Source organism: Olleya marilimosa CAM030, assembly GCF_000518485.1.
Classification (GTDB): Bacteria; Bacteroidota; Bacteroidia; order Flavobacteriales; family Flavobacteriaceae; genus Olleya; species Olleya marilimosa.
Genome location: NZ_KI912443.1, coordinates 1 through 115,343 on the forward strand (window position 1 = coordinate 1; position 115,343 = coordinate 115,343).

98 protein-coding genes, 1 tRNA gene and 1 pseudogene (1 of these 100 running past the window's edge) are annotated in these 115,343 nt (G+C 32.2%); 52 read left to right on the forward strand and 48 right to left on the reverse strand.

Features of this window, described 5'->3' with window-relative positions; all coding sequences use genetic code 11:
• Positions 1–490 (forward strand): hypothetical protein (locus M890_RS16885; RefSeq protein WP_036597698.1); only part of this gene is annotated, 490 nt, incomplete at its 5' end.
• Here the strand turns inward: M890_RS16885 and glmS are convergent.
• From glmS to M890_RS0113980, 3 genes are read right to left on the reverse strand one after another with little or no spacing between them, the layout of a single operon-like run.
• A complete protein-coding gene (gene glmS, locus M890_RS0113970) occupies positions 451–2,298 on the reverse strand; it encodes a glutamine--fructose-6-phosphate transaminase (isomerizing) (RefSeq protein ID WP_028284108.1) in 1,848 nt (615 codons plus the stop codon). The genes M890_RS16885 and glmS overlap by 40 nt on opposite strands.
• Positions 2,299–2,304: 6 nt before the next feature.
• Positions 2,305–3,939, reverse strand: a complete 1,635-nt coding sequence (locus M890_RS0113975; protein ID WP_084553698.1) for a beta-barrel-assembly machine lipoprotein BamH — start codon at positions 3,937–3,939, stop codon at positions 2,305–2,307.
• Positions 3,940–3,968: 29 nt separating this feature from the next.
• Entirely contained in the window at positions 3,969–4,778 is an 810-nt protein-coding gene (locus M890_RS0113980; RefSeq protein ID WP_028284110.1) for a glycogen/starch synthase, read from the reverse strand.
• A gap of 109 nt (positions 4,779–4,887) precedes the next feature.
• Here M890_RS0113980 and panC point away from each other — a divergent pair, with 109 nt between their 5' ends.
• The 9 genes from panC to M890_RS0114025 all read left to right on the forward strand — a co-directional run bounded on the left by panC (position 4,888) and on the right by M890_RS0114025 (position 14,879).
• Entirely contained in the window at positions 4,888–5,736 is an 849-nt protein-coding gene (gene panC, locus M890_RS0113985) for a pantoate--beta-alanine ligase (protein ID WP_028284111.1), read from the forward strand.
• A 13-nt stretch (positions 5,737–5,749) separates the two neighbouring features.
• Positions 5,750–6,100 (forward strand): aspartate 1-decarboxylase, encoded by a 351-nt coding sequence (gene panD, locus M890_RS0113990; RefSeq protein WP_028284112.1) that lies wholly within the window; start codon positions 5,750–5,752, stop codon positions 6,098–6,100.
• A complete protein-coding gene (locus M890_RS0113995) occupies positions 6,101–7,057 on the forward strand; it encodes a lysylphosphatidylglycerol synthase transmembrane domain-containing protein (protein WP_028284113.1) in 957 nt (318 codons plus the stop codon).
• Between the two features lie 36 nt (positions 7,058–7,093).
• A complete protein-coding gene (locus M890_RS0114000) occupies positions 7,094–8,239 on the forward strand; it encodes an alpha/beta hydrolase (protein WP_028284114.1) in 1,146 nt (381 codons plus the stop codon).
• Positions 8,240–8,242: 3 nt separating this feature from the next.
• Complete coding sequence (gene radA, locus M890_RS0114005; RefSeq protein WP_028284115.1) at positions 8,243–9,604, forward strand: DNA repair protein RadA; 1,362 nt, start codon at positions 8,243–8,245, stop codon at positions 9,602–9,604.
• 135 nt (positions 9,605–9,739) lie between these two features.
• Entirely contained in the window at positions 9,740–13,144 is a 3,405-nt protein-coding gene (gene ileS / locus M890_RS0114010; protein WP_028284116.1) for an isoleucine--tRNA ligase, read from the forward strand.
• A 3-nt stretch (positions 13,145–13,147) separates the two neighbouring features.
• On the forward strand, positions 13,148–13,531 hold the full coding sequence (locus M890_RS0114015) for a TraR/DksA family transcriptional regulator (protein ID WP_028284117.1): 384 nt from the start codon (positions 13,148–13,150) through the stop codon (positions 13,529–13,531).
• A 74-nt stretch (positions 13,532–13,605) separates the two neighbouring features.
• A complete protein-coding gene (locus tag M890_RS0114020) occupies positions 13,606–14,229 on the forward strand; it encodes a DUF4097 family beta strand repeat-containing protein (RefSeq protein WP_051437550.1) in 624 nt (207 codons plus the stop codon).
• Between the two features lie 23 nt (positions 14,230–14,252).
• Entirely contained in the window at positions 14,253–14,879 is a 627-nt protein-coding gene (locus M890_RS0114025; RefSeq protein WP_028284119.1) for a lipoprotein signal peptidase, read from the forward strand.
• Here the strand turns inward: M890_RS0114025 and M890_RS0114030 are convergent.
• From M890_RS0114030 to M890_RS0114045, 4 genes are read right to left on the reverse strand one after another with little or no spacing between them, the layout of a single operon-like run.
• Positions 14,876–15,439 carry a 5-formyltetrahydrofolate cyclo-ligase gene (locus M890_RS0114030; RefSeq protein WP_028284120.1) on the reverse strand — a complete coding sequence of 188 codons (564 nt, stop codon included), beginning with the start codon at positions 15,437–15,439 and terminating at the stop codon, positions 14,876–14,878. The two genes, M890_RS0114025 and M890_RS0114030, sit on opposite strands and share 4 nt — an antisense overlap.
• Positions 15,440–15,445: 6 nt before the next feature.
• A complete protein-coding gene (locus tag M890_RS0114035) occupies positions 15,446–16,414 on the reverse strand; it encodes a succinylglutamate desuccinylase/aspartoacylase family protein (RefSeq protein WP_036597702.1) in 969 nt (322 codons plus the stop codon).
• Positions 16,415–16,417: 3 nt separating this feature from the next.
• Entirely contained in the window at positions 16,418–17,296 is an 879-nt protein-coding gene (gene rimK, locus M890_RS0114040) for a 30S ribosomal protein S6--L-glutamate ligase (RefSeq protein WP_028284122.1), read from the reverse strand.
• Positions 17,297–17,719: an ATP-dependent zinc protease family protein gene (locus tag M890_RS0114045; protein ID WP_028284123.1), complete on the reverse strand. Its 423-nt coding sequence runs from the start codon at positions 17,717–17,719 to the stop codon at positions 17,297–17,299.
• A 149-nt stretch (positions 17,720–17,868) separates the two neighbouring features.
• Between M890_RS0114045 and uvrC the strand changes: the two genes are divergently transcribed.
• The 11 genes from uvrC to M890_RS0114100 all read left to right on the forward strand — a co-directional run bounded on the left by uvrC (position 17,869) and on the right by M890_RS0114100 (position 34,364).
• Entirely contained in the window at positions 17,869–19,662 is a 1,794-nt protein-coding gene (gene uvrC / locus M890_RS0114050) for an excinuclease ABC subunit UvrC (protein ID WP_028284124.1), read from the forward strand.
• Entirely contained in the window at positions 19,659–21,893 is a 2,235-nt protein-coding gene (locus M890_RS0114055) for a patatin-like phospholipase family protein (RefSeq protein ID WP_028284125.1), read from the forward strand. Before uvrC ends, M890_RS0114055 begins: the two co-directional genes overlap by 4 nt.
• 335 nt (positions 21,894–22,228) lie before the next feature.
• Positions 22,229–23,389 (forward strand): homogentisate 1,2-dioxygenase, encoded by a 1,161-nt coding sequence (locus M890_RS0114060; RefSeq protein ID WP_028284126.1) that lies wholly within the window; start codon positions 22,229–22,231, stop codon positions 23,387–23,389.
• A 137-nt stretch (positions 23,390–23,526) separates the two neighbouring features.
• A complete protein-coding gene (gene hppD / locus M890_RS0114065) occupies positions 23,527–24,690 on the forward strand; it encodes a 4-hydroxyphenylpyruvate dioxygenase (protein WP_028284127.1) in 1,164 nt (387 codons plus the stop codon).
• 144 nt (positions 24,691–24,834) lie between these two features.
• Positions 24,835–25,617, forward strand: coding sequence for a DUF3108 domain-containing protein (locus tag M890_RS0114070; protein ID WP_028284128.1), 783 nt, complete (start codon positions 24,835–24,837; stop codon positions 25,615–25,617).
• A 7-nt stretch (positions 25,618–25,624) separates the two neighbouring features.
• Positions 25,625–26,548, forward strand: coding sequence for a tryptophan 2,3-dioxygenase family protein (locus M890_RS0114075; protein ID WP_028284129.1), 924 nt, complete (start codon positions 25,625–25,627; stop codon positions 26,546–26,548).
• A complete protein-coding gene (locus tag M890_RS0114080) occupies positions 26,506–27,825 on the forward strand; it encodes a M23 family metallopeptidase (RefSeq protein ID WP_028284130.1) in 1,320 nt (439 codons plus the stop codon). Before M890_RS0114075 ends, M890_RS0114080 begins: the two co-directional genes overlap by 43 nt.
• On the forward strand, positions 27,825–29,468 hold the full coding sequence (gene pgi / locus M890_RS0114085; protein WP_028284131.1) for a glucose-6-phosphate isomerase: 1,644 nt from the start codon (positions 27,825–27,827) through the stop codon (positions 29,466–29,468). The genes M890_RS0114080 and pgi overlap by 1 nt, the downstream gene beginning before the upstream one ends.
• A gap of 169 nt (positions 29,469–29,637) precedes the next feature.
• Positions 29,638–32,169 carry a TonB-dependent receptor gene (locus M890_RS0114090; protein WP_028284132.1) on the forward strand — a complete coding sequence of 844 codons (2,532 nt, stop codon included), beginning with the start codon at positions 29,638–29,640 and terminating at the stop codon, positions 32,167–32,169.
• 12 nt (positions 32,170–32,181) lie between these two features.
• Positions 32,182–33,822: a choice-of-anchor J domain-containing protein gene (locus tag M890_RS0114095; protein ID WP_028284133.1), complete on the forward strand. Its 1,641-nt coding sequence runs from the start codon at positions 32,182–32,184 to the stop codon at positions 33,820–33,822.
• A gap of 107 nt (positions 33,823–33,929) precedes the next feature.
• A complete protein-coding gene (locus M890_RS0114100) occupies positions 33,930–34,364 on the forward strand; it encodes a hypothetical protein (RefSeq protein ID WP_028284134.1) in 435 nt (144 codons plus the stop codon).
• A gap of 64 nt (positions 34,365–34,428) precedes the next feature.
• Here the strand turns inward: M890_RS0114100 and M890_RS16265 are convergent, their stop codons facing one another.
• Complete coding sequence (locus M890_RS16265) at positions 34,429–35,517, reverse strand: endonuclease/exonuclease/phosphatase family protein (RefSeq protein ID WP_051437551.1); 1,089 nt, start codon at positions 35,515–35,517, stop codon at positions 34,429–34,431.
• Between the two features lie 140 nt (positions 35,518–35,657).
• Here M890_RS16265 and M890_RS0114110 point away from each other — a divergent pair, with 140 nt between their 5' ends.
• The 10 genes from M890_RS0114110 (at position 35,658) to M890_RS0114155 (ending at position 46,731) form a co-directional block, all read left to right on the forward strand.
• Complete coding sequence (locus M890_RS0114110; RefSeq protein ID WP_028284135.1) at positions 35,658–38,465, forward strand: TonB-dependent receptor; 2,808 nt, start codon at positions 35,658–35,660, stop codon at positions 38,463–38,465.
• A 39-nt stretch (positions 38,466–38,504) separates the two neighbouring features.
• Positions 38,505–39,866 carry a DUF5689 domain-containing protein gene (locus tag M890_RS0114115; protein ID WP_028284136.1) on the forward strand — a complete coding sequence of 454 codons (1,362 nt, stop codon included), beginning with the start codon at positions 38,505–38,507 and terminating at the stop codon, positions 39,864–39,866.
• Between the two features lie 63 nt (positions 39,867–39,929).
• Positions 39,930–40,307: a hypothetical protein gene (locus M890_RS0114120; protein ID WP_028284137.1), complete on the forward strand. Its 378-nt coding sequence runs from the start codon at positions 39,930–39,932 to the stop codon at positions 40,305–40,307.
• A 257-nt stretch (positions 40,308–40,564) separates the two neighbouring features.
• Positions 40,565–42,328 carry an OmpA family protein gene (locus M890_RS17015; protein WP_028284138.1) on the forward strand — a complete coding sequence of 588 codons (1,764 nt, stop codon included), beginning with the start codon at positions 40,565–40,567 and terminating at the stop codon, positions 42,326–42,328.
• A gap of 79 nt (positions 42,329–42,407) precedes the next feature.
• The gene (locus M890_RS0114130; RefSeq protein ID WP_028284139.1) at positions 42,408–43,280 is read left to right on the forward strand and encodes a hypothetical protein; all 873 of its coding nucleotides are present in this window, start codon (positions 42,408–42,410) and stop codon (positions 43,278–43,280) included.
• Positions 43,281–43,361: 81 nt separating this feature from the next.
• A complete protein-coding gene (locus tag M890_RS0114135) occupies positions 43,362–43,952 on the forward strand; it encodes a hypothetical protein (RefSeq protein ID WP_157243304.1) in 591 nt (196 codons plus the stop codon).
• Positions 43,953–44,019: 67 nt separating this feature from the next.
• Positions 44,020–44,568: a hypothetical protein gene (locus M890_RS16540; protein WP_051437552.1), complete on the forward strand. Its 549-nt coding sequence runs from the start codon at positions 44,020–44,022 to the stop codon at positions 44,566–44,568.
• 9 nt (positions 44,569–44,577) lie between these two features.
• Positions 44,578–45,204 (forward strand): cyclin family protein, encoded by a 627-nt coding sequence (locus M890_RS0114145; protein WP_157243305.1) that lies wholly within the window; start codon positions 44,578–44,580, stop codon positions 45,202–45,204.
• Complete coding sequence (locus M890_RS16275; protein WP_051437553.1) at positions 45,186–45,998, forward strand: sensor histidine kinase; 813 nt, start codon at positions 45,186–45,188, stop codon at positions 45,996–45,998. Before M890_RS0114145 ends, M890_RS16275 begins: the two co-directional genes overlap by 19 nt.
• Positions 45,976–46,731 (forward strand): LytR/AlgR family response regulator transcription factor, encoded by a 756-nt coding sequence (locus tag M890_RS0114155; RefSeq protein WP_232219159.1) that lies wholly within the window; start codon positions 45,976–45,978, stop codon positions 46,729–46,731. The genes M890_RS16275 and M890_RS0114155 overlap by 23 nt, the downstream gene beginning before the upstream one ends.
• On the opposite strand, the gene M890_RS0114160 is transcribed toward M890_RS0114155, so the two are convergent.
• A complete protein-coding gene (locus M890_RS0114160) occupies positions 46,728–47,633 on the reverse strand; it encodes a histone deacetylase family protein (RefSeq protein ID WP_028284143.1) in 906 nt (301 codons plus the stop codon). The two genes, M890_RS0114155 and M890_RS0114160, sit on opposite strands and share 4 nt — an antisense overlap.
• 129 nt (positions 47,634–47,762) lie before the next feature.
• Here M890_RS0114160 and M890_RS0114165 point away from each other — a divergent pair, with 129 nt between their 5' ends.
• Positions 47,763–48,107 carry a hypothetical protein gene (locus M890_RS0114165; RefSeq protein WP_028284144.1) on the forward strand — a complete coding sequence of 115 codons (345 nt, stop codon included), beginning with the start codon at positions 47,763–47,765 and terminating at the stop codon, positions 48,105–48,107.
• A gap of 93 nt (positions 48,108–48,200) precedes the next feature.
• Positions 48,201–48,701 carry a hypothetical protein gene (locus M890_RS0114170; protein WP_028284145.1) on the forward strand — a complete coding sequence of 167 codons (501 nt, stop codon included), beginning with the start codon at positions 48,201–48,203 and terminating at the stop codon, positions 48,699–48,701.
• 55 nt (positions 48,702–48,756) lie between these two features.
• Here the strand turns inward: M890_RS0114170 and M890_RS0114175 are convergent, their stop codons facing one another.
• The 5 genes and pseudogenes from M890_RS0114175 to metG form a co-directional block, all read right to left on the reverse strand.
• Positions 48,757–50,877, reverse strand: coding sequence for a Tex family protein (locus M890_RS0114175; RefSeq protein ID WP_036597706.1), 2,121 nt, complete (start codon positions 50,875–50,877; stop codon positions 48,757–48,759).
• Positions 50,878–50,962: 85 nt separating this feature from the next.
• Positions 50,963–51,670 (reverse strand): YiaD family glycine zipper/OmpA-like lipoprotein, encoded by a 708-nt coding sequence (locus M890_RS0114180; protein ID WP_028284147.1) that lies wholly within the window; start codon positions 51,668–51,670, stop codon positions 50,963–50,965.
• A gap of 6 nt (positions 51,671–51,676) precedes the next feature.
• Positions 51,677–52,147 (reverse strand): lipocalin family protein, encoded by a 471-nt coding sequence (locus M890_RS0114185; RefSeq protein WP_028284148.1) that lies wholly within the window; start codon positions 52,145–52,147, stop codon positions 51,677–51,679.
• Between the two features lie 141 nt (positions 52,148–52,288).
• Complete coding sequence (locus tag M890_RS0114190; protein ID WP_028284149.1) at positions 52,289–53,716, reverse strand: hypothetical protein; 1,428 nt, start codon at positions 53,714–53,716, stop codon at positions 52,289–52,291.
• 70 nt (positions 53,717–53,786) lie between these two features.
• Positions 53,787–55,880, reverse strand: a pseudogene (gene metG / locus M890_RS0114195) (methionine--tRNA ligase); the annotation flags it as partial.
• Positions 55,881–55,907: 27 nt separating this feature from the next.
• Between metG and M890_RS0114200 the strand changes: the two are divergent.
• On the forward strand, positions 55,908–56,915 hold the full coding sequence (locus tag M890_RS0114200) for a S66 peptidase family protein (RefSeq protein ID WP_028284151.1): 1,008 nt from the start codon (positions 55,908–55,910) through the stop codon (positions 56,913–56,915).
• Complete coding sequence (locus M890_RS0114205; RefSeq protein WP_028284152.1) at positions 56,915–57,274, forward strand: YraN family protein; 360 nt, start codon at positions 56,915–56,917, stop codon at positions 57,272–57,274. Before M890_RS0114200 ends, M890_RS0114205 begins: the two co-directional genes overlap by 1 nt.
• A gap of 70 nt (positions 57,275–57,344) precedes the next feature.
• Here M890_RS0114205 and M890_RS0114210 read toward each other — a convergent pair whose 3' ends face one another.
• Positions 57,345–58,691: a TlpA family protein disulfide reductase gene (locus tag M890_RS0114210; RefSeq protein WP_028284153.1), complete on the reverse strand. Its 1,347-nt coding sequence runs from the start codon at positions 58,689–58,691 to the stop codon at positions 57,345–57,347.
• 32 nt (positions 58,692–58,723) lie between these two features.
• On the reverse strand, positions 58,724–62,062 hold the full coding sequence (gene mfd / locus M890_RS0114215) for a transcription-repair coupling factor (protein WP_028284154.1): 3,339 nt from the start codon (positions 62,060–62,062) through the stop codon (positions 58,724–58,726).
• A 265-nt stretch (positions 62,063–62,327) separates the two neighbouring features.
• Between mfd and M890_RS0114220 the strand changes: the two genes are divergently transcribed.
• Positions 62,328–62,759: a tellurite resistance TerB family protein gene (locus M890_RS0114220; protein WP_028284155.1), complete on the forward strand. Its 432-nt coding sequence runs from the start codon at positions 62,328–62,330 to the stop codon at positions 62,757–62,759.
• A gap of 53 nt (positions 62,760–62,812) precedes the next feature.
• Here M890_RS0114220 and M890_RS0114225 read toward each other — a convergent pair whose 3' ends face one another.
• The 5 genes from M890_RS0114225 to fbp are packed head-to-tail and all read right to left on the reverse strand — an operon-like array spanning position 62,813 to position 67,073.
• Positions 62,813–64,333 (reverse strand): ATP-binding protein, encoded by a 1,521-nt coding sequence (locus tag M890_RS0114225; RefSeq protein ID WP_028284156.1) that lies wholly within the window; start codon positions 64,331–64,333, stop codon positions 62,813–62,815.
• Positions 64,333–64,839: a Rab family GTPase gene (locus M890_RS0114230; RefSeq protein WP_028284157.1), complete on the reverse strand. Its 507-nt coding sequence runs from the start codon at positions 64,837–64,839 to the stop codon at positions 64,333–64,335. Before M890_RS0114230 ends, M890_RS0114225 begins: the two co-directional genes overlap by 1 nt.
• Positions 64,826–65,644 (reverse strand): hypothetical protein, encoded by an 819-nt coding sequence (locus M890_RS0114235; RefSeq protein WP_028284158.1) that lies wholly within the window; start codon positions 65,642–65,644, stop codon positions 64,826–64,828. Before M890_RS0114235 ends, M890_RS0114230 begins: the two co-directional genes overlap by 14 nt.
• Before the next feature lie 15 nt (positions 65,645–65,659).
• On the reverse strand, positions 65,660–66,016 hold the full coding sequence (locus M890_RS0114240) for a hypothetical protein (protein ID WP_028284159.1): 357 nt from the start codon (positions 66,014–66,016) through the stop codon (positions 65,660–65,662).
• Between the two features lie 49 nt (positions 66,017–66,065).
• The gene (fbp, locus tag M890_RS0114245; RefSeq protein ID WP_028284160.1) at positions 66,066–67,073 is read right to left on the reverse strand and encodes a class 1 fructose-bisphosphatase; all 1,008 of its coding nucleotides are present in this window, start codon (positions 67,071–67,073) and stop codon (positions 66,066–66,068) included.
• A 119-nt stretch (positions 67,074–67,192) separates the two neighbouring features.
• On the opposite strand from fbp, the gene M890_RS0114250 reads away from it, so the two are divergent.
• The 4 genes from M890_RS0114250 to M890_RS0114265 are packed head-to-tail and all read left to right on the forward strand — an operon-like array spanning position 67,193 to position 71,811.
• Positions 67,193–67,672: a GNAT family N-acetyltransferase gene (locus tag M890_RS0114250; protein ID WP_028284161.1), complete on the forward strand. Its 480-nt coding sequence runs from the start codon at positions 67,193–67,195 to the stop codon at positions 67,670–67,672.
• Positions 67,673–68,923 carry an aspartate kinase gene (locus M890_RS0114255; protein ID WP_028284162.1) on the forward strand — a complete coding sequence of 417 codons (1,251 nt, stop codon included), beginning with the start codon at positions 67,673–67,675 and terminating at the stop codon, positions 68,921–68,923.
• A 43-nt stretch (positions 68,924–68,966) separates the two neighbouring features.
• Positions 68,967–70,784 carry a lysophospholipid acyltransferase family protein gene (locus M890_RS0114260; protein WP_028284163.1) on the forward strand — a complete coding sequence of 606 codons (1,818 nt, stop codon included), beginning with the start codon at positions 68,967–68,969 and terminating at the stop codon, positions 70,782–70,784.
• Positions 70,777–71,811: a carboxypeptidase-like regulatory domain-containing protein gene (locus M890_RS0114265; protein WP_028284164.1), complete on the forward strand. Its 1,035-nt coding sequence runs from the start codon at positions 70,777–70,779 to the stop codon at positions 71,809–71,811. The genes M890_RS0114260 and M890_RS0114265 overlap by 8 nt, the downstream gene beginning before the upstream one ends.
• A gap of 3 nt (positions 71,812–71,814) precedes the next feature.
• Here the strand turns inward: M890_RS0114265 and M890_RS0114270 are convergent, their stop codons facing one another.
• From M890_RS0114270 to M890_RS0114340, 14 genes are all read right to left on the reverse strand, one after another.
• Entirely contained in the window at positions 71,815–72,141 is a 327-nt protein-coding gene (locus tag M890_RS0114270; RefSeq protein ID WP_028284165.1) for an ArsR/SmtB family transcription factor, read from the reverse strand.
• A gap of 114 nt (positions 72,142–72,255) precedes the next feature.
• Entirely contained in the window at positions 72,256–72,798 is a 543-nt protein-coding gene (locus M890_RS16545) for a hypothetical protein (RefSeq protein WP_051437554.1), read from the reverse strand.
• A 51-nt stretch (positions 72,799–72,849) separates the two neighbouring features.
• On the reverse strand, positions 72,850–73,239 hold the full coding sequence (locus M890_RS0114280; protein WP_028284167.1) for a VOC family protein: 390 nt from the start codon (positions 73,237–73,239) through the stop codon (positions 72,850–72,852).
• Positions 73,236–73,697, reverse strand: a complete 462-nt coding sequence (locus tag M890_RS0114285; protein WP_028284168.1) for a DUF1801 domain-containing protein — start codon at positions 73,695–73,697, stop codon at positions 73,236–73,238. The genes M890_RS0114280 and M890_RS0114285 overlap by 4 nt, the downstream gene beginning before the upstream one ends.
• Positions 73,698–73,722: 25 nt before the next feature.
• Positions 73,723–74,661, reverse strand: a complete 939-nt coding sequence (locus M890_RS0114290; protein ID WP_028284169.1) for a 2-hydroxyacid dehydrogenase — start codon at positions 74,659–74,661, stop codon at positions 73,723–73,725.
• A gap of 152 nt (positions 74,662–74,813) precedes the next feature.
• On the reverse strand, positions 74,814–76,187 hold the full coding sequence (gene mgtE / locus M890_RS0114295; RefSeq protein WP_028284170.1) for a magnesium transporter: 1,374 nt from the start codon (positions 76,185–76,187) through the stop codon (positions 74,814–74,816).
• 4 nt (positions 76,188–76,191) lie between these two features.
• Positions 76,192–76,989, reverse strand: a complete 798-nt coding sequence (gene rsmA / locus M890_RS0114300; RefSeq protein WP_028284171.1) for a 16S rRNA (adenine(1518)-N(6)/adenine(1519)-N(6))-dimethyltransferase RsmA — start codon at positions 76,987–76,989, stop codon at positions 76,192–76,194.
• 30 nt (positions 76,990–77,019) lie between these two features.
• Entirely contained in the window at positions 77,020–77,343 is a 324-nt protein-coding gene (locus M890_RS0114305) for a DUF4286 family protein (protein WP_028284172.1), read from the reverse strand.
• Positions 77,344–77,346: 3 nt separating this feature from the next.
• Entirely contained in the window at positions 77,347–77,859 is a 513-nt protein-coding gene (locus tag M890_RS0114310; RefSeq protein ID WP_028284173.1) for a GNAT family N-acetyltransferase, read from the reverse strand.
• Between the two features lie 4 nt (positions 77,860–77,863).
• Positions 77,864–79,648, reverse strand: a complete 1,785-nt coding sequence (locus M890_RS0114315; protein ID WP_036597711.1) for a tetratricopeptide repeat protein — start codon at positions 79,646–79,648, stop codon at positions 77,864–77,866.
• Positions 79,649–80,082: 434 nt separating this feature from the next.
• Positions 80,083–81,360 (reverse strand): serine--tRNA ligase, encoded by a 1,278-nt coding sequence (gene serS / locus M890_RS0114325; protein ID WP_028284175.1) that lies wholly within the window; start codon positions 81,358–81,360, stop codon positions 80,083–80,085.
• Positions 81,361–81,481: 121 nt separating this feature from the next.
• Positions 81,482–82,801: an HTTM domain-containing protein gene (locus M890_RS0114330; RefSeq protein WP_028284176.1), complete on the reverse strand. Its 1,320-nt coding sequence runs from the start codon at positions 82,799–82,801 to the stop codon at positions 81,482–81,484.
• Positions 82,791–83,705 (reverse strand): bifunctional riboflavin kinase/FAD synthetase, encoded by a 915-nt coding sequence (locus tag M890_RS0114335; protein ID WP_028284177.1) that lies wholly within the window; start codon positions 83,703–83,705, stop codon positions 82,791–82,793. The genes M890_RS0114330 and M890_RS0114335 overlap by 11 nt, the downstream gene beginning before the upstream one ends.
• Before the next feature lie 81 nt (positions 83,706–83,786).
• Complete coding sequence (locus tag M890_RS0114340) at positions 83,787–86,525, reverse strand: T9SS type A sorting domain-containing protein (RefSeq protein WP_028284178.1); 2,739 nt, start codon at positions 86,523–86,525, stop codon at positions 83,787–83,789.
• Positions 86,526–86,669: 144 nt separating this feature from the next.
• On the opposite strand from M890_RS0114340, the gene M890_RS0114345 reads away from it, so the two are divergent.
• Positions 86,670–89,696, forward strand: a complete 3,027-nt coding sequence (locus M890_RS0114345; RefSeq protein ID WP_028284179.1) for a zinc-dependent metalloprotease — start codon at positions 86,670–86,672, stop codon at positions 89,694–89,696.
• Between the two features lie 50 nt (positions 89,697–89,746).
• On the opposite strand, the gene pth is transcribed toward M890_RS0114345, so the two are convergent.
• The 3 genes from pth to M890_RS0114360 all read right to left on the reverse strand — a co-directional run bounded on the left by pth (position 89,747) and on the right by M890_RS0114360 (position 92,089).
• Positions 89,747–90,313, reverse strand: coding sequence for an aminoacyl-tRNA hydrolase (gene pth, locus M890_RS0114350; protein WP_394331871.1), 567 nt, complete (start codon positions 90,311–90,313; stop codon positions 89,747–89,749).
• A 146-nt stretch (positions 90,314–90,459) separates the two neighbouring features.
• Positions 90,460–91,095, reverse strand: coding sequence for a 50S ribosomal protein L25/general stress protein Ctc (locus M890_RS0114355; protein WP_028284181.1), 636 nt, complete (start codon positions 91,093–91,095; stop codon positions 90,460–90,462).
• Between the two features lie 52 nt (positions 91,096–91,147).
• Positions 91,148–92,089: a ribose-phosphate pyrophosphokinase gene (locus M890_RS0114360; protein WP_028284182.1), complete on the reverse strand. Its 942-nt coding sequence runs from the start codon at positions 92,087–92,089 to the stop codon at positions 91,148–91,150.
• Positions 92,090–92,233: 144 nt separating this feature from the next.
• On the opposite strand from M890_RS0114360, the gene M890_RS0114365 reads away from it, so the two are divergent.
• A tRNA-Leu gene (locus M890_RS0114365) sits at positions 92,234–92,313 on the forward strand.
• Between the two features lie 93 nt (positions 92,314–92,406).
• On the opposite strand, the gene M890_RS0114370 is transcribed toward M890_RS0114365, so the two are convergent.
• Together M890_RS0114370 and M890_RS0114375 are read right to left on the reverse strand one after the other, a co-directional pair.
• Entirely contained in the window at positions 92,407–93,417 is a 1,011-nt protein-coding gene (locus M890_RS0114370; RefSeq protein WP_028284183.1) for a LacI family DNA-binding transcriptional regulator, read from the reverse strand.
• 7 nt (positions 93,418–93,424) lie between these two features.
• Complete coding sequence (locus tag M890_RS0114375) at positions 93,425–94,396, reverse strand: type I phosphomannose isomerase catalytic subunit (protein ID WP_028284184.1); 972 nt, start codon at positions 94,394–94,396, stop codon at positions 93,425–93,427.
• A 157-nt stretch (positions 94,397–94,553) separates the two neighbouring features.
• On the opposite strand from M890_RS0114375, the gene M890_RS0114380 reads away from it, so the two are divergent.
• The 3 genes from M890_RS0114380 to M890_RS0114390 all read left to right on the forward strand — a co-directional run bounded on the left by M890_RS0114380 (position 94,554) and on the right by M890_RS0114390 (position 97,285).
• Positions 94,554–95,144 carry a HupE/UreJ family protein gene (locus M890_RS0114380; protein WP_028284185.1) on the forward strand — a complete coding sequence of 197 codons (591 nt, stop codon included), beginning with the start codon at positions 94,554–94,556 and terminating at the stop codon, positions 95,142–95,144.
• 117 nt (positions 95,145–95,261) lie between these two features.
• On the forward strand, positions 95,262–95,693 hold the full coding sequence (locus M890_RS0114385) for a deoxycytidylate deaminase (RefSeq protein WP_028284186.1): 432 nt from the start codon (positions 95,262–95,264) through the stop codon (positions 95,691–95,693).
• Positions 95,693–97,285 carry a S41 family peptidase gene (locus tag M890_RS0114390; RefSeq protein ID WP_028284187.1) on the forward strand — a complete coding sequence of 531 codons (1,593 nt, stop codon included), beginning with the start codon at positions 95,693–95,695 and terminating at the stop codon, positions 97,283–97,285. The genes M890_RS0114385 and M890_RS0114390 overlap by 1 nt, the downstream gene beginning before the upstream one ends.
• On the opposite strand, the gene M890_RS0114395 is transcribed toward M890_RS0114390, so the two are convergent.
• From M890_RS0114395 to M890_RS0114405, 3 genes are read right to left on the reverse strand one after another with little or no spacing between them, the layout of a single operon-like run.
• Entirely contained in the window at positions 97,282–97,887 is a 606-nt protein-coding gene (locus M890_RS0114395; RefSeq protein WP_028284188.1) for an FAD-dependent oxidoreductase, read from the reverse strand. The two genes, M890_RS0114390 and M890_RS0114395, sit on opposite strands and share 4 nt — an antisense overlap.
• Positions 97,887–98,084 (reverse strand): hypothetical protein, encoded by a 198-nt coding sequence (locus tag M890_RS0114400; protein WP_028284189.1) that lies wholly within the window; start codon positions 98,082–98,084, stop codon positions 97,887–97,889. Before M890_RS0114400 ends, M890_RS0114395 begins: the two co-directional genes overlap by 1 nt.
• Before the next feature lie 28 nt (positions 98,085–98,112).
• Positions 98,113–98,694 carry a MarC family protein gene (locus M890_RS0114405; RefSeq protein WP_028284190.1) on the reverse strand — a complete coding sequence of 194 codons (582 nt, stop codon included), beginning with the start codon at positions 98,692–98,694 and terminating at the stop codon, positions 98,113–98,115.
• Positions 98,695–98,848: 154 nt separating this feature from the next.
• Between M890_RS0114405 and M890_RS0114410 the strand changes: the two genes are divergently transcribed.
• From M890_RS0114410 to M890_RS0114430, 5 genes are all read left to right on the forward strand, one after another.
• The gene (locus M890_RS0114410; protein ID WP_028284191.1) at positions 98,849–99,418 is read left to right on the forward strand and encodes a DUF3109 family protein; all 570 of its coding nucleotides are present in this window, start codon (positions 98,849–98,851) and stop codon (positions 99,416–99,418) included.
• A 761-nt stretch (positions 99,419–100,179) separates the two neighbouring features.
• The gene (locus M890_RS0114415) at positions 100,180–101,160 is read left to right on the forward strand and encodes a ribonucleotide-diphosphate reductase subunit beta (RefSeq protein ID WP_028284192.1); all 981 of its coding nucleotides are present in this window, start codon (positions 100,180–100,182) and stop codon (positions 101,158–101,160) included.
• Between the two features lie 246 nt (positions 101,161–101,406).
• Positions 101,407–103,881 carry a ribonucleoside-diphosphate reductase subunit alpha gene (locus M890_RS0114420; protein WP_028284193.1) on the forward strand — a complete coding sequence of 825 codons (2,475 nt, stop codon included), beginning with the start codon at positions 101,407–101,409 and terminating at the stop codon, positions 103,879–103,881.
• Positions 103,882–104,011: 130 nt separating this feature from the next.
• The gene (locus tag M890_RS0114425) at positions 104,012–104,518 is read left to right on the forward strand and encodes a zinc ribbon domain-containing protein (RefSeq protein ID WP_028284194.1); all 507 of its coding nucleotides are present in this window, start codon (positions 104,012–104,014) and stop codon (positions 104,516–104,518) included.
• On the forward strand, positions 104,518–105,264 hold the full coding sequence (locus M890_RS0114430; RefSeq protein ID WP_028284195.1) for a CPBP family intramembrane glutamic endopeptidase: 747 nt from the start codon (positions 104,518–104,520) through the stop codon (positions 105,262–105,264). The genes M890_RS0114425 and M890_RS0114430 overlap by 1 nt, the downstream gene beginning before the upstream one ends.
• Before the next feature lie 56 nt (positions 105,265–105,320).
• On the opposite strand, the gene M890_RS0114435 is transcribed toward M890_RS0114430, so the two are convergent.
• Positions 105,321–106,172: an OmpA/MotB family protein gene (locus M890_RS0114435; RefSeq protein ID WP_028284196.1), complete on the reverse strand. Its 852-nt coding sequence runs from the start codon at positions 106,170–106,172 to the stop codon at positions 105,321–105,323.
• A 277-nt stretch (positions 106,173–106,449) separates the two neighbouring features.
• Here M890_RS0114435 and chrA point away from each other — a divergent pair, with 277 nt between their 5' ends.
• Entirely contained in the window at positions 106,450–107,574 is a 1,125-nt protein-coding gene (chrA, locus tag M890_RS0114440) for a chromate efflux transporter (RefSeq protein ID WP_028284197.1), read from the forward strand.
• A 54-nt stretch (positions 107,575–107,628) separates the two neighbouring features.
• Here the strand turns inward: chrA and M890_RS0114445 are convergent, their stop codons facing one another.
• The gene (locus M890_RS0114445) at positions 107,629–109,914 is read right to left on the reverse strand and encodes an inorganic phosphate transporter (protein WP_028284198.1); all 2,286 of its coding nucleotides are present in this window, start codon (positions 109,912–109,914) and stop codon (positions 107,629–107,631) included.
• Between the two features lie 78 nt (positions 109,915–109,992).
• The gene (locus M890_RS0114450; RefSeq protein WP_028284199.1) at positions 109,993–111,195 is read right to left on the reverse strand and encodes a porin; all 1,203 of its coding nucleotides are present in this window, start codon (positions 111,193–111,195) and stop codon (positions 109,993–109,995) included.
• 391 nt (positions 111,196–111,586) lie between these two features.
• On the opposite strand from M890_RS0114450, the gene M890_RS0114455 reads away from it, so the two are divergent.
• Entirely contained in the window at positions 111,587–111,946 is a 360-nt protein-coding gene (locus tag M890_RS0114455; RefSeq protein WP_028284200.1) for a toxin-antitoxin system YwqK family antitoxin, read from the forward strand.
• A 63-nt stretch (positions 111,947–112,009) separates the two neighbouring features.
• On the opposite strand, the gene M890_RS0114460 is transcribed toward M890_RS0114455, so the two are convergent.
• Together M890_RS0114460 and M890_RS0114465 are read right to left on the reverse strand one after the other, a co-directional pair.
• On the reverse strand, positions 112,010–113,179 hold the full coding sequence (locus tag M890_RS0114460) for a beta-helix domain-containing protein (RefSeq protein WP_028284201.1): 1,170 nt from the start codon (positions 113,177–113,179) through the stop codon (positions 112,010–112,012).
• Between the two features lie 44 nt (positions 113,180–113,223).
• Positions 113,224–115,343, reverse strand: partial view of a TonB-dependent receptor gene (locus M890_RS0114465; protein WP_028284202.1) — the 3' portion only. 685 nt of this gene lie beyond the right edge of the window; the window shows 2,120 of its 2,805 coding nt (coding positions 686–2,805); its start codon lies off the right edge, out of view; its stop codon occupies positions 113,224–113,226.

The window sequence follows — 115,343 nt, forward strand, 5'->3', positions numbered from 1 at the left end:
AAAAACTAAGACAACTATTGAAAGAGGTTTAGTAGAAATCGAATCACGGAATATATTACAAGAGTTTTCTTCTGAACAGGTTTATAAACTTTTAAAAAAAGACCTCGCCATAAAGCTTAAACAAGTCAAATTGAAGATTGAAGGTTTGAGAAGTAAACTGAGGCAATTAGGAACTGAACAGAAATGGTTTGACTGGGTTGACAATTTCTCAGAACATATCAAAACTCAAACCAATATTTCAGACGAGATGAAAAAGGAGTTTCTCAAGGTTATAATAGATAAAATAACAGTGAACTATGATAATGAGAATAAACTGCACCTTTTAAATATTAATTTTAAAATACCTGTCGTATTAGAAAAAGAAAAGGGTTCCGAAAACGGAACCCAAATATCTATTATGCCAGTTAAACGAGGTCGTAAAAAGTTAAATCAACTCACCCCCGTTCGTGACTACTCCACCGTAACAGATTTTGCTAAATTTCGTGGTTGATCAACATTTTTTTCAAGCATTACAGCAATATGATATGATAAAAGTTGAAGTGGAATTGTTGTAAGTAATGGAGTTAACGACTCAATAGTCTCTGGTACTTCAATGACATGATCTGCAACATTTTTAACATCGACATCTCCAGTGGTAACTATTCCTATTATTTTACCAGATCTAGATTTAATTTCTTGAATATTGCTTACTACTTTTTCGTAATGTCCTTTTTTAGTTGCTATAACAAATACAGGCATTTGCTCATCTATTAAAGCAATTGGTCCATGCTTCATTTCTGCAGCAGGATAACCTTCAGCGTGTATGTATGATATTTCCTTAAGTTTTAATGCTCCTTCTAGTGCTACCGGGAAGTTGTAACCTCTTCCTAAATACAAACAGTTTTTAGCATCTTTATATATCTCTGCAACTTTTTTAATGTGTTCGTCAGCTTTTAAAGCTTCTTTTACTTTTTCAGGAATTAGCTCTAATTCTTGTAAGTGATGATGGAAAACTGAATTTGACATGCTTCCGTTAGCTTTAGCTAGCTTTAAAGCTATTAAAGTCAATACAGTAATTTGTGTTGTAAAGGCTTTAGTTGAGGCAACACCTATTTCTGGTCCTGCGTGTGTATATGCTCCAGCATTTGTTTCTCTTGCAATAGTCGATCCAACTACATTACATACTCCAAAGACAAAAGCGCCTTTAGATTTTGCTAATTTAATTGCAGCAAGTGTATCTGCAGTCTCTCCAGATTGTGATATTGCTATTACAACATCTTTTTCTGTGATTACAGGATTACGGTATCTAAATTCTGATGCGTATTCTACTTCAACAGGTATTCTTGCTAAGTCTTCAAAAATATACTCGGCTACTAAACCTGCGTGCCATGATGTACCACAAGCTACAATAATAATACGATTAGCGTTTAAAAACTTTTCAATATTATCATCTATACCAGCCATGCGAATTATTCCTTCTTTGGCTAATAAACGACCTCTGTAAGTATCTCTTATTGCATTTGGTTGTTCATGGATTTCTTTTAACATAAAATGCTCGTAACCACCTTTTTCAATTTGCTCAAGATTAAACTTAAGCTCTTGCATTGATGGGTTAACTTCAGAATCGTCCTTTATTTTTCTGATTTTTATTTTTTTATCTCGACGGACGATTGCCATTTCTTCATCTTCAAGATAAATAGCGTTTTTTGTAAACTCTATAAAAGGAGAGGCATCACTAGCTATAAAAAACTCATCATCTCCAATACCTATGGCTAATGGACTTCCTAGTTTAGCTACTACAATTTCGTTTGGTTTGTTTTTATCAAAAACAGCAATTGCATAAGCTCCGACAACCTCATTAAGTGCTAATTGTACCGCTTTACCTAATTTGACGTTTTGTTTTTTCTTAACTTCCTCTATTAGGTTAATTAAAACCTCAGTATCTGTATCTGATTTAAAAACATAACCTCTTTTAATTAGTTCCGTTTTTATTGAATCGTAATTTTCAATAATTCCGTTATGAATTATAACTAAGTCACCTGAATTTGAATAGTGTGGATGAGAGTTAACATCATTTGGTACACCATGGGTTGCCCATCTTGTATGTCCAATACCAATTGTTCCTTCTGTTGTAATTTCTTCTTTTACACGTTCTTCTAGATCAGCGACTTTACCTTTAGTTTTAGATAGTTTAATATCAGACCCATCATATAATGCTATTCCAGCACTATCATATCCTCTGTATTCTAAACGTTTTAAGCCTTCCATTACAATAGGGTAAGCTTCTCTATGACCTATGTATCCAACAATACCACACATAATAATTTAATTTTCAGGTTCTGTATAAAAAATTTCAAAAGTAGCTCTTACGTTTTCCGGAACAGCTGGTGTATTCCCGTAAAGTATTGTTCCTTCTGGAGCAATAACTGAACTTCTAGGAATAATATTTACGATATCACTATCAGTAGTATTAAATACTTTTGATGTCCCAAATAAGTTAATATTATTAGTGACGTAAATACCTAATTTTGTATTAGTAGAGTCTTTTAACAATATGTTGTTGATATGCTCTGTAAGTCTAATTTTATATTTTACTCCATTTCCACTATCATCTCTTTCAAGTTTTGGAGAGTAAATTATTTTTGAGTTATAAGGGTCTGTTGAGTTGCTTGTTGCATCAACAAAGTAATCTATAATAGGAAGATTGTTTTTTAAATCGTAAACCATTATTCTGTCTGGTTCTGAAGTTCCTCCTGCAGATACACTATGATCTACATATAGGTTTAAGTTAGCTTCATTGATTAGCCATTTTCCATTTTTATCTTTAAAATATTCCCACGAATCTTGAGTTGCGTTATTCTCGTCAATAATATTTCCATTAAATAGGTCTAAAACAGTCATTGATCCTTCAAAACCTTTTAATAACAATTGATCATCACCTAAGGTAGTATTTCCATCTGTTAATGGTGTAAAGTTTGGTAAGTTTTTAAACGTGTTAAACTTGTTGCCATTAAAGTTAAAGGTGTAGGTTCCTGTTTCTCTATCTCCAGCGTCCTCTCCATCATATTCATACTTAATTTCAACTTTAGCATTGGTAGTAAGGTCTAAAAATAGTAGGCTTCCATCTACTGAGGTTCCGATTTGTTCTACTTTTAAAATTAATCCTCTAAAAAAGTTTTTAAAATCTGCAGCATTAGTTATTGCAGGATTTGCACTTCCATCAGCAGTAAAAAGTATGTCTTCCCAATAGTTAGTTGGCACAATACTAGGGTCGTTTAAATCTACATAAATTCCTGGTGCTAATCGCTCTTCCACTTCAGGGTCTTCTCCTGGTTCAACTTCTGCTTGAATCACATGCTCTAAAGCACTTGGGGTAAATGTTTGATTTGGATCTGCAGGGTAAAGTAATTGCTCCTCAAAAGCTTCTAAATTTAAATTAGTGTAAGCATTTGAATAATAGGCTTGATCTTCTTCAAAATTTGTTTCAGGATCTAAGTTTCTTAAGAAATAGCTTGATTGGTAAACCGATAACTTAAATGGACTAGTTGTGTTACCGTAGATAGAATCTAATGTGTAGGTTGAGTTACCATCTTCATCGGTTTCAGTTATTGTAGAAAAATATGGAAGATATAATTTAACAGATACTATTGATGGGTTATCACCAAAATCTGGCGCTAAATTGTCTGGTGTAATTTGTGATATAAAACTTGCTGCAGTCGATCCGTAATTTGGGTCGTTATAGATACCAAGGACATTGCTGGATAAGCCACTTGTTTGTACGCCTTCTAGTTTTTTGTTGTAGGCAACAAAAGGGAATAGTTTACTATTTGTAGTAAAATTTTGAGCTCCTCTAATATCACTTTCTACATTTACAAAATCTTTGTCGCAAGCAATAGCGGTAAAGGCAATTATCATCAAAACGACTAAAGGTTTGATGCTGTTTATTATGAATCTTTTCATAGATATTTCTTAAATATGGCAATATTGCGTTAGTCTAAAACGCTAGTTGTATAAAAATTAGTGTATGCTTCGCTAAATTCATCTTTTGGATGGAAATCTAAAACAGGCTTATTAGAATTTGCTAGGTATGAGGTTAGCTCTTCAGGTAAATCTTCTGAGCCAATAATTAATGCGTCAGAATTGTCTATTGCCACTTTCATTAAGTTATTGTAAGTAGGCTTAACCAAGTCTTTTATTTGTTCTTCATCAATGTTATCAAATTTAATTTTGTCAACTAATTTTGAATTTAATTCATTTTCAAAGCCACTTTTATATATTGAAGTAACAATCTTACTTTCATTAAATAATGGTTCGTCTTTATAAAATTGTTTTAAGTATAAAGGCAGTAATGATGCTAACCAACCATGAACATGAATGATGTCTGGAGACCAATTTAATTTTTTAACAGTTTCAATAACTCCTTTTGCAAAAAAGATAGCTCTTTCATCATTATCAGTAAACAAAGTACCATCCTCGTCTGTTAATGTTGCTTTTCTTTTAAAGTACTCGTCATTGTCTATAAAGTAAACTTGTATGCGTTCTTTTGGAATAGAGGCTACCTTGATAATTAAAGGCATGTCTAAATCGTTAACAACTAAATTAATACCAGAAAGACGGATAACCTCATGTAATTGATGTCTTCTTTCGTTGATATTTCCATATCTAGGCATAAAAATTCTTATTTGTCCACCTTGCTGATTTATCATCCTTGGTGTTTCAAATGACATTGAAGAAATTTCTGTTTCTGGTAAATAAGGCACCACTTCAGATGATACATATAATATCCTCTTATCTTTCATATATTGTTTAACTTTTCAGAATTATCATTAAAAAACACGCAAAAGTACAAAATTTTATGCAGATTGCTACTAAAATATTAAGTTTGCATCCGTTAATTAAATATTAAAAATGCTTGTATTTACTAATAAATCCAAAATAGGTGCGCATATTTCATCTTTAAAACAAGATGGAGAAAGCATTGGTTTTGTGCCTACTATGGGAGCTTTACACCAAGGTCACTTATCATTGGTTAAGGAAGGATTGGCTAATAACTCAAGGGTAGTTGTTAGTATTTTTGTTAACCCTACTCAATTTGATAATGCTGACGATTTAGCTAAATATCCACGAACCTTAGAGGAAGATGTTGCGCTATTAAAGACGGTTTCTGACCAAATAATAGTGTACGCTCCAACTGTAGATGATATTTATGATGGTAATACAAAAGCACAACATTTTAGTTTTGATGGTCTTGAGTTTGAAATGGAAGGTAAATTTAGAGCAGGACATTTTGACGGAGTAGGTACCATTGTTAAACGATTGTTTGAAATAGTAAAGCCTGAAAATGCTTATTTTGGAGAGAAAGATTTTCAGCAATTAGCTATCATTAAAAAACTAGTAACTAAATATAATTTGCCTGTAACTATTATAGGTTGTGATATTTTTAGAGAAAGCTCTGGATTAGCTATGAGCTCTAGAAACGTACGTTTAAAGCCTGACTATAAAAAAGCAGCGCCTTTTATATATCAAACACTTAAAGAGGCTAAAATTAAGTTTGGCACAAAAAGTGCAGATAAGACTACAAAGTGGGTTGAACAACAGTTTAAAAATCATGATTTATTACAACTGGAATATTTTATTATAGCTGATGTGGACACTTTAAAGACTGTAAAAAGAAAAAATAAAACTAACACTTACAGAGCGTTTATTGCAGTTTATGCAGACGACATAAGATTAATAGATAATATCGCTCTAAATTAATTATCTTTGCCCTATGCAAATACAAGTAGTAAAATCTAAGATTCACAGAGTAAAAGTAACAGGAGCTGACCTAAATTATATAGGTAGTATCACCATTGACGAGGATTTGATGGATGCAGCTAATATTATTCAAGGAGAAAAAGTGCAAATTGTTAATAATAATAATGGTGCAAGACTTGAAACGTATGCTATTCCTGGGCCTAGAAACAGTGGTGAAATCACTTTAAATGGAGCAGCATCAAGATTAGTCGCTAAAGATGACATTTTGATATTAATAACGTATGCGTTTATGGATATTGAAGAAGCTAAAGTTTTTAAGCCTTCATTAGTATTTCCAGATGAAGCGACAAACTTATTAAAATAAATGTCTAAAGGACTTGCAGTAAAAATATTAAAAATAACGCTCCCAATTGTATTGGGAGTTTTTTTAATATGGTATTCTCTATCCCAATTATCTTTTGCAGATATTATTCAATATGCTAAAAATGCAGATTACAAATACATCTTATTAGGTGTTTTTTTTGGTTTATTAAGTCACTTATCTAGAGCATACCGTTGGTTGTTTATGTTGGAGCCATTAGGTTACAAGATTAAATTAGGCAATAGTATAATGGCTGTTTTTGCAACTTACTTAATTAACTACACAATCCCAAGAGCAGGAGAAGTTGCTAGAGCTACAATTTTAACAAATTATGAAAATGTGCCCTTTGAAAAAGGATTTGGTACAATAGTAGCAGAGCGTATAGCAGACATGATAGTCATGCTAGGTATAATAGCGATTACTTTGTTTTTACAATTTGACTTTATATATAGTTTTTTAATAGATAAATTTGATTTTACCAAAATCATACTAGCAGGATTAATCTTGTTGGTTTTTGGGTTGTTTTTTATTCTTTTTATAAAAAGAAGTCAGTCAAAAATTGCTTTAAAAATAAAAGGATTTGTAAGTGGGTTGATTGAAGGAGCACTAAGTATTTTTAAAATGAAAAAAAAGTGGGCTTTTATATGTCATACATTATTTATTTGGACCATGTATGTTTTAATGTTTTATGTTACAACATTAGCCTTTCCTGATTTAAACACTATGCCTTTTGGAGCTGTTTTAATAGGTTTTATTTTAGCAAGTTTTAGTATTGCTGCTACTAATGGAGGTATAGGATCGTATCCGGAAGCAATTGTTATTGCATTTTCTTTATTTAATTTACCCGTTGATCCTAGTCGGGCTTTTGGTTGGATTATGTGGAGTTCTCAAACAATTTTGGTTTTTGTTTTTGGAGGTATCTCTTTATTATATCTTCCTTTTTTTAACCGAAACAAATAATTTGTAACTTACACCCAAACTTAATTGTCACACATCATGAAACATGTATTTTTTCTATTTGTAGGTTTGTTTTTATCGTCTAACCTTATTGCGCAAACCATATATAAAGAGCTTAACTCTGAAAGGTTAGGAGAAACTAGACAAATAAAAATCCAATTACCAAGAAATTATGACACATCAAGTAAAAAATATCCTGTAATATATGTTTTTGATGCAGATTACTTGTTTGAGCCTGTCGCAGGAAATGTGGACTATTATGCCTATTGGGAAGATATACCAGAAGCTATTGTTATTGGAATCAATCAATATGGATTAAGAGAAAATGATTGTTATTACAGCGAGCAAAACTCGTTACCAATCGAAAGTGGAGCAGCCTTTTTTGAGTTTATTAGCATGGAGTTGGTTCCGTTTATAGATAAAACCTTCCGTACAGAAAACTTTAAAGTCGCTGTGGGACATGGTAAAACAGCTAATTTTATTAATTATTATCTGTTAAAAGGAGTGCCTTTATTTCAATCTTACATTGTTTTAAGTCCAGAGTTAGCTCCAGACATGGCTAATTATTTAACAGAGGTTTTTCCTAAGTTAGAGCAAAAAACATTTTATTATTTAGCAAGTGCTACAAATGATGCTTCAAATATTCATGAACAAACTGAAGCATTATCAAAAGCGTTAAAACCAATAGAAAATAATAATGTATTAAAAACATTTGAGACATTTGATGGACCTTCGCATTATACACTTCCAACGCACGCAATCCCTAAAGCATTAGAAAGTATCTTTTTAGTTTTTCAGCCAATTAGCAAAAAAGAATATAAAGAAACAATACTTAAGCTAGAAGGTAATCCAGTAGATTACTTGACAGAAAAATATCAAATGATTGATGAGTTGTTTGGTATAAAAAAACCAATTTTAATTAACGATTTTAAGGCAATTGAAGCAGCTATTAAAAAGAAAGAGAATTGGGAATATTTTGAAGATTTAGGAAAACTAGCAAGAAAAGAATATCCAGATACATTATTAGGAAATTATTATTTAGGACGTTTTTATGAAGAAACAGGTGAGCCTAAAAAAGCAATGAAAACCTATCAATCAGCATATGTCCTATCAGAAATTGCAGGTATTACTAAAGATCACGTTTTAGAATTATCAGAACAGATTAAAGCAGATTTTGGATATTAACTTATGGCTAAAGTAAAAACCACCTTTTTTTGTCAAAATTGCGGGACACAATATGCTAAATGGCAAGGACAATGTAATGCTTGTAAAGAATGGAATACAATTGTTGAAGAGGTTGTCCAAAAACCAGAAAAAAGCGATTGGAAAACTCCAACCAGTAGTATAAAAAGAGCGTCTAAGCCTTTAAGGATTAATGAAATTGATTCCTCAAAAGAAGCTAGATTAGATACCTTAGATGCAGAGTTTAATCGCGTATTAGGAGGCGGAATTGTACCAGGATCTTTAACGCTTTTAGGTGGAGAGCCAGGAATTGGTAAAAGTACATTACTACTTCAAATTTCATTAAAATTACCTTATAAAACACTATACGTTTCTGGAGAAGAAAGTCAAAAGCAAATAAAAATGCGGGCTGAGCGTATTAATCCAGAAAACCAAAGTTGTTACATTCTTACCGAAACAAAAACACAAAACATTTTTAAGCAAATCGAAGCTTTAGAGCCAGATATTGTAATAATAGATTCCATACAAACATTACATTCTGATTATATAGAGTCATCAAGCGGAAGTATTAGTCAAATTAAAGAATGCACCACAGAGCTTATTAAATTTGCTAAAGAAACCAATACACCTGTAATTTTAATTGGTCATATAACAAAAGATGGTAACATCGCTGGTCCAAAAATATTAGAACACATGGTGGATACTGTGCTTCAGTTTGAAGGCGATCGTAACCATGTTTTTAGAATTTTACGTGCACAAAAAAACCGATTCGGATCCACGCATGAACTTGGAATATATGAAATGCAAGGTTCGGGATTAAGAGAAGTATCTAATCCAAGCGAAATATTAATTTCTAAAAAGGATGACGAGTTATCTGGTAATGCTATAGCTGCAACGTTAGAAGGCATGCGTCCTTTAATGATTGAGGTTCAGGCTTTAGTTAGCACAGCGGTTTACGGTACGCCTCAACGTAGTGCAACAGGTTTTAATGCTAAACGATTAAACATGTTATTGGCTGTCTTAGAAAAACGTGCAGGTTTTAGACTTGGCGCTAAGGATGTTTTTTTAAATATAACTGGAGGTATATCTGTGGATGATCCAGCAATAGATTTAGCAGTGGTAGCTGCAATTTTGTCCTCAAATGAAGACGAAGCCTTACAAGCTAATTTTTGTTTTGCTGCCGAAGTTGGTTTATCTGGAGAAATCCGACCAGTACAACGTGTAGAACAACGTATACTTGAGGCAGAAAAACTAGGTTTCTCCACTATTTTTGTGTCTAAATACAATAAAATTTCATTAAAAAATACTGCAATCAAAATTCAATTAATCTCAAAAATTGAAGACTTGGTGGATTTGATAATTACGTAGTGGATTTTATTAGATTCATACTTTCTCGATAATTTTGCTATATCGTGTTGTTGTTTTAAGCTTTTTTTATGCTCAAAAAACAGAGTTTTAAACAGAATTCATTAATTTCGCGACTCTATAACGAAATTAGAAAAAATGAGCGCAGGATTCACTGAATATAAAGGACTTAACTTACCAAACGTAGCAGAAGAAATTCTTAAATATTGGAAAGACAATAACATCTTTGAAAAAAGTGTAACAACTCGTGAAAACGCAGAGCCTTACGTGTTTTTTGAAGGACCACCTTCAGCAAACGGATTGCCTGGTGTACATCACGTTTTAGCACGAGCTATAAAAGATATTTTTCCACGTTACAAAACCATGAAAGGTTATCAAGTTAAGCGTAAAGCTGGTTGGGATACGCATGGTTTACCAATAGAGCTTGGTGTAGAGAAAGAACTTGGTATTACCAAAGAAGATATTGGTAAAACAATTTCGGTAGAGGACTATAATGCTGCCTGTCGTAAAGCAGTAATGCGATATACAGATGTTTGGAATGATCTAACTCAAAAAATGGGATACTGGGTAGATATGGACGATCCATATGTTACTTATGAGCCTAAATATATGGAAACCGTTTGGTGGCTTTTAAAAGAGATTTATTCTAAAAAGCTAATGTACAAAGGGTATACCATCCAACCTTATTCTCCAAAAGCAGGAACTGGTTTAAGTTCGCATGAGGTTAATCAACCAGGAGCCTATCAAGATGTCACAGATACTACCATTGTTGCGCAGTTTAAAGCTATTGAAAGTACATTACCGGACTTTTTACAAAACGAAGGTGACATACATTTTACAGCATGGACAACAACACCTTGGACATTACCAAGTAATACAGCATTAACTGTAGGTCCAAAGATAGATTATGTTTTAGTCGAAACTTATAACCAATACACATTCAAGCCAATCAATGTGATTATGGCAAAAGCATTGGTAAATAAGCAGTTTGATGGTAAATTTAAAAAGGTAGATTCAAAACCAGAATTATTAGAGTATAAAGATGGTGACAAAAAAATTCCTTTTTATATCGTAAAAGAATTTAAAGGAAAAGACCTTGTTGGTATTAAATACGAACAATTACTACAATACGCATTACCAAATGATAATCCTCAAGATGCATTTAGGGTAATTGCTGGTGATTTTGTTACTACTGAGGATGGTACAGGTATCGTACATACAGCACCAACATTTGGAGCAGATGATGCCTTAGTAGCAAAACAAGCTACGCCAGAAATTCCACCATTATTGGTAAAAGACGATAATGGAAACTTAGTACCTCTTGTAGATTTACAAGGTAAGTTTAGACCAGAAATGGGTGAGTTTGGTGGTAAATATGTTAAGAATGAATATTATAAAGATGGCGAAGCACCAGAACGTTCAATAGATGTTGAGTTAGCTATTAAGTTAAAAGAAGAAAATAAAGCCTTTAAGGTTGAAAAATATAAGCACAGTTACCCACACTGTTGGCGTACAGATAAACCAATCTTATATTACCCATTAGATTCTTGGTTTATTAAAGTCACTGATGTTAAAGAAAAAATGGTAGCTAATAATGATACCATAAACTGGAAACCTAAATCAACTGGTACAGGACGTTTTGGTAATTGGTTAGCAAACGCAAACGATTGGAATTTATCTAGATCACGTTATTGGGGAATCCCATTACCAATCTGGAGAACAGAAGATGGTAAGGAAGAGATCTGTATAGGATCTGTTGAAGAGCTTAAAGCCGAAATGAAAAAAGCAGTTTCAGCTGGTGTTTTAGCTAAGGATATATTCGAAGATTTTGAAGTTGGAAACAATTCCGAAGAAAACTATGCTAAGTTAGATTTACATAAAAATATTGTGGATGCTATCGTGTTAGTGTCTCCAAGTGGGCAGCCAATGCAACGTGAAAGTGACTTAATTGATGTGTGGTTTGATTCCGGATCCATGCCTTATGCACAATGGCACTATCCATTTGAAAACAAAGATAAAATTGACGATAATAAAGCCTTTCCTGCAGATTTTATTGCAGAAGGTGTAGACCAAACTAGAGGTTGGTTTTATACGTTACACGCTATAGCAACCATGGTATTTGACTCGGTTGCCTATAAAAACGTCGTGTCTAACGGATTGGTTTTAGATAAAAATGGTCAAAAAATGTCTAAGCGTTTAGGAAACGCCACAGATCCATTTGAGACTTTAGAAACTTATGGTGCAGATGCGACACGTTGGTACATGATATCTAACGCAAATCCTTGGGATAACTTAAAGTTTGATTTAGATGGTATTGAAGAGGTGAAGCGTAAATTTTTTGGAACACTATATAACACCTATTCATTTTTTAGTTTATACACTAATTTGGATAAATTTAGTTACGCTGAAGCGGAAATTCCATTAGCAGAACGACCAGAATTAGACCGATGGATATTGTCAGAATTGCATACTTTAATTCAAAAAGTAGATCAATACTATGCAGAATATGAACCAACAAAAGCAGCACGTGCTATTTCTGATTTTACACAAGATTATGTTAGTAATTGGTTTGTACGTTTAAGTAGAAGACGTTTCTGGAAAGGAGATTATCAAACAGATAAGATTTCGGCTTATCAAACGCTATATACTTGCATGGTTACTATAGCTAAGTTAGGTGCTCCAATTGCACCATTCTTTATGGATAAACTGTATTTAGATTTAAACTCAGTTACCAAAAAGGAAGCTTTTGAGAGTGTACATTTAGCAGAGTTCCCTAAGTTTGATGCTAGTTTTGTTGATAAATCATTAGAACGTAAAATGGAGAGTGCGCAAACAATTTCTTCTTTAGTATTATCATTAAGAGCTAAAGAAAAAATTAAAGTGCGTCAACCATTACAAAAAATTATGATTCCGATAGATTCGGAACAGCAAAAAGAAGAAATTTTAGCGGTTGCAGATTTAATAAAGCATGAGGTAAACATTAAGGAAATCGAGCTTTTAGAAGATGCATCAGATATATTAGTAAAACAAATTAAACCTAACTTTAAAACCTTAGGACCTCGATTTGGTAAGGACATGAAAACTATCGCTGGAGCTATAAATAAAATGACTGCAGCAGATATTAAAATTGTTGAACAAAAAGGAGAGATAGATGTTGATTGTAATGGAAAAATAGTTAAATTACAACGTGATGATGTCGAAATCACCTCTCAAGATATTGAGGGTTGGTTAGTTGCAAATGAGGGTAATATTACAGTAGCTTTAGACGTTACAATATCAGAAGCGTTAAAAGAAGAAGGGATAGCTAGAGAGCTAGTAAACCGTATTCAAAATTTACGTAAAGATTCTGGTTTTGAAGTAACAGATAAAATTAGTGTACAATTACAAGAAGATGCTAACATTGTACAAGCGGTAAAAACAAACATAGATTATATTAAAGCTGAAACTTTAACAGATGATCTAAAAATTATTAATCAATTAAATAGTGGTATAGAAATTGCTTTTGATGACGTAAATACCAAACTATTTATACAAAAAATTTAAAATATGGATTCAGATATTAACGTTAGATATTCGGACAAAGAGTTAGCAGGATTTAAAGTGTTAATTCAAGAAAAAATAAAGCAAGCTCAGCATGATTTAGAGCTTATTCAAAGTGCTTACATGAATGACCATAATAATGGTACAGATGATACGTCACCTACATTTAAAGCGTTTGATGAAGGAAGTGAAACCATGAGTAAAGAGTCCAATTCTGCTTTAGCTATTAGACAAGAAAAGTTTATACGTGACCTTAAAAATGCTTTAATTAGAATAGAAAACAAAACCTATGGTGTTTGTCGTGTAACTGGTAAGCTAATTAATCCTAAAAGGTTGGAGTTAGTACCTCATGCGACATTAAGTATTGAGGCCAAAAATATGCAGCAATAAAAAAGACATAGTCTTTAATTTTATAAACGCTTCAATACTACTTGAAGCGTTTTATATTTTAATTAGTTTGACATTTGAAACTTAAACTTACCATTCTATTATTTTTACTAGCTAACACTTTAAGTGCTCAAAAAAGCACTGAAAAAATGTGGCATGCAGAAGCTATTAATACAGTATTAATAAATGGAGATAACGTGTTTAATATTAACGTAACAAATAGTCCAACTAATACTATTGTATTAAAAGTTAAAATTGAAGGAGAACACGCTAATCAACTGGTTATAGTGGATAGTATTGTAAATCAGACACTATATATATCATCATCTTTTCAGCCTTTATTTGTTAAAGATAACGACAAATTAAGTGCACATAAAGTAATGTCTGTTGAGTATCAATTATTAGTGCCTAAAAACATCAAATTAGAGATTAAAAGCAATATTGGTGCTGTGCATTTAGTTGGAGCATATTCGTCAATTTTTGTCGAATTAAATCAAGGAAATTGCAATCTTAAGCAATTTTTAGGTCACGCGTCCATTAATACAGTTAATGGAGATATTAACATAGAAACTAATAATGCAAAAGTAGAAGCGTATACTAAAACGGGAAATATAGTATTAACCCAATTTAAGTATGCTAAATATAATATAAGTTGTCGCACGATTAATGGTAATATAAAGGTCACTAAAGTTGAAAAATAAACCTATTTTTGTTTAATCAGACTATGAATTTAAAAAAAGCTACAGCACTAATTTTTGTTATTTTACTTATTGATCAAATAAGTAAAATTTATGTCAAAACTCACTTTGTTTTAGGCGAAGACGTAACTGTTTTTAATTGGTTTAAAATATATTTTATTGAAAATAGTGGTATGGCTTGGGGAACAAAACTAAGCGATATTTTACCGTTTATGACTGATAGGACAGCAAAATTGAGTTTAACGGTTTTTAGGATTTTTGCAATTATTGGTATAGGATACTGGTTAGTTAAAACAATTAAAAAACAAGATTCTAAAACTTTAATACTAGCGTTAATATTTATTTTTGCAGGTGCTTTAGGTAATATTTTAGATTCTGTGTTTTATGGTGTTATGTTTGAGGATAGCGTTAGCCAAGTCGCTTCGTTTTTACCTGCTCAAGGTTATGATAGCTTATTGCATGGTAAGGTTGTAGACATGTTATACTTTCCGTTATGGAAAGGGTATTTACCAGAATGGATTCCGTTAATTGGTGGAGATTATTTTACCTTTTTTGAACCTGTATTTAATATAGCAGATGTGGCAATTAGTATTGGTTTTGGAATATTAATTTTCTTTAACAGAAAAGCGTTTCCTAAAAACGAACAAGATTAAAATTTATAGACTTGTTTTGGCGTAACACAATAATCTAAAGGAATATCTCCACTAAAAACATCTTCAATTTCAGTTTCAGCATCAAAAAAGGATAAACCAACTTTAATGGTTTCTGGCTTGCAAGACGCTAATAAATTATCGTAAAATCCTTTGCCATAACCAACACGATGTCCTTTTAAATCAAACGCTAAAAGCGGAACAAATACCACGTCTATATTATGGTTTAAAATCTCAATGCCATCTATTGGTTCTGGGATATTATAATCGCTTAGTTTAAATGTTGTAGCGTCTGTTAGTAAATAGTTGGTTAACGTATTATTGGTAAAATTGCTTTTAGAAACGACTATGTTTTTATCCTTCCCTGATAAGATATTTAAAATATAATCGGTATTAACTTCATGCTGATCTGTAATGGTCAGAAACAAATGGTAAAAACTATGACTCCAAATAGCTAATGTTAGTAGCTGATTTGCAATAGTAATACTATAATCTTCAATTTGATCTTGTGTTAGTATGTGTCTTAAAGACTTATATTTTTTACGTAAATCGACCTTTTTCATCTTAAACTATTTTAAGACTTCTGTAGAGATATGAAACAAAGCATCACCTTGGTATACTATTGGAGATTGATTAATATTTATGATATAGCCAGAGTATTTTGCTTTGACAAAGTGATTAAATTTACCATAAGGATCTGTTATGTTTCCTATGTCATCACCTATTTTAACCTCTATACCAACTTTTATAGTAGCTTTAAACATACCAGAGTGTTTAGCACGCATCCAAGAACTTTCGGTAATTTTTACACATTCTTTTTTGGGTTCTGTAACTTTAAATTGTCTACGTAACATCCCAAAATGATTCATGATGCGTTTTGCGCCATTAACACCTGTATTAGTGACCGTATTATCAAGATCAAAAGATTTTCCACCTTCATATAATAGGATAGGTTTTCCTAATTTATTACAGGCATTTCTAAATGATTTATTAAGGTTTTTAGAATATAATATAAAAGGAGCTCCAAATATTTCAGCCATAACATCATCATCTTCGCTACCTTTTTCAATACGAATTTGAGGTGCATTAAAACGATAGGCGCCTCCTGTATGAAAGTCTACTATAAAATCTACATGTGGTACGACCTCATGTATTAACTCATAAGCCACACGACTAGCTAATGAGCCATTTTTCATTCCTGGAAATACACGGTTTAAATCACGACCATCAGGGAAAGCACGAGCCATGTTTATAAAACCAAAAATGTTTAGTACTGGAATACAAATTGTGGTTCCGATTTTAGGTTTATTTATGCCTTTAGATATTAGTTGTCGTACAATCTCAATTCCATTTATCTCATCACCATGTATACCTGCTGTAAATAAAATAGTAGGACCTGGTTTTTTAGAACGTTCTATAATAATAGGAACATCCACTGGAGTTCTAGTATGTAGCTTAGCTACATTAAAACTGACTTCTGCGCTTTGCCCAGGTTTTATTTTTTCTCCTAAAATTTCTAAAACTTCGTTTGCGTACATCAATTATTTTTTGGTATTTCTTTCTATGTAATTAATAATGCTTTTCGCAATATTTTTACCTGTAGCATTTTCAATACCTTCTAAGCCAGGACTAGAGTTAACTTCTAGTAATAAAGGACCTCTATCAGATTGTAACATGTCAACACCACACACTGGTAGCTTTAATGCTTGAGATGCCTTCATAGCAACGCTTAATTCAGCTGCACTTAGTTTTATAATTTGTGCATTTCCACCACGATGTAAATTAGATCTAAATTCACCTTCTTTACCTTGGCGTTTCATAGCTCCAACAACTTGACCATCAACCACAAGTGCGCGTAAATCTGCACCTTTAGCTTCTTTTATAAATTCTTGAACAATGACTCTAGCTTCTAAGCCATTAAAGGCTTCTAAAACAGATTCGGCAGCATTTTTACTTTCTGCTAAAACAACCCCTAAACCTTGCGTACCTTCTAGTAATTTAATAATTACAGGTACACCACCAACATGTTCTATAACTTCTTCAACGTCTCTAGAATAGTTTGTAAAAACGGTTTTTGGCATTCCAATTCCGGCTTTACTTAATCTTTGTAAACTTTTAAGCTTGTCTCTAGATCTTAAAATAGCTTCAGAAGATGCAGTTGTAAAGACATTCATCATTTCAAACTGCCTTACTACAGCACAACCATAAAACGTTATTGAAGCTCCAATACGAGGGATAATAGCATCTACATAATCTAAATAGCGATCTTTGTAGTAAATAGTTGGTTTTTCTTTTTCAATAATAATATCACACTTTAAAGGATCTATTATTTCTATTTTATGGCCTCTATTTTCGCCTTCTTCGACTAAACGGTCTGTAGAGTATAAGTTGGCGTTTCTAGATAAAATTACAATGTTCATTTATTTGTTATAGTTAAAGGATTGGTTTTGTATATCGACATCTACTAAAAATTTTCGTTTTAAAAACTGTCTACCAATTAAAACCGGAAATCTCATATCGTCTCGTGTGCTTAAAGTTAAGTTAATCTTGTATGTTTTACCAAAAAAAACAACATCTGTTTTTATTTTATAACGGTTTTCTACAAAACCATTGCTGCTTTTTACATCAGTAAAAGTATAATCTTTAAAAACTTTAGTTTTACTGTTAAAATTAGGATGACCTTTACTGTAAAAGGTACAATGTAAACCATCGTCTTTAACTTCTACTAGAGAGCAGTGTATAGCAGACGTATAAGCGCCTGTGTCTATTTTACAGTCTATTTCAAAAAGATCTAACACTGGAAAGTCAATTTTGTCTGTTCTTCCTAAAGTTTTTTTTGTCATTTGTAAAGTTTAAAAATGAGGTGCAAGGTACTAAATAACTAAGCGTGATTAATTTATTTTTAGGTTAAAATTTAGGCTACAAAGGTTAAGTTGTTTTTAAATAATTACCTTTGAATAACTATCAATTTTCTTCGATTTTAAAGTGTAAGATGAGTCAAGCTTCTTTAGATGTACAACTTAAAACCCTACCAGAATCACCTGGAGTGTATCAGTATTTTGATACAGAAGGGACTATAATATACATAGGTAAAGCTAAAAATTTAAAAAAAAGAGTTAGCTCATATTTTACTAAAACTCATGAAAACGGTAAAACAAGAGTTCTAGTAAAACGTATTGCAAACATCAAACATATTGTAGTACAAACAGAAACTGATGCATTGTTATTAGAAAACAATTTAATAAAAAAGCATAGACCACGTTACAATGTTTTATTAAAAGATGACAAAAGTTACCCTTGGATCTGTATTAAAAAAGAACGTTTTCCAAGAGTGTTTAGTACAAGACGCTATATAAAAGACGGAAGCGAGTATTTTGGACCATATACTAATATTAAAACCGTTTACACTTTATTAGATTTAATAAAAGGCTTGTACCAAATTAGAACGTGTAATTATGATTTAGCAGAAAGTAAAATAGAATCTGGTAAATACAAAGTTTGTTTAGAGTATCACTTAGGTAACTGTAAAGGACCTTGTGAGGGATATGAGGACGAGGAAAGTTACAATCAAAACATTAAAGCGATTAGAGAAATTTTAAAAGGAAATTTTAAAGAGTCTTTAGGCGAATTTAAAACCCAAATGAGCCAATATGCTCAGGATATGCAGTTTGAAGAAGCCCAAAAAATTAAAGAAAAAATTGAAATTCTAGAAAACTATCAAGCCAAATCTACCATTGTTAATCCTAAAATTAGTAATGTGGATGTGTTCTCTATAGTTAGTGATGCTGGTCATGGATATATTAACTTTTTACAATTATCCTATGGTAGTATAATTAGGTCACATACTTTAGAAATTAAAAAGAAGCTAGACGAAACCGATAAAACCTTACTTGAATTAGCAATTGTCGAAATTAGAGCACGTTTTAACTCTAAATCCAAAGAGGTTTACGTACCTTTTAAAGTGGATTTAGGTCAAGATATTAAGGTAACTATTCCTCAATTAGGTGATAAAAAACACATCTTGGATTTATCTATTAGAAATGCTAAGTATTATAGGTTAGAGCGTTTCAAGCAAGTAAAAATTACAGATCCAGATCGTCATGCTAATCGTATTATGGCACAAATGAAAGTAGATTTACGGTTAGGTGAAGAGCCAAGGCATATCGAGTGTTTTGATAACTCAAACATACAAGGTACAAATCCAGTAGCTGCTTGTGTTGTTTTTAAAAACGGTAAGCCAAGCAAAAAAGACTATCGCCATTTTAATATTAAAACAGTAGAAGGACCTGATGATTTTGCCTCAATGGAAGAGGTTGTGTTTAGACGTTACAAACGCTTGTTAGAAGAAAAACAGCCATTACCACAATTAATAGTTATTGATGGAGGTAAAGGGCAATTATCGTCTGCATTAAAAAGTTTAGATGCATTAGGTTTAAGAGGAAAAATAGCCATTATAGGAATTGCAAAACGTTTAGAAGAATTATTCTATCCAAACGATTCAATTCCCTTATATTTAGATAAAAAATCAGAAACATTAAAAATAATACAACAATTACGTAATGAAGCCCATCGTTTTGGGATAGAGCATCATCGTAACAAACGAAGTAAGCAAGCATTAAATACAGAAATGGAAACCATTCCTGGTATTGGGGAAAAAACAATTGTAGAACTATTAAAAGTATTTAAGTCCGCAAAGCGAATCTCAAATGCTAAAATTGATGAGTTAGAGGAGGTTGTAGGTAATTCTAGAGCAACAAAAATTTATAATTATTATCATAAAGAATGAGACAGATATATATCGTAATTGTAGCAATATTGGCTTTAACTACTAATCTAATAGCACAACAAACAGAAGCTTATCAGCCTAAAGTAGGTCTAGTTTTAAGTGGTGGTGGTGCAAAAGGGTTTGCGCATATTGGAGTCTTAAAAGTTGTAGATAGTTTAGGTATAAAAGTTGACTATGTTGCTGGTACAAGTATGGGAGCAATTATTGGGTCACTATATGCTTCTGGATATTCAGGTAAACAATTAGACTCTATTTTTAAAGGTGTAAATTTTGATGATATTTTAAATGATAACATTCCAAGATCGGCAAAATCAACATACGAAAGAGAAATTTCCGAAAGATACGCAGTAACGCTACCTTTTGACCATTTAAAAGTAAAACTACCAACAGCATTGTCTAAAGGACAAAATACATTTAATCTGTTAACAAAATTATTGCTTCATGTAAGTAGTGTGGACGATTTTTCTAAATTACCTATTCCGTTTTTTTGTATTGCTACAGACGTGGAGACTGGTCAACAAGTAGTTTTAGATAAAGGTAATTTACCACAAGCAGTTAAGGCTTCAGGAGCTTTTCCATCCTTGTTTCAGCCTGTAGAGATTGACGGTAAATTATTAATCGATGGAGGCGTCGTAAACAATTACCCATTAAAAGAGCTAAAAGCAAAAGAGATGGACATTATAATTGGTGTCGATGTGCAAGATGGATTAGCTAACAGGACGGATTTATCCTCTGCTCCACAAATTTTATTTCAAATAAATAATTTTAGAACCATCAATGATATGATAAAAAAGTCTAAGCAGACTGATATTTACATAAAGCCAGATATTTCTAAATTCAACGTCGTTTCTTTTGATGATGGCAACCAAATTATACATAATGGAGAGGTTGCAGCAAAAAAAGTAATAGACGTACTAAAACAGTTAAAAGCCAAACAAAAGGATGGTCCAATCAAGCAAAAAACAAAAACGTCACCAGATAGTTTACAAATTAATTATATAGAAACTAACGGTATAGATAAATACACAAGATCGTACATCTTAGGAAAACTTAAAATTAGACCCTACAGTAAAATTTCTTATAGCGATTTATCAGAAGGAGCAAACAACGTTGTGGCAACCAATAACTTTGATAGCTTTTTTTACGAGCTTAAACCAGAAGAAGATAATTCATATAAAATTATTACAAACGTAACAGAGACAAAAAAAACAACGTTTTTAAAACTAGGATTACACTACGATGACCTATATAAAAGTGCCATTTTAGCAAACATAACTAAAAAGCAATTTTTATTAAAAAACGATGTGATATCAATGGATTTAATAATAGGAGATCACGTTAGGTATAATTTGGATTATTTTATTGATAAAGGAATTTATTGGAGTGTTGGTTTAAAATCTAGGTATAACGAGTTTAGTCAAGGCATCGTAGCCAACGCATTTTTAACACCAACACAAATTAACACAACAGGAGTAAACAAAATTAATGCTGAGCTTTCAGACTTTAACAACCAATTTTACTTGCAAACCCTTTTCAGAAACGATTTGGCATTATCCCTAGGGTTAGAGCATAAAAAGTTAAAAGTTAAAACCGAAACCATTTTATCCTCAGAAAATCAAAAAGAAACACTTTTTGAAAACAGTAATTATGTAAGTGTATTTGGAGAGTTAAAATACGATACCTACGACAGTAAATATTTCCCTACAGAGGGTGTGCTCTTCTCTGCAGAAGGAAATTACTATCTATATTCCTCAGATTTTTCAAGCACATTTTCGCCATTTACAATTCTAAAAGCCGAGTTAGGGTATGCCTTCAAAGTATCCGATAAATTATCATTTAATCTAGGTTCAGACGGAGGATTTAAAATTAATCCCAAAGCAAATCGCTTTTTAGACTTTGTCTTAGGTGGTTATGGTAATAATTTCATTAATAATTTTAAACCCTTTTATGGATACGATTTTCTGTCCATAGCAGCAGATTCTTACATCAAAGGGACCATAAGTTTAGACTACCAATTTTTACCTAAAAACCACCTAATGGTAGCAGCAAACTATGCTAATGTAGAGGACAGACTATTTGATGGTACAGATTGGTTTTCGTGGCCAGAATATTCAGGCTACGCATTAGGTTATTCGTTTCAGTCATTCTTAGGACCAATAGAAGCTAAGTATACATTCTCTCCAGAGACAAAACAAAGCTACTGGTTTTTTAATTTAGGCTATTGGTTTTAATTGGGCGTTTTGTATTTAATCCTTTAGGGCTTAAATACAACCAGGTCATCCATTATATCTTTTTTTGCCATATATGGCAGCAAAAAAAGGATGTCATTACTACCCTTAACGCAAGGTTAGACGCAACAGTCATTTTTTCAAATTAAAAACACTTCCAAAACTCATAAAATTTTACGATATTTGTTACACTATGAAGACAATTTGGAGCGATTTATTATCACATTTAAAATTCTTGATTAAGCGTAATCCAGAATGATCTTCCTTCCTTGTTAAGCATTTAGTAAAGCGTCACAAGTTTCTTAGACGTTATTTTTTCAATTTAAAACTAAAACAAAATGCCATTTTATCATAAACTAGGAAAAATACCACCAAAAAGACACACACAGTTTAGAAAAGCGGACGGAACACTGTACGCAGAGCAGTTATTTGGTACCATAGGATTTGACGGTATGTCAACAAACTCCTATCATGAGCATAGACCAACACAAGTAAAAGAAATTAAAAAACAATACAGTGTTGCACCAAAAATTGCTAAAAAAAATCACATACAATCCTACCGTTTAAAAGGGTTTCAAGTCAAACCAGAAAACGATTATTTAGAGTCGCGTAAAACGGTACTTATAAACAGCGATTGTAGTATCATTTTAGCAGCACCAAAACAATCAACAACAGATTATTTTTATAAAAATACAGACGCAGACGAGCTTATTTTTGTCCACAAAGGTACCGGAAAACTCCGCACACACTTAGGTAACTTAGACTTTAAGTATGGAGATTACCTATTAGTGCCAAGAGGTGTAATTTATAAAATGGATTTTGACACTGAGGACAATCGTTTATTTATTGTCGAGTCTAAAAGACCAATTTACACACCCAAACGTTACCGTAACTGGTTTGGACAATTATTAGAGCATTCGCCATTTTGCGAACGTGATTTAAGACAGCCACAAGAATTAGAAACACATAACGAAAAAGGAGACTTTTTAATGAAAGTTAAAAAGCAAGACGATATTTTTGAAATGGTTTACGCTACACATCCTTTTGATGTAGTGGGTTACGACGGTTACAACTATCCGTATGCGTTTTCAATCCATGATTTTGAGCCCATAACAGGACGTATTCACCAACCACCACCAGTACACCAAACTTTTGAAACAGATGCATTTGTAGTTTGTAGTTTTGTGCCAAGACTGTACGATTATCATCCAGACAGTATTCCAGCACCTTACAATCATAGTAATATAGATAGTGATGAGGTATTGTATTACGTTGACGGAGATTTTATGTCTAGAAACGATATTGATGCAGGACACATATCCTTGCATCCAGCAGGAATACCACATGGACCACACCCAGGAGCAACAGAGCGTAGCATTGGGAAAGTAAAAACAGACGAGCTAGCAGTAATGGTAGACACGTTTAAACCATTAATGGTCACAGAGGAAGCACTTAAAATAGCAGACGAGGACTATTACAAATCTTGGCTAGAGCATTAAAATTAAAAAGGATTTCAAAACAATAATTAATTAAGATTGAAATAAAAATTCAAGAATTTTAAATGAAGACTAAGGGTTAGTTGGTAGCCTAAAGCTTTTATTCTTGTTGCTTTATTCTTTCTTCTATATAAAGTATTATGAGTAAAAAAGAAGTAAAATCAGTAGACTACGGTTTAGAAAAAATATTTGAAGGTGCACAAGATTTCTTGCCACTTTTAGGAACAGATTATGTGGAGTTTTATGTTGGTAATGCAAAACAAGCAGCGCATTTTTATAAAACAGCATTTGGCTTTCAATCTCATGCATACAGAGGGTTGGAAACAGGGTCAAAAGATGCTGTAAGTTATGTGTTAAAGCAAGACAAAATCCGTCTAGTATTAACAACACCATTAAACAGTAAGTCACCAATTAATGATCACATTGTAAAACATGGTGATGGTGTAAAAATTGTAGCTTTATGGGTTGAAGATGCTAGAAAATCTTACGAAGAAACTACAAAACGTGGTGCAAAATCATACATGGAACCAGTCGTAGAAAAAGACGAATTTGGTGAAGTAGTAAGAGCTGGAATTTATACGTACGGAGAAACAGTACACATGTTTGTAGAGCGTAAAAACTACAATGGACAATTTTTACCAGGATTTGTAGAGTGGAAAAGCGACTATAATCCAGAGCCAGTTGGATTAAAATACATTGACCACATGGTTGGTAATGTAGGTTGGGGAGAAATGAATACTTGGGTAAAATGGTATGAAGATGTTATGGGATTTGTTAATTTCTTATCGTTTGATGACAAGCAAATCCATACAGAATATTCTGCTTTAATGTCTAAAGTAATGAGTAATGGTAATGGACGTATCAAATTCCCAATTAATGAGCCTGCAAAAGCAGCAAAAAGATCTCAAATAGAGGAGTATTTAGACTTCTACGAAGGATCAGGAGTACAACACATTGCAGTAGCAACAGACGATATTATAAAAACAGTATCTCAGCTTAAAGCAAGAGGTATCGAGTTTTTACCACCACCACCACAGGCGTATTATGATGATATACCAAACCGTTTAGGTGTGCATATGGAAATGATGAAAGAAGATATCAGTGAGCTTCAAAAGCTATCAATTATGATTGATGCAGATGAGGAAGGCTATTTACTTCAAATTTTCACTAAGCCAGTAGAAGATAGACCAACACTGTTTTTCGAAATCATACAGCGTATGGGAGCACAAGGTTTTGGAGCAGGAAATTTTAAAGCGTTGTTTGAATCTATTGAAAGAGAGCAAGCTAAACGAGGAACACTTTAACAAAACTTTATAGTTTAGTAACAAAAAAATGCCATCAAATACTCAGATGGCATTTTTTTGTTTTATACTTTTGGAATAGTAATTGTATTATAAGTTATAATATAATCTATGACTTAATAATTAAGTTATAAAATTACAATAGATATGAAAAAACAAATACTTATAATATTAGCAATATTTACCGCTAGCATGTCTTTTGCTTTCCAACAAGAACCTGCTTTTAAAGATGGCGAATGGTTTAAATTTAAAATGAGCTATAGTGGCTGGATGAAAGCTGGTAACGCTACCCTTCAAGTAAAGGAAACTACACTTAACGGAAAACCAGTATTTCATGTCGTTGGAAAAGGTTGGACAACCGGAATGATTAAGTGGTTTTTTAAAGTAGAGGATCGTTATGAAAGTTATTTTGACAAAAACACAATTTTACCATACAAATTTATCAGAGATATTGATGAAGGTGGACACAAAAAAAACATCGAAATTGAATTTGATCAAGCCAATAAAAAAGCGCTAGTTTATAACAAAAAGCACGATACAAAAAAGACACTTACAACTAAGCCTAACGTGCAAGATATGGTATCTACATTTTATTATTTAAGAAATAAGTTAGATACAAATACACTAAAAGAAGGAGATGAGATTAAATTAGATATGTTTTTTGACGAAGAAAACTATGGATTTAAGCTAAAATATTTAGGAAAAGAAAACCTAAGTACAAACTTTGGAACCGTTGAAACCCTTATGTTTAGACCATATGTTATGGCTGGACGTGTATTTAAAGAAGAAGAAAGTTTAACACTTTGGGTGTCTAATGATAAAAATAAAATACCTTTACGTATTAAAGCAGATTTAGCTGTGGGATCGTTAAGAGCAGATTTAGAAGCCTATAAAGGATTAAAGCACAGCTTCAAAATTATTGTAGACTAATTAAAGCATGAGTGTAGACCAAAAAATAACCAATCAGTTAGAAGATAAATATAAAGCATTAGACCAAAATGTAAACACACATTTAGACGGTTTGTTGCATAGTAAGCCTATCGATTATTGGGACTACATTCAAACAGATGCGCTTTTAAACTTACAAGTACAGCGTACAACATTACCTGACGAAATGGTTTTTTTAATGTACCATCAGGTTAATGAGCTGTTGTTTAAAATGATATTGTGGGAAATTGATCAAGTTGCAAAACAAGAGCATATAACAGCCTCTTTTTTCGAAACAAAAATCATGCGTATCAGTCGTTATTTTGATGTATTAACATCTTCGTTTACAGTAATGAAAGACGGAATGGATGTAGAGCAATACAATAAATTTCGTAATACATTAACTCCAGCTAGTGGTTTTCAATCAGCTCAATATCGTAAAATTGAATTTGCTTCAACCGAGTTAATTAATCTTATTGACAATAGGTTTAGAGAAACCATAGATCGTAATACTTCTTTTGAACATGCGTTTGAACATTTATATTGGCAAGCAGCAGGAAAGGACTATAAAACCGGTAAAAAAAGCTATACATTAACAGTTTTTGAAGCTAAATACAAAGACGAATTTATTAGATTTGCAGAATTCTATAACACACATAACTTGTGGACAATCTTCAAAAGTTTACCACAAGATGTTAAAGAAGATAAAGATTTAATCAAAGCAATGCGTCATTACGATTACACAGTAAATATTACTTGGGTAATGGCTCATTATAACACTGCAAATCACTATTTAAATATAGGTGGAAAAACTGCAGAAGCAACAGGAGGAAGTGAATGGGTAAAATATATGCATCCAAAGTATCAAAGACGAATATTTTTTCCGGATTTATGGAGCAAACAAGAATTAGAAGATTGGGGCAAAAATGTTTAATATTACTAGCTTTTGCTTTAGTAATAATTAGTTGTAAAAAAGAAGATAAAACACCAATAGACACTGTTTCGGTTATTGAGCCTGAAGAGGTTTATGAGTTTGGTTTTAAACTTAACGATTATGTAGTTAAGCGCGATACCATTAGAAAAGGAGACAGTTTTGGCGAAATCTTACAACGTAATCAAATAGACTATTCTAAAATATTTCAAATTGCCCAACAAACAAAGGATAGTTTTGATATTACGCGATTACAAATTGGTAAACCTTATACACTGTTGTGTTCAAACGATTCCCTTCAGCAACCAAAATGTTTTATATATCAACCCACTAAAACGGACTATGTTGTAATCAATTTTCAAGATTCAATTCATGCCTATTCAAGCACTAAGCCTATAAAATTTGTAGAGAAAGAAGTCTCAGGTGTTATCGAGTCCAATATTTCTGAAGCTTTTGCAAAGCAAGGTAAAAGTGTATTATTAGCTTATAAAATGTCTGATATCTACGCTTGGACGATTGACTTTTTTAGACTTCAAAAAAACGATAAATTCAGATTAATTTATACCGAAAAATATATCGATGATAGTATTTATGCTGGAATCGATAATATTAAAGCAGCTTACTTTCAGCACAACGGAGAAGATTTTTATGCTTTTGAATTTGAAACAGATACTGTTAGAGGATTAAAAGATTATTTTACCGAAGATGCAAAAAATTTAAGACGCGCATTTTTAAAAGCACCTGTCGAGTATAAACGTATTTCTTCTAGATATAATTTAAACCGTAGAATTGCTTTATATGGTAATCGCGTACGACCACATAAAGGGACTGACTTTGCAGCTAATATTGGCACACCAATTAGAGCGACTGCAAACGGAACTGTTATTGAGTCTGCTAAACGTGGCGGAAATGGTAATTATGTAAAAATTAAACACAACTCGACCTACAGCACGCAATACTTACATATGAGTAAGCGTAAAGCTAAAGTAGGTGATTTTGTTAAACAAGGAGACGTTATTGGTTATGTTGGTATGACAGGTAATACATCTGGACCACATGTCTGTTACCGTTTTTGGAAAAACGGAAAACAAGTAGATCCATTTAAACAAAAATTACCAGAAGCAGAGGCTATTTCGGATAGCTTAAAAGCTAAATATTTAAAATTTGTAAAACCACTTAAAACACAATTAGATGGAATTGAATTTATCCTTCCAATTGACGAAAATCAAATTTTAGATATCCAAGAAACTTCCAAAAACACAATAACTTATACAAAGTAATGGCATTACCTTCAATCAACCCGACGACCACTAAAGCTTGGAAAAAATTAGAAGCACATTTTGAAAACGTAAAAGGTTTAGAAATGAAAGATTTATTTGCTCAAAACAAGGAGAGAGCAAATCAAATGGCTATTAATTGGGAAGATTTTTATGTAGACTATTCTAAAAACAGAATTACTTCTGAAACTATTAACTTACTACTAGAATTAGCAGAAGAAACAAAGTTAAAAGACGCTATTCAAGCCCAGTTTTCTGGAGAAGTCATAAATAAAACAGAAGGCAGAGAGGTGTTGCACACTGCATTGCGTGCTAAAGCTACAGATACGATTTTAGTTGAAGGCAAAAACGTTATGCCTGAGATTTTTGAAGTAAAACAAAAAATTGAAACATTCTCTAATCAGGTAATTTCTGGAGCACTAAAAGGATATACAAATAAAGTTTTTACAGATATTGTAAACATTGGTATTGGTGGTAGTGATTTAGGACCAGCTATGGTTGTGGAGTCGCTGCAATATTATAAAAATCATTTAACAACCCATTTTGTAAGTAACGTAGATGGAGATCATGTTAACCAAGTTTTAAAAACTTTAAATCCAGAAACAACTTTATTTGTAATTGTATCTAAAACATTTACAACGCAAGAAACGTTATCTAATGCTAATACTATCAGAACTTGGTTTTTAGAGCATGCTAAACAGGAGGATGTTGCTAAACATTTTGTAGCAGTGTCTACTAATATTGAAAAGGTAAAGGCGTTTGGGATTGATCAAAATAATATCTTTCCAATGTGGAATTGGGTTGGTGGTCGTTTCTCGTTATGGAGTGCAGTTGGATTAACAATCAGTTTGTCGGTTGGCTACAAAAATTTTGATTCGCTTTTAGCTGGAGCAAATAAAATGGATACGCATTTTAAAAGTGCTGAGTTTGATCAAAATATTCCAGTTGTTTTAGCCTTATTAAGTATTTGGTATAATAATTTTTTTAATGCTGAAAGCGAAGCAGTAATACCGTACACACAATACTTAACTCAGTTTGCAACGTACTTGCAACAAGGGATCATGGAAAGTAATGGTAAAAGTGTAGACCGTAATGGTGATCTTGTTAACTACCAAACAGGAACATTAATTTGGGGAGAACCAGGAACAAATTCGCAACATGCCTTCTTTCAATTAATTCATCAAGGGACCAAATTAATTCCAGCAGATTTTATTGGTTTTGCACAGTCATTGCATGGTAATCAAGATCATCAGGATAAATTAATGTCTAATTATTTTGCGCAAACAGAAGCGTTGTTAAATGGTAAAACAAAAGCAGAAGTAGAAGCAGAATTTGAAGGTCAAAACCTTTCAGAAGAAAAAATAAAAGAATTAACTCCATTTAAGGTATTTGAAGGTAATAAACCAACAAATACTATCTTTATTAAAAAGCTTACGCCAGAAAGCTTAGGTAAGTTAATCGCTATGTATGAACATAAAATATTTGTACAAGGAATAATCTGGAATATATATAGTTATGATCAGTTTGGAGTTGAGTTAGGAAAACAACTAGCAAATAAAATTTTAAAGGAGTTTGATAACCAGGCTTTTGATAATCATGACGGTTCTACCTTAAATTTGCTTAATCTTTATAAAAAGTTAAGATAATTAGTGTTAATAACTATGTTTATACTTTGATTTAGTTGGTATTACGCAATACCAAAAAGTGTGTTTAACTTTGTTTTGTGAAAAATTGTTAACGTTAAGTTAATACTACAACTATAATTAGTCGTATTTTTGCACAAAATTTGAAACTAACAAATCATAATTAAACACAATGAAAAACACAATTAAAGTTATGTTTTTAGCAGTAGCACTTATGTTTACTGCATTTACTATGGCTCAAAGTACTGTTACCGGAACAGTTATGGATGCCGATTTAAACTCACCACTACCTACTGCTAGTGTTGTAGAGAAGGGTACTACAAATGGAACTACTTCTGATTTTGATGGAAATTTTACTTTAAAAACTAAATCGTCTTCAGGTGTTATCGAAATATCTTACGTTGGTTATGGTAAAATTAGTATGCCATTCAATGGAGATACTAACTTAGGTAATGTGTCTTTAAGTTCAGGTAATTCTTTAGATGAAATTATGATTATTGCATCTGTAGCTGTCGACAGAAAAACACCAGTTGCAGTGTCTACAATTAAAGCTAAAGATATTGAGCTTAAATTAGGAACTCAAGAATTTCCTGAAATATTAAAATCTACACCAGGAGTTTATGTAACTAAGCAAGGTGGTGGTTATGGAGATAGTAGAATTAACCTTAGAGGATTTAACTCAGAAAACGTTGCTGTAATGATTAACGGAGTTCCAGTTAACGATATGGAAAATGGAGCAGTTTATTGGAGTAACTGGGCAGGTTTAGGAGATGTAACATCTACTATGCAAGTACAAAGAGGTTTAGGTGCATCTAAAGTAGCAGTAGCTTCTGTTGGTGGAACAATTAATATTATTACTAAAACTACTGACGCTGAAGAAGGTGGGAGTTTTGGAACAAGTATAGCTAATGATGGATATTTCAAATACGGAATGACATATTCAACAGGTTTAAGCGATAAAGGTTTTGCAGCAACAGTTAGTGCTTCAAAAATTTCTGGAGATGGTTATGTTGACGGAACAGAGTTTTCTGGATACAACTACTTTGTAAGTTTATCACAACAAATTAACGAAGCTCACAGATTATCATTTACAGCTTTTGGTTCTCAACAAGAACATGGTCAACGTTTTAATCGTTCGACTATTGCAGAATTACAAGATACAGATTCAGGACCACAAAAAGCAAACAGAGACTGGGGTTATAAAAATGGAGAGGTTTATCACCAATCATATAACTTTTACCATAAACCACAAATGTCTATAAATCACTTATGGGATATCGATGATAATTCAGCGTTATCTACAGCAGTATATGCTTCTTTTGGTTCAGGAGGTGGACGTAGAGACGAGGGTTCTAAAATTGGATCTGATGATTACAGAATTGGTACTTCAGGTTTACAACCTATCGATTTTGATAAAATAGTTGCAGAAAATCAAGCAAATGGAGTAAATGGTTCTAGTGATATTATTTCTTCTTCTAGAAACTCTCACGAATGGTATGGTTTATTATCTACATATAAAACTAGTATCAATGATAACTTAACATTATCAGGAGGTTTAGATGCACGTTATTATGTTGGATCACACTGGTACCAAGTGGATGATTTATTAGGAGGTCAATTTTTCTTAGACAATGAGACAGATACGTTTGCTTTTGGACAACCACTTAAAGTAGGAGATAGATATAATAAAGATTACGATGGTGTTGTTAATAGATATGGATTGTTTGCACAAGCAGAATATCAAGTTAATGAAGAATTAAATGTGTTTATTGCTGGAGATATTTCTAATAGTAACTATAAGCAAAGAGAATACATGAACAATACAATAGTTGGAAGCAGAGAGTCTGATGCAGTTAACTTTTCTGGTTATGGTATTAAAGGAGGTGGTAACTACAACTTAGATACAAACAATAATGTTTTTGTAAATGTTGGTTATTTCTCTAAAGCACCATTTTTAGATGATGTATTTTTAGATGAGGATGGAATCGTTCCAAATGAAGGTGCAGTAAATGAAAAAGTATTTAGTGCAGAGTTAGGTTACGGTTTCCGTAGCGAGAAGTTTAGTGCAAACGTAAACGTATACCATACTAAATGGTTAGACAAATCTCTTAACGGTTCAATTGGTACTGGAGAAAACTTATTTTTCTATAACTTACAAGGGATAGATGCTTTACACCAAGGTGTTGAGGTTGATTTTAGATATAATGCAACTGATAATATTACTCTAACAGGTATGGCGTCATTAGGTGATTGGCAATGGAAAAGTAACGTATCAGCAATTATTAGAGACCAAGCAGGAGATGCTATTGATGTTGTAGAGGTTGTTGCAGATGGAATTAAAGTAGGTGATGCAGCGCAAACAACTTTTGCTTTAGGTTTAGATTATAAATTAGCTCAAAAATCTAATATCTATGTAGATTATAACTTCGCAGGTGATAACTATGCATCTTATGATGTAACAAACAGAGGGAGTGCAGATTTACCAGATGTATGGGAAGTACCTGATTTTGGATTATTTGATGTTGGTTTAAAGCATGGTTTTGCAATAGGATCTTTTGATGCTACTTTAATAGGAAAAGTAAACAACGTTTTCAATACAGAGTATGTTTCTGATGCTAATGACATTGATGGTACTGCTTTAAAAGCTCAAGTATATTATGGAGCAGGTAGAACTTACAGTGTAGCATTAAAAGTTAATTTTTAAAAAATAGTTAAAATGAAAAGAATAATTTATTGTTTAGCAATTTTAGGGATAACCTTAGTTGGTTGTAACCCTATTGAAGACATCTATAATGACATAGATGCATCAGCAGATCCAATTGTAGGATCAGAATCTTACACTTTAACAAGTGATGACTATGATGAATTAGAATTAGGTTTTGGTAGTTTTAGTTCTATTGAAGAAGCTAAAGCACTTATACCAGATTTTTTAGCAAATAAATATCCATTTTGGGGTCAAGGATCTTCAGTTTTAGTGGGTTACCAACTATATGTAGGTAATGCTGAAGGTGTTAGTGATTTAACTAACTCTGATATTTACCAATTAACAAATTCTGATTATGCAACAACAGGTAGTGATGCTTTTGGATTTTACCCAAATGTAAATGCAACATCTCAAATTCCTGATGTATTAACTGCTCAAATCACTGCTCCTACTGAAGGACAAATAGTATTAGCAAAATATAAGCAATACACAGAAAATCCAGTTGTTGGTTTAGCTAATTTAGTAGAGTATAACTTTGCAGGTAGTTTTGAAGGGTGGACAATAGCAGAAGAGTCAGGTGCTAATGATGTTTGGACATCTGCTACAGGTTATGTGCAAGGTAATGGATACTTTGGGACACAAGTAGCAAATGAAGAATGGTTAGTATCTCCTTCAGTGGATTTAACAGGAGAGGATAATCTTAAATTTCAGATTACTCAAGAACTTGATTTTGCTGGAGATGCGTCGTTAGTGAAAATTTTAGTATCTACAGATTATGCAGGTGATGTATTAACTGCAACTTGGGATGAGATTACTTTATCAAGTCCAGCAACTGGTGATATGGCAGCTTCAGAAGATTATGATTTTTCTGCATATGATGGTCAAACAATTAATGTAGCTTTAAAATATGAATCTACAGATACTGATGCAGGAAGATGGAGAGTAGCTAACATAGCTATTAAAACTCTAGGAGCAACTGGTGATACAAACTCTAAAGGAGAATATTTTATGTACACAGGTGGTGCATGGGTAGCAATGGACGGTGTCTATTATTTAAGTTCTGCAGATTATGATGCAATGGGAACAGGTTCTGGACAACCAGGACAGTATAACAACTTTAGTAGTTCATTATCTCCAAACACGTATTTACCAACGTTCTTAGATTTAAACTTCCCTTATGCTCAAGAGGATGAGGAGTTATTTGTAATTTATGACTATTTCTCTAGTTCTTCAGGAGCACAAAGAAGAGGTAACTTATACACTGTAGTTAATGGCGAATTTGAAGCTCATCAATCTACAATATCTACAACGCTTCAGTTTGGATTTGATAACGGTCTTTGGGTACCAGATAATACAATCAGATATACTTTAGCAGCTGAAGATTACGTTACTATAGCTTCTGCTTTAGAGGCGGATTACCCAACTGCAACTGCAAGTATGTTAAACTATGGTAATATGGATAGAAGAGTTGGTAACAGTGCAGAATGGACAAACCCAATGGTTCTTGAAGCTGTAGCAGTAATTTTAAATCAAATCGATCCTTCTGCTGAAGAAGAGCAAAAGTATATTGTTACTATAGAGGTTTACAATGGTAGTAATACTACAGAAGACTTTGCAGTTATTAAAATGGGAGGAAATTGGATGTACCAATAGATGTCTAATTTGTAACACATAATAATTTAAAAGCCTCTTCTATTGAAGAGGCTTTTTTTATGTAATTAATTATTACCTTTATACTTTAATTAATAAACTAAACATATATGTATTCAACATTAAAAATGTTACATCATTATTGGGCGTATTTAGTGCTTTTTATGATTGTAGTGGCAACCTTTAACGCAGTGTATAAAACAATGACCAAAAAGGAGTATGAGGCTAGAGATTTTAGAATGTCTCTATTTACACTAATTGTATCACATATACATTTATTAATTGGATTAGTGTTGTGGTTTGCAGCAGACTACTTCTCTGAAATGAGTATGGGAGAAATCATGAAAAATGCAACCATGCGATCAAACGTTGTGGAGCACCCAGTTGCTATGCTTCTAGCTGTCGCTTTAATTACAGTTGGATATTCTAAACATAAAAAGAAACTAACGTCTACAAATAAACTTAAGTCAATTGCAATTTTTTATAGTATTGCTTTAGTTCTAGTGTTAGCTAAAATACCATGGAAAGCATGGTTAAATCTTTAAAAAATAAAAAAAAGCGACCTTAATTTAAGGTCGCTTTTTTATATAATTTAATAAAAGATTAATTCTATTGGTCTTCAGTTTCAGAGTTATTGTCTGTATCCTTAACCTCTTTAACTAAGTAAATGTAAACAGGGAAGTGATCACTAAACCCATTTGTAAATCCACCATCAGCAAAACTTCTTAAAGGGTAACCTTTATAACGACCCTTTTTGTTTACTAAATAGTATTTATTAAATATACCTGCTTTATAGTAAGTAAAATTTGAATAATCTTTGTCTAAAAAGGGCTTAGTAATCATAATTTGATCAAATAAACTCCAAGCATCTCTATAAGCAGTAGTACCTAATCCTTCTTTTTTAAACATATCAATATAAGGATTATAAATGCCTTTAAAATCAACCTTGTCTTTATTGCTTTCTGCTTTTAAAACATCTTTTACACTTGCATTTGTCGGGTCATCATTTAAATCTCCCATAGTAATAATTTTAGCATAAGGATCTATAGATTGTAAACTATCAATAATACTTTTGTTTAGTTTAGCAGCAGCAACTCGTTTAGGTCTACTTCTTGCTTCTCCACCACTTCTTGATGGCCAGTGGTTAACAATTACATGTATGGTTTCTCCTTCTAACTTACCAGTAACTAATAATTGGTCTCTTGTATTAACACGCTTACGTGTTTTGTCATCGTAAATCTTTAAAGTATGTGTGCTTTTTGATACCACTTGAAATAATGATTTTTGATAAAGTAAGCCAACATCAATACTTCTATTATCAGGACCATCAAAATGTACTATGCCATAATCTTTACCTAATAATAACGGGTCGTTTACAACATCTTCAATTACATTAATGTTTTCGACCTCACAAATTCCGATAAGTGCTGGTGTGTTATTAGTAACGTCACTTCCAACATCTGCAATAACACGAGCCATGTTATGTACTTTTTTCTTGTACACCTCAGAGCGATCTGCTTTTAGTTCCATCATTGGACTAGCTTCATCGTTTTTTGTTGGGTCATTAATGGTGTCAAATAAATTTTCAAGATTATAAAAAGCAACAGTATGTACTTTAAACTTCTTCTTTTCTTGAGCATTAACAGAAAAAACGATCGTTAAACAAACCGCTGTAGCCCAGAATTTAAAATTTTTCATGTATTCTAATATTATGTTATAGTTATGTTAATACAAAACTCCTGCCAAAAGTAGATATTTATTATAAAAAATGTAAATTTGCAGGCCTTAAATAATGATTATTTAACGGTTAAGCATTTTTATTAACTATAATTTCTAGTATGAAAAAAAGTTTTTTAATTTTTTTATTCGGAATTTTCTCAACGTTTACGCTTGTTGCGCAACAAACTACAGTAAAAGGTAGTGTTAAGGACGCAGTAACCGATGAGCCTATTCCAGATGTAACAGTATCCATTCAAAAAACAGTATTAACTGAAAAAACAGATGGTTTTGGACAGTTTACTTTTAAGAGTGAAGTCCCTTTAGGAGAGCAAATTCTTAAGATTGAAAAAGATGGATTTACTACAAAGTTTTATCCAATCATTATTAACGAAGGTAAGACGCTTGATATCCAAGATATGACTTTAGATCTAGCGGTTACAAATGAGCAAGATTTATTTACCATTACATTATCTGATGACGAGTTAAATGATGACACAAGTGGTTCTGATAATATATCAGGATTGTTATCTGCTTCTCAAGACATTTTTCAGCGTACAGCTGCGTTTGAATTTAGTTCATCCTTTTTCAGAATTAAAGGTTTAGATTCTGACAACGCTAAAGTGTTAATCAATGGTGTTGAGATGAATAAGCAAGACACTGGTCGTCCACAATGGAGTAATTGGGGAGGATTAAACGATGTTATGCGTAACCAAGAGTTAAGTTTAGGGTTAACACCTTCAGCTTACACATTTGGTGGTGTTTTAGGATCTACAAATATTAATACTAGAGCTTCTAATTACAGAGAAGGTGGTCGTATTACTTACTCTTCTTCAAACAGAAGTTATACAAACCGTTTAATGGCTAGTTATGCTTCTGGATTAATGGAAGATGGTTGGGCTTATACACTTATGATTGGTAGACGTTGGGGAGACGAAGGTTTTCAGGATGCATCATTATATGACTCAAATTCATTTTTTGTATCTGTAGAAAAGAAAATTAACGATAAACACAGCTTAAACTTTACATCAATTTACGCGCCAAACAGAAGAGGAAAATCTTCTGCTAATACACAAGAGGTTTATGACCTTAAAGGTATTAAGTATAATGAGTTTTGGGGAGATTTTGATGGAGAACAAAAAAACTCTCGTATTAAAGAAGTAGAAGAGCCAATCTTAATGTTAAACCATTATTGGGATATCACTGAAAAAACTAGCTTAAATACAAACGTAGCATACCAATTTGGTAAAGTAGGAAACAGTCGTTTAGACTATGCTGGAGGAGAAAATCCAAGTCCTGCATACTACCAAAACCTACCAAGTTATTTTCTTGAAGATGACGACTTAGCTGGAGCATATGAAGCTGAACAAGAGTTTTTAAATGATGGTCAAATTGATTGGAACAGAATTTTAGATGCTAACTTAACTAATAATATAACAGGTGCAAATGCAGCTTACGTATTATATGAAGATAGAAACGATGATAAGCAATTAACATTAAATACTATTTTTAATACAGAGATTAACCAAAACATTCTGTTTAATGCAGGTGTAAATTATAAAAAGTTAGATTCTGAAAATTTTGCTGAAATTATTGACCTATTAGGAAGCACAACAGGAGCTTTAAATGTAGACTCATTTAGCCAAAATCAATTTGATTTAAATAATCCTGATCAAGTTGCATTTGTTGGAGATAAATTTAGATACAACTACAATTTATTTGTTAACGAAATATCTGGTTTTGCTCAAGCACAATTTAAATACAACAAAGTTGATTTTTATTTAGCAGGAAGCGTAACAAAAACAGATTACCAAAGAGAAGGTTTATATAAAAACGAAAACCAAGTCTATATCGAAAACGGTATAGAGAGAGACAACTCATTTGGTAAAGGAGATAAAATCGAATTTACAGGATATGGTGCAAAAGCTGGATTTACTTATAAAATTTCTGGTAAGCACTTATTAGATTTTAATGGAGCATATATCGCAAAAGCACCTTCTATTAGAAATACGTATACAAACTCTAGAGAAAGTCATGATTATGTTGGTGTTATTAATGGTGTAAATAATCCAGATATCAATATTACTGAAGAAAAAATTTCATCAGTAGATGCAAGTTATATTTTTAGATCTCCAATTATCAAAGCAAAATTAACAGGTTTTTATACTAAAATAGAAGATGCTAACGAAGTAGGTTTCTTCTTTACTCAAGGTAGTACTACAGGATTTATTCAAGAGGTATTATCAGGAGTAGAAAAACAACACATTGGTGGAGAGTTTGGTATAGAAGCACAAGTAACACCTACTATTAAATTAAAAGGTGCAGCATCAGTAGGACAATACACTTACAACAATAATCCAAACTTATATGTAACATCAACTTCAGAGGATTTTATTGATGTACAAGGTGGAGATGTTGTTAATACATCTGGATTAGTTAGTACATCTAACTTAAAGGATTATAAAGTGGCAGGTGGACCTCAAACAGCTTACTCTGTAGGATTTGAATACAGAGATCCAGATTACTGGTGGTTGGGTGCAACAGCTAACTTTTTTGATAATGCTTACATAGACGTAAGTCCATTATCTAGATCAACTGAGTTTTACACAGATGCAGATGGATTACCATATAACGATTACGACCCAGCAATTGCAAAAGAGTTATTAAAACAAGAAAAATTTGACAGCTACATGGTTGTAAATTTAGTTGGAGGTAAATCTTGGAAGATTGGAGATAAATTTATTGGTTTCTTTGCAAGTGTAGGTAACCTTTTAGATAAAGAATACAAAACTGGAGGTTTCGAGCAAGGTAGACGTGCAGATTACAGAGCGTTAAGAGACGATGTAAATCTTGAAAAAAGAGTTTTTGGACCTAAATACTGGTATGGTAGAGGTGCTAATTACTTTGTAAATGTGTATCTTAGATTTTAAAAAGAAAAAGAAAAATTAATAATAATTAATATTACAATTATGAAAACGAATAAATTTTTAACATTAGCATTTAGTTTTATGGCTTTAGTAGCTGTAACTTCTTGTGTAGAAAATGACGATTATTCAGTTCCAGAATCTCAAGGTGCTGAAGAGAATGCTGCCCTAAATAAATTACTTTCAAAAATTGAATCAGGAGAGGTTGAGTTACAAACAATCACTCAAGTTAAATCTAACTTTGTACAATACGAAGCGACTCAAATTGAATCTGAAATAGCTGTTAAAGGTTATGTGTCTTCAAGTGACGAAACTGGTAACTTTTATAAAGAATTTTTTATCCAAGACAGTCCAACAGACCCAACACAAACGTTAAAGGTCGTGTTAAACCAAGCGGATACTTACAATCAATTTAATAAAGGTAGAGAAGTTTATATCTACCTTAAAGATTTATATATTGGTGAAACTAATACTGGTGATGATGTAGTAACAATTGGTGGTAAATTTGATACATTTGATAACGATGTTTTAGAAATGACATCTAACCAAATACCTAACCACTTATTTAGATCAACAACTACAGAAACACTTATGCCTGTAGAATTAGAATTATCTGATGTAGGAGAAGAGCACATTGGTATGTTTGTTAAGTTAGTTAACGTACAATTTCCTGCTAGTTTAGAGAACAAACCTTATGTAGATCCTACAGACGATTTTGATTCTCAAAGATCTATTGAAAGCTGTTCTGATTCTGGAACTTTTACTTTAGAGTCTAGTACATTTGCAGCATTTAAAAATGAATTATTACCAACAGATGGAAAAGGTTCTATCTCTGGGATAGTAAACAAAACTTACGATGGTTACGACTTAATTATTAACTTAAATACTACAGATGATGTAGTAATGGATGGTGTAAGATGTGATCCTTTATTTCAAGATTCATTCTCTGCTGCTAACTTAGATAAATGGACAACGTTTAGCGTTACAGGAGCACAAGAATGGTATTATAACAACTTTGGAAACCCAAGTGATAGTGCAACTATGAATGGTTTTTCTGGTGGAGCTCAAGAAAACGAAGATTGGTTAATCTCATTACCAATTGATTTATCTTCAGTACCATCTGCATTTTTATCTTTCCAAACAGTAAAACGTTATGGAGGTAATAACCTAGAAGTGTTTTATGCTACAGATTATACAGGAGGAAACCCTAACACAGACGGAACATGGGTTGCTTTATCACCAACTTTAGATACTAACGAAGGTAGCTGGTCATCATGGACTGACTCTGGAAGTTTAGATCTATCTGCTGCTGCTGGTGGAAATGTATTTATTGCATTTAAATATACTTCAACAAACTCTTCTGCTTCAACATGGGAAGTAGATAACGTAAAAGTTTCTGCAGAATAATTTTTACAATAGCTAATATCAAAAAAAACCTGCTACATTGTAGCAGGTTTTTTTATTCAATTTATGACAACATTCGATCAATTATTTTTTACTGTTTTTACAGCATTTAAAACACGATATAAACAAAAGGCTAATACTATTGCTTTAGTTTATATTTCTGCTTTACAAATCGCTTTATTCTTTTTATTAGGTGTCTTTACCGCAACATTTTTAACAAAAATGAATGCTTCTACTATTTCTAGTCAAAAAGCATGGACCTTATTTGTGCTTATAGCGATAGCAATACATATTAAAAACTGGTTAAAGTACAGTGGTAAAACTAGAAAGGTACTTAATGCTAAGTTTAACAGAAGTAAATCTAGCAGCCATAATCTAACTTTATTGCTAAGTTTGCCTATTGTTAGTTTTATACTTGCTATAATCTTACTACAAAGTATATAACCCCTAATTATATTATAAAAAAAGCCTGCTATTTAATAGCAGGCTTTTTTTATGTCTCATGATTTGATTATTACCGTTAATAGACCCAAAACGACCAGTAACCAATTTAGTCCTTATTTACAGGGTTTTACTACAGACATTTGTGGTATAGCGATACTCCCAAAAAATTGATTAATGCAAATTTTAATAAAGAAGGGTAACAAAACTAAAGGCTTCTTTATATAAACGTGTATAACTAAAATTTAAAAATGTAAATCATGAAAACTCTATTAAAATTTTTATTAATCGTATTTGTATTTGCTTCGGCATTTACTACAAACGGACAACAGGATGACAACAACTATTTTCAATTGTCACCAAGAATTGGTTATGACTTTCCAAGTTATAATAATAACACGCCTTATATTGATTATAATGGTGGATTGGATTTAGGTTTATCTTTAGATTATTACTGGAATTGGTTTGGTCTAGGGTTTGATTTTGATTATATCAAAAACCAACCAGAAAGCACCTATCCAACAGACAATTTGTTTTATCCAGGAGGAGGTCAAATTAATAATTTTATCTTGTCAGAAGACGATATTTCTAGAGTCTTCTTCGGTATAGGTCCAAACTTTCAGTATCGTAGTCAGTCTAGACGTTTCTCTGCAGAGCTGAATACAAGAGTTGGGTTAGCGTCAATAAAAGGAGGAAGAACATTGTTAACAGACGATCCTGCTTCAACACTATTAAACTTTCATTCTGGTTATGACTTATCTAGTGTATTTAGTCTTAAAGGACAATTACGTTTTACGTATTACCTAAACGATAATTTTGGTATTAATGTAGGTGCTTATTATTTAAAACATTTTAGCGCTACAGAGCAATTGGATCCAACATTAAATATAGCTGCAGGATACCATCCTTTTAATACGGTTAACGATGTAGACGTAAATTTTAATAGTCTAGATCAAAGTGGTCCAGTGTTAAGAGAGGAACCTTGCGATTGTGATATATCTTCAGTAGGACTATTTGCAGGTGTAACTTTTAAATTTAATAAAAAAGAAAAAGCATCTGTATGCGAAGTATGTGGAGAAGACCACATGCCAAGATGTTGTGCAACCTGTGGTTGTGGTGTAACCATTACAGCTAGAGATAAATACACAGACGAAACATTACCTTTTACAGACGTAGTGTTAACAGACCTAAACGGAAATATTGTACAGTCTGGTATGACTAACGCTTATGGAGTTGTAGTATTTAATGATGTTGCTGAAGCAGATTTAATAGTAAAAGGAAAATTATATGGTGTTAATTTGGAAGAAACAAGTATTACTAAAGATGATTTTAAAGCGTGTAAAAAAGAAGGTAACAGTATTCAAAAGGTTATTAGATATGGTGATTTAAACTTCATCTTAAAAGGAAATGTTGTAGAGTGTAATACAGACAAAGGTATCCAAGGTGTTGACATACTTCTTAAAGATAAAATTAAAGCTGGACAAAAAAATACGTTGTCAGACTTAGATGGTGGATTTATTTTTCATTTAAAACAAGCGTCTACTTATGCGTTAAACGGAAATAAAGATGGGTATTTTTCTAATGAAGTAGAAGTGTCTACATCAGATGTTGATCGTAATAAATCGTTATTTATTGATTTTGAAATGTGCGTTAACCCTTGTGGTCAAGCTATTAAGTTGGATAATATCATTTTTAATTTAGATAAATGGGATATTCTTCCAGCAGCAAGACCAGACTTAGATTATGTTGTCAAATTAATGCAAGATAATCCAACTATTAAAGTGGAAATGTCATCGCACACAGACTCTAGAGGTAGTAATCAATACAACCAAGAGTTATCTCAAAAAAGAGCACAATCTACAGTAGATTATTTAATGACAAAAGGAATTTCTAGAGACCGTTTAATAGCTCGTGGAGCAGGAGAGTCAGAGTTATTAAATCGTTGTGCAGATGGAGTACAATGCTCAGAAAACGAACACACAATTAATCGTAGAACAGAATTTAAAGTCGTGTGTATCAACTAAATAAATAGCTATAAATCAATGTCAAATTAAGGCAGTATATATTAAAAAAAGCTGCCTTGATTTATTAAAAATTATAATCATGAAAACAATTTATAAAATGAAAAATAACGATTTAGAATCTAGATTTTTCAAATCAATAAAAATAGTAATAGTGGCTGTTTTAGCAGTATTTGCTTCTGCATGTAGCGATGACGAAGCTTGCGATTACACTACACCAACAGATACTTTTCCTTTTTCTTGTGACTCAGGTATGGACGTTGCTTTTTTAATAGATTATACAGGAAGTATGGGAGAAGCTATTGAAGGTATTAAAAGTTCAATTTCCTCTATTGCAACTAGTATTGTGACAGAGTCTGGTGGTGATTACCGATTGTCGTTATCAGTCTTTGACGAGGTTACCGCAGGTACTATGCCAAGCTACAACACACAGGTTGGATATACTAATTTGCCAGCAGCGCAAAAACAAGTCATTACTTCTGGTACGACTACTGAGCAGTACTTAACCATGATGGAGCCTTTTGCAACTGCTAATCAACTTAGTTTTAGTACACAATTAGCTAATCTAAACAGTGCTAATATGTCCTTAGGTTCTGGTAATGGTTTTGCTGAACCTGGAGCATTGTTGTTAGATCAAATTTTAAATAATAATTTCTCAGGATCTTGGAGGTCTGGAATTACTAAGCTAGTATTTATAATCACTGATGCACCAGCTGGTGGAGATGATGACATTAATACTGCTATTGATGATGCCTTTTTAAATGGATTGGCCACTCAAGCTAATTTGGATAATGTTCAGTTAGTTTTAGTATCTACATTAGCATCGTCTAATTATGAGCTAGAGCTTATTAATAATAATATTTTAGGAGATAAAATGATTGTCCCTAACTTTAATAATATAGCAGAAAATATTATCACACTTATCGAAAATATTTGCGACGGAAACGAAGAATAATCATTACATAATTTCAATATTAGTCTAACAAACTCAAGACTGTTAATACAAATAGTCTTGAGTTTTATTAAATTTTAAACAATGAAAAATCTATTTACACTACTAATAATGTCAATTATTTTATCATCATGTACAGATGATAATAATGGTTTAACTAAAGCATTAGCTTTACAAAACATTAAAGCTTGCGATGCTGAAAATCCAGTGGAATTTATAAAGGGTATTTATGTTGGCAATATGACATATCAGGATTCTGGAACAAGCCTAACCGAATTAGGTTATATTAAAAAACTAGCTAAAAAAGGAGTGCTAACTTTAGATTCTTTGTCTTCTAGTACGCAACACATGTCTAATCATGTCAGAACAAATACGCTTTATAACATCACCATTAATCCACAATACAAACAACATATTACTAAGCAAAATAACAATATTGCTTATGTCAGATTGGTCTCTAGGCAAGTACAAGAAATAACATCAATTACATTAAAAAACCAGGTTAGAGCAGAGGTGATGGCAACTTTTAAAAAGGTAAAAACACCATTTTATGATAAACTGTTTGATAATTCAACTAGCTTAAAACCAAGACAATACATGTTTACAGAAGCTATTGGTTTTAGTAAGTCAAATAAAGACGGTTGGACAAGCTGTTTTTTAAAAGAAAGCCTATAGTAATAAAAGGTGTTAAAAAGTAAAATGCTAACTTAGTAATCTAGCTATTAATTTAAACCAACAACCAATGAAAAATTTAACTACAAAGTCATTACTAATCATTTGTTTAGTACTAGGATTTTTACTCTTTCAAGAGTGCCAAAAAAACGATAAATCCTATCAAGAACCCACAGGATTAATCTCATTAAAAAAAGCAGAAATGTATGAGAAAAACTATCTTGAACACCAATATAAATTTATAAACGAAAAATTAAACAAACCATTTATTGATACCATTGAAGGCGTCGACATGCAGGATAGTGATTATATTAAAGACTCTAGAGCGATTCGTTTTAGTCTTGAAGAATTAGAAAACTACATTAAATATGTCAAAGCTTATACTGATAAACAATATGCAAAAGACGAAATTAGTTTAAGAGTTTATTTTGGAGCCAAAAATGTAAAATTTGAAAAAGACAAGGATAGCGTCATGCGCTCCACCTTATTTTTTATTCCAACGGTTAAAGAAGTTACAAGAAATACAGAAGCACCACATCAAAACATTAATCAGTTAAATCCACTTAACTATGGTAGTGCAGGAGATCCTGATAGTGTAGAGTATAAAACTAAAGGATAATCTAAAATTATGCTTAGCCAAGATATTATATTAAGATTACTAATGTGGTTACCACAAATTGCAGCTTTTGTATTTGCAATAGTAATGTGGCCAAAGTATAAAAATACCACACAACGTAATTTTATATACTTTTTAGGTTTTGTGTTGGTTATTGAGTGTTTTGGCTACTTATTACCTATTTTATATGGTGTTAAAAGAGCCTATGTATATAATACTTATACTATAATATCAGGATTGTTTTTACTTATTTGGTTTAAATCCATTTTACAAACAAAAAGACTGGTCATTGTCTTTATTTCTGTCTTTATTGTATCAATTAGTTATTGTCTGTTTTTTCAAGAGTTTGGTGTTTTATGGAAAATCCCCTTAGTCGTTTTAGCAATTGCAATACTAATTTGTAGTACAGTATTTTTTTCTGATTTATTAACCAAAAATGAAGTCGTCAATTTTAAAACCGATCAAAAATTTTGGATTGTTACAGGGTGTTTAGTGTTTTATATTGGCTATTTACCATTAGTATTGTTGCAAAAATATTTTGGATTGTCAGGTATTTACTATCGTATTCCTATCACGATTAACATCAGTTTAATGTTTGGATTTATAATAAAAAGCTTTTTATGTCTGAAAAAGAATTAATTTTCATAGCATTATTTTCAGTTGCTTTATTAGTGGTTTTATCACTAATATTTCTGTTTATGACCTTCAATAACCGTAAAAACAAACTCATCCAAGAGCAATTAGAAACTAAACTAAACAACCAAAAACGACAACACGAGCTGGAACTTAATGCGCTTAGAGCACAAATGAATCCACATTTTGTGCACAATTCGCTTAACGCCATTCAATATTATATTCAGTTAAATCAAGTCGAAAAAAGTGAAGATTACCTCTCTAAATTTTCAAAATTAATGCGACAATTTTTTGAGTATTCTCGAAAAGAACGTATTTCGGTTGAACACGAAATATCACTATTAAAAAATTATTTAGAAATTGAAAAGCTTCGATTTGAAGACGATTTAGACTTTCAGTTAAATATAGATAAAGCATTGGATACACAAGATTTATTTTTGCCTCCAATGATTTTACAACCTATTGTAGAAAACGCCATTAACCATGGTATCTTTCATAAAAAAGGAAAAGGAGAAGTTAGTATTGACTTTGTAAGCATCAATGATTTTAGTTTTAAAGTTGAAATTACAGATGACGGAATAGGTATTAATAAGTCTAAACTTATGAATGCCAAAAAGAAACAAACGCATACAGAACATTCTAGTTTTGTATTAGAAGAACGTTTGACTTTATTAAGGGATAGTAAGCATTGGGATGTCGCGTTTACAATTCAGGATCTTGCAGATACATCCAACAAAACAGGAACCAAAGTTACCTTGATTTTTAAGGAAGGCTTAAATGAAGACGATTATGACCATTAAAACCATATTAATAGACGATGAGCGTAAAGCATTAGCTATTCTAAAAAATAAGCTACAACGTTTATGTCCTAATGTCCAAATTATTGCAGAAACGCAAAGTCCAAAAGAAGGGATTGAATTAATTAAAAGCTTAAAACCAGACTTGGTGTTTTTAGATATTGCAATGCCAGAATTAAGTGGGTTTGATGTATTAAAGCAATTTGAAAATCCTGATTTTGAAATCATTTTTGCAACAGCTTTTGATAATTATGCTATTGAAGCCATAAAGCATTGCGCTATTGGTTACTTGGTTAAACCTGTTGATAATAAAGATCTGGTAGAAGCTGTGGCTAATGCCGAAAACAATATTGGTGATAAATCTGCGCTTAAAAAAAACAAACAGTTAATTGAAAACTTAGGTGTACAAACGTTTCAAAAAAAGAAAATTATAATTCCGTCTGTGGAAGGCTTAGAGTTTGTTAAAATTGAAAATATAGTGCATTGCGAAGGCGAAGCGGGTTATACTAAAATTCATTTAAAAGATGGTAAGCCATTATTAAGCTCCAATAGTATTGGGCATTTTAATAAATTATTAGAGCATAGCGACTTTTACTTAGTACATAAATCACATTTAATAAACTTAAGTTATATAGAAAAATACCTGAATGAAGGTTATGTAATCTTGACAGGAAATGCAAAAATTCCTGTCTCTCGTAATCGCAGACAGGAATTTTTAGATCAGCTTAAAGCCTAAAAATAAATTTCTTGAGCCAATCTAAATGTATTGGCATGTGCATCTACTATTGTTTTTATGTCAGGACTGTAACCTCCTCCCATACTGCACATAACAGGCAGGTTGTTAGCTTTACAGGTTTCTAAAACAAATTGATCACGTGCTTTACAACCTGTCACGGTTAGTCCTAATTTGCCTAGTTTGTCTGTAGCAATAACGTCTACACCACATAAATAATATATAAAATCGGGTTGGAAATTTTTAATTAGTTTGGGTAATGTGTCCTGTAAAATAGAAAGATATTCCGTGTCTCCAACATTATTTTCTAAAGCAATATCCAAATCACTTTGTTCTTTTTTAAATGGATAATTATGTTTTCCGTGCATGGAAAAAGTAAACACTGATGGGTCATTCTTAAATATTTGGGCAGTTCCGTTACCTTGATGCACGTCTAGATCTACAATTAAAATACGTTTAGCTAATCCTTCTTTTTGAAGAAATCTGGCGCCAATGGCTTGGTCATTTAACATGCAAAAGGCTTCGCCACGATTGGTATATGCATGATGTGTTCCGCCAGCAATATTCATAGCAATGCCATTTTTTATTGCATATTTACTTGCTTTTATGGTACCATCTGCAATCACAATTTCACGTTCAATTAAAACCTCACTTAACGGAAACCCAATTTTACGCGCAGCACGCTGATCCAATGTAATATTAAGCAAATCGTAAAAATACTCGGGATCATGTACTGCTAATATTGGTGCTTCGTTTAGCATTCTATTAGGCTCAAAAAAATTATCCAAAGTACAAGTGCCTTCATGGATTAATTGTTCAGGAAGCAACTCGTATTTTAACATAGGAAAACGATGTCCTTCAGGCAATGGATGACAATAAATAGGATGATAAGCTATTTTTAGCATAGGTAGATTAACGGTTCAAGTTTTAAATTTAAGACTAACTCTTTTCAAAAAAAAATTATCGAAGTTTTATAATTTAGTATCTTCTTAACAACTTATCATATACCTTTGTACTTCAAATTAAAGTATAACATGGCAAGACTTAACTTTTTAGTTATTTCTCTTTTAATTGGGTTGTCTACCTGCTTCACTTCTGAGGTTAAGGTCGCTGCTGTCGTGCAAAATACTTTTCCACAACATTCAGTTCAAGCCAGTGCAGCCTTACACTCTCAAGGTATAATTGTTGATTCTCAAATTGATCTTACAGTTAACGTACAGCCAGAAGACAACCTTACATTTTTTAAGCAACTTGCTGTTGTAAATGCAGTTAGTAAGGAACAACAAGAAAATTTCTTGGTGTATCAAAAAACTAGCAAGTCTATTGATGTCGGACTGTCTAAAACACAAATTATTTACCCTTTTCATTGGTTTACATAAACGCAATTCGTTTTTATTAACTATTGCAACGCTAGTCTTTTATGTAAAGATTTAGTGTTGATTTATTATACATTAAATCAAAATATTAAAACAATGAAAATTTCATTCACACTACTAGCTATACTAGTAACATTAAGTGTATTCGTGCCTTTTTTTATATTCATCTTTAAAGGTTTAAATAATACTACAAAAACAAAGCATAAAGCAGAAAATCTATTAAAATCCAACGGGTTTAAATACAATTTAAAAGAGGTCTGGAACAATAAATTTATAGGTTTAACCGAAGATAAAAAAGTGCTATCCTACATTGCATTTAAGGAAGATGAAAACCAAGTGTATAATTTTGAGCTGTCTGAAATCAAATCATGCGAAGTCATTTGTGATTATAAAAAAGACGTAGATAAAGTAACAAGATTAAAGCATTTAGATTTAAAAATCTGGTTTTATGCACCTAATAAAGAAGCTGTAATTTTAAACTTTTTTGATACAGATGAAGCCTTTACAGAAGATTATGAAGCACGTCGAATAGAAAACTGGAAAGACATTATTGACAATAACTTAAAGTTTACAGTAAAAGCTAAAATGGCTTCTTAACCTATTAAATTAGTGTTGTTAAAAGCATCAATCAAATATAAGATTGATGCTTTTTTTATTTGTGTAGTTTTAATTGTATGCGCTTTCGCGGAACATCTACCTCTAAAACCTTAACAATAATTTGTTGGTGTAAATGGACATGCTCATTGACATCTTTTACAAAACTATCCGATAAGTTAGAGACATGTATTAAACCACTTTCTTTAATTCCGATGTCAACAAAACAACCAAAATTAGTAATATTATTCACTATTCCTGGTAGTAATTGACCAGCAACCAAGTCGTTTATTGTCTTAATGTTTTGATTAAAAGTAAACACTTTAGCTTCTTCTCTAATATCTAATCCTGGTTTTTCAAGTTCTTTGATAATATCTTCTAAGGTTAGTAAACCAACAGTGTCAGTACAATATTTTTTTAAATCTATTTTTTTAAGCAACTCTTGATTACCAATTAAATCATTTAAAGTGACCTTTAAATCTTTGGCCATTTTTTCGACAATATTATAACTTTCAGGATGTACTGCCGAGTCATCTAATGGGTTTTTAGCCTCTCTAATTCTTAAAAAAGCAGCACCTTGTTCAAACGCTTTTCCGCCTAAACGTGGTACTTTTTTTATATCATTTCGGCTCGTAAAAACACCATGTTCATTCCTATAATTAAAAATGTTTTCTGCTAGCTTTGGGCCAATTCCGGACACATAGCTTAGTAAAGACGTACTTGCAGTATTGATATTTACACCAACACTATTTACGCAGTTTTCTACTACAACATCTAGTTCTTTCTGCAGTTTACTTTGGTCCACATCATGTTGATATTGTCCAACACCAATAGATTTAGCATCAATTTTTACTAGTTCGGCTAAAGGGTCTTGCAGGCGTCGTCCAATAGAGACACTTCCTCTAACAGTGACATCATAATTAGGAAACTCGTCTCTTGCAATTTTTGAAGCCGAGTAAATACTTGCTCCAGCTTCGCTAACCACAAAGACTTGAATGTCGTTTTTAAATTTAATTTTTTTAACCAACGCTTCCGTTTCTCTAGAGGCTGTTCCGTTACCAATCGCAATTGCTTCTATTTTATATGCTTCAGTTAAAGTGGATAGTTTTTTAATGGCTCCAATACTATCACTTTTTGGTGGATGCGGATAAATGTTTTCGTTGTGTAATAACGTGCCTTGTGCATCTAAACAAACCACTTTACAACCTGATCTAAATCCAGGATCAATTGCTAATACTCGTTTTTCGCCTAAAGGCGAACCCAATAATAGTTGTTTTAAGTTTTTTGCAAATACCGAAATAGCAGATTCATCTGCCTTCTCTTTCGCTTTTTGTAACGCTTCATTGCTTAGAGATGGAAATAATAGACGCTTGTAAGCGTCGTTAATGGCTAGCTCAATTTGATCTGCGCAGGCGTTTTCACTTTTAATAATACGTCTATCAATATTTTCTAACGCCTTTATTTTATCTATTTCAATTTTAACACGAATAAACCCTTCTTTTTCAGCTCTTAAAATGGCTAATAATCTGTGTGATGGGATACGACTTAAGGCTTCTTCCCACTCAAAGTAGTCTCTAAATTTTTGAGCATTTTCGTCCTCTTTTTTGGATTTTACCACTTTCGTGGAAATCATAGCATGACGATCCAATTGGTTACGTAAATTATTACGAATATCTGTACGCTCGTTTATCCACTCAGCAATAATATGTCTTGCACCTTCCAAAGCGTCGTCTACTGTTTTAACCTCGCCTTTTACGTATTTAAATGCGATAGACTCCACATCGTTTGCATTTTGAGACATGATAATTTTCGCTAGAGCTTCTAATCCGTTTTTTCTTGCAGTTTCAGCCTTAGTTTTTCTGCTTTTTTTAAACGGTAAGTATAAATCTTCAAGCGTTGTAAGGTCTAAACAAGCAATGACTTTAGCTTTTAATTCTTCTGTTAATGCGTCTTGTTCTTCAAGAGCTTTTAAGATTGCTGTTTTACGTTTATCTAAAGCTTCAAATTCATCTTTAAATTTAACGATATCTCCAATTTGAACTTCATCCAAATTACCTGTTGCTTCTTTTCTATATCTGGAAATAAACGGAATAGTTGCGTCTTGATTTAATAAATCAATGGTGTTTTTTACCGATGTTTCAGGAAGTTTTGTTTTGGAAATTATATAGTTTAAAAGCATAAAAAAAGACCTTATTTTTTTTGTAAATAAGGTCTTGTAATATATTTAACTCTGATTAATTTTCCGAGTAAAATCCTAAAGAATTCTAGTTTTCTCCAGATTGCATTTTAGCATCATTAATCATTTTTTCGTTTGGTAAAATGGCTACGTTTACACGTCTGTTTTTTGCTCTACCTTCTGCAGTGCTATTATCGTTGGTTGGTTGTGTTTCTCCAAACCAATTAGTTGTAAATCTGCTGCTGCTTAATCCTTGATTTGTAAGGTAGTTGGTTACAGCATAGGCTCTGTTTTTGGATAGTGTCATGTTGTTTTCTTCACTACCAACACTGTCTGTATGACCAACAACTAAGATGTTAGTATCAGGATACTCTTTAAATACTGCTACAAGTTTATTAAGTGTTTCTTGAGAGGCACCATTTACATTATATTTTGCTGTGTCAAAATACACACCACTATTTTCGTCAAATGTTACAACAATACCTTCGTCTACACGCTCCACTGTTGCTCCTGGAATTTCTTCCTCAATTTTTTGTGCTTGTTTATCCATTTTGTTACCAATTAGTATTCCGGCTCCTCCACCAACAACACCACCAATAACAGCACCTAATTCTCCGTTACCACCTTTACCAACATTGTTACCAATTATGGCACCTAAAATGGCTCCTCCAGTAGCACCAATGACACCACCTTTTTGTTTGTTATTTGCATTTTTTACACTACTACAATTGGTAAAGCTAAAAGCCATAGCAACTGTTAATGCACTGATAGTTATTTTTTTAAATATAGATTTCATAGTTTTTTATAATTTAGAAAAGTTCATGTTAATTGTAAATGGTTTACCGTCCACAGTAAGGGTTTGTTCCCATCTCATATTAGTGTCTGATAATTGGGCTAACTTTAATCTAAACCCTTGATTGGTTTCACTATTTCCTTTAGCGTCTGTTGGCTTTAAAAGGAAGTTGTATAATCCTGTAGTTTCGTCTATTTCTTGAATAGTAAAATTAAAGTTTCTTTCTCCAGTATTACAGTTTGGAGTGTTTATAGTATAAATACCTGTGTTATTGTTTGGTATAAATTGCCAAGTACTTTGCTCAAAACATTCTTTTGATGCATCGTTTAATAAAGATACATTATATGTTCCTGGTTGATTGTAATTAATGGTGTTTAAAACCCATTGTCCTTTAATGGTTTTTTCTGATTGTCTCACTGTTTTTGAAGATCCACAACTAAATAGTAGACTTAAAAACAAAACGGTTATTATTTGCTTCATGATTGTTTAATTTATTTTATACAAAGGTGCAACACTAATGCTAATGTTGTATTACAAGATTATTATCTTGGGTTATATAATTACCATTTTTAAAATAATAATTAATAAGGTAGGAATAATGTATGTTTGCGTGTAGACGTATTAATTATCAAAAGTTGTAAGCGTGTATTCTCCAGTTTTTTTATTATAGTTTCCTAATAAGTAACTAGATTGGTACCTAAATAACGTTTGTAAGTGTGCGTTGTTATAATTTGTATTAGCGTCTTGAAAGGTTTTGATTTGGTCAAATTGATTTAACGGAATCTCACCTGTTTTATGATTTAAATCGTTGTCAAATAAACAGCTTATTCTAGTAGATTTGGTTCGTGTATAGCTATTAAAGTTGTCTATTAATAATCCATAAGCAACCACACCAAACACACCAAAATTTACCATAGCCAAACCACCTCTGTCTATTTCTACACTAGCTCCTAATGTTATAATTAAGTCCTCATTTTTTGAATAAGCAGTAATACCTATTTTAGACTGTGTTATTTTTCTTAAAAATTTAGAGGTCTTTTCCAGTTCTCTGTAGTTATCAAATGCACCACCTTCTTGAATTATTGGTGTGTTTTTAAACGTGATTTCTTCTTTATCGTTAATATTAAACGTTTTTATTAGTTCAAAATCATCTAAATTATAGGCACTAAAACTTAAGTTGTCTAATGTTGAATAAATGGTTAGGAGTTTATCTTTATGAATAAATGAATTTGAATTTGCTCCATAATGATTATCAGTATAACCTGTATTGATAATGCTATTAAAGGTATAAGAGTCACCATCTAAATCTAAACTAATAATGTAAGTATACTTGTTAAAAAGATTATTGGTAATTGTAAGTTTATTATTGTCTACATATAATTTTGTAAACGCATTAGTTTGTTCTAAACTATTAGGTACTTCACTATTAATAACCTCTATAGTTGCGTAGTTAGGGTTGCCAAATAACAAAGGATATAAAGGGTAATCTCTGTCTATGTTGTTAACTATTGCTTGCGATGATAAGTCATAGTTAGTAGTCTTGATAAGACCTTTATTAGTTAATGTTCTAGAAATTAAAACATCTTCTTTCTTACTAACAGATAAAATATGAAGCTTATTTTTTAGGACTAAAAATTCGACTAATTTTTCTTTTTTAAATTCAATATTTAAATCCTCAGTGATATTAAAATTTCCAGTTTTAAAATTAAGTGAAACAGAACTAAAGTGAGATTTGTTATTATTACTAAAAAATAACGTATAAGTCTCTTGGTTATATATGGCACCAATTAAAACCTTACCCTTTTTAGGAATAATTACATTGTTTATACTACCTATTAATTTTTTGTCTTGATCATACAGTTTACCAAATACCACTTTTCTGTTTGTAAAAAACATGACGATTTGGTTATTGTCTTCATTAACAACAGGAATGACATCCTTAGGGTATAATTGTTTTGTTTCTTCTTCAATATTAAATCCAACCCATTCTTCTTGAGCAAAAGTTAAGGTGCTTAAAATACATGTAAATAATAATAAAACGTGTTTCATAAAATGCTTAGTTAGTATAAACAGTACTTTAGTTATTTTAAAATTGACTTTAATTATGTTGTGTAAACGACTAGCTTATGTGTAATCCGTTGCTAACATTAGCATCATCGGGATTAACAAATACTAATTTACCTGCTGCATTTTCAGTCATTAAAATCATGCCTTGACTTTCCACACCACGTAATGCTCTAGGTGCTAAATTGACTAAAACAGTGACTTTTTTACCAATCACTTCTTCTGCAGTAAAGCTTTCTGCAATACCAGATACAATTGTACGAACATCAATACCTGTGTCCACTTTTAAAACTAAAAGCTTTTTGGCTTTAGGCATTTTGTGGGCTTCTAAAATCGTTCCTACACGAATGTCTAATTTGGTAAAGTCATCAAATGTAATTTCATCCTTTTGAGGCTCTACTACTTTATTAGCTGCTTCATTAGCTTTTTTGCTAGCTTCAAGTTTGTCTAATTGCTTTTGGATTGTATCATCTTCTATTTTACTAAACAACAACTCACCTTTACCTATTTGGTGTGCAGCAGGAAGTAATACGTCTTTAGAAGCAATATCAGTCCAAGCATTTGTAGTTGTATTAAGCATTGTTTTTAACTTGGCAGATGTAAATGGTAAAAACGGTTCTGATAGTGTAGCTAATGCACTTGCTATTTGTAAAGCTACATACATAATTGTTTTAGTTCTAGCTTCGTCTGTTTTTACTAATTTCCAAGGTTCTTCGTCTGCTAAATATTTGTTTCCAAGTCTTGCTAAGTTCATTAACTCTTGACCAGCTTCTCTAAAGCGGTAACGTTCTATAGAGCTTTCAATAACTGCAGGATATGCTTTTACCGTTGCTAAAGTTTCTTTGTCAATTGTAGAAAAATCTGAAGGTGTAGGTACCACACCTTGGTAGTATTTATTTGTTAAAACAACTACGCGATTGATAAAGTTTCCGAAGATTGCTACCAACTCGTTGTTGTTTCTTGCTTGAAAATCTTTCCAAGTAAAATCGTTGTCTTTGCTTTCTGGAGCATTTGCTGTTAAGGCATAACGTAAAACGTCCTGTTGGTCAGGAAAATCTTGTAAATATTCTGGTAACCAAACAGCCCAATTTTTAGAGGTGGATAGTTTATTACCTTCAAGATTTAAAAACTCATTAGCAGGTACATTATCAGGCAAAATATAGCTACCTTCTGCTTTAAGCATAGCAGGAAATATTATACAATGAAACACAATATTGTCCTTACCTATAAAGTGTACAAGTTTTGTGTCTTTATCCTTCCAGTAAGGTTCCCAATCTTTACCTTCTCTTGCAGCCCATTCTTTAGTAGATGATATGTAACCAATAGGCGCATCAAACCAAACGTAAAGTACTTTTCCTTCTCCTCCAGGAACCGGAACAGGAATTCCCCAATCTAAATCTCTAGTTACAGCACGTGGTCTTAACCCATCGTCAATCCAAGATTTAACTTGACCATAAACGTTAGGTTTCCAGTCTTTTTTGTGACCTTCTAGGATCCATTCGCGTAAAAACGCTTCATGCTTATTTAAAGGTAAAAACCAATGTTTTGTTTCTTTTAAAGTTGGGACATTGCCAGTAATTGCAGATTTAGGATTAATTAAATCCATAGCATTGTGTGACGTTCCGCATTTTTCGCATTGGTCACCATAACTTTCCTCATTACCACATTTTGGACACGTACCTATTACAAAACGATCTGCTAAAAATTGGTTAGCTTCTGCGTCGTATAATTGTTCTGACACTTCTTCAACAAATTCATTTTTGTCATACAAAGTCTTAAAAAACTCTGAAGCAGTATCATGATGTATTTTTGCTGAAGTACGTGAGTAATTATCAAATGTAATTCCAAAGTCTTCAAAAGAATCTTTTATAATTTTATGATATCTATCTACAATTTCTTGAGGTGAAACCCCTTCTTTTTTTGCTTTAATAGTAATTGGCACGCCATGCTCATCACTACCACAAATAAAGGCTACATCGTTACCAGTTAATCTTTTATATCTAGCGTAAATATCTGCAGGCACATAAACACCTGCTAAATGTCCAATGTGTATTGGTCCATTAGTGTAAGGTAGTGCTGCAGTAATTGTATATCTTTTTGACATCTTTGTTATCTTTTGAAGGTGTAAAAATACGCAATTTGATAGCCATTTAGAAAAAAAATGTAATTTTACATTATGTCAAAAAAGAGAATATTATTGTTTGTGTGTTGTGCTGTTTTTTTCTTAGGAAATACTATAGGATTTGCGCAAAATAAAACCGAAATTAAATTGATACAACCACCTTATTTAAAAGCAGGAGACACTGTTGCTATTGTTGCACCTTCTGGTGTTTTAAAAAATAGATTTGATGAAGTAAATCGTGCAAAGCAACTTTTGGAAAGTTGGAACTTACATGTCGTTATTGGTAAACATGTTTTTAATCAAGCTAACCATTTTGCTGGCACAGATGAAGAGCGTTGCGAAGATTTTCAATTGGCTTTAGATGATCCTAAAATTAAGGCTATATGGTCTGCTCGTGGTGGTTACGGAACCGTTAGGATTTTGGATAGCTTAGATTATACCAAATTTTTAAAGCAGCCTAAATGGGTTATTGGTTACAGTGATATTACTGCTTTACATAACCAAATACATAACTTAGGTGTACAATCACTACATGCTATTATGGGAGTAAGCTTACCAGAAAACTTGGAGGACATTGCAGATAGTATAGCAACTTTTAAAAACACGCTTTTTGGCCAACCATTACGTTATGCTTTAAAAGGGTCAAAATATAATAAACCAGGAGATGCAAATGGTGTTTTAGTTGGTGGTAATTTAACTATTTTGCATACAATGTTAGGCTCTAAAGAGAGTATAGATACAGATGGTAAAATTTTATTTATTGAAGAAATAGGAGAGTACAAGTACCATATAGATCGTATGTTACAAAGTTTAAAACGTGCTGGCTATTTTGACAACTGTAAAGGTGTTTTAGTTGGTGATATGAGTAAAATGCGAAAAAACACTACACTTTGGGGTACTTCAATCGAGCAATTAATTATTGATGCGTTGTCTGATTATAATTTTCCTATTGCGTTTAATATGCCTGCAGGACATGAAAAAGATAACAGAGCTTTAATTTTAGGTCGTCAAGTAATATTAAAAGTAGATAAAAGCAAATCGACTTTAATTTTTGAAGAGTAATGGCTAATCATAATGAACTTGGTAAAAAAGGAGAGCAATTAGCTGTAGATTTTTTAATTGAAAACAAATACGATATTATTGAACGAAACTATCGTTTTGATAAAGCTGAAGTTGATATTATTGCTCAAAAAGCTGATGTTTTAGCAATAATTGAAGTCAAAACAAGATCTACTGATACCTTTGGTAACCCTCAAGACTTTGTAAAACCAAAACAAATCCAACGCTTGGTAAAAGCAGTAGATGAATATGTCACGTTAAATGGGTTAGATGTTGAGGTTAGGTTTGATATTATTGCGATAGTCAAGCAAAACAATCAATTTAATATCAGGCATTTAGAAAATGCCTTTTATCATTTTTAATTTATCGTGATTATCGCAATAAGAGTAACCTAATAAAAACAAGACTTTGTTTTTTAGCCTTTTTAATTGCCTATTCTTCTTTTTTAGATTGTGGTAATGTTTTAAAATATGCTTCAAAAGCCTTAAAATCATAAGGTTTTTTGATTATTTTTTTATCACTATCTAGTACAAAATAACTTGGTGTAGACTTAACATTATAGTTGTTGCCAATCTCATTATCCCATTTACCTTCTCCAAAAACATGATAAAACTCAGGGTAATCATAAGTCATATCTTTCCATCTGTAACGGTCTTCGTCTAGTGCTATAGCAATTACTTTTATTTGCTTATTATCTAAAGTTTTTACATACTTGTGTAGTTCAGGAATCTCTTCTAAACAGTGAGAGCATGTTGTGCTCCAAAACACGATTAGGTAATTATTAGACTCATCTAATTGATGTAGGTTTTTTACAGTAGCCTCTCCTTCTTCATCATATATAACTATTTCAAAGTCCTGTCCAATATTGCCAACAGATGCATTTTTAAAATAGGTTAAATCTTCTATTAATGGCGTGTCATTTTCCGCTTTAGCTAAAGCTAATAAATGAGTATCTGTAATATGGTTAGCAACAGGCTCAACTTCTTCTACAGCAAATTGATTCCATAAAATCTCTAACATTATTTTTTTAATCTTAGGATTATTTCCAATAGCTTTTACAACCGTATCTATGTTGCTATTATAAGACGTGATTTGATTTTCGCTATCACTAAAATTGAATACATAATTTAAGGTTGCTTCAATTAAAAAGTTTGAATTTTGAAGTACTGGATTTCCAAAATTTATATGTTTAAAGTAGTTGTCTTTTGCGTTTTTAGTAAACGTTTTGGCGTCAATTAAATTTTCAGGAATATAAGGTTGACTTGCAGTTATAAAGTTTAGTACTAATTTACCTTCCGATGCCTTTTCAAACTCTGACTGCGTTGTTTTTAAGATGTCAATAATGTTTTTAAAATCTTTTTCTTTTTTACCTCCAGAAGAATAAAATGCGTTTAAGCTCTGACCAATCATAGACATACTATTGTTGTAAGAGATCCAAAGTTTATTTTCTTCCGAGGATACAAACTCTAGGCCTTTTTCTAAATCAAAAGTAAGCTCGATATCTTCGTTGTTATATAAAAAATCAAAATTATACTGATCTTGTGGTTGAGCATAAACAATACGATAGGTGCCAGGAGCTTGTGTTTTTTTAAGATTAAAAACAAAGCTTCCGTCTGCTGCAATATCTGCATTATCTACAAAAATTGAAGTGTCTGCAGTGACTTGATATAAAAATGCGAATTTAAATTGATCAGCAGGAGTAAAGGTGCCTTTAATTGTGTTTTGTGCCACTAAAAAGGTTGGCAATATGGTAAATAAAAACAGTATTTTTTTATACATTTTTTTGTGATTTTCTATTATAATTTCAAAAACTATTCCAATATTGGTTGTAAGGCAATTAAAGCTTTTTTAACCGTTTTTATGTTGTCAAAGGTAAGTAATAAACGTAAGCCATTTCTGGTTTGTTTTTCTTTCATTTTACAAGATTGCGCGTGTGTTTGCACATACTGTAATAGCTTTGTAAAATTAGGACTTTGATAAAAACTGCTTTTTTGATCATTAATAAAATAACAAATTAGCTTGCCTTGTTTCATTATTACTTTTTCAATACCTAGTTTAGTAGCTATCCATTTGATGCGTACGCTATTAATCAAGTCAACAACTTGTGTTGGTAGCTCTCCAAAACGATCAATAAGTTGTGTTTCAAACTCTGCTAATTCAGCTTCGGTTTTAAAGTTGTTTAATTGGGTGTAAAGACTTAATCTTTCAGCAATATTATTAACATAGTCGTCAGGGAATAAAAGTTCCATGTCTGTGTCAATAGTAATATCTTTAACGTATTCTTTGTTTTCTAATGGCTCGTTATAAAGTTCTTTAAACTCATTTTCTTTAAGCTCTTCAATTGCTTCATTGAGGATTTTTTGATAGGTGTCAAAACCAATTTCATTTATAAATCCGCTTTGTTCACCTCCTAATAAATCTCCTGCTCCTCTGATTTCTAGATCTTTCATAGCAATATTAAAACCACTACCTAACTCAGTAAACTGCTCTAAGGCTTGGATACGCTTTCTGGCATCGTCTGTCATTGCAGAGTATTCTGGAGTTATAAAATAACAAAAGGCTTTTTTATTACTACGTCCAACACGTCCACGCATTTGATGCAGATCACTTAGTCCAAAATTATTTGCATTGTTAATAAAAATAGTATTGGCATTTGGTACATCCAAACCGCTTTCAATAATTGTTGTACTTACAAGCACGTCAAATTCGCCATCCATAAAACCAAGCATCAAGCTTTCTAGTTTTTTGCCTTCTAGTTGACCATGACCAATACCTATTTTAGCATCAGGAACCAAGCGTTGAATCATACCAGCAACCTCTTTAATATTCTCAATACGATTATGAATAAAAAAGATTTGTCCACCACGTTCTATCTCGTAACTTACTGCATCTCTAATAGCTTCTTCTGTAAATCTTATAACATTACTTTCTATTGGGTAACGGTTTGGTGGAGGTGTGGTAATGACAGATAAGTCTCTTGCAGCCATTAAGCTAAATTGTAATGTTCTAGGTATTGGAGTTGCAGTAAGTGTTAATACGTCTACGTTATCTTTTAATGTTTTTAGTTTTTCTTTTACAGCAACACCAAATTTTTGCTCTTCGTCAACAATAAGTAACCCTAAGTCCTTAAACTTAACATTTTTACTAGCAAGTTGGTGTGTGCCTACTATAATGTCGACATGACCTTTTTCTAATTTTTCTAAGGTTTCTTTTTTTTGTTTTGCAGTTCTAAAACGGTTAACATAATCTACTGTAACAGGAAAATCTTTAAGACGCTCTGTAAATGTTTTATGATGCTGAAAGGCTAATACTGTTGTTGGCACTAAAACTGCTACTTGTTTACCATTATCTACTGCTTTAAAAGCTGCGCGTATGGCTACTTCGGTTTTACCAAAACCAACATCTCCACATATTAAACGGTCCATAGGACGCTCGCTTTCCATGTCTGCTTTTATATCTGCAGTTGCAGTGATTTGATCTGGTGTATCTTCGTATAAAAAAGAAGCTTCTAGCTCGTGTTGTAAATAGCTGTCTGGTTTGTATTGATATCCTTTTTCTAGCTTACGTTTTGCATATAATTTTATTAGGTTGAAAGCAACATGCTTTACCCTAGATTTAGTTTTTTCTTTAAGAACTTTCCAAGCTTTACTTCCTAATTTGTATACTTTAGGAGGTTTGCCATCTTTACCATTAAACTTGGTTATTTTATGTAGAGAGTGAATACTTAGGTACAAGACATCACGCTCTCCATACACAAGTTTAATAGCTTCTTGTTTTTTACCTTCGACATCAATTTTTTGAAGTCCTCCAAATTTTCCTATTCCATGATCAATGTGTGTAACATAATCACCAATGTCAAGATTGGTTAACTCTTTTAAGGTTATGGCTTGCTTTTTAGCATATCCATTTTTAAGATGAAATTTATGATAACGTTCAAAAATCTGGTGATCTGTATATACGACTATTTTAAGGTCGTGATCTATAAATCCTTGGTACAGTGATTGGGTAATAGTTTGGTAATGGACGTCTTGCTCAACATCGTCAAATATATCATGAAAACGTTTTGCTTGTTGCTCACTGACACAAGCTATATAGTTTGTGTAATCGTTATTATGATTACTATTTAGGTTATCTATTAATAAGTTAAATTGTTTATTAAATGTGGGTTGTGGTGACGTGTTATGTTGTATGACTTCTGTTGCGCTAAAGATAGAATCACTTCCAAATTCTACAAGACTAAAATCTAATAGTTGTTTTTTTAGCTCGGCAGCATTGCAAAATAATTCTAATGGTTCTGCGTGTTTGATGTCTTTATTTAATTTAACAAAAGCTGCAATTGCTTTGTCAAAAAAGTCGTCCACACGATCAAAGGTTAAGTCAAAATTTTTGCCAAAAACGACTGTTTTTTGTGCAATGTATTTTAAAAAACTTTGTCTGGATTCATCCATTAATTTATTAGCCACATTTGGTATGATGCTAATTTTTTTAATTTGCTCTGTGGATAATTGGGTCTCTACATCAAAGGTCCTGATACTATCTACTTCGTCTCCAAAAAACTCGATTCGATAGGGTTCGTCATGACTAAAAGAAAATACATCTACAATACCACCACGTACTGAAAACTCACCAGGCTCTGTTACAAAATCGACGCGTTTAAATTTGTATTCAAATAGGACTTCGTTTACAAAGTCTATTGATAGGCTATCATTAACGGTTATTTTAAGTGTATTACGCTCTAGCTCTTTTCTGGTAACTACTTTTTCAAAAAGTGCGTCAGGATAAGTAACAATTATAGCTGGTTTTTTACGTGAGTTGATACGATTTAAAACTTCGGCACGTAATAGGACGTTTGCGTTATCGGTTTCTTCTATTTGATAGGGTCTACGATAGCTTCCTGGATAAAATAGGACGTCTGTTTTGTTAATGAGTTGTTCTAGATCGTTTAAGTAAAAAGCAGCTTCTTCTTTGTCATTAAAAATAAGTAAAAAAGGGAGTTGTGTTTGTTTAAAAGATTGTGCTACAACGTAGGATAGTGATGAGCCTACAAGCCCTTTTAAATGTGTTTTACTTTGGGTTTGGGCAATAGCAGTTTGCAGTTTTTGCAATTGCAAAGACTGTAAATAGGTTTGCGAGATTAAGGTTTTACTCACTATAACTTTAGTTTGTGCAAATATAAGCAATGCATAAATTATTAGCTTTTAGATTTACAAAATTTAACTTTTTAGAAATGTCCATAGGTAGATGCGTTAAGGATGGAGTGGTTTGTCTGAGCTCCTCGCAGAGAGCGAGCCACGAGAGCCTGGTTTTTTACACCAATTAAAGGGTGTAAAATAAACGCCCAAAAAAATAAAAACTTTTAATTTTAAAAGGTGTAGGGTTTGACTATATTTGTAGTCTAAAATTAAACAAAAAAGTATGTCATTTTCAGATTTATTCGATAGTGGATTTAAAAAGCGTAATGAGGATCATTTTGCTGCAATAGTACGTGTAGCAATGAGTGATGGTGTGATTAGTGATGCAGAAAAAGCGTTTTTAGACCGTTTAGCACGTAATTTAGATATTAGTGAAAGCGAGTATAAGCAGATATTAATAGATTATAAAGAGCACCCAATTAATCCTCCAACATCTTATGAGCAACGTTTAGAGCGTTTATATGATTTGTCAAGAATGGTTTGGGCTGATCATATTGAAGGACCTAAACAAACTGCTATTTTGGAGCGTTTATGTGTTGGTTTAGGCTTTAAATCTAGCAATGCTAAATATGTTACACACAAGGCTTTAGAGTTAGTGCATGAAGGTGTTGACTTGGATACTTTTGCTGAAGAAATTAAAACTATGAACAGATAATATCTATCTGATTACTATATAAAAAAAAGCGAACTGAAAAGTTCGCTTTTTTTTTATTTTAAATATTCTTCTATTTTTGAAACTAAGGTGTTTTCGTCAAATGGTTTTTGAATGACATCATTAATTCCTGCTTTTTTGTAGCGCTTTAAATCGTCTTTCATAACACGAGCAGTTAGTGCTATTACCGGAATTTTTTTATGTTCACGCTCTGGCATTTTTCTTATTAGCTTGGTGATCTCGTCTCCATAACTATTAGGTAGTTTAATATCCATTAGTATTAAATCAAACTCAGAGTTTTCTATTCTAGGAATAACGTCTTCTCCTTTTGTTACTATGTCTAAAAAGTAATTACCTCTAGAGGCTAATATTTTTAATATTGATAGTTGTGTGATTTCAGAATCTTCTACCAATAAAATGCTGAATTTTCTATTGGATTTAGGTGGTGTAAGGACGTCTTTCTTTTTAGACTTTAGGACTTGGTTTTTGTCCAAAATGAAATTTATGTTAGTAGAAAATGTGCTGCCTTCTCCTACTGTAGAGTCCACACTTATTCTACTATGTGTTAAGCTTACCAAATGCTTTGCAATTGCTAATCCTAATCCTGCACCTTTATAGGCTTGAGAGTTGTTAAGTTGTGTAAAGCTAGTAAATATATCTTCTAACTTATCTTCTGGGATACCTATTCCTGTATCTTTTACCTGGAAGTGTATACTTGCTTTCTGAGCTCGGATTTGATTTAATGAAGCGTTAAATGTTACTGTGCCTTCTTCTGTAAATTTTATTGCATTTTCTAGAAGATTGCTTAGTACTTGTCTTAATCTTAAAGCGTCACCACCAACTATCTCTGGTAGGTTGTCATTAAAATTAGTGATTAACTCTAATCCTTTTTGTTGTGCTTTAATTGCAAATACACTTTGTATGTCTTCTAGTAATTGTTTAATATTAAAAGGACTAATTACTAGATCTAATTTACCTGCTTCAATTTTAGAGATGTCTAAAATGTCTTCAATTAGCTGTTTTAAATAGGTCGATGATGAGTCTATTACCCTTAAATAATTTAATTGTTCATCATTTAAATGTGTCTTTTTTAATATGTCAGAGAAGGTAAGGATACCTGTTAATGGGTCTCTTAACTCATGACTAAAATTTGCAATAAAGGCATTTTTAAAAGCTTCTTTTTCTTGTAGGTACTCATTTTTTAACTCTAATATTTGAGAATTAATTACCGACTCATTTCTAACCTGAGCTGTGGTTTGGTAATTGTCATAATGTGTAGTTAAATCTAGAATTGCTACTAAAGGTGGTTGTTTACCGTCAAAAGTTTTTACAATAATGTCTGTTATTATTGTCTGGTTTTCTGGATTTGTTAAGTGAATACAAGAAAATATATGTCTTTTATTAGGCTCTAATAAAGCGCTATGTACACTTTCAAAAAAAGGATGGATGTCTGAAAGGTTTTTTCCAACTACATCAGGAAAAATAACATTGTCAGACTCTAGTATATTACCATCTAGATCAACAACAATATATTGATTTACTGATTGCGAGTACTCTTTTTTATATTGTTCTAGCATTATTTTTTTGCTTCTTTAATTACAGCTTCGGCTAAATTAGTAAAAACATCATCAACGTTAGTACCAGATTTGGCGCTTGTATAAAAATCGACAAAGCGTCCAAAAACGTCTTTATTCTGTTTAATAAAATCGTTAGTAACTAAATCTTTTTTATTCCCAATAATTTTTAGTGGTATGTTAGGATAACGATCTTTTATGTAATCTAAATCATTCTCTAAGCTTTGGTAAGTAGCAGGTCTAGTCATGTCAAAAACATATAAAAAACCATTGGTACCTATAAGATATGAAGGTCTGGTATTAGTGATATCATCGTTACCCTCTAAGTCCCAAATTACAAGCGTAATGTCGTCATTTGATTTAGGTAACGTGACTTCCTTTTTTAATATGTGTACACCAATAGTTACTTTATAGTCTTCGGTAAATGTGTTTTCTACAAATCGTCTGATTAAAGATGATTTACCAACACCAAAGTGTCCTATTAAAACTATTTTTTTAGATATTTTCATTGTCAAAGTAATCTTTTAGTTTAGTGTTAAAAATATCACTGTTTTCTAAATCTGTTTTATTAATTATGTTTTGTGCAAAATCTAGAAGTTTGTCTTCTAGCTTGCTTCTAAACGTTGCTGTAAAAGCACCCGAAATTACAACAGCAATATAATAATTAGAAAAATTTTGGAGATGAATATGGTAGTTTTCATATTCGATATATTCTAAATTTTGAATTTGAGTTGTAAAGGCATCTTGCGCAAAACTTTTTATAGCTGTTAACATACCAGCAACCGTGTCTTGGTCTATTCCTTCCGTTTTGGAGTACTCTGATACAATTAGTCCAGAGCCACTTTCAATAACCATTATTTGCTCTATTTTAGATTTAAATTGATCATGGATAATCATATCTCCTTGTGATACTCCTGATTTTTTTGATCTAAATTTCCTTTTAATAGAAGCCCAAGAAAAGGTGTTGTTTAAGCTTTTATTTATGTTTTCAGAAAGGATTTGTATCTCTTTTTGAACATATTTTTTAATCATTTTACCCATAATTGGATATAAGGCTTCAACTACTGCGTCTTGAGAGTTTTTAATTTCTTCTTGTAACGTTTGTGTTATTGTTGGACCTAAAGTTTTTGGCATTTCCTTGATAAACGCTTCTAGTTTGTCTTCTAAAATAGGGTCTATGTGCTTAGATAAATTATTTTGCTTGTTAATTAGGTCTTCAAGCTTTTTAAGTTTTACTTCTATGGATGAGGCATACTCATGCTCATCTTTAAGTAAGATGTCCTTAAGGATTTTTAATTTATCTTCTTGGTTCATGCGCAAGTCAATTTGTTATTGACTTATTTTTTCGCCTAATTTGGTAAAAAGTTCGCCTAAAAGTTTGCGATCAACTTTTTTCTCGTTTAAATCGTCTATTTTATCTTCTAAATTGTTTTCAAGCTCTGTAATTCTAATATTAATATCAGTGCTAAGATTGTCAATGTTTTGAAGTAATTCAGACTTGACTTCGTCCATTAAGACTTCTAACTCTTTCTTTTTAGTAAGAATGTCCTTTTTTAGTGTTTCAAACTCACTATCGTAAGCTTGCATGTTTTCACCAAAAATAAGCTGCTTAATTGCATCTATTTTTGAAGTTGCTTCAGAAGATGCTTGCATGTTGTCTTCTTTGATTTTGTCTGTATTTGCCATCAGGATAATTTATGTCTCAAAAATAACAAAAAAATGAACACTTTGTTAATTAATCAGCGTTTTGCATGAATTCTTCAGCTTTAAGTACCATATTTTTGCTTCCGCAGAAAAAAGGAACGCGCTGGTGTAACTCTGTTGGCTCTATATCCATGATTCTTTTGTAACCATTACTTGCTTTACCATTAGCTTGTTCTGCTAAAAAAGCCATAGGATTACATTCATACAATAATCTTAATTTACCGTCTTCGTTTTTAGAACTTTTAGGGTACATATAAATACCACCTTTAATCATATTTCTATGAAAATCAGACACTAAAGACCCAATATATCTAGAAGTGTATGGTCTATCTCCTTCTTCCATTTGGCAGTATTTGATGTAGTTTTTTACACCTTGTGGAAAATGTGTGTAGTTACCCTCGTTTACAGAGTAAATGTTTCCATCTTCCGGAAATTGCATCTCTGGATGTGATAAATAAAATGTTCCAATAGCAGGATTTAATGTAAACCCATTAACACCATGACCAGTTGTATATACTAGCATTGTAGATGTACCATAAACTACATAACCAGCAGCTACTTGTTGATTTCCTGGTTGTAAAAAATCTTCAATAGTCACAGGTGTTCCTACTGGTGTAACACGTCTGTAAACAGAGAATATAGTTCCAACTGAGACGTTAACATCAATATTTGATGACCCATCTAAGGGATCTATTAATACAATATATTTGTTTTGATTGTTGTCATCTTGACTATTAATGCTTATAAAATCGTCTTCTTCTTCACTAGCAATACCACAGACAATATTACGATTGGTTAGGGTTTGGATAAATTTGTCATTAGCATAAACGTCTAGTTTTTGTTGATCCTCACCTTGTATGTTTGTGTCTCCTGCAGCACCAATAATATCAACTAATCCAGCTTTATTAACTTCATGATTAACAACCTTGGCAGCAAGACGTATAGAGTTTATTAAACGTGATAGCTCTCCAGAAGTATATTTAAACGAAGCTTGATTTTCAATAATAAATTCTCCTAGCGTTTGATTTTTTTTAGACATGTGTTTTAGATGTAGTTGTTTGCACAAATATCGTATTTTTTAGCAATTATAACGTTGTAGTTGTCCATAATTTGGTTTAGTAAACATTCTTAAACTATATTTGATTAAATTAAATATTTATGGAGTTTACTATTCGTTTTGCCGAAAAAAGAGATGTTTCGGCTATGCTTGACTTGATAAAAACACTTGCTGTTTTTGAAAAACAACCAGAAGCTGTTATAGTTACAGAAGCAGATTTATTAGAACAAGGATTTGGAAAACAACCATTATTTACATGCTTTGTAGCAGAAAAAGATGAAGAAATTGTTGCTATGGCTTTAATATATCTCCGTTTTTCAACGTGGAAAGGTAAGACCGTACATTTAGAAGATTTAATTGTAAAAGAAAAATATAGAGGAGAAGGTTTAGGGACTTTACTTCTTGACGAGGTTATCAAATACGGTTATAGTTTAGGTGTAAAACGCATTTGTTGGGAAGTTTTAGATTGGAATGAACCTGCAATAAAATTTTACGAGAGCAAAGGTGCTACCTTGTTAAAGGATTGGTTTTTAGTTCAAATGGATCAAACAAGTATTGAAAACTACATCGAAAAACTATAAATGAGAGTATTTAAATTTGGAGGTGCATCTGTTAAGGATGCCAATGGTGTTAAAAATCTAATTTCGGTTTTAGATCAAGTTGGACATGATAATACATTAATTATTGTGTCTGCAATGGGTAAAACCACTAATGCTTTAGAGCAGGTCATAGGTAATTATTTTGATAATAAACCAGAGTTGCAAAATGCTATACAGTCAGTTGTTACCTATCATAACGATATTATATTAGCGCTTTTTGAAAATAAAAACCATCCTGTTTTTGAGAGTGTTAAATCACTGTTTGAAGAGCTTAATACTTTTTTAAAAACTAATAAATCTCCTGATTATAATTTTGTTTACGACCAAGTGATTGGTTTTGGAGAGTTGGTGTCAACCACCATAATAAGCCATTTTTTAAAATTAAAAGGCTTTGACAATAACTGGATTGATGTTAGACAATTAATTAAAACAGATGATTATTACAGACGCGCAAATGTAAATTGGGATGTAACGCAGCAGTTAATTACTAAGCATGTAGATAATGCAAAGTTAAATATAACCCAAGGGTTTATTGGAAGTGATAAAAACAACTTTACAACAACATTAGGTCGTGAAGGAAGCGATTATACAGCAGCAATCATAGCCTATTGTTTAAGTGCAGATAGCGTAACAATATGGAAAGATGTTCCTGGTGTTTTAAATGCAGATCCTAGACACTTTAAAAATGCACAATTATTAAACTCAATATCCTATACAGAAGCTATTGAGCTGGCTTTTTATGGAGCCTCAGTAATACACCCTAAAACATTACAACCACTGCAGCGTAAAGAAATTCCGTTGCACGTTAAATCGTTTTTACAACCACAAGCAAATGGTACAATAGTTAGTAAAATTAAAGGCATTGAACCTAAAGTACCTTGTTTTATAGTAAAACAAAATCAAGTCTTATTATCCTTGTCTACTTTAGACTTTTCTTATATTGTTGAAGATAATATTAGCGAGATTTTTAATTTATTATCAAAATATAAAATGAAAGTAGATGTTATTCAAAACTCTGCGATTAGTTTTTCTGTTTGTTTTGACAATAATTACAATAATTTAGAACCTTTATTGTTACATTTAAAAGCTAAATTTAAAGTGACATGTAATGATAACGTATCTTTGTACACGATAAGGCATTACAATCAAAAAGCAATTTCCGATTTAGAAGCCGGAAAAACAGTTTTATTAAAACAAATGTTTCAAGAAACACTACAAATAGTAACTAAATAAATCTATTGATTACATTTGTAAACTCTAATATGAATAAAATTAAATGGGATTAGTCACTGCAAAAGAAGTTTCAAAAGCTATAAAACTTGATAAATACGGGTTTTTAGGGACTTTTGTTGGTTGGTTATTAATGAAAGTTTTAAAGATATCTACTTTAAATAAAATCTATAATCGTAATAAACATTTATCACATTTAGAATTTTTAAACGGAATTTTAGATGAGTTTCAAATTAAATTTGAAATTCCTGAAGAAGATTTAAAACGTTTACCAAAAGATGGCGCATACATTACAGTATCTAATCATCCTTTAGGTGGAATTGATGGCATATTACTTTTAAAATTAATGCTAGAGCAACGCGAAGATTTTAAAATAATTGCTAACTTTTTACTTCATCGCATAGAACCAATGAAGCCATACATAATGCCTGTTAATCCTTTTGAAGATAGGAAAGATGTAAAGTCTAGTATTGCAGGTTTTAAAAGTGCAATTTCACATTTACGCGATGGTCATCCTTTAGGGATTTTTCCAGCAGGAGAAGTCTCTACTTACAGAGACGGAAAATTAGTAGTGGACAGACCTTGGGAAGAAACAGCTATGAAGTTAGTCCAAAAAGCTAATGTGCCTGTAGTGCCAATATACTTTCATGCTAATAATAGCAAGTTGTTTTATAAATTATCTAAGATTAGCGATATTTTTAGGACTGCAAAATTGCCATCAGAGTTATTGACTCAAAAACGAAGAGTAATAAAGGTTAGAATAGGTAAGCCTATATCAGTTAATGATCAAGCCGAACATGAATCGCTTTCTGATTTTTCAGAGTTTATTAGAAGAAAAACCTACATGCTTTCTAATGCATTTGAGCCAAAAGAAAAAATAATAGATACCATTTCCTCTAGCTTAAAATCTCCAAAATCTGTAAAAGCTCCTAAACAAATTGTGACACCTGTTAGTCAGCAGGCTATGATTACTGAGGTTGATGCTTTAAGACAGCAGGATTGCAAATTGTTAACTAGTAAAAATTACGAAGTCTTTTTGGCTACTGCCGAAAACATGCCAAACCTGCTACGTGAAATTGGTCGTTTAAGAGAAATAACTTTTAGAGAAGTAGGAGAAGGAACAAACGAACCTATAGATCTAGATCAATTTGATAACTATTACCACCATTTATTTTTATGGGATAGTGAGGCTAATGTTTTAGCAGGAGCCTACAGGATGGGATTAGGATCTCAGATTTTTGCCAACTATGGTATTAACGGATTCTATTTACAAGATTTATTTGGTTTTGAACCGGAATTATATAAAATGATGAGTGAGTCCATTGAAATGGGACGAGCTTTTATTATTAAAGAGTATCAGCAAAAACCAATGCCTTTATTTTTACTATGGAAAGGTATTGTACATACTACGTTACGTCATCCTGAGCATAAGTTTTTAATTGGAGGTGTTAGTATCAGTAATCAGTTTTCAGAATTTTCTAAATCGTTAATGATTGAGTTTATGAAGTCTCATTATTACGATCCTTATGTAGCACAATACGTGCATCCTAAAAAGGAATTTAAAGTAAAACTTAAAGACGCTGATAAGGACTTTGTTTTTGACGCAACTGAAGCCGATTTAAATAAGTTTGATAAAATTATAGACGAGATTGAACCAGGAGCATTAAGATTGCCAGTACTACTTAAAAAGTACATTAAACAAAATGCACGTTTAGTGGCTTTTAATGTTGATCCATTATTTAATAATGCTGTCGATGGTTTAATGTATATTAAAATTGAGGATTTACCAGAAAGTACTGTTAGACCTGTTATGGAAGAATTTCAAGCAGAATTAGAGCGTAAAGTTACCGAGCAAAATGAGTAACAAATTAGTAATCCTAATTGCTTTTTTTGTTAGTACGCTAACATTTGCACAAACCTATTCTGGTACTGTCCAAGACGCAGAAACAAATCAATTGTTATCTAGTGTTACCGTTTATTTTGATGGAACAACCATTGGAGTAATTACAGATCTTGATGGTAATTTTTCTATTACCACACAAAACACCATAAACGCACCATTAGTAATTAGTTATATTGGTTACCAAACGCTTATAATTGATAAAAAAACGCTTCTAAATAATCCTATAATAAAGCTTAAACCACAAACTACAGATTTAGAGGAGATAGTATTGACTGATGATGATTGGTCAAGAGAAAAAAAAATAGAATACTTTAAACGCGAGTTTTTAGGACAGTCAATCCATAGCAAAGATTGTAAGATTATAAACCTGGATAATATTAGATTTAGATATAGCAAAGTAGATCAAACTATGTACGCTATGGCAGATCAACCTATAGTTGTAATCAATAAGTATTTAGGTTATAAAGTCGAGTATAACTTAGTTGATTTTGAAATCATGTTCCGTACATCAGCTGCTGGATTTGACTATGTTAAAGAAGTATTTTACAGTGGTACTAGTGTTTTTACTGAATTAAATAAAAAAGTAAAAAAACGTAATCTTAAAAACCGAAGCTTTGTTTACAAGACCTCATTATTATATTTTATGAGAAGTCTGGCTGCAAGTAATCTTAGGGAAAATGGATTTAAGTTATTTAAAAAAGAGGATGAAAAATCTTCCGATCCATTATTTGAAACCATTCAAGAAGCAGTTTTTAAAACTGAAAAAACAGAACAAAACACTACAAAAGTCTCCTTTTTAGACGCCAATAAAGTCGTGGTTAGTTTTGATAATTTAGAACAAGCCTTTTTATTGCCAAACTCTGAGGATAAAACATTTTATATAGATAGTTTTGGTATTCACTTTCCTATTGACAATGTTTTATTTGGAGGTCTATTTGGACAAGATAGATTGGTAAATATGTTACCATCGGATTATAATTTACAATAACTATTACTTATTGCAATTTACCTGAGTCTTTACAAAAAAGTCATTTACTACACGTCTGCATTCGTTTAATTGATCCATATCAATTGAGTAAAACAGGTTTTTACCTTTTACTTTTTGTTTAAGTAACCCAATTTTTCTAATCTCACCAAGATGTTGAGAGATGGTTGGTTGGGATAATCCTGTGCTTTCTACAAGCGCATTACAATTACAATTCTTGTTTTCGCTTATGTGTTGTATTATGGCAATTCTAGCAGGATGACCCAATACTTTTGTAATAGTTGCTACTTGATTTTGAGACGTATTAAACAGTTGTTTTTTTGAAAACCCCATAGTTAATGTATTATTAATATTACTATTAAAGTGATATTGCAATATCACAATGATAAATCTACATAAAAAACCAAAATCAAGCAAGACTTTGGTTTTAAATTTGATTTTTTTAAATTATTTACCAAATAACCTTTGGAAAAAGTTTTTAGTTTTTTTAGTCGTTTCCTCTATAACTTCTTTAGCATCTTCTGCCAAATCTTCTAGTTTATCACCTGCTTCGTCTGCAAATTTTGAAGCTTTTTCTTTGGCGTCATCTAGCATCTCTTTTGCATCCTCGTTAATAAATTCAGTTGCTTTAGCTTTAGCTTTTTGATACGTTTCTTTAGCATCATCTGACAACTCGTCAAATTTTTCTCCTGCTTCTTTAGCTAATTTTGATGCTTTGTCTTTAGCGTCGTCCATAAACTCTTTTGCATCTTCGTTTATAAATTCTGTCGCTTTAGCTTTTGCTTTCTCAAACGTTTCTTTGGCATCCTCTTTTAGATCTTCAAACTTAGACTCTGCTTTGTCTACAACTTCTGTAGTCTTTTCTTTAACAGCTTGAAGTGTTTCTTCAGAGGTTTCCTTAACATCTTCAGAGACGTTGTTTGCAGTGTCTTCTATATTGTTTATAGTTTCTTCTGCATTATTTTCAATATTTTTGTGTTCTTCATTCATGATTTATCGATGTTATTTTTCTGAATGCTAATATATTACAATAATAAATGATTATTCTAAAAATGTTTTATCTATAGGTTCCCAAAGTTCAATTTTATTACCATCATTATCCAAAATCCAACCAAATTTTCCGTAGCTATATTCTTCAATTTCTCCAAGTACAGTAACGCCTTCTTCTTTCAAAACAGTTATTAATTCTGTTAAGTTTTCTACACGATAATTAAACATAAAGTCTTTTTTTGAAGGTTCAAAATGCTTACTGTCTTCTTTAAATGGACTCCATTGTGTGGAGCAGTCATTACCATCTTTGTCTTTCCACCAAAAGGTTGAACCATAATCATCGGTATTAAAGCCTAAATGCTTTTGGTACCAATCCTTTGATGCTTTTGGGTCTTTGGTTTTAAAAAATAGACCTCCAATTCCTGTGACGCGTTTTTTCATTTTTTTAATTTTAATACAGATTCATAAATTGTTATCCATTCCTGAACACTCATTTTACCTAATAACTCCTCAATTAAATCATAAGGGATGTCATCCATTTTTTTTAATCTGATACAACTTTTACCCATGTCTAATTTGTATTTACAATGTTTTGGGTATTCTGTAACAAACCAATCGTATAATTCCTTTTTTGCATATAAACCAGAATGATATATGGCTATAAAATTTTTTTGAGAAGCTACATTAATAAAAGGTAAAGGCGGAAACGGTTTGCAATGGTAACCTGCTGGATATATAGATTTTGGTACATAATAAGCAAGCATACTATAACCCATTCCTGCTTCTAAGCCTTTTGGCATGTGTTTTACTATTAAATTATGTAGTTTAGTTATAGGTGCTTTTCTATCCTCTGGAAGTTGATTGATGTAGTCTTCTGGTGTTTTTGCGGTTGAGGTCATTAGGTTTAATTTTATTTTTATGTAACTAGATAAACTGTGATTTAATTTTATCTACTATTGTTTGTGCTAGTTTTTCTTTACTTTCTATGGTCCATCCAGCTACGTGTGGTGATAAAATGACATTGTCTGCATTAATTAAATATTTGAAGGCTTCTGGCATTTTATTATCGGTAAAAAGGTTTTCGAATGATGACTTTTCATATTCTAAAACATCTAATCCTGCACCTAATATTTGTCCTGTTTTTAAGGCGTTAACTAAATCTGATGTTACTACACTTTTTCCTCTTGCTGTATTTATTAACCAAAACGGTTTTTTAAAACCGTTTATAAACTTAGCATTAACCATATTAATAGTGGATGGTGTTTCTGGAGTATGTAAACTTAATACGTCTGCTTGATCTTGCAATTGTGATAAAGTGACTTGTGTAGCGTTAGCATCTGCTACGTTTGGTTTTAGATCATAACACAAGACCTTAACGTCAAAGCCACGTAGTTTTTTTGCAAAGGCTTTTCCCATATTACCGTAACCAATTAAGCCAACGGTTTTACCATCTAGTTCTAATCCACGATTGTCTTCGCGTAACCATTTGCCTTCTCTAACTTCTTTGTCGCCTTTATTAAGCTTGTTAAATAGACTTAATAGCATTGCTAAACTATGCTCTCCTACAGCATTGCGATTACCTTCTGGTGCAGCAATTAAAGCTATGCCTTTACTTTGTGCGTAGTCACAATCTATGTTTTCTAAACCTGCACCAACACGTCCTATAAATTTTAGGTTGGTTGCTGCATCTAAAAAAGTTTTGTCAATACTAAATCGGCTTCGTATTATAAAACCATCGTATTGATTTATTTTTTGTTGAATATCTGCTTTAGTTGATGTGTAATCTTCATGATTAGTAAAGCCCAAATCGTTAAGCTGATTAATTAGCAATGGATGATTGGAGTCAAGGTGTAATATTTTCATTTATTAGAGACTGTCTAAATGTGTTAAACAATTTTAATAAAAGTAATGTTTTTATGCGTTAGTGGTAGCAGTGACATCCTTTTTTTTGCTGCCATATATGGCAAAAAAAAGATATAACGGATGACACGACCTTTAGGTAACGCCCAAATTATTTAAAATCCTAAGATTGATTTTGCAATGATAAAGTACAGTAAAATACCAAAGACGTCGTTACTTGTTGTTATAAATGGTCCTGTTGCTACTGCTGGATCTATGCCTCTTTTATCTAAAAATATTGGGATAAATGTACCAATTAATGCTGCCATTATAATTACAGCAACTAAGGCTATTGCTATGGTTATTGAAATTATATAGGGTGTTTTAAATGCAAAATGTGTTACTGCTATAGCGACTAAGGCTAGTGCTAAACCGTTTACTAATCCTAAGATAGACTCTTTAAACAAACGTTTTATGATGTTGCCATCTATACTGTTGTTGGCTAATCCTTGAACTACAATTGCAGAGGATTGTACACCAACATTACCTGCTGTTGCTTGTATTAATGGGACAAAACTTAGTAGGATTATAAACTCACCCATGGATCCATTAAATCCTTCGATGATGCTGGCTGCACCAAGTCCGCCAAACATACCAATTAGTAACCATGGTAATCGTGCTTTGGTTAATTTAAGGATGCTATCATCTGCTTCTACATCTTGCGATATACCAGCTGCCATTTGATAATCTTTGTCTGCTTCTTCACGAATAACATCAACGATATCATCAATGGTAATACGTCCTAAAAGTGTTTTGTTTTGGTCCACAACAGGAATTGCTTCTAGGTCATACTTTTGCATGATTTTTGCGACTTCCTCTACATCTTCTTCCACGTACACATAGTCCACATTGCTGTTGGCTAATTCTGCTATTTTTTGATCACTTTTTGCTGTTAATAAGTCTTTTAACGACAGTCGACCTAATAGTTTTTCTTGTTTGTCTACAACGTAAATAGAGTGTACGCGACTAACGTGTTGCGCTTGTCCACGAATACGACGCAGACAGCCTGCTACTGTCCAAGTTTCGTAAACCTTGACAAGCTCTTTTGCCATTAAACCACCAGCTGTATCCTCGTCGTAGGCTAATAATTCTTGTATTTCGGCTTTGTGCTCTTGGTCTTCTATTTGCGATATTACTTCTGCTTGACGCTCTTCTGGAAGCTCTGCAATGATATCTGCAGCATCATCTGTATCAAGTTCTTCAATTTCTTCAGCAATTTCTTTAGCCGACAGATTTTTTAAAACCTTTTCACGATTGTCCTCATCTAACTCCATTAGGACATCAGATGTGGTTTCTGAATCTAGAAGCTTGATAACATACATAGCCTCTTCTAGATTTACTTCATCTAAGATTTCGGCAATATCTGCATAGTGAAACTCTTCTAAAAGCGTTTTAAGTGCTTTATCGTTTTTTTGTTCGATAAGTAACTCTACTTGCTCAATAAGTGCGTCTGTAAGCTGAAATTGTATGTTTTGATTGTCTTCCACCAAATAATTATTTGTCGTTTTCGATTAGGCTAGTTAACTCTAAAAATTGTGCAACGCTAAGTTGCTCTGGACGTTTGTCAAAGATAGGGTTTGCTTTTAAATTATCTGACAATTCCATTGTTTTTAAACTGTTACGAATGGTTTTGCGACGTTGCTGAAAAGCTTGTTTTACTACTCTGAAAAATAGTTTTTCGTCACATGGTAAACTATAATCTGCTTTACGTGTTAAACGTAGTACTCCAGAATCTACTCTAGGTGGTGGATTAAATACGGTTGGAGGAACTGTAAACAAGTATTCTGCATCATAAAACGCTTGAGTTAATACAGATAATATACCGTAAACCTTACTACCTTCTTTGGAGCAAATACGTTGTGCGACTTCTTTTTGAAACATACCAGAAAATTCTGGAATTTGATCACGAAGCTCTAATGTTTTAAATACAATTTGAGTTGAAATATTATAAGGAAAGTTACCAATGATTGCAAAAGGTTGGTCCTTAAAAGTTTGGCTTAAGTCGTATTTTAAAAAATCTTTTTCAATGATTCTTGGCGCTAAATTTAGATAGTTGTTTTGTAGGTATTCTACACTTTCTGTATCTATTTCTATAACGTATGTTGTGATAGGTTTTTGTAGTAAGTATTTGGTTAAAACACCCATTCCTGGTCCAATCTCTAAGACGTTTTTATAACCATTTAAAGTTAATGCATCAGCAATGTCTTTAGCAATACCTTCGTCTTCAAGAAAGTGTTGTCCTAAGAATTTTTTTGCTTTAACTTGATGGTTGTTATGTTTTTGATGTGCCATAAAATAGGTTGTTTTTCAGCTTAAGCTGAATTATTTAAACGTTACCGAATACTCGTCCACAATTTGAAGCTCTGTTCTAAAGGCTAACATTTTGTCTGCAAATTTTTTAAGACCTTCATTTCTAAGTTTGTCAGCGTCTTCTTTGTAATAGGCATCCAAAGCTTCTCTAGAATAAGATTTATATTGAATGGAATAGGTTTGTCCACCCATTTCTTCATCTACTAAAACCTTTGTAAGTGTTGCTTTTTCAAACTTACCAGTTGCTAACACTGTTGGTATGTGTTGCTTTATCCAGATTAACCACTCGTCGTGAGCACTGTCATCTATATTTACTGTGACGTTATATATGTACATAGTCTATAAGTTTTTTGCAAATAACATAAGTTCTGAGTCGTCCTCAAAGGGTTTTACCATTTTTATGAAGTTAAAACCTAATTTTTCTATTAAATTAATGGATGCAACGTTATTATCTTTAGTTATTGCTCCAATTTTTTTAAGGTTAAAGTTGTTTTTTGCTAAATCTAATATTGCTAATGATGATTCTAACCCATAGCCTTTACCTTCATATTCTGGTAACATGGCAAAGCCAATATCTGGTAATTCTAAACTATCACGTTTTGTTAAACCGTTTGTACCAATAGGTTTGTTGTTTTCTGCTTTTAGGTGTAGTTTGTAAAATCCAAAACCAAGGGTTTTGTAGTCCTTTAAATGCCCATTATTAATACGCGCTTTGGCTTGGTCAATAGTATTAACTTTACGATCTCCAATAAACAATTTAAACTTTGGTGTATTAACTAAGTCTATAAAAAACTGTGCATCATCCAATGTAAATTTAGTAATTATAAGACGTTTGGTTTCTGCTACAATCATAGTTTTATTTTAAGGTGTCACCACGTAGTGCTCTAAATTTTTTACGAGCATCAACAGCATATATGCTATCCGAATGATTAAACAAAAGCTCTTCATACAGTTGTTTTGCTTCTTCTGTTTGGTTTAAATGGTTTGCCAAAAGTTCTGCCAAATTATATAGTGCATTGTCCATTAAAATACTGTCTTTAAAGTCAGTAATTATACGCTGGTAATTTACTTTAGCATTTTGATACTCTTTTTTAATTTCAAATAACGTGGCTTGCTTAAGTAAGGCTTGTGGTATGATGACTTCTGTTTTATGTTCTTTCAAAATGCTATTTAAGATAGTTATGGCTTGGTCATTTTTATTTTGAAAGGCTAACAAATCGGCTTTAGCGTACTTAGTTAAAGCAACTTGAAGCGAATCTTCTGCTCTGTTATCACTAATTAGTAGTTTTAAATCTAAAGCATCATTAGCAGTTAATTGAGAAGTTGAGGATTTTAAGATTTTAAGTTGTGATTCGGCCCATTTAAAATCGCCTTTATAATAACTTGCTTTAGCTATTTTAAATCTAGCTTCTTGAGCGATAGTACTATTTTTAAGGTTGCGTTCTATTTGTGTGTAATAGATTAAGGCTTCATTAAATTTTTCTTTTAATATTAAAATGTCACCTAGCTCTAATTTAACTGGAGCTAAATCATATTCTGAAAGTTTATATTTTAATGTGTTTTTTAAGATTAAAATAGCTTGATCTTCCTGGTTAAAATTAAAGGCTAAAAAGTGTGCGTAATTAATTTGTAAACTTAGTGTTTGTGGTGTTTTTCCATAGGTTTCAAGAACTGTTTCGTATTTATTTTTAATGTCATGATAATCACTTGGTGTTGCAATTTTGGTCTTGATTTGTAATACTTTTAAGTGACCGACAAGTTTGGTGTCTATATCCTGTGTGTTGTCTATAATATAGTTAAATACTGATATGGCATCGTCGTATTGTTTTTGGTTTTCGGCAATTAGACCTAGTTCTACCAAACGATTTAAGCTTTGCATTTGCCTTTTGTAAATTGCTTTTTCTTGTGCAAAAGCTTTATTGTAATCTTTTTGCTGAATGAACAACCAGCTTAGTAACTCATTCCACTTTAAATCTTGTGTTTGCTGTATTTTTTTTAAAAGTATTTTTTTTAAAAATATATTATTTTCATTGGAAGCATCATCTGTAATAAATTCGCTAATACTTCTTTTTATTGTGTTTAAATAACTGTCGCTAGTTTCTATTAAGTCTATATAGCTTTTAAACATTTTTTCTACTTCACCTTGTGTACCATATATACGTGCTAACTGCATATTAAACTCAAGACTAGGGTTAAGCGTCATAGCTTTTTTATAGGTAGTTATGGCTTGATTTAAAAGTGATAAGTTTTCAAAAGTACGACCAACACGATAGGCATTATTTGTGTTGTCGTCTAAAGTAGCAATAGCTTTGTTATAATATTTGTTAGCACTAATACTATCGTTTTGTAGGTTGTAGTTGTAACCTAATTCTACTAATAATTCTGGATAGTTATTAGTGTTAATTACTTCTAGTAATCTAGTTTCAGCGTCTTTATATAGCTCTAATTGTTGTTCTATTTTTACTAATTGTAAAAGGTAGTTGGTGTTATTTGTGTTTTTGTTGTACAGTTTTTTATAACTGGTTAACGCTTTTTCAAACTCACCATTTATAAAATATTCTCGTGCCACTAAGTCTTCTTGTGCGTTTAATATCACAGAAAACAGTAGGAGTATTATTAAAGGGTAGCGTTTAAATATCATAGTTGTAAATATAAAAATACGAAAGCTAGAAAATGTAAATATTGTGTAAAAAAAATGCCCGAACAAAGTTCAGGCATTTAGCCAATCTAATAAATGTGCTATTAATCATATATATATTCAATATAAGATTCAATTACTTGATTGGGGTTTATCTATGTAATTTAAATATTTTATTGTTTTACTTGTGCTATCGTTACTTTGTTGATGTCTTGGTCGTTGTTTTTGTTTAAAACTTTCACCATAACAGCTAAAAGAAACATGAAAAGCAGTAGTCTTGCAATAGTTTTCATAATTAGTAGGTTATGTTGGGTCAATCAAAGTAAACTTATTTTTTGCTAACCACAAAACAAAACGCCCTAAAAACGACAAAACAACGTGTTTTTTAACTTTTAATCGATGAATTAAACTTTTATAATAAGAAAAAACTTACAAAATTAGTTAATGTATTCAAAGCCAGTGTATGGTACTAACACTTCTGGAATTTTAATACCGTCTGGTGTTTGATAGTTTTCTAATATTCCTGCTAATACTCTAGGCAACGCTAATGAGCTTCCGTTTAATGTGTGTGCTAACTCATTTTTACCTTCACTGTTTTTAAAACGTAGTTTTAAACGATTGGCTTGAAAGGTTTCAAAATTTGAAACACTAGATATTTCTAGCCAACGGTCTTGTGCTGTTGAGAATACTTCAAAGTCATAGGTTAATGCAGAAGTAAAACCAGTGTCACCACCACATAATCTTAGAATTCGGAATGGTAAATTAAGTTCGTTTAATATAGATTTGACATGATCCACCATACCATCTAATGCTTTGTATGAATTATCTGGATGCTCAACACGTAAGATTTCTACTTTATCAAATTGGTGTAAACGATTTAATCCACGTACGTGTGCACCATAACTTCCTGCTTCAACTCTAAAACATGGTGTGTATGTTGTTAAGCATTTTGGTAAGTCTTTTTCGTCTAACAAGTCATTTCTATAAATATTAGTTGCAGGAACTTCTCCAGTTGGAATTAAAAATAAGCTTGGACTAACATTAGTTGCGTGATACATTTGTCCGTCTTTATCTGGTAATTGTCCAGTTGCAAAAGCAGATGCCTCGTTTACTAAATGTGGGACTTGTACTTCCTCATAACCTGCTGCTGTATTTTTATCTAAAAAATAAGCAATTAAAGCACGTTGTAATTTGGCTCCTTTACCTTTGTATACAGGAAAACCTGCTCCAGTAATTTTGGTTCCTAGCTCAAAATCTATGATGTCATATTTTTTTGCTAATTCCCAATGTGGTAAAGCACCATCATGTAATTTAGGGATTTCGCCTTCTGAGTAAACTTCCTCGTTATCCGCTTCGTTATTACCTTTTGGTACGGAAGCGTGTGGGATATTTGGAATTTTGTATAATAATTGGTTTAAGGCTTCGGCTGTTGAAGTAAGTTTGTCGTTTAGTTCTTTAGATTCGTCTTTAAAATCTGCTGTTTTAGCTTTTAAAGCATTTGCTTTTTCGGCTTGACCGGATTTAAAAAGTATACCGATTTCTTTAGAGATAGCATTGGACTCTGCTAAAACAGTATCTAACTTAGTTTGTAAAGCACGACGCTCTTCATCTAAATTTATTACCTCTTCAATCAAAGTAGTAGCGTCCAAGTTTCTGACAGCTAGTCTATTGATAACTAAATCTTTGTTTTCTCTAATAAATGGTACTTGTAACATATGTTTTGTTTTGGGTGTTACTTTATGGCTTGGTACTAGATAAGTGTAGCACTAGGTCACAATTTGTAACTTCAAATTATATGTTGTAAAAGTAGTAAGATTTTGGTTGCTTTAAAATAAATTATTTATCTAATTGTGAGGGTAGGACCCAATCACTATGCTTAAAGGGTTGCCATTTGACACTTGCTAAATCTGTTTTAGTATCAATAAGTGTTTTATGTGGTCGACCATTAACGCTAACTTTAGCTTTGACATATACTGCGATATCCTGACCTTTTGACTTATAGTCTTTTTTTAAATGTTGCGCAAATTGCCATATTACGTCAGGTCTTGTTGTGACTAAGCGTTGTTGTTTTTTTGTTAAATAATCGTTTAAATCTATTAAGGTTTCTTTGTTGGTATCTTTATCGACTACTTTAAAGGTTGCGTATCCAGATTTTGATCTAAGCATCATACGCCAAGACAATCTGTGACCTTCTTCAGTCCATAAAACATTATCTTTAATAAAATGATGACGTAAAGGTAGAATGATTTGAATTATAAAATATATGGTTGTAGCTCCTATTAAAATGGGTTTGTAATTAGGTACTATAACTTGGTTAACCTTATACAAGGGTTTGTTTTTAAGAAATATTTTTTTGACTATTTCTGGAGCAAAAAAGAATAAACTAAAGGCTAACGCTAAATAAGGGAAAATTCCTACTTGAAATACAATTGAGTTAAATAAATGAAATATTATAGAACTATAAAAGGCTAGTTTTCTGGTTGGTTTAAAAAGCAATAAAGGAATTATTAATCCATCATATAGAATACCTCCATAAGCAACAAAAAAAGGTAGGTATTGATTTTGTAGTAGTTGTCCAATAATTGGATAGTTAATTTTGTTTTCTAATAATTGTCTAGGTACGCTTAAATCTAACCAATCAGGATACATCTTGGTAATAGACGCATAGGTATATAAAATGAATAACTGCACTACAAAAATCCATTTACACCAGCTAGGCATACTTATTTTTTTTATCTCAGGATTGAGTTTTGCGTCAATTGAAGCATAGTTGTTAGCCGGTAAAAACACCATAATTCCGCTTAATAGACATAGCAAGTAATAGTGGTTGTTGTAAGATGATTTTTGCATTAAATATGTCGCTGTCCACATAACTGTGAAAGTAATCATGCTTAATCTGTACTTATAGCCAACCATTATTAGTAGTCCAAAGCAGCCCATTATAAAGTAATATAAATACATCCAGTTACCAGGTAATGGTTGTAGAAAATCAAAACCAATAAAGTTGAATGTAAATTTTGGTTCTATTAATGTATTTTTAATCCATCCTGTAAAAATGGCTCCTACAGATTCTAGAAAACACAACAGACCAAAAATAATTCTGAAAACTATTAAGGCACTATTGTCAATATGTTTAAATAGAAATTTATTTATCATACGTCTTTAAAAATTCTGATGCATTATGGTTGTCAATTTCTAATTGCCTTTTCAGTAAGTCTAAACTATCAAATTTTTGTTCGTCCCTTAGTCTGTGCAATAATTGTACTGACAATTTTTTGTCATATAAAGACTTATTTAAGTTGAAAAAATGAATTTCGATGCTTTGATCAGTACCACTAACAGTTGGATTGATGCCAATATTCATCATTCCAAATTCAAGTACATTGTCAATTATAGCTTGAACAATATAGACACCTTGTTTAGGAATAAGCTTGTAGGTTTCTTCGATTTTTAGATTAGCAGTTGGATAGTTTATTGTTTTACCAATGCCTTTTCCTTTTATAATGGTTCCTGTCAGCATAAAGTTATACCCTAAGTAGGTATTTGCTGTTTTAATATCACCATCGTTTAATGCAGCTCTAATTTTTGTAGAACTTATGGCAACATCATTTATATCTTGCATAGAGATTTCTTCTACATCAAAATCAAATTGCTCTCCAAACTGTCTTAGGTCATTAATATTAGCATTTCTGTTACGACCAAAATGATGATCATAACCTATAATGACATGCTTTGCTTTTAATTGATCAACTAAAATGTCCTCTACAAATGCCTCTGCGGTTAATCTAGAAAAGTCTTTAGTGAATTTTTTTACAACCAAATTGGTTATTCCAAAACGTTTTAACAATAACTCTTTTTCACTTATTGTATTAATTAGCTTAATGTTAGCGTCTTTTTGAAGTACCATCCTTGGATGTGGGAAAAATGTTAACAAAGAAGGTTGAAGTCCTTTATTATTTGCAACTTCTACTAACCGTTTTATTATTTTTTGATGTCCAATATGGACACCATCAAATGTGCCTATAGTTAATACAGTGTTTTGTGTTTGATTTGTTTTCAACTTTCTAATATTATACTACAAAAGTAAAAAAGCCAATTGGATTTAATCCAATTGGCTTTTAAGATTATTGTATTTATCTTTTTATTTCTTGATAAAAGGGATTGTTACAGCATTTCCAGCTTTAGATATTTTAATAAAATACATTCCATTACTAAATGGAGTTGTATCTATTGTAAGATCTTGAGTGTTGTTAATGTTGTTTTCCGTAATTAACTGTCCAAGCATATTGTAAACTTTGTAAGCACTTGGTAAGTCATTATCATTAGCAGCTTTAATAGTCAATACGCCAACTGATGGGTTAGGGTATATTGATAAAGTGCTAGCTAATTCAAAATTATTAACCGATAGGAATGCTAATTGAGACCCAAAATAGTATGTGTCTGCGATACCTGTAGTAAACGATGCAGATAATATTAAGTCAGTACCAAAAGCACTAATTGTAACAGGAACAACTTCGTTAGTGCCTTCTTTTTTAACTTGTAACGCACTTCTGTCATTTCCGGTAGCAGTTTCCCATGCAGCTATTTCTGCTTCCGTAAAGTAGAAGTTAATTGTAGACGCATCACTAGAACTAGCATTTGTAGTAGTAATATCAAAAGTTTTAGCAGTTACAAAACCAGCAGCATCAGTTGCTCCTGCATAAGTTACTGCTGCAGCTCCAGCGGTTGCTGCATCTCTAGATACAGCTACAGTGGTACATCCATAATCAAATCCTCCAGTGTTATCAATGTCTAACATGATGTTTCCTGTTGTAACATCAGTTGAGTAAGCTTGACCAGTAGCAGTTAAATTAACTTGGTCTGGTGTTGCAGTGTTAACATCAGTTTGGACAAGCGTATTTACCTGTGCTGTAACAGCAACATTATCTATTGCTAAAAAGTCCTGGTCTGTACAATCCCAGTGTCTAAAAGCAATGAAAACATTAGGTTGACCAGCAAAAGCAGAAATATCAAAGGTGTGAGCCACAACTGTTCCTGTGTTTCCAGCATCTCCTAACGTTTCTGTCATAGACGTTGGAGAACTAACTAAAGTAGTAATGTTATTTGTGTTTCCTACATAAATACTGTATTTCTCCTCATCCCAACTTGCGGCTGCAACTTGTGTAGTCCAACTTAAGGTTACTGTTCCAGAAGCAGTAGATAAATCTATTGCTGGAGTAACAGCCCAATTGTCAGGAGTTAAAGGAACTTGAATCCATGAACGAGACATTAAGCTTGGATTTGGTACAGGATCTAATGTGTACTGGTCACCAAAACTATTACCATCACCATCAGCATCTGTGGTTGTCCAATCTGAAATATCCTCGTCGTCAAAGTCATCGCTAAAATAAGTGACATTTGCAGTGTTTGAAACTACAGCGTCATCATTTAATATAGTAAGGTTGTAAGGTACTGTTGATACCGTAGCATCACCAGTAGTTGTTAAGTTTAGTGTTAATTCAATTGTTTCATCTGCTTCAACAAAATTATCATTAAAAACTCTTAATGTAACAGCATTGCTAGGTGTAGTAGATCCTGCAGCAAACGTAACTGAGTTATTCATTAACATAAAATCTTCATTTTCTGTTGCTGTTCCACTATTTACTAAGGTTACTGTTGATGCAGCTGTACCTCCTAATGAAATTGTTAAATCAATTGTAAAATCTTGGAAGTTACAATCACTACCTTCGGCTACTTGTCCAGGAGAAGGTGTTCCAGAAGATGTATTAATAAATGGAATTGTAGAAGAGTTACAAGCATTAGAGCTAGATAATTCCATTCTACGAGGCGAATTAGCCATTACTATTAACATTCTGTCTTTTTGATTTTGAGTAAAATTATTCATACAGATGTCATTTGAGTAATCCATATAATTGGTGGTTAAATCTGCAACATTATCACAAGTTGTTGTTGCTGGGCAGTTACCACCACTTGATGTTTGTTGCGTTGGTGTATCTGCGCAAAAGTCATTTCCACAGTTAGCATCACCCCAAATGTGTCTTAACCCTAAATAGTGTCCAACTTCATGAGTCATTGTTCTACCTCTATCATAAGGTGCGTTTAATATAAAGGTTCCATCATTACTACCTATATCTCCAAAAGTTGAGTATGCAGCAACAACACCATCAGAGTTTGCAGCTCCATTATTTGCGTTTAATCCTGGTAATCCAGAAGCGTTAGGGAATTGTGCATAACCTAAAAGTGTAGGGTCAGTGAATTGTACTGACCACATGTTCATATATCTTGTCGGATCCCAAATTGTAGCAGGTTTAAGTACAGTGTCAGTACTACCTCCTGGTCCAGACCATGTTGTTCCTAAAGCAGTTGAGTCAAAACGGTTAATACCATTGGTTGGGTTTCCATTTTCATCTTGTTGAGCAAGACAAAATTCTATTTCCACATCAACTCCAGTACCATCACCAGGTGTACCTGATAATTTTCTAAAATCTTCATTCATGGCATCAATTTGAGAAATTACTTGAGCGTCAGTAATGTTTGGCGCTACACCAATTGCTTGACCAGAGTGTACTACGTGTACAACTACTGGAATTGAAATTACAACCATACTTCTGCTATCTGGATTGGCAAGACGCTCTTGCCTAGCTTCTTCTATTTTGGTAGCCATCCAGTTTTCAAATTGATCATCCGTAGCTCTCTCAGGAAATTGTTGAGCTAAGTAAGCCTCGTATTCTGTACTTGAACATTTTACATAACCAGTGTCCTGAAGACTACGAGCATTTTCAGGAGTAAGATTTTGTTGATTGTTATTTTTCTTTTCACTTTGAGCAACCAAGCTTAAAGTAAATAAAAGAGAAAAAAGGTAAAGGGTAATTTTTTTCATCAAAGGGTTTTTTAGTTTAATCCGATAAATTTATGTAAAAATTGCTAATTATGATGTTAAATTTTAAAGGGAATAAGGATTTTTATCTTATTTGTTTAAGAATTCTTATTATTTTAGTAGAATATTCAACCAACACCAACTATCATGAAAACAAGATTACTCAATTTATTTACAATACTTATGATGTTTTCATTTGTATTCTCCTACGGTCAACAAGACTATTGGATTAAATCTTCAGAGGTTAAAACAGTTAATTTGGAAAAAGTTAGACGTGCCTCTTTTCCGGATAATTATCAAGTTTTTTCATTAAACATTGAAAAATTTAAATTAGCAATAAAGGACGCACCTTTAAGAGGGGAAAATATAGGGAAGTCTAATGTTATTGCATATTTTCCAGATGCAACAGGGAATTTAGAAAGATTTAGTATTTCTGAATCTCCAATAATGGAGTCAGAATTAGCAGCAAAAAATCCGATGATTAAAACTTATAAAGCTGTAGGTGTTGATGATCCAACAGCTACAATGAGGTTTAGTTTAACCCAATTTGGCTTACATACAATGTCATTATCAGGAAAAAGAGGGTCTTTATTTATCGATCCTTATACCGTTACTAATGATTTTTATATTGTTTATCAAAGAAGTGCTTTAGGTCAAGATTTACAAGGTTTTGAATGCTTAACAGATGAAAACATAGAGCTTAGGTCACTTACTAATGAAACAGCAAGAGCTTTAGCTGATACCGACGATATGCAACTTAGAACGTACCGCTTAGCACAATCTTGTAATGGTGAATATGGAGCGTTATTTGCTGGAACTGGAACAGATGCTCAAAAAAAACAGAATATTCAAGCCCAAATGGCAATTACTATTAACAGAGTTAATGAAGTGTATGAAAGGGATTTAGCTATTACATTGGTTTTTATTAATCAAAATGATCAGTTAATATATTACAATCCAACTACAGACCCATGGAATGGTGAGTTTAACACTAAAACACAAGAAGTTATATCTACAACTTTAAATGATGAAAGTTTGTATGATATTGGACATAACTTTAACACTTCCGGAGGAGGTAGTGCAGGTTGTTTAGGGTGCGTTTGTCTTGATGGAGCACCTCCTTATACAGGAAATCAAAAGGGTAGAGGTTATACTGGACGACCAAATCCTACAGGAGATCCGTTTGATATTGATTATGTAGCGCATGAAATGGGACACCAATTTGATGGATGGCATAGTATGAATACTTGTAGTCGTTCTGGTAATGGTATGACAGAAGTAGAGCCAGCTTCTGGAAGTTCAATTATGGGTTATGCTGGTATTTGTGCTACTAACGTGCAATCTAATAGTGATGCGCATTTTAATTATGTAAATATTAGAGATATTTCTGCCAACATCCAACCAGGTGGAACTAGTGATTGTGGAGTTACTATGGCTCTTACCAATCAACCTCCAGTTGCAGATGCAGGTTCTGATTATTCAATTCCGCCAAGTACAGCATTTGTATTAAGAGGGTCGGCTACAGATCCAGATGGATTAGCAAGTTTAACTTATAATTGGAGTCCTAATGATCCATCTCAGGCGCCAACAAATGGAGCTCCACAGCCAAACTGGACTACAGGTCCAATGTATAGATCAATATTACCAACAGATTCTCCAGATAGATACATGCCTAGTTATAGTGACGTTGTTGCTGGTAATTTAACACCAACATGGGAAGTAACACCAGCTGTTGCTAGAACCATGAACTTTTCATTTATAGTTAGAGATAATGGTAGTGGTTTTGCAAATGGTATTGGTCAAACTGATGCAGATTTAATGGTTGTTGATGTTGTAGGCACACAGCCTTTTACTGTTGTTACTCCACCAGCTTGGGGATCAGGAAGTGATCAAACTTTAATATGGAATGTTGGAGATACTGATGGAACAGTTATTAATTGCCAATTGGTAAATATTAAGTTTTCTACAGATGGAGGTTTAACTTACCCAATAACTTTAGCATCTAATACAGCTAATGATGGTTCAGAAGTTGTAACTATACCTGCAATTGCTGATACTGATAATGCAAGGGTAATGGTTGAGGCTGCGGATAATATTTTTTATGCAATGTCTAGCGTGTTTTCAATAAGTAATACGCCTTCTTTTGTTCTTAATAATGCAACAGGAGATCAAGTTGCTTGTAGTATAGATGCGGTTGATTACAATGTAGATATGATAACTGTAAATGGTTTTTCAGAGTCAACTAATTTCACGTCTTCAATCAGTCCTGCTTTGCCAAGCGCAAATGTGGTGTTTACACCTTCAAGTCTAAATTCTGATGGAACGACTCAAGTTACTGTTTCTGGTTTATTAGCAGCTGCAGCAGGAGATTACACAATCACAGTAACAGGCACATCTGCAACACAAACTAAAGCTGTAGATTTATCTTTAACTGTTATTGATGGTATTTGTGCATCTGTTGCTAATACAAGTTATCAAACTAGTACGACTTTAGTTCAATTTGCAGATATAAACAATTCTTCTGGTAAGCCATCTGGTTATAGTGATTATACAGGGTCTACTATTGCAACTCAAACAACAGATGTTAATAGAGGTTCTACTTATCCACTAGTGACTCACCAAAATACAGATGGTGCATATACTTGTGTGACAAGCGTATGGATTGATTGGAATCAAAATTGCTTATTTGAAGCAAATGAAACCTATGACTTAGGTACTGCTTTTAATGTAACAAATGGACCTTCAGGAAACTCTGGTATGATGGTTACTGTACCTTCTGATGCAGTCATAGGAGCAACTACTATGCGTGTAACGACTAAATATGCAGCTGCTTCTAGTTCTTGCGAGAATAGTCATGACGCTGAGGTTGAGGACTATCGTATTAATGTTATGGCTCCACTTTCAGTAGAAGAATTTTCTGGTTTAAGTAGTTTTAATGTTTATCCTAATCCAAATAATGGAGCGTTTGTTATTCAAATGAATAACAATAATCTTGGTAGTGATGTTAATGTTATGGTTTATGATGTTAGAGGACGACGAGTTTTTAATGAGTCTTTTAAAAATTCTACAGAATTTAATCAAACCATAAAATTAAATAATGTGGAGTCTGGACTTTACTTGTTAAGTATTACTGACGGAAAATCTACTGCAACTAAAAAGTTAGTTATTAAATAATCTAACCTTTAAATATAATAAAAAAGGAAGCTTATAGAAGCTTCCTTTTTTTATTTTCCATTAAAATTATTCATGGTGTTATTTATACCTGCAGTACCAAAAGATTTTATTATTTCAGCGCTCTTTTCGTATCGTTCTGGAAGTTTTTTGTTTTCATCTTCTTCCCATTCTCCTAACACATAGTCGACTTGTCTTCCTTTTGTAAAAGCATCACTTATACCAAATCTAAAGCGGTTGTACTTTGAGGAGTTTAATTTTTCTTGAATATCCTTTAGTCCGTTATGTCCACCATCACTACCTTTAGTTTTTATTCTAATAGTCCCAAAAGGTAGATTTAAGTCGTCTGTAATAACAAGTAGATTGTCTAAAGGAATTTTTTCTTTTGTTAGCCAATACAACACAGCTTTACCACTTAAATTCATGTAAGTACTTGGTTTTAGTAAAATAAACGTTCGTCCTTTAAATCTAAATGTTGCTACGTCTCCTAGCTTTTGAGTTTCAAATGTAGCCTCCTCTTTATTAGCTAAAAAGTCTAATATTTTAAAGCCTATGTTATGACGTGTATTCTCATACTTTTCTCCAATGTTACCTAAGCCTACGATTAAAAATTTTTTCATGGGATCTAGTTCTTCTATAAAATTTGAGGATTTATAGTTTGTAAACAGTTTAAAAATCCATTTAAGCATATTGTCTGTTTTTGTAAAAATAAAAAAAGCATCCTAAATTAAAAGGATGCTTTTTTATATTTAATTTTAAAAGAGATTTAGTCTTTTACTGCTGCTACATCATCTGTTTCAGTTGCTGGAACATCATCTGCATCTTCTTCATCATCGTCATCGTCTACTGTTACTGCAGCTCTAGAACGTCTTACTAAACATACAACAGTGTTATCTGGGTGCATGAAAGTGTAAGCTTCATTTTCTAACTTAGTTATGTATAATTTATTACCGATTTTAAGATCTTCGATGTTTGCATCGATAAAATCAGGTAAGTTTCCTGGTAAAGCTTTAACACGTAAGCTACGTCTGTTTTTACGTAATACACCACCACTTCTTACACCTCTTGGGTTACCAATAAAGTTAAGTGGTATATCCATAGTGATTTCTTTGTCTTCAAATACTTGGTAGAAATCTACGTGTAAGATATTATCTGTTACAGGGTGAAATTGAATGTCTTGTAAAATAGCGTTAAAAACTGTTCCACCTTCTAATTCGATTACAACTGTGTGCGCATTTGGTGTGTATACCAATTTAGAGAATGCTAACTCAGCTGCTGAAAAATGAACTGGTTTGTCTCCTCCGTATAGTACGCAAGGAACCTGACCAGCATTACGTAAGGCTTTTGTTGCTTTCTTGCCCACGCTTTCTCTTTGAGATCCGTTGATTGTAATTGACTTCATTTTATTATTTATGTTTAATTATTAAATACGTAATTGATGTAGCTATTACGAACTACATTAAAAATTTTGAACTAATAGATTTATTGTAATGTACATTTTGCATGACTTCAGCAAATAAATCTGCGCAGCTTAAAACTTTTATTTTTTTGCTTTCTTGTTTTAGAGGAATAGAGTCTGTTACAATCAATTCTTCCAATTTAGAATTTTCTATACGCTCATAAGCGTTACCAGATAATATTGGATGTGTACAAATAGCTCTTACGCTTAAAGCGCCACGCTCCATCATTAAATCTGCAGCTTTAGTAAGTGTCCCAGCAGTATCTACCATGTCGTCTACCAAAACAACATTTTTTCCGGTAACATCTCCTATTAATTCCATATGAGAAATAACATTGGCTTTTGCACGTTGTTTGTAGCAAATTACAACGTCACTTTCTAATGCTTTAGAATAGGCGTATGCACGTTTGGATCCTCCCATATCTGGAGAAGCAATAGTCAAATTATCTAACTTTAAATCTTTTAAATATGGTAAAAAGATGGTTGAAGCAAATAAATGATCTACAGGTTTTTCAAAAAATCCTTGTATTTGGTCAGCATGCAAATCCATAGTAATAATTCTAGTAGCTCCAGCTGCTTCTAACATTTTTGCTACTAATTTAGCAGCAATTGGCACTCTAGGTTTATCTTTACGGTCTTGTCTTGCCCAACCAAAGTAAGGTAATACAGCGGTAATGTGTCTTGCAGACGCACGCTTAGCTGCATCAATCATTAATAACATTTCCATTAAGTTTTCCGAACTTGGATTAGTTGATCCAATAATAAAGATACGAGTCCCTCTAATAGATTCTTCGTATGATGGTTGAAACTCTCCATCACTATAGGTAGATGTTATTACTTTGCCTAAATCTGATCCATAAGCATGAGCGATTTTCTCTGCTAACGCTTTACTTTGCGTAATGGAAAATATTTTAGCTTCTGGCTTTGTGTTTGGCATCGTTAATCTGTTGTTTGGTAGCTTTTTATACTACATGATTTTTAATGAGGTGCAAATTTAGTATAATTTTTGAGGATTAAAAGATATTAGACGCTATTTTTAAGTGATATTTCTAAAATATACTTATTTTTGTCATCTCAAATTGCTCAAGTGGCGGAATTGGTAGACGCGTCGGATTCAAAATCCGATTCTTCGGAGTGTGGGTTCGATTCCCACCTTGAGTACTTAAAAAGCCTTTAAAACATTGTTTGTTAATGTTTTAAAGGCTTTTTTGTGTTGTGTAAATAAGTAATTATAAGCGCGTAAAATACTTGTTGTTATTTTGAAGAATCTCTTAATACTATATCAGTTTCTATGGTTTCAACTGTTGTATTTGTTATTTTCTTTTCCAATTTATTTATTAAAAGAGTAGCAGCTCTTTCTCCTATAATTTCTCCATGTTGACTAATTGTACTTAATCTTGGGTTGGAGTGTCTTGCTAAAATTCCGTTTGAGAATGCTAAAACAGATAATTCTGATGGTATTTTAATGCCTTTTTCATTTGCTATTTTCATTGCAGCAATAGCTACAGACTCGTCAGAAGCAATAAGTGCATCGAAAGTATGGTCAAATAATGGTTTTACGACAGCTTCATGTTTTTTATAATATATTTCATGAGTTGTTATTATAATGTCGTCGTCTTTTTCTAAATTATTGTTTTTTAAACCGGCTAAAAAACCTTCGTATCTTAGCTTTCCTATGCTTAAGTCCATGTTTGCACCAGCAAAAGCTATTTTTTTACAGCCTTTATTTTTTAAGTAATTTACAGCATTTACAGATGCCATAAAATCGTTAGTTATTACTTTATCACAATCTATGTCTTCAACCACGCGATCAAACATGACTAAAGGGATCTCTTTAGCAATACAAGATTTAAAATGGTCAAAAGATGCTTCGGTTTCAGTTTCTTCAGCTACTGATAATATAAAACCATCGACTACACCTGTAGATAGCATTTCAATAGTTTCGATTTCTTTGTTAAGTGAGTCGTTAGAGATGCAGGTGATTATTTTATAACCTTTTTTTGTAGCTGTTTTTTCTATTCCTTTTAATACTTGCGCAAAATAGTAGTTAAGCATGTTTGGAATTATAATTCCAATGGTTTTAGTGCGTTGGTTTTTTAAGCTTAATGCGTTAAAATTAGGCGTGTAATTTTTTTCTTTAGCGTATGCTTTTATTTCTTCTGAAGTAGATTTACTAATCTCTGGACTATCGTTTAATGCTTTAGAAACTGTCGAAATTGAAACACTAAAATGATTCGCAATATCTTTTAAAGTAATTTTTTTCATAGTAATTTTATAAATAAACTTCTAGTAACTCACAAGATGTTGAAGATAAAGAAATGTTTTTAATACTTGCAGGAAGTAATAAGGTTTCACCTTTTTTTAATGTAAAAACATCATTTTTCCACTCTATTTGGGTGTTTCCGTCTACACACATGTATATCACAAAGGAATCAAGATTGGAATAATCCTTTGTAATGTTGCCTTCTACTTTTAGAAAATTAGTTTTAAAATATGGCGAATGAACTAAAGTATTAGATTGATTTACGGTTTTGTTATAGTGTGTTTTGTAAGTGTCGTGTACGGAAAAATCTATGACATCTTTAGCTAAATCGTTATGTAATTCTCTTTTTTCACCTGTAGTATTATCAACTCTGTCGTAGTCGTAAATTCTGTATGTAATGTCAGATGTTTGTTGTATTTCGGCTAACAAAACACCAGCTCCAATAGCATGGACACGTCCTGTTGGAATATAAAAAGTATCTCCTTTACTTACAACTTCATGGTTCATTACGTCTAAAATCTTACCATCCTTTAAATATTGTTCATATTGTTTTGGAGATAGGTCTTCTTTAAATCCAATGATTAATTCAGCTTCTTTTTCGGCTTGCATAACATACCACATTTCGTTTTTTCCAAAAGAATTGTGTCTTGATTTAGCGATTTCATTACTTGGGTGAACTTGTATAGATAAAGGTGTTTTTGCATCAATAAATTTAATTAATAGAGGAAAGTTGTTTCCAAATGCAGTATAAACGGTTTCACCTAAAAAATCACCTTTAAACCTTTCGGTTAATTGTTTTAGTGTCAATCCTTTAAGTGGGCCTTCTATTACAAGAGTTTCGTCATTATTAACGTCAGAAATCTCCCATGATTCACCAATCAAATTTTCTGAATAGTTTTTGCCAAGTTCAGTTTTTAGTTTTTCGCCTCCCCAAATTCTGTATTTATAAAGCGGTTGAAATTTTAAAGGGTATAATTCCATAGGTGTAAAAGGTGGTGTTTAAAGTTCAAATTTACCAAACTATAGTTATATTTTATAGTTTTTTGTCAAAGTCTTTTTTTTAGGCTGTATTTAGTTTATAATTTGGCTAGCATTTTTGTTTTTATGTATATTTACCACAACCCTAAAAACTAATTTTATGTTCCAAGAATTTTGGATAAATGTTCAGTATGGTATTAACCATGTACTAGATATTAACGCTTACGACCACGTCTTGTTTTTAATAGTTTTAGCAGTGCCATATCTTTTTAAAGATTGGAAACGTGTGTTATGGCTGGTAACAATGTTTACTGTTGGTCATACAATTTCATTAATTTTAGCTAGTTATGGTAAGGTAAAAATAGATGGTAATTTAATAGAGTTTTTAATTCCTGTTACAATTTTAATAGTGGCTGTTTATAATGTGTTTACAGCAGGTAAGACTGCCAAAAGTCAAAAAATAGGACTTTTATTTGTGTCTACTTTATTTTTTGGATTAGTTCACGGATTTGGATTTGCAAGAGAGTTTAGGATGAGTCTTGACCAAGGCGATAGTAAATTATTACGACTAGCAGAGTTTGCTTTAGGAATAGAAATTGCGCAAATAATTATTGTATTTGTAGTGCTATTTTTAAGTTACATTTTTCAAACCGTATTTAGATTTTCTAAGCGGGATTGGGTTATGGTAATATCTGCAGTTGTTGTTGGATTAGTAATTCCTATGTTGCTAAATAGTCCACTTTTAGACTAGTTATCATTAAAGTTTTCATAAACTTCATATTTAAAATTGTGATTAAAATATGAAGGGATTATCTTCGTTTATATCTAAGCGCGACTTATCATGCGTTTTAATTTCTATTATTTAATTATGTCAGACCTAAAACAACTCAAATACGATAAAGCTTATTTAAGAATTGCAACTGAATGGGGAAAATTATCCTATTGCAAGCGTAAACAAGTTGGTGCTGTTATAGTTAAAGATAGGATGATCATTTCAGACGGTTATAATGGTACGCCTAGCGGATTTGAAAATTTTTGTGAAGACGAGGAAGGTTATACTAAATGGTATGTTTTACATGCAGAAGCTAATGCTATTTTAAAAGTAGCGTCCTCTACACAATCTTGTAAAGGTGCAACCTTGTACATTACAATGTCACCATGTAAGGATTGTAGCAAGTTAATACATCAAGCTGGCATAATACGTGTAGTGTATAATCAAGGTTACAAAGATAATTCTGGTTTAAAATTTTTAGAAAAAGCAGGAATTGATATTCAATTAATAGAGCAATTAGAAGACTAATGTCTAAATCCAAAACATATTTTCCTTTAATAATAGGTGTTGCAATTGCAGCAGGAATCTTTATTGGTGGAAAGTTAAATTTTGGCGATTCATCGGATAGATTATTTACCTCTAATAGTAAAAAGGATAAGCTTAATAGGTTAATAGATTATATTGACTACGAGTACGTAGAGGATGTTAATACTGACAGTATTGTAGATGTTACTGTTAATGGAATATTAGATAACTTAGATCCACACTCGGTTTATATTCCAAAAGAAAATATGCAAAAAGTTGCCGAAAACATGAAAGGTAACTTTGTTGGTATTGGTATAAATTTTTACACATTTAAAGACACTATAACAGTAATTAAAACTATTGAAAATGGTCCAAGTGCAAGAGTAGGTATTGTTGGAGGAGATAGAATCATATCTGCTAATGGCGAGTCGCTTTTGGGTGGAGGTTATAATAACGATACGTTAGTAGATAAGCTTAAAGGAGAGCGTTATACGCAATTGTTGCTAGAAGTGTATAGAAAAGGAGAGCCTAAATTATTAACTTTTAATGTTACTAGAGATGAGGTGCCAATAAAAAGTGTTGACGCAGCATACATGCTAACAAATCAGTTAGGATATATAAAAATTAATCGCTTTGCTGAAAGTACTTATAAAGAGTTTAAAAAGGCATTACTGAGTTTAAAAAAACAAGGAGCAACAAGTCTGGCTTTAGACTTAAGAGGTAATCCTGGTGGTTTTTTAGAGGTTGCAGTAAATATTGTTGACGAGTTTTTGGAAGATGATAAACTAATAGTTTACACAAGAAATAAAAAAGGAAAAGAGGACAGGAGTTATGCAACCAAAAAAGGTGACTTTGAAAAAGGACAGGTGTATGTAATGATAGATGAAAGCTCTGCTTCTGCATCAGAGATTATTGCAGGTGCTTTACAGGATAATGATAAAGGGACTATTGTAGGTAGACGATCTTATGGTAAAGGGTTGGTGCAACGTGAAATGAAACTAGGAGATGGTAGTGCAGTTAGGTTAACTGTGTCAAAATATTATACACCAACAGGACGATCCATCCAACGATCTTATGATAACGGAAATAGAGACTATTATGATGATTATTCTGATCGTTTAAATAGTGGAGAACTTTTAGACGAAAGTAAAATTGAAGTCGCAGACTCCTTAAAGTTTACAACACCAAAAGGAAACATTGTGTATGGAGGAGGAGGTATAATACCTGACGTTTTTGTTCCGTATGACACTAAAATGTTAAACGAAACGTTGACTTTTCTTGAAAAAAGAGGGTATTTAAATAACTTTATTTTTGAGGAATTAGAAAAAGAACGTGAAGTGTATAAAAACATGTCTAAAGAAGACTTTTTTAATAACTTTAAAATCACAGATGAAGTTGTAAAGTCCTTTGAAGACTTTTTAAAAATTAAAACGCGCTCTAATATAGTTTTTGTAGCTTATAAAGAGGAAGTTAAGCATTATCTAAAGGCGACTTTAGCAGAGCAATTATTTGGTTTTGGGGCTTACTTTAAAATCCTAAATAAGCATGATGTAATGATTGATAAGGTTATAGATTTGTCCAATAACCAAAATTAAATCTTATCGTGCACTTTAGTGTGCTTGCCATTATTCCATAAGGTTAAAATATCCGTTCCTACATGAGCACCACTTCCAGAAGCTATGGCAAACTGACTTCTCCAACCAGCTAAAGTACCAGCAACATAAAGGTTGTGTTTTATTAAATGGTCTGTGTTTTCTAGCCAAATCCTATCTTTTTCAATCGCAGCTTTTGGATGTGGTTTAACGTAGTTTTCTAATCCAGATATGGTTAATAAATTAGTGTAGCCAACAGCAATAACGACACGTTTAGTGGTGTAAGTATTTTTATTTGTGGTAACACTGTAGCCTAAATCTATTTCAGTAATCTGTTCCGCTTTTTCCTTGTCAATCTGTAAAACTTCAGGGTAAAGGTTGGATAATTGCGTTAAGCCATCTTCAAGTAGGTCTTTGCCTAAAGTACCTGGTTTTAATCCTAAAACATTATTAAACAATGCGTTTTGTAAATGTGAGCTTTTTTGATGTGTAATTAAGGCTACTTTTTTTCCTTCAGCAAAAGGTTTTTTCAGTCCAGATCCTAAAATTAAAGCGCAAGATAATCCTGCAGCTCCAGCGCCAATTATTATAGTATCAAAATCCATTAGCTTTTACTTTTTAATTCTATTTTTTTTGAAATACGTAAAATATGAACTAAACAAATAGCACATAATGAGGCTAGTATGGTAATTATAGCTACAATACTTTTTCCTTCAAAAAGTGCAGAAAAATTAAGGTTTGTAGCATTGTATATTATTAGAATAACAGATATAATAGTTGTGATGTATGTAAATAGTTTCATTAAAATAATTTTTATAAAAATACAACAATTAGTTTAAAAGCACTTTGATATTGTCTGTAAACAGTTTGACTGCAATTGCTAATAATACTACGCCAAATACTTTTCTAATAATACTAATTCCGTTTTGGCCAATAAGGCGTTCAATACGTTTTGATGTTTTTAAAACAATATAAATTACAATCACGTTTAAGATTACTGCTATTATAATATTTTTAATATCATATTCGGCACGTAACGATAATAACGTGGTTAAACTTCCTGGTCCAGCTATCAAAGGGAAAGCTAACGGAAACACTGATGCAGTTAAAGGGTTAGTGTCTTCTTCTTTATAAAGTGTTATTCCTAAAATCATTTCTAAAGCAATAAAAAACAATATAAATGATCCAGCTACAGCAAAAGAGCTAACGTTAATACCAATAAGGTTTAATATGCTTTTACCTAAAAACAAAAATGAGATTAATATAATTCCAGCTATAATTGATGCTTTTTCACTTTGTATGTGTCCTACTTTTTTGCGTAAATCAATAATTATAGGAATGTTACCTACAATATCGATTACAGCAAAAAGCACCATAAATACAGTAAATATTTCTTTAAAATTAATTGACATGACTCTTGATTTTGATTATTTAAAAATTTTCGGCAAAAGTAGTCTTAATTCATTGAATTGTAGTACTAAACAAGCAATAAGTTTCTTGTTTTAAAATTATAGCTTCTACTTTAGCTAGATACTTTATATTTGCAAAAAAGATATAAGTTATTTTATGTTTCAATTAGGTAAAACTATAGTGTCTGAGGCTATAATCGAAAAGGATTTTATGTGTAATTTATCTGCATGTAAAGGAGCTTGTTGTATTGATGGAGATGCTGGTGCACCTCTAACTAAAGACGAAGCTCAAATATTAGAAGATATTTATCCTAAAGTTAAACCTTTTTTACGTAAAGAAGGTATCGCTGCTATTGAAGCTCAGGGAACATCTATAGTTACAGATTTTGGAGACATAGAAACACCTTTAATCAATGGTGCTGATTGCGCTTATGTTATTTTTGATAAGAAAAAAACTGCGCTTTGTGGTATTGAAGAAGCTTATAATCAAGGCGAGGTTAAATGGAAAAAACCCGTCTCTTGTCATTTGTACCCAATAAGGGTTAAGGATTATACCGAATTTTCTGCTGTAAACTATGATAAATGGGATATCTGTGATGATGCTTGTACTTTAGGAAAAGAATTGCAAGTTCCAATTTACAAATTTGTAAAAGAAGCACTTATCAGAAAATTTGGAGAAGATTGGTATGCTGAGCTTGAAAAGGTTGCAGATACAATGACTAAGTAGTTTTGCAATACTAGCGTCTTTAGTGCCTCCATAAACAGTATATAAATTTAAGTCATTTGTTTTGTTTTGTTTTGGTCAAAAATAAAGCAGAAAAATAGGTGTATCTCTTTCTTACTTTTTACTTAAAAAGATAAAAGGAGTAGTAACATTTTAGTTAGTCTACTTTTAAAAAAAATAAGTAATTTTTAACTTTAAACAAGTTTAATTTTGATGCTAATTAGTGTTAGACTTTAAAGTGATTTTCTATTCTAGTAACACTTATTGTTTTACGTTGTTAATTAGCAAAATTTGGTTGCAAATACATTTAAGAATACAAAGTTTTTTTAATGAATTTTATTTTGTTTTTTAATAATCATTTCAAAATATATTTTTTGCGTTTATCTGTATGTTGCTGATAAATAAGATGGTATAAAACTGCTTTTAGCTAAAGGTTTCATAGCGACTACAGTGTTAGTCAGTTAGCAGGTTGGTACATATTTAAAATTATGTACAATAAAAAATGACCATTAAACTACAAATTATTTTTGTTTGTTTATGTGTTTTTATGGATTAATTTCAATGTTAAAAAAATATTAAAATGTTAAAAAATCCGAAACGCCAACAACAGCCACTTGTAGACCTACATTTCAACAATCGATGTTAAAAACTTTGGAAACATTTAGCTTAAACAACCTTTTTAAATCATAGATTATTTCCAATCTTTGTTAGTCCCAAGTCAAAGCTTAAAGTCGCAAATTATAATCACAGAAAAACACAATACAATGTCGCAAGAAGTAGAGCCAATTTTAGCAGAAAATAAAGATAGATTCGTAATTTTTCCTATTCAACACCATGATCTATGGGAATGGTATAAAAAATCAGAAGCTAGCTTTTGGACTGCAGAAGAGATTGACTTACATCAGGATCTTACAGATTGGAAAAACAAGTTAAATGATGACGAGCGTTATTTTATAAAACACATTTTAGCATTTTTTGCTGCTAGTGATGGAATTGTAAATGAAAACTTAGCAGAAAACTTTGTTAACGAAGTACAATACAGTGAAGCTAAATTCTTTTATGGTTTTCAAATCATGATGGAAAATATACACAGTGAAACGTATTCTCTTTTAATCGATACTTACGTTAAAGACGAAAAAGAAAAAGACGGTTTATTTCATGCGATAGATACTTTTCCTGCTATTAAGAAAAAAGCAGATTGGGCTTTAAAATGGATTGAGTCTGATAGTTTTGCAGAGCGTTTAATTGCATTTGCAGCTGTAGAAGGTATCTTTTTCTCAGGTGCATTTTGTTCAATATTCTGGTTAAAAAAACGTGGTTTAATGCCAGGATTAACATTCTCTAACGAGTTAATTTCTCGTGATGAAGGTGTACACTGTGATTTTGCAGTACACTTACATGAAAATCACTTAGTAAATAAAGTGCCAAAAGATCGTATTAGAGAAATTTTAATTGATGCTTTAAATATTGAGCGTGAGTTTATTACAGAGTCTCTTCCTGCTAGTTTAATTGGGATGAATGCTAAATTAATGTCACAATATTTAGAGTTTGTAACTGATAGATTATTAGGAGAATTAGGTTGTGAAAAAGAATATAACACAACTAATCCGTTTGATTTTATGGATATGATTTCCCTACAAGGAAAAACAAACTTTTTCGAGAAAAGAGTATCAGAATATCAAAAAGCTGGTGTCCTTAATAAAGAAGAAGAATCAGACAAATTTAGTTTTGATGCCGATTTTTAGGCAATAAAACTTCAGTTCTAAAGGGTTTAGTGTAATCTACAAAACCAATATTTAGAGTCAACAAAATTTAAAATTAATAACAACGGTTATATTTTCGGCTTTAAGCCAAAAACAACCAATTGTTAGTATAAATTACCCCTTACAACTAAATTTAACAAGCTGTTAATCAGTCTGTTTTAAATTTGGAATAAAAAATTAACCCTTTTTCTGAAATGGTGTTCAGAAATAAATAAAACGTGTAAAAGTATGTATGTAATCAAAAGAGACGGAAGAAAAGAGCAAATCATGTTCGATAAGATCACAGCAAGAGTAAGAAAACTTTGCTATGGATTAAATGAGTTAGTAGATCCATTAAAAGTTGCCATGCGTGTGATTGAAGGGTTATATGATGGAGTAACAACTAGTGAACTTGATAATTTAGCAGCAGAGGTTGCAGCAACTATGACAACAGCTCATCCGGATTATGCTAGATTAGCAGCACGTATATCTGTATCTAATCTACATAAAAATACTAAAAAGACGTTTTCAGAGGTAATGCACGACCTTTATGTTTACGTTAACCCAAGAACAGGTAAAAAAGCACCTTTATTATCTGACGAAGTATATAACGTTATTCAAGAAAATAAGGATAGACTAGACTCTACTATTATATATAACAGAGATTTTGGATACGATTATTTTGGGTTTAAAACACTAGAGCGTTCTTATCTATTAAAAATAAATGGTAAAATAGCAGAGCGTCCACAACATATGTTAATGCGTGTTTCAATAGGTATACATTTAAACGATTTAGATGCAGCTATTGAGACTTACGAGTTAATGTCCAAAAAATACTTTACACACGCAACACCTACACTTTTTAACTCTGGTACACCAAAACCACAAATGTCTTCTTGCTTTTTATTAACCATGAAGGATGATAGTATTGATGGGATTTATGATACTTTAAAGCAAACAGCTAGAATATCTCAGTCAGCTGGTGGTATTGGATTATCTGTACATAACGTACGTGCTACAGGTAGTTACATTGCAGGAACAAATGGTACATCAAATGGTATCGTACCAATGTTACAAGTATTTAATGATACTGCACGTTATGTAGATCAAGGAGGTGGAAAGCGTAAAGGAAGTTTTGCTATCTATCTAGAACCTTGGCATGCAGATATTTTTGAATTTTTGGATTTAAAAAAGAATCATGGTAAAGAGGAAATGAGAGCAAGAGATTTATTCTATGCTATGTGGATTCCAGATTTATTCATGAAACGTGTACAAGAAGATAGCACATGGACTTTAATGTGTCCAAATGAATGTCCAGGAATGGCAGATGTACACAGTGACGTATTTGAAGCCTTATATATTAAGTATGAAACAGAAGGTAAAGGTCGTAAAACCATTAAGGCTAGAGAGCTTTGGGAAAAAATCCTAGAATCTCAAATCGAAACGGGAACACCTTACATGTTATATAAAGATGCGGCTAACCGTAAGACAAACCAAAGTAACTTAGGGACTATCAAGTCGTCTAACTTATGTACAGAGATTATGGAATACACAGCTCCAGATGAGGTAGCTGTTTGTAACTTAGCGTCTATAGCATTACCAATGTTTATTAAAAATGGCGAGTTTGACCACAAGGAGTTATTCCGTATAACTAAACGCGTAACAAAAAACTTAAACCGAGTAATTGACCGTAATTACTATCCAGTAGAAGAAGCTAAAAACTCTAACATGCGTCACAGACCAGTAGGTTTAGGTGTGCAAGGTCTAGCAGATACGTTTATTAAATTACGTATGCCTTTTACAAGTGATGAAGCTAAAGCATTAAATCAAGATATATTTGAAACGCTTTACTATGCTGCTGTAACAGCAAGTATGGAAGAAGCAAAAGCAGATGGACCATACCAAACTTATGAAGGATCTCCTATTAGTAAAGGACAATTCCAACATAACCTATGGAATATCCAAGAGGACACGTTAAGTGGTCGTTGGGATTGGGATAAGTTAAGAGCAGATGTTATGAAACATGGTGTTCGTAACTCGTTATTAGTCGCTCCAATGCCTACAGCCTCTACAAGTCAAATATTAGGTAATAACGAGTGTTTTGAGCCTTACACATCTAATATTTATACGCGTCGTGTATTATCAGGAGAGTTTATTGTAGTAAACAAACATTTATTAGAAGACTTAGTAGAATTAGGACTTTGGAATGATAGTTTAAAAAACGAAATCATGCGTGCTAATGGATCTGTACAAGGTGTAGAGGCTATACCGCAACACATTAAAGATTTATATAAAACAGTATGGGAGTTAAGTATGAAAGATATAATAGATATGTCTCGTCAAAGAGGATATTTTATTGATCAATCACAATCACTTAACTTGTTTTTAGAAGGTGCTACTATGGCTAAATTAACGTCAATGCATTTTTACGCTTGGAAGAGTGGATTAAAAACAGGTATGTATTACTTACGTACTAAGAGTGCAGTAGATGCTATTAAATTTACTGTAGAAAAAGAGAAAAAAGCAGAACCTATTGCAGAAGCAGTAGAGGTTGTGGATACAGAAGCTATATTACAAAAGCAACAACAAGCAGCTAACACAGCAGCTAAATTTGCTAATACAGCTAGTGCAGAAGCAGAACCTATGACAGCAGAAGAAATGAAAGCATTAATCGCTCAGGCTAAAGAAGCGGAAGGTGATGACTGCTTAATGTGTGGTTCTTAATAATCTACTAGTAAGATTATAAACTTGCTAGTATTAAGTGTTATATGAAAAAAAGCATCCATATTTGGATGCTTTTTTTTGTTTAAAAACTACAATAAATACTATATTACTAGACTAAAGTAAAGTTTTAATGGAGGTATCTCAAAGTATAATATTACAATCAGAATGTAAACATTGTGAAACACCAGTTAAAGAAGACCACTCTTTTTGTTCTGAATGTGGTTTTCCATTAAAAGGAAGTGATCAGGATGTTGCTAAGTTTTATGCTAAACGCGTAATGGATAAGCGTAAAACAAACAATGCTCACGAAAAAATAAAAGCTGCTAGAAAAACACTATTTATAATAGCAGCAATTATAACCGTTTTTGGTTTTTTTATCTATTATAAAACACAAGATTTAGTGCCTTTAACCATAAATTTAGTAGTAAGTGTTGTGTATGTTGTTTTAGGTGTTTGGTCTAAACAGCGACCTTTAATTGCATTAATTTTGGGCTTATTGTTATACTTAACTTTAATTATTATTACAGCTATTGCAGATCCATTAACACTAGTCGCAGGAATACTATGGAAAATATTAATCATTGGATATTTAGCCAAAGGGATTTATTCGGCATCCTCAATAAATAAGGTTGCTTAATGATTATTTTGTGTAAAAATTGTAATTATATTTTTGAAACAGAAGTAAAGTTTTGTTCGCAATGTGGACAAGCTGTTGTTAAAAATGTATCTTCTACTAAACTTAAAAAAGTAGCCACTATCATTGGTTTTTACGTAGCCATGTTAGTGTATATGCTATTAGTGTATTATGTAGAGACTACGTTTCCTAATAATTTAGAAGCCGAAATTATTGTAGTCATAGGTTTTGCATGTATTGTATTGGGTTTTGCATCATTTGATTTAAAACCTGTATTACAATTATATAACAACAAAGCTATTAAGTTTAAGCATATAGTTTTTGCGGTTATTACACCTGTAGTAACAAGCTTTGTAGTTTATTTTTTTATTGGATTTATAAATAGTTTAGTAGCAGAAGGCGCATCTGTTAACTATTTTCAGGAGTATTTGTATTTAGATTATCCTTTATTTTGGGCCACTTTTTTTATAGCTTTAATGCCTGCGGTTATTGAAGAGTTAGCATTTAGAGGTGTGCTTTTTAACGCCTTAAAAGAGGTTACAACTACAAGATTAACCATTATTGCTACTGCATTTTTATTTGCGGTCATTCACTTTTCTATATTCTCCTTTTTATGGATTTTCCCGTTTGGATTATTATTAGGGTTTTTAAGAAGTCGTTACAATACGCTATGGCTAGGAATGATTATTCATTTTATCCATAATTTTATAATTTTAATGATTGATTATTATAATTTCTACAATTATTAATAAAAAAAAAGCATCCAATTTCTGGATGCTTTTTTAATAAATTATATCGTGTCTAACTAGTTTTGTGCCATTAAAGCAAAAAACTTATCAATGTTAGGTAGTATTAAAATACGCGTACGTCTGTTTCTAGAACGTCCTTCGCTAGTGTCGTTATCTGTAACTGGTTTATAGCTGCTTCTACCAGATGCAATTAATTTTTCTGGTGCAACACCAAAGTCTTTTTGTAGTTTTCTAACTACAGAAGTGGCACGTAAGACACTTAAATCCCAGTTGTCTGCAACTTTATCTGTACTGATTGTTCTAGAGTCTGTATGACCTTCAATCATGACATCTAAGCTAGGCTCTGAGTTAATAACGTCTGCTAATTTTTGTAAGATTTTATCAGCTTTTTTGCTAACTCTGTAGCTTCCGCTGTTAAATAACATTTTATCAGAAATAGAAATCATAACTACAGTTTCCTCGATGCTAATCGCGATATCATCACTTTCATCTAAATCTGTAGTGTCAACAAAACGTTTTAAATTTAATGATACAGCCATATTCATTGAGTCTTCCAATGTTGTAACATATTTCATTACCTCTGGACTTACACGACTTAACGTTTCGCGCATACCAACTTTAGCTTTTTCAGAAATAACAGCTTTGTTTCCAACTGCATCAAATTTAGTTTGATTTTCTTCAGTTAATACACCTACTTCATTAGTCAGATTATTAATTTTAGAATTATACTCGTTAACTCTAGCTTCAATTTTTGCAAATTTAGCTTCTAATTCTTCTTTTTCAACCTGAGTCTTTTGTAATTCACTTGTTATTTCTCCTTTTTCTTGTTCTAAAGCAACAAATTTCTTTTTAGAAACACATGATGACAATATTACTAAAGCGAATAAGGCTATTGATGTTTTTTTCATAAATACATTAATTTTTAGTTATAATATTTACGAATACAATATTGTTTTGGATGTTTTAAACTTTGTTTTGGTAATATTTTACAAGTTGTTTTAATAAGGGTTAATGTTGTAATGTATTGATTGTGTGTGGTTAAAAGGTGAGTATTACGTGTTTCTTTTTTTTTAAATGAACGACATTTACTTTATAATTAAGTAGCTAACCAAAGTTACATGCACTTGTTTTTTCTGTTTTTAAATATTTAATTTAGCTAAAAGTAATAATGAATATTAAATTAAAATGGATACTAAACTTAAAGAGGTTGCAGGTGTATTTTTTAAATTAGGTTGTTTTGCTTTTGGTGGACCAGCTGCACATATTGCAATGATGGAGGAGGAGGTTGTAACCAAACGTAAATGGATGACTAGAGCTTATTTTTTAGATTTAATAGGCACTACTAATCTAATTCCAGGACCAAATTCTACCGAAATGACGATGCATTGTGGTTATGAACGTGCTGGTAAAAAGGGATTGTTTATAGCAGGAATTGCATTTATATTTCCTGCCATTATAATTACAGCAGTATTAGCTTATTTGTATGTTAAGTATGGTAATCTTCCTGAGGTTGCACCTTTTATTATTGGTATTAAGCCAGCTGTTCTAGCAATTATTGCTTCTGCAATTATCAAACTGGGTAAAAAAGCTATAAAAACGTTGGAGCTAGGATTAATAGGCTTATTAGTTTTCATAGCCAGTTTGTTGGGTGTTAATGAGATTTTAGCGCTGCTTTTAGCAGGTATAATTGGTATGTTATATTTTTATTTTAAGAATAAATCATCTAATTCGATTCAAACAATTGTGCCATTTTTTTTGATCAGTGGTCTAAGTACTTCACTTTTAAAAATAACAGCAATTAATGTGTTTTGGATCTTTTTAAAAGTTGGTGCTATATTGTACGGAAGCGGTTATGTGTTGTTTGCTTATTTGGATGCCGAGTTAGTAACTAAGGGATGGTTAACTAGGGTTGAGTTATTGGATGCAATTGCTGTTGGCCAATTTACACCTGGTCCAGTATTATCTACCTCCACATTTATTGGTTACCAACTCTCTGGTTTTGCAGGTGCCTTAGCTGCAACAACAGGTATATTTTTACCTTCTTTTTTATTTGTTCTTATTTTAAATCCATTGATTCCAAAAATGCAAAAATCTAGTTTATTGCGCTATTTTTTGGATGCTGTAAATGTTGCAGCAGTTGCAGTTATGTTAGCGGTTTTAGTGGTAATGACAAAAGACACTTTAATTGATTGGCAAACCATTGTAATAGCGTTGTTAGCTTTATTATTAGTATTTAAAACTAAAGTTAGTACTATTTGGGTGATTATAATTGGAGCTGTTTTAGGTTATTTACTTTATAGATTTATGTAAACAAAAAAAAGCTACCTGATAAGGGTAGCTTTTTTTGCTTTAAAGTTTATTAATTTATTCTTCTTCCAGAGTTGCAGGAGTAACAGAAGCATCATGTGCGTTATGGTACTCTTCTAAAAGATTCATAGTTGCGCTAAGTAAATCTTTAGTTTCTGATAATAAATTAAAATATAATGTCGTGTTTTTAGGACTAGATTCTTCAGTTCTTGTACGCTCTACTTGTTTTAATATTTTAGAGGTTACAAGTTCCATTATTTCATTTTTTCTTCCTAAGATATCTCCAATTTGCTCAAATGAACGTGAGTTAAAAGCATTTTGAGTATTGTTGAAAAATAAATCAAAACGCTCATCAATTTCTTTAAGCTCTTTTATTTGACTGAACTTTAATTTTTTATGGTTGTTGTTTACATGTTTATGACTCATTTTAGTAATGTAGTCCAACGACTGTGTCATATCTTGTAAATACCCTAAAATATTAATATAAAAGTTACTTGCATTTAAACTAGATTCATCTAAATTTTTAATAAAATAGAAGATGTTGTCTCTTAGTGCATCCACTTCCGTAGAAAGCTTTATAACTTGTTTTTTATTCTTTTTAAGCAATGCGCTATCTTGTTTAGCTAAACCGTTAATAGCATTAGTGTAAATTTTATTTCCTCTTTTTACAACGTTAGCAATGTTCTTAGCACTTTCGTGAATAACACCTTGTACAGAGCTGCTTTCTGAGTCTGTTAAGCTGTCTTCTGGTGCAATTTTGTTAGATGTTTCCTTATGTGATAAATAGTTTCTAACTAATAAAATAGCAGTAAGTAATAATAATATTGGTGTCATCACTTTAGGATTCCACTTAATTAAAAAGACAACAGTTCCTGCTGCAAAAAAGGCTCCAATAGCAGTTCCAAACCAACCACCAATTACATTTAGTACACCAGCTACTCTATAAACAGCACTCTCACGTCCCCAAGCACGATCTGCAAATGATGTACCCATTGCTACCATAAATGTAACATAAGTTGTAGATAATGGTAGTTTCATTGATGTTGCAATTGCAATTAATACACCTGCAACCATAAGGTTAACTGATGCTCTAATCATATCAAAAGCAGGTAAATCTTTACTTTGTGTTTTAGTTAAAGCTTTAGCGCTAGGCTTTTGAAAGCTTTTGTCAATCTTAGCTTGTGTTGATTTAGGTACAATTGCGCTAAAGTAATCAGATAACGCTGATGTTCCTTTTACAATTCCTCTAGACAGCATGTTTGGTTCAAACTTTTCATGCGTATCACCTTGGCTTGATAAGTTAATTTCAGTTTCGGCAACTGTTTTTGCTTTTTTAGAAAACCATAACGTTAATACCATAATAGCTCCAGAGATGAACAATAATAAAGGTTCTGCTGGTACTTTTTTCTCTAATATAGCCATAGAGAAATCTGCTGGTAACGTTCCTGATGTAGTAAATGCTGTTTGCATAGCATCAAACGAGTGGTATGCTGCCATAGGTACACCAATAAAGTTAACCAAATCATTTCCAGAAAAAGCTAATGCTAAACCAAAAGTTCCAACCGCAATTACGATTATTAAAACACTTTTTTTAGTGATTTTTTGAAAAGCATAAGAAAATAATGTCCATACAATTACACTTCCAATTAGTATGTATAATTCATTTCCTTCAACAACACCATTAATGCTTTTGTAAAAAGGTGTGCCTTTAAGCCCTTTTAAGAATATAAAGTATGTGATTGAAGCTAAAGAGATTCCTCCAAAAATAGCACCGAAATATTTAGATTTTGTTTCGTATTGAAATGTAAATATTAAACGTGAAACCCACTGTACTAATGCACCAACTGTAAATGCTATAAAGACTGACATTACAATTCCGGTAATAATCTCGATAGCTTTTTTGGTGTTTATATAGTCACCTAAGTCTGCAAATGTTTGTGTGTCTGAAGCACTAATTTTAATTAATGACATTACAACCGCAGCACCAAGTAAGTTAAATACAATAGAAACGGTAGTGGATGTAGGTAATCCTAATGTGTTAAAAAAGTCAAGAAGTAAGATGTCAGTAATCATTACTGCCATAAAAATGTACATGATTTCTTCAAAACTAAACATAGCAGGTACAAAAATACCTTTACGAGCAACTTCCATCATTCCGCTTGAAAATACAGCTCCAATAAAAATTCCTAAACTAGCAACTATCATAATAGTACGCATAGAAATAGCCTTAGAGCCTATTGCTGAGTTTAAGAAGTTGATGGCATCATTACTAACACCTACAACAATATCAACTACTGCTAATATTGTTATGGCAATCAACATAAATAAATAAATATTATCCATAATTTTTAATTAAAATAAGTTTGCAAATATCTTTACTGTTTTCGAGTGCAATGTTATGACAATGTTATGTTTTTTTTGTTAAAAATGTAGGTCAAATCCAAGTCTAAAGGTAATATTATCTTGGTTACCACTTACAGTTGTGTAACTTAAGTCGGTTTGTACTTTTAATTTGTGACCTACAATGTATCTAGAGCCACCTAAAGTATACTGATCCGTTGGTAAGTTTCCTGTTATGGCATCATAAGTTACGGTAGTGTATCTAGCTGCAATTTCATAATTACTTTTAAACAGATAACCAGCTTGAAGGTTAAGTGCATTACCAGTAAGTACGACATCACCAGTAGGTGTTAAACCATCTGTGTCAATAGCTATTGGTTGATCAGCATCTCTGTTTGCATATTCTCCCATAAAACTAAATCCTTTGTATTTAAACATTGCATCTGCAAAAATAGTAGACACATTAGTTTCATACAATGAACCATCGCTTTTAAACATATAATTTCCTAAACCGCTTCGTTCTCTAACAGCATTTTCGTTAAAGTTGTAAGTAAAACCTAACATTAGTTTTGGTTTCGCTTCTCTTTTTAAGTCAGCCTGGACATAATCACCTTTTGATTGAAACTTGCCAAAAGGTAAAAACTCTACACGAGCTGTATATTGAAGTCCACCTTCATTACCTTCTGAAACATTTCGACCTTCACCTTGAGAAATTGCTAATTTTTCACGCATTAAAAAATTGTCACCTAATTTTGATGTATGACGTAATTGAACACCTAAGTCACGATCAATATTAAAACGACTATTTAATAAAGAACGGTCAATTAATTGAAGATTTGCTGAAGATACAACACGCTCTATATTACCAGGTAATTTTGTTTGTCCAGCCCAAAGCTCCCAATTATCTGCAAATTGCCACATAATAACAGCGTCTAGAATGTATCTAGGTGTGTTACGGTTAAATTGATTTGCTCCAGAAAGATCTCTGTTAGATAAACCTAATTCTATTTTGTATTTTAATTTTGGACTGTAGGCAAAACCATCAAACTTTAAACGTGCACGTCGCACAATAAAATTGTGTTCTGGACTTGTATATTGCGACCCATCATGATCCCAAGAGGATATAGATCTAACTTGAAAGCGAGGTGCAAATTTTATGCTAAAAGAACTGTCCTTTGCTGTAAAATTAATAAGTCCTTTACCAAAAGAGGTGTCGCTAATTTCTTGCGCATAAGCAGACAGCGTCAAGCACAACAATAGTGCAATGGATAAAATAAGTTTCATTATAAGGTATTAGTTTTTGTCGCTGCAAATAAATAACTCTAATGTTAACTTAATGTTTCCTAAGTATTAACCTTTTAAATTTTAACGAAAAAAGACTGCTTTGGCCAAAAGCAGTCTCATTAGAAATCATAATAATGTAGTCGACAAAAACTAATAGATTATATGACATACTAATTGTGTTGTCTTAAGACAGTAACAAATATCAACATACAAAGTGATTTTAATGTAATGCTAATATTATGTAATTATTAAGTGTTGTTATGTTAATTAATGTTTCTTAAGGTTTGATTTTTAGGTACCTAAAATTCCAATGTTAATTTAATGTTACCTAAATGTTGCATAAATGTTATCTAATATGTATCTTTGAGATATAATGTTAAAACCCATAATTATGAAGAAATCAATTTTAGTTTCAATTGCTTTTTTATTTACTGTGGTTTCTTTTGCTCAAGACAAAAGAGATTTAAAACTTAATAAAAACACTAATTTAATAGAAGTTGTTTATTATCACGACAATGGAGTTGTAAGCCAAACTGGTGCTTACACTACAGATGGTAAGCTACAAGGTGAGTGGTTAAGTTTTGACGCAGCAGGCAAGAAACAAGTTTCAGCAAATTATGATAATGGTAAAAAAGTCGGCAAGTGGTTTTATTGGAATGAAACCACTCTTAAAGAAGTAGATTATACTAATAACAAAATTGCTAATGTTAGCGAGTGGGAAGTGAAAAATCCAGTAGCTATTAGTAACTAAGTTATACACATCAAAAAAAAAGCCTTGCATATGCAAGGCTTTTTTTTTGATGTGTATTTAGGTTTAGTTGATTGTCCAACCAGCTCCCCAAGATGTGTAGTCTGTTCCAGTAGCTGTGTCTTCGCCAGTGAAAAAGTCAGCATCTGTAAAAGTTATAGTAGTATCGTTTTTAACTTTAGTTAAAACGTCAACAAAAGTTACTCCTGTTACTTGTAGGTCATCGCTTACAACTCCGTTTCCTGTGTCAGCATCATCTAAATCAAAACCTTCAGCATATCCTGTTATCATGATATTGCTAAATAATCCTTGAGTACCAGCTCTTAATCTAACAGCTTCTGATGAGTTAGCCGATCCTTCACCAATAATAGTTACGTTGTTTACAGTTGGTTTAGAGAATATTCCTGTTGCATTACTAAAGTCAGTATTGTATCCATCTGCTTCAATTGCTTTATCATCTGTTGCTCTGTTAGAGATGTAAACATTGTTTAATGTTCCAGAAAAACCTTCTGTCCAATCTACTGAGTCATCTTCTGCATTGATTACAGAGACGTAGCTTGCATTAACTGTTCCACCAAAAAACTCAATTCCATCATCTTTTCCTGCATAAGCTTGGATGTAATTAACAGATGTTCCGTTACCTACACCATAAAAAGAGAATCCGTTATTTTCAGATTGTCCATCAGCTGCACCACCAGAATACTCTACACGTACATAGCTTAAAGATCCAGAATTATCGTTTGCAACATTTCCACCGTAAGGTAAACTTGCAATTTCAGAAGTTGCAGTGTTTGTTCCTGTAACAGAGTTGATAGGTGCTTTTCCTAGTAAGATTAATCCTCCCCAATCTCCAGCAGCAGGACTTGCAGCGTCAGATGTAAAAACAATAGGGCAATCTGCAGTACCATTAGCTATGATTTGTGCACCTTGAGATATTGCAATATATACATCTGCTCCAGATGATAATGCCTTAATAGTCATACATGGCGGAATAGTCAAAGTGGTTCCACTTGCCATAATTAAAGATCCATTTAACTTATAAGTGTTGTTAGCATCTAATGTTAAGTCTTCAGTATAAGTACCAGACAAGAAAATAGTTGAAGGGTCAGTTGGACCTCCTCCAGACGTGTTGTTTGTTACACTGTTGTCGTTAATTACAATATCAGATGTGTCATCAGTAGAGCAAGAGAATACTGTTGCTGCTAATGCTAAGCCTAAAATTATTTGTTTTTTCATTGTTTTTAGTTTTTTAGTTGTATTATGTTTTTGTGTTATATTTATTAAAATTTATATTTAAGTTGAAGTCCTAAATTCATACCTCTTTTGTAATCTGTAACACCTTTTCCGTTTGCAGACACTACTAATACATCGCCTTGATTTTGGTCTTCTCTAACGTATTGGATAGTTGGGTTTAAAAGATTTTTAGCGCTTAAGTTGATTTCAAAATTATCATTGATTGTATTTTTCCAGATAAAGTCTAAAGTTGGAACACTTTTTTCTACAATGTTACCTAAGTCACCAGAACCTAATGCATCGATACGATCAGAGAAGTATGAAAATACTAAGTTGGCAACAGGCTTATAGTTTTTAAAGGTTGGTGAGTAGCTGATGTCTGCATTTAAGATAAATGGCGAAGCACCTTGTAATTCGTCTTCGGTTTTATTAAAAGCTAAATCAAATGTTCCATCTATGTTTTCATATAAATCTTGATTAGTTTTCATGTACGTTGCATTAACTCCAAATGATAAATTGGTGTTTTGATCTGCATCAACTAATAGGTCTTTTCTTAATTCTACTTCAACACCATAAACAGTTGCTTGATCTCCTGTTCTAACATAACGTTGAGTACCTGTTGCATCACCAACAACAACAAGATTTATTGGATTGTCAATTTGTTTGGTAAATGCACCTATTGAAAAGATTTCACTTTTACTAAAAAACCACTCATATTTTAAATCAATATTTAAAACCTCAGAGTAACCAAGTGCATCTGGATTACCACCAATACGTGTAGATACGTCTTCGTAAACAAAAGGAGCTATTTCTTTAAACTCTGGTGTAGATACAGTTTTGCTTGCAGATAATCTTAGGTTTTGATCATCCGTTAGGCTATATTTAACGTTTAAACTAGGTAAAATAAATGTTTCTTCAGATACTTTAGAGTCCACACCATTGTTTCCTAAGTTAATCACATTGTAATCAATACTTTGTTCAAAATTTTCTAATCTTACGCCAGGTACAAACAACCATTTTTCTCCTGCTTTAATTTGGGCATCTACATAACCAGCATAAATGTTAAGCTTACCATTATAAGTGTTTTCAAAAAGTCCAGGTCTGTTAGTGTTAGAAAGTGTTGGGTAAGGTTTTAGTACTTTAATTTCGTATAAACCATTAGATGAAGGATTAAGATTTAAGTTGTCAAGATTAAACACTGAATCAAAATTATTAACATCTGTTATTTGATAATCGCTATCAACTATATCGTAACCATATCTAACATTATTAAATTGTCTTGTTTTGTTACGACCATTGTATCCAAAATTAAATTTTAGATTGTCATTAACCTCATAAGCTAAATTAATACGTCCATTGTACTCATCATCTTCAATTTTTTGAAAGTAACGTTGGTTATCAAATACTACATTGCTGTAAAAGGTTGGGTTTGTTGTTGGGTCATTATCTAAAGCGTAGTCGTAGTTTTCTACACTAAAACGCTTACGGTCTGGTTGGTCTGAAAACACTTTGTTGTATCCAAATCCCCAATCTAATTCAAAATTACCCGATTTGTGATTTCCTATTAATTGATTGACAAACATTTTAGTTTGGTCAAATTGTATGTTTTGTTGGTAAAACCCTTTGTCTGTGTTTAAAATAGCATCTCTACTTCTTCCTTGACCATCTGTACCATAATATCCTACTTCGTCAGAAGAACTATTAATAAATACTGAGTTAAAGCTTAAGTTATTATCAGAGTTTATTTTGTAATTGATGTTTGCCATAGCTGTTGATGTTGTAGAGTATTCAAACTCTTCTGCAGCTTCAAACGCTTTTTTCTCTACTGTAGAAAAATCTACAGATCGACCTTGTCTATACTCGTAATTGTTTTCAAATCCACCAGTAACAAAAAAGCTTAATCTAGAACCGTTTTCAAAATTAAATGAACTACCTCCAGATGCACCATAGGCAACATTAATAGGTGTGTCTATAGCTACAGGATCTACACCATGAGATAGAATAATTGCAAATGGGTTATGCTCGTTTCTTCCGTAAAATCCAAAATAACCAGTACCTTCACTACGTACAAAGTTTTTATCTACAGCATTAGTGTTAAATCCACTGCCTGTAAAAGCATCTACAAAACTTCCTCCTTTATGTTCTTTAGAGGTAATGTCTACATTAC

What these genes read in the sequence shown, in the direction of transcription:
- glmS (WP_028284108.1), bottom strand. Translation starts at nt 2,298, where the DNA reads ATGTGTGGTATTGTTGGATACATAGGTCATAGAGAAGCTTACCCTATT.
- M890_RS0113975 (WP_084553698.1), bottom strand. Translation starts at nt 3,939, where the DNA reads ATGAAAAGATTCATAATAAACAGCATCAAACCTTTAGTCGTTTTGATG.
- M890_RS0113980 (WP_028284110.1), bottom strand. Translation starts at nt 4,778, where the DNA reads ATGAAAGATAAGAGGATATTATATGTATCATCTGAAGTGGTGCCTTAT.
- panC (WP_028284111.1), top strand. Translation starts at nt 4,888, where the DNA reads ATGCTTGTATTTACTAATAAATCCAAAATAGGTGCGCATATTTCATCT.
- panD (WP_028284112.1), top strand. Translation starts at nt 5,750, where the DNA reads ATGCAAATACAAGTAGTAAAATCTAAGATTCACAGAGTAAAAGTAACA.
- M890_RS0113995 (WP_028284113.1), top strand. Translation starts at nt 6,101, where the DNA reads ATGTCTAAAGGACTTGCAGTAAAAATATTAAAAATAACGCTCCCAATT.
- M890_RS0114000 (WP_028284114.1), top strand. Translation starts at nt 7,094, where the DNA reads ATGAAACATGTATTTTTTCTATTTGTAGGTTTGTTTTTATCGTCTAAC.
- radA (WP_028284115.1), top strand. Translation starts at nt 8,243, where the DNA reads ATGGCTAAAGTAAAAACCACCTTTTTTTGTCAAAATTGCGGGACACAA.
- ileS (WP_028284116.1), top strand. Translation starts at nt 9,740, where the DNA reads ATGAGCGCAGGATTCACTGAATATAAAGGACTTAACTTACCAAACGTA.
- M890_RS0114015 (WP_028284117.1), top strand. Translation starts at nt 13,148, where the DNA reads ATGGATTCAGATATTAACGTTAGATATTCGGACAAAGAGTTAGCAGGA.
- M890_RS0114025 (WP_028284119.1), top strand. Translation starts at nt 14,253, where the DNA reads ATGAATTTAAAAAAAGCTACAGCACTAATTTTTGTTATTTTACTTATT.
- M890_RS0114030 (WP_028284120.1), bottom strand. Translation starts at nt 15,439, where the DNA reads ATGAAAAAGGTCGATTTACGTAAAAAATATAAGTCTTTAAGACACATA.
- M890_RS0114035 (WP_036597702.1), bottom strand. Translation starts at nt 16,414, where the DNA reads ATGTACGCAAACGAAGTTTTAGAAATTTTAGGAGAAAAAATAAAACCT.
- rimK (WP_028284122.1), bottom strand. Translation starts at nt 17,296, where the DNA reads ATGAACATTGTAATTTTATCTAGAAACGCCAACTTATACTCTACAGAC.
- M890_RS0114045 (WP_028284123.1), bottom strand. Translation starts at nt 17,719, where the DNA reads ATGACAAAAAAAACTTTAGGAAGAACAGACAAAATTGACTTTCCAGTG.
- uvrC (WP_028284124.1), top strand. Translation starts at nt 17,869, where the DNA reads ATGAGTCAAGCTTCTTTAGATGTACAACTTAAAACCCTACCAGAATCA.
- M890_RS0114055 (WP_028284125.1), top strand. Translation starts at nt 19,659, where the DNA reads ATGAGACAGATATATATCGTAATTGTAGCAATATTGGCTTTAACTACT.
- M890_RS0114060 (WP_028284126.1), top strand. Translation starts at nt 22,229, where the DNA reads ATGCCATTTTATCATAAACTAGGAAAAATACCACCAAAAAGACACACA.
- hppD (WP_028284127.1), top strand. Translation starts at nt 23,527, where the DNA reads ATGAGTAAAAAAGAAGTAAAATCAGTAGACTACGGTTTAGAAAAAATA.
- M890_RS0114070 (WP_028284128.1), top strand. Translation starts at nt 24,835, where the DNA reads ATGAAAAAACAAATACTTATAATATTAGCAATATTTACCGCTAGCATG.
- M890_RS0114075 (WP_028284129.1), top strand. Translation starts at nt 25,625, where the DNA reads ATGAGTGTAGACCAAAAAATAACCAATCAGTTAGAAGATAAATATAAA.
- M890_RS0114080 (WP_028284130.1), top strand. Translation starts at nt 26,506, where the DNA reads ATGGAGCAAACAAGAATTAGAAGATTGGGGCAAAAATGTTTAATATTA.
- pgi (WP_028284131.1), top strand. Translation starts at nt 27,825, where the DNA reads ATGGCATTACCTTCAATCAACCCGACGACCACTAAAGCTTGGAAAAAA.
- M890_RS0114090 (WP_028284132.1), top strand. Translation starts at nt 29,638, where the DNA reads ATGAAAAACACAATTAAAGTTATGTTTTTAGCAGTAGCACTTATGTTT.
- M890_RS0114095 (WP_028284133.1), top strand. Translation starts at nt 32,182, where the DNA reads ATGAAAAGAATAATTTATTGTTTAGCAATTTTAGGGATAACCTTAGTT.
- M890_RS0114100 (WP_028284134.1), top strand. Translation starts at nt 33,930, where the DNA reads ATGTATTCAACATTAAAAATGTTACATCATTATTGGGCGTATTTAGTG.
- M890_RS16265 (WP_051437551.1), bottom strand. Translation starts at nt 35,517, where the DNA reads ATGAAAAATTTTAAATTCTGGGCTACAGCGGTTTGTTTAACGATCGTT.
- M890_RS0114110 (WP_028284135.1), top strand. Translation starts at nt 35,658, where the DNA reads ATGAAAAAAAGTTTTTTAATTTTTTTATTCGGAATTTTCTCAACGTTT.
- M890_RS0114115 (WP_028284136.1), top strand. Translation starts at nt 38,505, where the DNA reads ATGAAAACGAATAAATTTTTAACATTAGCATTTAGTTTTATGGCTTTA.
- M890_RS0114120 (WP_028284137.1), top strand. Translation starts at nt 39,930, where the DNA reads ATGACAACATTCGATCAATTATTTTTTACTGTTTTTACAGCATTTAAA.
- M890_RS17015 (WP_028284138.1), top strand. Translation starts at nt 40,565, where the DNA reads ATGAAAACTCTATTAAAATTTTTATTAATCGTATTTGTATTTGCTTCG.
- M890_RS0114130 (WP_028284139.1), top strand. Translation starts at nt 42,408, where the DNA reads ATGAAAACAATTTATAAAATGAAAAATAACGATTTAGAATCTAGATTT.
- M890_RS0114135 (WP_157243304.1), top strand. Translation starts at nt 43,362, where the DNA reads ATGAAAAATCTATTTACACTACTAATAATGTCAATTATTTTATCATCA.
- M890_RS16540 (WP_051437552.1), top strand. Translation starts at nt 44,020, where the DNA reads ATGAAAAATTTAACTACAAAGTCATTACTAATCATTTGTTTAGTACTA.
- M890_RS0114145 (WP_157243305.1), top strand. Translation starts at nt 44,578, where the DNA reads ATGCTTAGCCAAGATATTATATTAAGATTACTAATGTGGTTACCACAA.
- M890_RS16275 (WP_051437553.1), top strand. Translation starts at nt 45,186, where the DNA reads ATGTCTGAAAAAGAATTAATTTTCATAGCATTATTTTCAGTTGCTTTA.
- M890_RS0114155 (WP_232219159.1), top strand. Translation starts at nt 45,976, where the DNA reads ATGAAGACGATTATGACCATTAAAACCATATTAATAGACGATGAGCGT.
- M890_RS0114160 (WP_028284143.1), bottom strand. Translation starts at nt 47,633, where the DNA reads ATGCTAAAAATAGCTTATCATCCTATTTATTGTCATCCATTGCCTGAA.
- M890_RS0114165 (WP_028284144.1), top strand. Translation starts at nt 47,763, where the DNA reads ATGGCAAGACTTAACTTTTTAGTTATTTCTCTTTTAATTGGGTTGTCT.
- M890_RS0114170 (WP_028284145.1), top strand. Translation starts at nt 48,201, where the DNA reads ATGAAAATTTCATTCACACTACTAGCTATACTAGTAACATTAAGTGTA.
- M890_RS0114175 (WP_036597706.1), bottom strand. Translation starts at nt 50,877, where the DNA reads ATGCTTTTAAACTATATAATTTCCAAAACAAAACTTCCTGAAACATCG.
- M890_RS0114180 (WP_028284147.1), bottom strand. Translation starts at nt 51,670, where the DNA reads ATGAAATCTATATTTAAAAAAATAACTATCAGTGCATTAACAGTTGCT.
- M890_RS0114185 (WP_028284148.1), bottom strand. Translation starts at nt 52,147, where the DNA reads ATGAAGCAAATAATAACCGTTTTGTTTTTAAGTCTACTATTTAGTTGT.
- M890_RS0114190 (WP_028284149.1), bottom strand. Translation starts at nt 53,716, where the DNA reads ATGAAACACGTTTTATTATTATTTACATGTATTTTAAGCACCTTAACT.
- M890_RS0114200 (WP_028284151.1), top strand. Translation starts at nt 55,908, where the DNA reads ATGTCAAAAAAGAGAATATTATTGTTTGTGTGTTGTGCTGTTTTTTTC.
- M890_RS0114205 (WP_028284152.1), top strand. Translation starts at nt 56,915, where the DNA reads ATGGCTAATCATAATGAACTTGGTAAAAAAGGAGAGCAATTAGCTGTA.
- M890_RS0114210 (WP_028284153.1), bottom strand. Translation starts at nt 58,691, where the DNA reads ATGTATAAAAAAATACTGTTTTTATTTACCATATTGCCAACCTTTTTA.
- M890_RS0114220 (WP_028284155.1), top strand. Translation starts at nt 62,328, where the DNA reads ATGTCATTTTCAGATTTATTCGATAGTGGATTTAAAAAGCGTAATGAG.
- M890_RS0114225 (WP_028284156.1), bottom strand. Translation starts at nt 64,333, where the DNA reads ATGCTAGAACAATATAAAAAAGAGTACTCGCAATCAGTAAATCAATAT.
- M890_RS0114230 (WP_028284157.1), bottom strand. Translation starts at nt 64,839, where the DNA reads ATGAAAATATCTAAAAAAATAGTTTTAATAGGACACTTTGGTGTTGGT.
- M890_RS0114235 (WP_028284158.1), bottom strand. Translation starts at nt 65,644, where the DNA reads ATGAACCAAGAAGATAAATTAAAAATCCTTAAGGACATCTTACTTAAA.
- M890_RS0114240 (WP_028284159.1), bottom strand. Translation starts at nt 66,016, where the DNA reads ATGGCAAATACAGACAAAATCAAAGAAGACAACATGCAAGCATCTTCT.
- fbp (WP_028284160.1), bottom strand. Translation starts at nt 67,073, where the DNA reads ATGTCTAAAAAAAATCAAACGCTAGGAGAATTTATTATTGAAAATCAA.
- M890_RS0114250 (WP_028284161.1), top strand. Translation starts at nt 67,193, where the DNA reads ATGGAGTTTACTATTCGTTTTGCCGAAAAAAGAGATGTTTCGGCTATG.
- M890_RS0114255 (WP_028284162.1), top strand. Translation starts at nt 67,673, where the DNA reads ATGAGAGTATTTAAATTTGGAGGTGCATCTGTTAAGGATGCCAATGGT.
- M890_RS0114260 (WP_028284163.1), top strand. Translation starts at nt 68,967, where the DNA reads ATGGGATTAGTCACTGCAAAAGAAGTTTCAAAAGCTATAAAACTTGAT.
- M890_RS0114265 (WP_028284164.1), top strand. Translation starts at nt 70,777, where the DNA reads ATGAGTAACAAATTAGTAATCCTAATTGCTTTTTTTGTTAGTACGCTA.
- M890_RS0114270 (WP_028284165.1), bottom strand. Translation starts at nt 72,141, where the DNA reads ATGGGGTTTTCAAAAAAACAACTGTTTAATACGTCTCAAAATCAAGTA.
- M890_RS16545 (WP_051437554.1), bottom strand. Translation starts at nt 72,798, where the DNA reads ATGAATGAAGAACACAAAAATATTGAAAATAATGCAGAAGAAACTATA.
- M890_RS0114280 (WP_028284167.1), bottom strand. Translation starts at nt 73,239, where the DNA reads ATGAAAAAACGCGTCACAGGAATTGGAGGTCTATTTTTTAAAACCAAA.
- M890_RS0114285 (WP_028284168.1), bottom strand. Translation starts at nt 73,697, where the DNA reads ATGACCTCAACCGCAAAAACACCAGAAGACTACATCAATCAACTTCCA.
- M890_RS0114290 (WP_028284169.1), bottom strand. Translation starts at nt 74,661, where the DNA reads ATGAAAATATTACACCTTGACTCCAATCATCCATTGCTAATTAATCAG.
- rsmA (WP_028284171.1), bottom strand. Translation starts at nt 76,989, where the DNA reads ATGGCACATCAAAAACATAACAACCATCAAGTTAAAGCAAAAAAATTC.
- M890_RS0114305 (WP_028284172.1), bottom strand. Translation starts at nt 77,343, where the DNA reads ATGTACATATATAACGTCACAGTAAATATAGATGACAGTGCTCACGAC.
- M890_RS0114310 (WP_028284173.1), bottom strand. Translation starts at nt 77,859, where the DNA reads ATGATTGTAGCAGAAACCAAACGTCTTATAATTACTAAATTTACATTG.
- M890_RS0114315 (WP_036597711.1), bottom strand. Translation starts at nt 79,648, where the DNA reads ATGATATTTAAACGCTACCCTTTAATAATACTCCTACTGTTTTCTGTG.
- serS (WP_028284175.1), bottom strand. Translation starts at nt 81,360, where the DNA reads ATGTTACAAGTACCATTTATTAGAGAAAACAAAGATTTAGTTATCAAT.
- M890_RS0114330 (WP_028284176.1), bottom strand. Translation starts at nt 82,801, where the DNA reads ATGATAAATAAATTTCTATTTAAACATATTGACAATAGTGCCTTAATA.
- M890_RS0114340 (WP_028284178.1), bottom strand. Translation starts at nt 86,525, where the DNA reads ATGAAAAAAATTACCCTTTACCTTTTTTCTCTTTTATTTACTTTAAGC.
- M890_RS0114345 (WP_028284179.1), top strand. Translation starts at nt 86,670, where the DNA reads ATGAAAACAAGATTACTCAATTTATTTACAATACTTATGATGTTTTCA.
- pth (WP_394331871.1), bottom strand. Translation starts at nt 90,313, where the DNA reads ATGAAAAAATTTTTAATCGTAGGCTTAGGTAACATTGGAGAAAAGTAT.
- M890_RS0114355 (WP_028284181.1), bottom strand. Translation starts at nt 91,095, where the DNA reads ATGAAGTCAATTACAATCAACGGATCTCAAAGAGAAAGCGTGGGCAAG.
- M890_RS0114360 (WP_028284182.1), bottom strand. Translation starts at nt 92,089, where the DNA reads ATGCCAAACACAAAGCCAGAAGCTAAAATATTTTCCATTACGCAAAGT.
- M890_RS0114370 (WP_028284183.1), bottom strand. Translation starts at nt 93,417, where the DNA reads ATGAAAAAAATTACTTTAAAAGATATTGCGAATCATTTTAGTGTTTCA.
- M890_RS0114375 (WP_028284184.1), bottom strand. Translation starts at nt 94,396, where the DNA reads ATGGAATTATACCCTTTAAAATTTCAACCGCTTTATAAATACAGAATT.
- M890_RS0114380 (WP_028284185.1), top strand. Translation starts at nt 94,554, where the DNA reads ATGTTCCAAGAATTTTGGATAAATGTTCAGTATGGTATTAACCATGTA.
- M890_RS0114385 (WP_028284186.1), top strand. Translation starts at nt 95,262, where the DNA reads ATGTCAGACCTAAAACAACTCAAATACGATAAAGCTTATTTAAGAATT.
- M890_RS0114390 (WP_028284187.1), top strand. Translation starts at nt 95,693, where the DNA reads ATGTCTAAATCCAAAACATATTTTCCTTTAATAATAGGTGTTGCAATT.
- M890_RS0114395 (WP_028284188.1), bottom strand. Translation starts at nt 97,887, where the DNA reads ATGGATTTTGATACTATAATAATTGGCGCTGGAGCTGCAGGATTATCT.
- M890_RS0114400 (WP_028284189.1), bottom strand. Translation starts at nt 98,084, where the DNA reads ATGAAACTATTTACATACATCACAACTATTATATCTGTTATTCTAATA.
- M890_RS0114405 (WP_028284190.1), bottom strand. Translation starts at nt 98,694, where the DNA reads ATGTCAATTAATTTTAAAGAAATATTTACTGTATTTATGGTGCTTTTT.
- M890_RS0114410 (WP_028284191.1), top strand. Translation starts at nt 98,849, where the DNA reads ATGTTTCAATTAGGTAAAACTATAGTGTCTGAGGCTATAATCGAAAAG.
- M890_RS0114415 (WP_028284192.1), top strand. Translation starts at nt 100,180, where the DNA reads ATGTCGCAAGAAGTAGAGCCAATTTTAGCAGAAAATAAAGATAGATTC.
- M890_RS0114420 (WP_028284193.1), top strand. Translation starts at nt 101,407, where the DNA reads ATGTATGTAATCAAAAGAGACGGAAGAAAAGAGCAAATCATGTTCGAT.
- M890_RS0114425 (WP_028284194.1), top strand. Translation starts at nt 104,012, where the DNA reads ATGGAGGTATCTCAAAGTATAATATTACAATCAGAATGTAAACATTGT.
- M890_RS0114430 (WP_028284195.1), top strand. Translation starts at nt 104,518, where the DNA reads ATGATTATTTTGTGTAAAAATTGTAATTATATTTTTGAAACAGAAGTA.
- M890_RS0114435 (WP_028284196.1), bottom strand. Translation starts at nt 106,172, where the DNA reads ATGAAAAAAACATCAATAGCCTTATTCGCTTTAGTAATATTGTCATCA.
- chrA (WP_028284197.1), top strand. Translation starts at nt 106,450, where the DNA reads ATGGATACTAAACTTAAAGAGGTTGCAGGTGTATTTTTTAAATTAGGT.
- M890_RS0114445 (WP_028284198.1), bottom strand. Translation starts at nt 109,914, where the DNA reads ATGGATAATATTTATTTATTTATGTTGATTGCCATAACAATATTAGCA.
- M890_RS0114450 (WP_028284199.1), bottom strand. Translation starts at nt 111,195, where the DNA reads ATGAAACTTATTTTATCCATTGCACTATTGTTGTGCTTGACGCTGTCT.
- M890_RS0114455 (WP_028284200.1), top strand. Translation starts at nt 111,587, where the DNA reads ATGAAGAAATCAATTTTAGTTTCAATTGCTTTTTTATTTACTGTGGTT.
- M890_RS0114460 (WP_028284201.1), bottom strand. Translation starts at nt 113,179, where the DNA reads ATGAAAAAACAAATAATTTTAGGCTTAGCATTAGCAGCAACAGTATTC.